General features: G+C 62.4%; 72 protein-coding genes (1 of these 72 running past the window's edge). 39 read left to right on the top strand and 33 right to left on the bottom strand.

Annotated elements, in window-relative coordinates; genetic code table 11:
* Positions 1-59: 59 nt before the first annotated feature.
* Positions 60-1,280, bottom strand: coding sequence for a CaiB/BaiF CoA transferase family protein (locus HMPREF3173_RS19655; protein WP_070575821.1), 1,221 nt, complete (start codon positions 1,278-1,280; stop codon positions 60-62).
* A gap of 14 nt (positions 1,281-1,294) precedes the next feature.
* Positions 1,295-2,476: an acyl-CoA dehydrogenase gene (locus tag HMPREF3173_RS19650; protein WP_043207786.1), complete on the bottom strand. Its 1,182-nt coding sequence runs from the start codon at positions 2,474-2,476 to the stop codon at positions 1,295-1,297.
* 162 nt (positions 2,477-2,638) lie between these two features.
* Between HMPREF3173_RS19650 and HMPREF3173_RS19645 the strand changes: the two genes are divergently transcribed.
* The 10 genes from HMPREF3173_RS19645 (at position 2,639) to HMPREF3173_RS19600 (ending at position 12,536) form a co-directional block, all read left to right on the top strand.
* The gene (locus HMPREF3173_RS19645) at positions 2,639-3,556 is read left to right on the top strand and encodes a LysR family transcriptional regulator (RefSeq protein ID WP_070575817.1); all 918 of its coding nucleotides are present in this window, start codon (positions 2,639-2,641) and stop codon (positions 3,554-3,556) included.
* A gap of 419 nt (positions 3,557-3,975) precedes the next feature.
* Positions 3,976-5,097 (top strand): Re/Si-specific NAD(P)(+) transhydrogenase subunit alpha, encoded by a 1,122-nt coding sequence (locus HMPREF3173_RS19640; protein ID WP_043207780.1) that lies wholly within the window; start codon positions 3,976-3,978, stop codon positions 5,095-5,097.
* An 11-nt stretch (positions 5,098-5,108) separates the two neighbouring features.
* Positions 5,109-5,423 (top strand): NAD(P) transhydrogenase subunit alpha part 2, encoded by a 315-nt coding sequence (locus tag HMPREF3173_RS19635; RefSeq protein WP_023631272.1) that lies wholly within the window; start codon positions 5,109-5,111, stop codon positions 5,421-5,423.
* Between the two features lie 2 nt (positions 5,424-5,425).
* Entirely contained in the window at positions 5,426-6,862 is a 1,437-nt protein-coding gene (locus HMPREF3173_RS19630; RefSeq protein ID WP_043207776.1) for an NAD(P)(+) transhydrogenase (Re/Si-specific) subunit beta, read from the top strand.
* 204 nt (positions 6,863-7,066) lie between these two features.
* Positions 7,067-8,560, top strand: a complete 1,494-nt coding sequence (locus HMPREF3173_RS19625; RefSeq protein WP_070575815.1) for an acetyl-CoA hydrolase/transferase family protein — start codon at positions 7,067-7,069, stop codon at positions 8,558-8,560.
* A gap of 374 nt (positions 8,561-8,934) precedes the next feature.
* Entirely contained in the window at positions 8,935-9,150 is a 216-nt protein-coding gene (locus tag HMPREF3173_RS19620) for a DUF1127 domain-containing protein (RefSeq protein ID WP_043207772.1), read from the top strand.
* Positions 9,151-9,444: 294 nt separating this feature from the next.
* A complete protein-coding gene (locus HMPREF3173_RS19615) occupies positions 9,445-9,762 on the top strand; it encodes a DUF2388 domain-containing protein (protein WP_043207771.1) in 318 nt (105 codons plus the stop codon).
* A 168-nt stretch (positions 9,763-9,930) separates the two neighbouring features.
* Positions 9,931-10,224, top strand: coding sequence for a DUF2388 domain-containing protein (locus tag HMPREF3173_RS19610; RefSeq protein ID WP_043207769.1), 294 nt, complete (start codon positions 9,931-9,933; stop codon positions 10,222-10,224).
* Between the two features lie 36 nt (positions 10,225-10,260).
* Positions 10,261-10,581: a DUF2388 domain-containing protein gene (locus HMPREF3173_RS19605; protein WP_043207767.1), complete on the top strand. Its 321-nt coding sequence runs from the start codon at positions 10,261-10,263 to the stop codon at positions 10,579-10,581.
* Entirely contained in the window at positions 10,578-12,536 is a 1,959-nt protein-coding gene (locus HMPREF3173_RS19600; protein WP_139146877.1) for a DUF7844 domain-containing protein, read from the top strand. The genes HMPREF3173_RS19605 and HMPREF3173_RS19600 overlap by 4 nt, the downstream gene beginning before the upstream one ends.
* A gap of 33 nt (positions 12,537-12,569) precedes the next feature.
* On the opposite strand, the gene HMPREF3173_RS19595 is transcribed toward HMPREF3173_RS19600, so the two are convergent.
* Entirely contained in the window at positions 12,570-12,971 is a 402-nt protein-coding gene (locus HMPREF3173_RS19595; protein WP_070575811.1) for a GFA family protein, read from the bottom strand.
* Positions 12,972-13,240: 269 nt separating this feature from the next.
* On the opposite strand from HMPREF3173_RS19595, the gene HMPREF3173_RS19590 reads away from it, so the two are divergent.
* The 9 genes from HMPREF3173_RS19590 to HMPREF3173_RS19550 all read left to right on the top strand — a co-directional run bounded on the left by HMPREF3173_RS19590 (position 13,241) and on the right by HMPREF3173_RS19550 (position 23,503).
* A complete protein-coding gene (locus tag HMPREF3173_RS19590; protein WP_070575808.1) occupies positions 13,241-14,548 on the top strand; it encodes a CitMHS family transporter in 1,308 nt (435 codons plus the stop codon).
* A 69-nt stretch (positions 14,549-14,617) separates the two neighbouring features.
* The gene (locus tag HMPREF3173_RS19585; RefSeq protein WP_070575805.1) at positions 14,618-15,388 is read left to right on the top strand and encodes a TerC family protein; all 771 of its coding nucleotides are present in this window, start codon (positions 14,618-14,620) and stop codon (positions 15,386-15,388) included.
* A 253-nt stretch (positions 15,389-15,641) separates the two neighbouring features.
* Positions 15,642-17,300, top strand: a complete 1,659-nt coding sequence (locus HMPREF3173_RS19580) for a Na/Pi cotransporter family protein (RefSeq protein WP_070575802.1) — start codon at positions 15,642-15,644, stop codon at positions 17,298-17,300.
* A gap of 33 nt (positions 17,301-17,333) precedes the next feature.
* On the top strand, positions 17,334-18,740 hold the full coding sequence (locus tag HMPREF3173_RS19575; RefSeq protein ID WP_070575799.1) for a M16 family metallopeptidase: 1,407 nt from the start codon (positions 17,334-17,336) through the stop codon (positions 18,738-18,740).
* A gap of 104 nt (positions 18,741-18,844) precedes the next feature.
* The gene (locus HMPREF3173_RS19570) at positions 18,845-19,867 is read left to right on the top strand and encodes a DUF5924 family protein (protein ID WP_070575797.1); all 1,023 of its coding nucleotides are present in this window, start codon (positions 18,845-18,847) and stop codon (positions 19,865-19,867) included.
* Between the two features lie 149 nt (positions 19,868-20,016).
* Positions 20,017-21,150, top strand: a complete 1,134-nt coding sequence (locus HMPREF3173_RS19565; RefSeq protein WP_043207755.1) for an ABC transporter permease — start codon at positions 20,017-20,019, stop codon at positions 21,148-21,150.
* A complete protein-coding gene (locus HMPREF3173_RS19560) occupies positions 21,147-21,941 on the top strand; it encodes an ABC transporter ATP-binding protein (protein ID WP_070575794.1) in 795 nt (264 codons plus the stop codon). Before HMPREF3173_RS19565 ends, HMPREF3173_RS19560 begins: the two co-directional genes overlap by 4 nt.
* 3 nt (positions 21,942-21,944) lie before the next feature.
* Complete coding sequence (locus tag HMPREF3173_RS19555; RefSeq protein WP_070575790.1) at positions 21,945-22,883, top strand: MlaD family protein; 939 nt, start codon at positions 21,945-21,947, stop codon at positions 22,881-22,883.
* Positions 22,880-23,503, top strand: coding sequence for an ABC-type transport auxiliary lipoprotein family protein (locus HMPREF3173_RS19550; protein ID WP_070575787.1), 624 nt, complete (start codon positions 22,880-22,882; stop codon positions 23,501-23,503). Before HMPREF3173_RS19555 ends, HMPREF3173_RS19550 begins: the two co-directional genes overlap by 4 nt.
* Here HMPREF3173_RS19550 and HMPREF3173_RS19545 read toward each other — a convergent pair.
* From HMPREF3173_RS19545 to HMPREF3173_RS19520, 6 genes are all read right to left on the bottom strand, one after another.
* Positions 23,485-24,714 carry a nucleoside recognition domain-containing protein gene (locus HMPREF3173_RS19545; RefSeq protein ID WP_070575784.1) on the bottom strand — a complete coding sequence of 410 codons (1,230 nt, stop codon included), beginning with the start codon at positions 24,712-24,714 and terminating at the stop codon, positions 23,485-23,487. The two genes, HMPREF3173_RS19550 and HMPREF3173_RS19545, sit on opposite strands and share 19 nt — an antisense overlap.
* A gap of 174 nt (positions 24,715-24,888) precedes the next feature.
* Positions 24,889-26,241 carry a glutamate/aspartate:proton symporter GltP gene (gltP, locus tag HMPREF3173_RS19540; protein WP_043207745.1) on the bottom strand — a complete coding sequence of 451 codons (1,353 nt, stop codon included), beginning with the start codon at positions 26,239-26,241 and terminating at the stop codon, positions 24,889-24,891.
* A 731-nt stretch (positions 26,242-26,972) separates the two neighbouring features.
* Positions 26,973-27,443, bottom strand: coding sequence for an inhibitor of vertebrate lysozyme family protein (locus tag HMPREF3173_RS19535; protein ID WP_070575780.1), 471 nt, complete (start codon positions 27,441-27,443; stop codon positions 26,973-26,975).
* Between the two features lie 2 nt (positions 27,444-27,445).
* A complete protein-coding gene (locus HMPREF3173_RS19530) occupies positions 27,446-27,607 on the bottom strand; it encodes a DUF1328 domain-containing protein (RefSeq protein WP_003252966.1) in 162 nt (53 codons plus the stop codon).
* Positions 27,608-27,648: 41 nt separating this feature from the next.
* Positions 27,649-27,933, bottom strand: coding sequence for a hypothetical protein (locus HMPREF3173_RS19525; RefSeq protein WP_070575777.1), 285 nt, complete (start codon positions 27,931-27,933; stop codon positions 27,649-27,651).
* Positions 27,934-28,106: 173 nt separating this feature from the next.
* Positions 28,107-28,928: a BON domain-containing protein gene (locus HMPREF3173_RS19520; protein WP_070575774.1), complete on the bottom strand. Its 822-nt coding sequence runs from the start codon at positions 28,926-28,928 to the stop codon at positions 28,107-28,109.
* Between the two features lie 213 nt (positions 28,929-29,141).
* Here HMPREF3173_RS19520 and algB point away from each other — a divergent pair, with 213 nt between their 5' ends.
* Both algB and HMPREF3173_RS19510 read left to right on the top strand, forming a co-directional pair.
* A complete protein-coding gene (gene algB / locus HMPREF3173_RS19515) occupies positions 29,142-30,488 on the top strand; it encodes a sigma-54-dependent response regulator transcription factor AlgB (protein ID WP_043207739.1) in 1,347 nt (448 codons plus the stop codon).
* The gene (locus HMPREF3173_RS19510) at positions 30,485-32,263 is read left to right on the top strand and encodes a KinB sensor domain-containing domain (protein ID WP_070575771.1); all 1,779 of its coding nucleotides are present in this window, start codon (positions 30,485-30,487) and stop codon (positions 32,261-32,263) included. The genes algB and HMPREF3173_RS19510 overlap by 4 nt, the downstream gene beginning before the upstream one ends.
* Before the next feature lie 116 nt (positions 32,264-32,379).
* Here the strand turns inward: HMPREF3173_RS19510 and HMPREF3173_RS19505 are convergent, their stop codons facing one another.
* The 8 genes from HMPREF3173_RS19505 to HMPREF3173_RS19470 all read right to left on the bottom strand — a co-directional run bounded on the left by HMPREF3173_RS19505 (position 32,380) and on the right by HMPREF3173_RS19470 (position 40,071).
* Positions 32,380-33,981, bottom strand: a complete 1,602-nt coding sequence (locus HMPREF3173_RS19505) for an EAL domain-containing protein (protein WP_070575768.1) — start codon at positions 33,979-33,981, stop codon at positions 32,380-32,382.
* Positions 33,982-34,082: 101 nt separating this feature from the next.
* Positions 34,083-34,859, bottom strand: coding sequence for an N-acetylmuramoyl-L-alanine amidase (locus HMPREF3173_RS19500; RefSeq protein ID WP_043207733.1), 777 nt, complete (start codon positions 34,857-34,859; stop codon positions 34,083-34,085).
* Between the two features lie 81 nt (positions 34,860-34,940).
* Positions 34,941-35,336, bottom strand: a complete 396-nt coding sequence (locus tag HMPREF3173_RS19495; RefSeq protein WP_052352394.1) for a hypothetical protein — start codon at positions 35,334-35,336, stop codon at positions 34,941-34,943.
* A 96-nt stretch (positions 35,337-35,432) separates the two neighbouring features.
* On the bottom strand, positions 35,433-37,403 hold the full coding sequence (locus HMPREF3173_RS19490; protein WP_070575764.1) for a GGDEF domain-containing protein: 1,971 nt from the start codon (positions 37,401-37,403) through the stop codon (positions 35,433-35,435).
* Positions 37,404-37,431: 28 nt separating this feature from the next.
* The gene (locus HMPREF3173_RS19485; protein ID WP_043207730.1) at positions 37,432-38,286 is read right to left on the bottom strand and encodes an endonuclease/exonuclease/phosphatase family protein; all 855 of its coding nucleotides are present in this window, start codon (positions 38,284-38,286) and stop codon (positions 37,432-37,434) included.
* 12 nt (positions 38,287-38,298) lie between these two features.
* Positions 38,299-38,931: a thiol:disulfide interchange protein DsbA gene (dsbA, locus tag HMPREF3173_RS19480; RefSeq protein ID WP_043207728.1), complete on the bottom strand. Its 633-nt coding sequence runs from the start codon at positions 38,929-38,931 to the stop codon at positions 38,299-38,301.
* A 188-nt stretch (positions 38,932-39,119) separates the two neighbouring features.
* Positions 39,120-39,737 (bottom strand): c-type cytochrome, encoded by a 618-nt coding sequence (locus tag HMPREF3173_RS19475; protein ID WP_043207726.1) that lies wholly within the window; start codon positions 39,735-39,737, stop codon positions 39,120-39,122.
* 31 nt (positions 39,738-39,768) lie between these two features.
* Positions 39,769-40,071 carry a c-type cytochrome gene (locus HMPREF3173_RS19470; RefSeq protein ID WP_043207724.1) on the bottom strand — a complete coding sequence of 101 codons (303 nt, stop codon included), beginning with the start codon at positions 40,069-40,071 and terminating at the stop codon, positions 39,769-39,771.
* A gap of 208 nt (positions 40,072-40,279) precedes the next feature.
* On the opposite strand from HMPREF3173_RS19470, the gene yihA reads away from it, so the two are divergent.
* A complete protein-coding gene (gene yihA / locus HMPREF3173_RS19465; RefSeq protein ID WP_070575832.1) occupies positions 40,280-40,909 on the top strand; it encodes a ribosome biogenesis GTP-binding protein YihA/YsxC in 630 nt (209 codons plus the stop codon).
* Positions 40,910-41,287: 378 nt separating this feature from the next.
* Here yihA and polA read toward each other — a convergent pair whose 3' ends face one another.
* Complete coding sequence (gene polA, locus HMPREF3173_RS19460) at positions 41,288-44,053, bottom strand: DNA polymerase I (RefSeq protein ID WP_070575761.1); 2,766 nt, start codon at positions 44,051-44,053, stop codon at positions 41,288-41,290.
* Between the two features lie 75 nt (positions 44,054-44,128).
* Between polA and HMPREF3173_RS19455 the strand changes: the two genes are divergently transcribed.
* Positions 44,129-44,416: a DUF2782 domain-containing protein gene (locus HMPREF3173_RS19455; protein WP_043207720.1), complete on the top strand. Its 288-nt coding sequence runs from the start codon at positions 44,129-44,131 to the stop codon at positions 44,414-44,416.
* Positions 44,417-44,485: 69 nt separating this feature from the next.
* Positions 44,486-45,436 (top strand): homoserine kinase, encoded by a 951-nt coding sequence (locus HMPREF3173_RS19450; protein ID WP_070575758.1) that lies wholly within the window; start codon positions 44,486-44,488, stop codon positions 45,434-45,436.
* Positions 45,437-45,546: 110 nt separating this feature from the next.
* On the opposite strand, the gene HMPREF3173_RS19445 is transcribed toward HMPREF3173_RS19450, so the two are convergent.
* Positions 45,547-46,452: a zinc ABC transporter substrate-binding protein ZnuA gene (locus HMPREF3173_RS19445; RefSeq protein ID WP_070575755.1), complete on the bottom strand. Its 906-nt coding sequence runs from the start codon at positions 46,450-46,452 to the stop codon at positions 45,547-45,549.
* Positions 46,453-46,518: 66 nt separating this feature from the next.
* Here HMPREF3173_RS19445 and zur point away from each other — a divergent pair, with 66 nt between their 5' ends.
* From zur to HMPREF3173_RS19425, 4 genes are all read left to right on the top strand, one after another.
* On the top strand, positions 46,519-47,004 hold the full coding sequence (gene zur / locus HMPREF3173_RS19440; protein ID WP_043207713.1) for a zinc uptake transcriptional repressor Zur: 486 nt from the start codon (positions 46,519-46,521) through the stop codon (positions 47,002-47,004).
* Positions 47,001-47,774 carry a zinc ABC transporter ATP-binding protein ZnuC gene (gene znuC / locus HMPREF3173_RS19435; RefSeq protein WP_043207710.1) on the top strand — a complete coding sequence of 258 codons (774 nt, stop codon included), beginning with the start codon at positions 47,001-47,003 and terminating at the stop codon, positions 47,772-47,774. The genes zur and znuC overlap by 4 nt, the downstream gene beginning before the upstream one ends.
* The gene (znuB, locus tag HMPREF3173_RS19430; protein WP_070575752.1) at positions 47,767-48,549 is read left to right on the top strand and encodes a zinc ABC transporter permease subunit ZnuB; all 783 of its coding nucleotides are present in this window, start codon (positions 47,767-47,769) and stop codon (positions 48,547-48,549) included. The genes znuC and znuB overlap by 8 nt, the downstream gene beginning before the upstream one ends.
* A gap of 129 nt (positions 48,550-48,678) precedes the next feature.
* Entirely contained in the window at positions 48,679-49,386 is a 708-nt protein-coding gene (locus HMPREF3173_RS19425; RefSeq protein WP_070575749.1) for a PA5502 family lipoprotein, read from the top strand.
* Positions 49,387-49,467: 81 nt separating this feature from the next.
* Here HMPREF3173_RS19425 and katE read toward each other — a convergent pair whose 3' ends face one another.
* Positions 49,468-51,627, bottom strand: coding sequence for a catalase HPII (gene katE, locus HMPREF3173_RS19420; protein WP_083300099.1), 2,160 nt, complete (start codon positions 51,625-51,627; stop codon positions 49,468-49,470).
* A gap of 206 nt (positions 51,628-51,833) precedes the next feature.
* On the opposite strand from katE, the gene HMPREF3173_RS19415 reads away from it, so the two are divergent.
* The 3 genes from HMPREF3173_RS19415 (at position 51,834) to HMPREF3173_RS19405 (ending at position 54,347) form a co-directional block, all read left to right on the top strand.
* A complete protein-coding gene (locus HMPREF3173_RS19415; RefSeq protein ID WP_070575743.1) occupies positions 51,834-52,841 on the top strand; it encodes a methionine ABC transporter ATP-binding protein in 1,008 nt (335 codons plus the stop codon).
* Positions 52,841-53,512, top strand: a complete 672-nt coding sequence (locus tag HMPREF3173_RS19410) for a methionine ABC transporter permease (protein WP_043207697.1) — start codon at positions 52,841-52,843, stop codon at positions 53,510-53,512. Before HMPREF3173_RS19415 ends, HMPREF3173_RS19410 begins: the two co-directional genes overlap by 1 nt.
* Positions 53,513-53,576: 64 nt before the next feature.
* Positions 53,577-54,347: a MetQ/NlpA family ABC transporter substrate-binding protein gene (locus HMPREF3173_RS19405; RefSeq protein WP_070575739.1), complete on the top strand. Its 771-nt coding sequence runs from the start codon at positions 53,577-53,579 to the stop codon at positions 54,345-54,347.
* Positions 54,348-54,465: 118 nt separating this feature from the next.
* On the opposite strand, the gene HMPREF3173_RS19400 is transcribed toward HMPREF3173_RS19405, so the two are convergent.
* From HMPREF3173_RS19400 to HMPREF3173_RS19380, 5 genes are read right to left on the bottom strand one after another with little or no spacing between them, the layout of a single operon-like run.
* A complete protein-coding gene (locus tag HMPREF3173_RS19400; RefSeq protein ID WP_070575736.1) occupies positions 54,466-55,098 on the bottom strand; it encodes an SCO family protein in 633 nt (210 codons plus the stop codon).
* Positions 55,095-55,994 (bottom strand): heme o synthase, encoded by a 900-nt coding sequence (gene cyoE / locus HMPREF3173_RS19395; protein ID WP_070575733.1) that lies wholly within the window; start codon positions 55,992-55,994, stop codon positions 55,095-55,097. The genes HMPREF3173_RS19400 and cyoE overlap by 4 nt, the downstream gene beginning before the upstream one ends.
* Positions 55,979-57,052 carry a COX15/CtaA family protein gene (locus HMPREF3173_RS19390; RefSeq protein WP_070575730.1) on the bottom strand — a complete coding sequence of 358 codons (1,074 nt, stop codon included), beginning with the start codon at positions 57,050-57,052 and terminating at the stop codon, positions 55,979-55,981. The genes cyoE and HMPREF3173_RS19390 overlap by 16 nt, the downstream gene beginning before the upstream one ends.
* Before the next feature lie 9 nt (positions 57,053-57,061).
* Positions 57,062-57,646, bottom strand: coding sequence for a hypothetical protein (locus tag HMPREF3173_RS19385; protein WP_070575727.1), 585 nt, complete (start codon positions 57,644-57,646; stop codon positions 57,062-57,064).
* Positions 57,612-58,352 carry an SURF1 family protein gene (locus HMPREF3173_RS19380; RefSeq protein WP_070575724.1) on the bottom strand — a complete coding sequence of 247 codons (741 nt, stop codon included), beginning with the start codon at positions 58,350-58,352 and terminating at the stop codon, positions 57,612-57,614. The genes HMPREF3173_RS19385 and HMPREF3173_RS19380 overlap by 35 nt, the downstream gene beginning before the upstream one ends.
* A gap of 63 nt (positions 58,353-58,415) precedes the next feature.
* On the opposite strand from HMPREF3173_RS19380, the gene HMPREF3173_RS19375 reads away from it, so the two are divergent.
* Positions 58,416-58,619 carry a twin transmembrane helix small protein gene (locus tag HMPREF3173_RS19375; protein WP_043207682.1) on the top strand — a complete coding sequence of 68 codons (204 nt, stop codon included), beginning with the start codon at positions 58,416-58,418 and terminating at the stop codon, positions 58,617-58,619.
* A 57-nt stretch (positions 58,620-58,676) separates the two neighbouring features.
* Here the strand turns inward: HMPREF3173_RS19375 and HMPREF3173_RS19370 are convergent, their stop codons facing one another.
* From HMPREF3173_RS19370 to coxB, 4 genes are read right to left on the bottom strand one after another with little or no spacing between them, the layout of a single operon-like run.
* A complete protein-coding gene (locus HMPREF3173_RS19370) occupies positions 58,677-59,564 on the bottom strand; it encodes a cytochrome c oxidase subunit 3 (RefSeq protein WP_043207681.1) in 888 nt (295 codons plus the stop codon).
* Positions 59,565-59,580: 16 nt separating this feature from the next.
* A complete protein-coding gene (locus HMPREF3173_RS19365; RefSeq protein WP_070575720.1) occupies positions 59,581-60,147 on the bottom strand; it encodes a cytochrome c oxidase assembly protein in 567 nt (188 codons plus the stop codon).
* 10 nt (positions 60,148-60,157) lie between these two features.
* Entirely contained in the window at positions 60,158-61,747 is a 1,590-nt protein-coding gene (gene ctaD / locus HMPREF3173_RS19360; RefSeq protein WP_070575717.1) for a cytochrome c oxidase subunit I, read from the bottom strand.
* Positions 61,748-61,790: 43 nt separating this feature from the next.
* The gene (gene coxB, locus HMPREF3173_RS19355; protein WP_070575714.1) at positions 61,791-62,918 is read right to left on the bottom strand and encodes a cytochrome c oxidase subunit II; all 1,128 of its coding nucleotides are present in this window, start codon (positions 62,916-62,918) and stop codon (positions 61,791-61,793) included.
* 376 nt (positions 62,919-63,294) lie between these two features.
* On the opposite strand from coxB, the gene HMPREF3173_RS19350 reads away from it, so the two are divergent.
* A complete protein-coding gene (locus tag HMPREF3173_RS19350; protein ID WP_070575711.1) occupies positions 63,295-63,936 on the top strand; it encodes a hypothetical protein in 642 nt (213 codons plus the stop codon).
* Positions 63,937-64,134: 198 nt separating this feature from the next.
* On the opposite strand, the gene HMPREF3173_RS19345 is transcribed toward HMPREF3173_RS19350, so the two are convergent.
* Both HMPREF3173_RS19345 and HMPREF3173_RS19340 read right to left on the bottom strand, forming a co-directional pair.
* The gene (locus HMPREF3173_RS19345) at positions 64,135-65,670 is read right to left on the bottom strand and encodes a SulP family inorganic anion transporter (protein ID WP_168166398.1); all 1,536 of its coding nucleotides are present in this window, start codon (positions 65,668-65,670) and stop codon (positions 64,135-64,137) included.
* A 186-nt stretch (positions 65,671-65,856) separates the two neighbouring features.
* On the bottom strand, positions 65,857-66,576 hold the full coding sequence (locus tag HMPREF3173_RS19340) for a carbonic anhydrase (protein WP_043207671.1): 720 nt from the start codon (positions 66,574-66,576) through the stop codon (positions 65,857-65,859).
* Between the two features lie 438 nt (positions 66,577-67,014).
* On the opposite strand from HMPREF3173_RS19340, the gene HMPREF3173_RS19335 reads away from it, so the two are divergent.
* The 6 genes from HMPREF3173_RS19335 (at position 67,015) to HMPREF3173_RS19310 (ending at position 79,150) form a co-directional block, all read left to right on the top strand.
* Entirely contained in the window at positions 67,015-68,421 is a 1,407-nt protein-coding gene (locus tag HMPREF3173_RS19335) for a TolC family outer membrane protein (protein ID WP_070575708.1), read from the top strand.
* A 115-nt stretch (positions 68,422-68,536) separates the two neighbouring features.
* Entirely contained in the window at positions 68,537-70,663 is a 2,127-nt protein-coding gene (locus HMPREF3173_RS19330; RefSeq protein WP_070575705.1) for a type I secretion system permease/ATPase, read from the top strand.
* 31 nt (positions 70,664-70,694) lie between these two features.
* Positions 70,695-72,110: an HlyD family type I secretion periplasmic adaptor subunit gene (locus tag HMPREF3173_RS19325; RefSeq protein WP_070575702.1), complete on the top strand. Its 1,416-nt coding sequence runs from the start codon at positions 70,695-70,697 to the stop codon at positions 72,108-72,110.
* Positions 72,111-72,134: 24 nt separating this feature from the next.
* Positions 72,135-72,635 (top strand): hypothetical protein, encoded by a 501-nt coding sequence (locus HMPREF3173_RS19320; protein WP_070575699.1) that lies wholly within the window; start codon positions 72,135-72,137, stop codon positions 72,633-72,635.
* A gap of 50 nt (positions 72,636-72,685) precedes the next feature.
* Positions 72,686-73,207, top strand: a complete 522-nt coding sequence (locus tag HMPREF3173_RS24455) for a hypothetical protein (protein ID WP_139146876.1) — start codon at positions 72,686-72,688, stop codon at positions 73,205-73,207.
* Positions 73,208-73,798: 591 nt separating this feature from the next.
* Positions 73,799-79,150 carry a S8 family serine peptidase gene (locus HMPREF3173_RS19310; protein ID WP_168166397.1) on the top strand — a complete coding sequence of 1,784 codons (5,352 nt, stop codon included), beginning with the start codon at positions 73,799-73,801 and terminating at the stop codon, positions 79,148-79,150.
* Positions 79,151-79,272: 122 nt separating this feature from the next.
* Here HMPREF3173_RS19310 and HMPREF3173_RS19305 read toward each other — a convergent pair whose 3' ends face one another.
* Complete coding sequence (locus tag HMPREF3173_RS19305; protein ID WP_070575694.1) at positions 79,273-80,331, bottom strand: PA0069 family radical SAM protein; 1,059 nt, start codon at positions 80,329-80,331, stop codon at positions 79,273-79,275.
* Between the two features lie 80 nt (positions 80,332-80,411).
* Positions 80,412-81,786: the 3' portion of a M3 family metallopeptidase gene (locus HMPREF3173_RS19300; RefSeq protein ID WP_070575691.1), read on the bottom strand. Its footprint extends 626 nt past the window's final position; the window shows 1,375 of its 2,001 coding nt (coding positions 627-2,001); the start codon falls outside the window, past its right edge — the gene reads right to left on this strand; its stop codon occupies positions 80,412-80,414.

The following is an 81,786-nucleotide window of genomic DNA, read 5'->3' as shown; positions in this document are numbered from 1 at the left end:
AAGCGGGGAGGCCTGACGGCCTCCCCGCTTCTCTATATATAGAGAGGGTAGGGAGAACTTCATATCACTCCGGTGCTTCTCAAACGCAGCACCGCTTCGATATCCATACCCAACACCTCCTCCAACACAGCGTTAGTATGCTCACCGAGCAATGGCGGCGCCTGACGATACTCGACCGGCGTCTCGGACAACCGAATGGGACTGGCCACCTGCGGTACGCTACCCGCTAGCGGGTGAGCAATATCGAGCGCCAAACCACGCGCCAGCACCTGGGGATCCTGGAACATCTGCGCCAGGTCGTTGATCGGTCCGCAAGGCACGCCTGCCTTTTCCAACTCACTGACCCATTCAGCCGTGGTCTTGAACACCGTGGCCTGGCGAATCAACGGAATCAGCTCGGCACGATGGGCCACACGCTGTTTGTTGGTGGCAAACCTCGGGTCGTCTGCCCACTGTGGCTGGCCAGCCACTTCGGCAAACTTACGGAACTGCCCATCGTTGCCCACGGTGAGAATGAAGTTGCCATCCGCCGTCGGGAAATCCTGGTAAGGCACGATATTGGGGTGTGCATTGCCCAACCGCCGTGGCGGGGTGCCCGTAGTCAGGTAGTTCATCGCCTGGTTGGCCAGGCAGGCCACTTGAACATCCAGCAACGCCATGTCCACGTGCTGACCGACGCCGGTCTGATCGCGATAGGCGAGGGCAGCCAGGATCGCCACTGTCGAATACAACCCCGTCAGGATGTCGGTCAAGGCGACCCCCACCTTGATGGGTCCCGCGCCTTCTTCACCTTCCGGGCGGCCGGTCAGGCTCATCAGCCCGCCCAACCCTTGGATCATGAAGTCATATCCGGCGCGCTTGGCATAAGGACCTGTCTGACCGAAACCGGTGATCGAGCAATAGATGAGCTTGGGATTGACCGCCTTCAGGCTCGCATAGTCCAGCCCATAGGCCGCCAAGCCGCCCACTTTGAAGTTCTCGATGACGATGTCGGACTTCGCCGCCAGCTCACGCACCAGGCGTTGGCCTTCAGGCTGGGTGAAGTCGATGGTAACCGACCGCTTGTTGCGGTTGGCCGACAGGTAATAGGCCGCTTCGCTGGTGTTCTCACCCTGGGCGTCCTTTAGGAAGGGCGGCCCCCAGGAACGGGTATCGTCCCCTGTGCCTGGGCGCTCGACCTTGATCACATCAGCCCCAAGGTCGGCAAGGATCTGACCGGACCAAGGGCCCGCCAGCACGCGCGAAAGATCCAGCACCCGCAGATGTGATAGCGCACCCATGGCCAGCTCCTTTATCAATAGAACGCCTGGATTCCAGTCTGGGCACGACCCAGGATCAGCGCGTGCACATCGTGGGTACCTTCATAGGTGTTGACCACCTCGAGGTTGACCAGATGGCGGGCCACACCGAACTCGTCGGAAATACCGTTGCCACCGAGCATGTCACGCGCCATACGGGCGATGTCCAAGGCCTTGCCGCACGAGTTGCGCTTCATGATGGAGGTGATCTCCACCGCTGCGGTACCCTCGTCCTTCATCCGCCCCAAGCGCAGGCAGCCCTGCAGCGCCAGGGTGATCTCGGTCTGCATGTCGGCCAGCTTCTTCTGGATCAGCTGGTTAGCAGCCAACGGACGGCCAAACTGCTTGCGGTCCAGCGTGTATTGGCGAGCGGTGTGCCAGCAGGCCTCGGCTGCCCCCAGGGCGCCCCAGGAGATGCCATAGCGGGCGGAATTCAGACAGGTGAACGGACCTTTCAGACCGCGCACTTCAGGGAACATGTTCTCTTCCGGCACGAACACGTTGTCCATGACGATCTCGCCGGTGATCGAGGCCCGCAGGCCGACTTTGCCGTGAATTGCCGGCGCGCTCAGGCCTTCCCAGCCCTTTTCAAGAATGAAGCCGCGGATGTCGCCGGCATCGTCCTTGGCCCATACCACGAAGACATCGGCGATCGGGCTGTTGGTGATCCACATCTTGCTGCCGGTGAGACGGTAGCCGCCATCGACCTTGCGCGCGCGGGTGATCATCGAACCCGGATCGGAGCCATGGTTCGGCTCGGTCAGGCCGAAGCAGCCGATCCACTCACCGGCGGCGAGCTTGGGCAGGTACTTTTGTTTCTGTGCCTCACTGCCGAACTCGTTGATCGGCACCATCACCAGCGACGACTGAACGCTCATCATCGAGCGATAGCCAGAGTCGATGCGCTCCACCTCACGGGCAATCAGGCCATAGCACACGTAGTTCAAGCCGCTGCCGCCGTATTCGACCGGGATAGTGGCGCCGAGCAGGCCGACTTCGCCCATCTCGCGGAAGATCGCAGGATCGGTCTGCTCGTGGCGGAAGGCCTCCAGCACACGGGGCGCCAGCTTGTCCTGGGCGAACTGATACGCGCTGTCACGGACCATGCGCTCTTCTTCAGTGAGCTGCTGGTCCAGCAGCAGCGGGTCGATCCAGTTGAAGCTTGCTTTACCGGCCATGAGCGAATACCTCGAAATTGGAAGCTGAGTTTCTTGTGCCTTGATCCTAGGCCCGATCAGCCGTCTGGACAAACGAGGATTGCGCACCGTTTAGTGATATTTTCTCACTTCGAAAAACTGAAAAATCCTAGGTTCAACGGCTGACAAGTGAGGTTGACGTACATGCGCCGCAAGATTCCCAGCACCACGGCATTAGTCTGCTTCGAGGCGGCGGCACGCCACGAGAGCTTCACCAAGGCCGCCCAGGAATTGGCCCTCACCCAGGGTGCCGTCTGTCGGCAAATCGGTGGCTTGGAGGCTTTCCTGAATGTGGAACTGTTCCGCCGCTCTCGCCGCGGGGTGAAGTTGACCGAGGCAGGCTTGTCTTACAGTCGCCAGGTCGCAGCGCAGCTCGATGCGGTCGAGCGCGATACCTTGTCGGTAATGCGTCAGCAGGGTGCGAACGTGATCGAACTGGCCGTGGTGCCGACTTTCGGCACGCAATGGCTGCTGCCGCGCCTGAAGGACTTTCAGGAGCGTCACCCAGACGTCACGGTGAACCTCACCAATCGCACGCGACCGTTCCTGTTCGCCGATACCGCCTTCGACGCCGCCATTTATTTCGGAGACGGGGACTGGTCCGGCACCCAATCCCATCGACTGATGGGCGAAAACCCCGTGCCTGTGTGCAGCCCGGCGCTACTGGAGGGGCAGGGCAGCCTGGAGCCGCGACGCATCGCCGAGTTACCACTGCTGCAACAGACCACCCGACCCTACGCCTGGCGACAATGGTTTGGGCATCTGGACATGAATGTTGAGCGCGACATGAGAGGCCCGCGCTATGAGCTATTCTCAATGCTTGCCCAGGCTGCCATGCACGAGATGGGCATCGCCCTGATTCCGCCGTTCCTGATCCAGCGTGAGCTAGAGGAGGGCAGGCTGGTCATCGCGAACCGCCACGCCCTGGCCAGTGCCAAGGCCTATTACCTGATGATTCCAGATCGCAAGCTGGAGTCCGCTTCGCTGCGCGCTTTCCGCGATTGGCTGGTGCAACAGGCCGACCACTACACCGCAACCCATCGTGACGCCATGAAAACCTGACCCTGTAGTTAATTATTTTAAACACCTACAGATATAAGGATTTGTCGCTAATTAGAAAACTGTTCAGGTTGCATTAAAAATGCCTTCAAACCGTGCAACCACGCGGCTTTCAGAGTTTATTTGCGACATCCACGAACGCATCCGCGAAACGCCTACAAAAAATTGCAGTTTTTACCTTAATCTCCGAATACCTTGTGTTTGACGGGCCGCTTTCGGCTTGTTGCGACATACGGTCACAGGGTGACTTGTAGTTTTGGCTTCGTATCGCTTCAGAACCGGTTGAAGCCCCTTCGGTTCGTCTGCAAAATGCTCGACCCGCCCCGGAACCGGCGGGTTCATGCTGAACGGCCGCACCAGACGCACCACCCGAAGTGCGCTGGCTTCAACAAAGACAAAAGGTCACCGCAGGAGAATAAGTCGTGCACATTGGTGTTCCTCTCGAGACGCAGACGGGCGAAACGCGGGTCGCCGCCACCCCGGAAACCATCAAGAAGCTGGTTGGCCAGGGTCATCAGGTCACCGTCCAACGGGGGGCAGGGCTCAATGCCAGCATTCCGGACAGTGCCTATGAGGCCGCAGGCGCTTCCCTGGGCAATGCCGCCGATGCCTTCGGCGCGCAATTGGTGCTCAAGGTCGTCGCACCCAGTGATCAGGAGCTTGCGCAGATCAACAGCGGCACGCTGCTGGTGGGCATGCTCAACCCGTTCAACAACGACATGATCGCCAAGATGGCCGAACGCGGTATCACCGCCTTCGCCCTCGAGGCTGCACCACGCACTTCCCGTGCCCAGAGCCTCGACGTGTTGTCATCCCAGGCCAACATTGCCGGGTACAAGGCCGTGTTGCTGGCGGCCCATTACTATCCGCGCTTCATGCCGATGCTGATGACTGCTGCCGGTACGGTAAAGGCGGCTCGAGTGCTGATTCTTGGCGCCGGCGTCGCGGGCCTTCAGGCCATTGCCACAGCCAAGCGTCTCGGTGCAGTGATCGAGGCGTCGGACGTACGCCCGGCCGTGAAGGAGCAGATTGAGTCCTTGGGCGCCAAGTTCATCGATGTGCCCTACGAGACCGATGAGGAGCGCGAATGCGCCGAAGGTGTCGGTGGCTACGCCCGTCCCATGCCAGCCAGCTGGATGCAACGCCAGGCCCAGGCCGTGCACGAACGCGCCAAACAGGCCGATATCGTCATCACCACTGCGCTGATTCCCGGGCGCAAGGCACCGACACTGCTCAGCGCCGAAACCGTCGCGCAGATGAAGCCCGGTGCCGTGGTCATCGACCTGGCCGCCGCCCAAGGCGGTAACTGCCCGCTGACCGTAGCGGATCAGGTGGTGATGGCAGAGGGCGTTACCATCGTCGGCCCGACCAACCTGCCAGCCCAGGTCGCTGCCGATGCCTCGGCGCTGTACGCACGCAATCTGCTGGACTTCATGAAGCTGCTGTTCGACAAGGACGGCGCGCTGGTGATCAACCTCGAAGACGACATCGTCGCCGCGTGCCTGATGTGCCGCGACGGCCAGGTCGTGCGCAAGAACGGTTAAGGAGCACGACAATGGAAGACATGCTGATTTCCCATGGCATCTACAACCTGATCATCTTCGTGCTGGCCATCTATGTGGGATACCACGTGGTCTGGAACGTCACCCCGGCGCTGCACACCCCACTGATGGCCGTCACCAACGCCATCTCCGCGATCGTCATCGTGGGCGCCATGCTGGCCGCCGCGCTGACCGTGACCCCGGCAGGCAAGGTCATGGGCACCCTGGCCGTGGCGCTGGCGGCGGTCAACGTGTTCGGTGGCTTCCTGGTCACCCGCCGCATGCTGGAAATGTTCAAGAAGAAAACCAAGAACGAGGGGCAGAAGTAAGCATGAGCATGAATCTGGTAACGCTTCTCTACCTGGTCGCCTCCGTCTGCTTCATCCAGGCGCTCAAGGGCCTGTCGCACCCGACCACCTCGCGCCGGGGTAACCTGTTCGGCATGATCGGCATGGGGATCGCGATCCTCACCACGGTCGGCCTTATCTACAAGCTGGGTGCAGAGCTGGCGACTGCTGGCATCGGCTACGTGATCGTCGGCTTGTTGATCGGCGGCAGCGCCGGTTCGATCATGGCCAAGCGCGTCGAGATGACCAAGATGCCGGAGCTGGTGGCCTTCATGCACAGCATGATCGGTCTGGCAGCGGTGTTCATCGCGATAGCCGCGGTGCTCGAGCCGCAGTCGCTGGGCATCGTCGCCAGCATCAGCGACCCGATCCCCACCGGTAACCGCCTGGAGCTGTTCCTCGGTGCGGCCATCGGTGCGATCACCTTCTCCGGCTCAGTCATCGCCTTCGGCAAGCTGTCAGGCAAGTACAAATTCCGCCTGTTCCAAGGCGCACCGGTACAGTTCACCGGGCAGCACAAGCTGAACTTGATCCTGGGCCTGGCCACCATTGCCTTGGGCCTGCTGTTCACCTTCACTGGCCATTACAGTGCCTTCACCCTGATGCTCGCCTTGGCGTTCATCATGGGCGTGCTGATCATTATTCCGATCGGTGGTGCCGACATGCCGGTGGTGGTGTCCATGCTCAACAGCTATTCGGGCTGGGCAGCGGCCGGTATCGGCTTCTCGCTGAACAACTCGATGCTGATCATCGCCGGCTCCCTGGTCGGCTCCAGCGGTGCGATCCTCTCGTACATCATGTGCAAGGCGATGAACCGTTCGTTCTTCAACGTCATCCTCGGCGGCTTCGGCGCCGATGCCGATGCCGGCGCCAGCGCAGGCTCCCAGGAGCAGCGTCCGGTGAAGTCCGGATCGGCCGACGACGCGACCTTCCTGCTGAGCAACGCCGACAGCGTGATCATCGTGCCTGGCTACGGCCTGGCGGTGGCCCGCGCCCAGCACGCGCTCAAGGAACTGACCGAGAAGCTGACCCACAACGGCGTGACCGTTAAGTACGCGATCCACCCAGTGGCGGGGCGCATGCCTGGGCACATGAACGTGCTGCTGGCCGAAGCCGAGGTGCCGTACGACCAGGTCTTCGAGATGGAAGACATCAACGCCGAGTTCGGCCAGGCCGATGTGGTGCTGGTGCTGGGCGCCAACGACGTGGTGAACCCGGCAGCGAAGAACGACCCCAAGTCGCCGATCGCTGGCATGCCGATCCTCGAGGCGTTCAAGGCCAAGACCATCATCGTCAACAAGCGCTCCATGGCCAGCGGCTACGCAGGCCTGGACAACGAGCTGTTCTACCTGGACAAGACCATGATGGTGTTCGGGGATGCCAAGAAGGTGATCGAGGACATGGTCAAGGCCGTGGAATGATCGCCAGACTCACCTGCACTTATATATAGAAGCGCAGGCAATCCCCTAAAACCCCCGGGTGTCCTGCTCGGGGGTTTTTCGTTTGCATGATCCAGATCAACGGCTCTAAATCCAGCCTTCGCCTACGACCATGGTCGTGGGACGGCAACGGGCGAAATCTCTAGACTGCGCTCCAGTAGCTTCAGTAGCCCGAGATAACAATCCATGTACCGTGATCGTATCCGCTTGTCCTCCCTGCACAGCAAGGTAATGAGTGCGGCTGATGCCGCTGGCCTGATCCAGGACGGCATGACCGTCGGCATGAGCGGCTTCACCCGCGCCGGCGAAGCCAAGGCCGTGCCGCATGCCCTGGCCGAACGCGCCAAGCAGTCGCCCCTGAAGATCAGCCTGATGACTGGCGCCAGCCTGGGCAACGACCTGGACAAGCAGCTGACCGAGGCCGGCGTGCTCGCCCGCCGCATGCCGTTCCAAGTGGATAGCACCCTGCGCAAGGCCATCAACGACGGCCAGGTGATGTTCATCGACCAGCACTTGTCGGAAACCGTCGAGCAGCTGCGCAACCAGCAACTCAAGCTGCCCGACATCGCGGTCATCGAGGCCGTGGCGATCACCGAGCAAGGCCACATCGTTCCGACCACATCCGTAGGTAACTCGGCCAGCTTCGCGATCTTCGCCAAGCAAGTGATCGTCGAGATCAACCTGTCGCACAACGCCAACCTCGAAGGCTTGCACGATATCTATATCCCGACCTACCGTCCGACCCGTACCCCTATTCCGCTGGTGAAAGTCGATGACCGCATCGGCAGCACCGCGATCCCGATCGACCCGGCCAAAATCGTTGGCATCGTGATCAGCGACCAACCCGACTCGCCGTCCACCGTGCTGCCGCCGGACGACGAAACCCAGGCCATCGCCGACCACCTGATCGACTTCTTGAAACGTGAAGTGGATGCCGGCCGCATGACCAACAAGCTCGGCCCACTGCAGGCCGGCATCGGCAGCATCGCCAACGCGGTCATGTGCGGTCTGATCGAGTCGCCGTTCGAAGACCTGACCATGTACTCCGAAGTGCTGCAGGACTCGACCTTCGATCTGATCGACGCCGGCAAGCTGCGCTTTGCCTCGGGCAGCTCGATCACCCTGTCGACCCGCCGCAACGCCGATGTATTCGGCAACTTGGAGCGCTACAAGGACAAGCTCGTCCTGCGTCCACAGGAAATCTCCAACCACCCCGAAGTGGTGCGTCGCCTGGGCATCATCGGTATCAACACCGCGCTAGAGTTCGATATCTATGGCAACGTCAACTCCACTCACGTCTGTGGCACCAAGATGATGAATGGCATTGGCGGCTCCGGCGATTTCGCCCGCAACGCCCACCTGGCGGTATTCGTTACCAAGTCGATCGCCAAAGGCGGCGCGATCTCCAGCGTAGTGCCGATGGTCAGCCACGTGGACCACACCGAGCATGACGTGGACATTCTCGTCACCGAGCAAGGCCTGGCTGACCTGCGCGGCCTGGCACCGCGCGAGCGCGCACGGGCGATCATCGATAACTGCGTGCACCCGGACTACCGCGCCGCGCTGAACGACTACTTCGACCGCGCCTGCCAGCGTGGCGGCCACACCCCGCACATTCTGCGCGAGGCGTTGAGCTGGCACGAAAACCTGGAAGAAAGCGGTCGCATGCTCGCCAGCTGATCCAGCACAGCCTGCCTGGACCTGTCGCGGGAGCAGCCCCATCCTCACCTCTGTGGGGGTGGGCTGCTCCCGCGATTGCATTCGGACCTACACAGTCTGTTGGCTTGCCCGCCTTTAACTCACAAAACTGTACTACTGTACTGGTAAAAACTTCGATTTTGTGTCGACACGAAATCGGAGCGCGCTGCTTTTGCACCAAACAAGTGCGCACCGGTACAGTTTCGCCAATTTCAGGTGCAACAGTCGGCTTAGACAGTTAACTGAGTGATCGCAATACTGTTGAACTGTATCTACTGTTCTGGACGACAGAGGAGGATCATTGGCATCAGTTAAATCACTACCTAATGCCGCCATAAGCGGAAGGATGACACATCATGGAACGTACCCTCAGTTCCGATCTGGTTTTCGAAAACAACGCTCAAGCCTCCAACGCTTCGCTGCCTCTGCGCGCCCTGTCGACCTTGCTGCTGTGGCAGCGTCGTATCAGCAGCCGTCGTCAGCTGGCTCGCCTGGACGGTCGTCTGCTGGCTGACGCCGGTATCACCGAGTCCCAGCGTTACGAAGAGCTGAGCAAGCCGTTCTGGCGCTAAGCCCGGGCTCGCTGGCCTCGGCCGGCGCCCTAGAATTTCAAAAGCCCGTCGTGGGAAACCGCGACGGGCTTTTTGTTTGCAGGGCTCTAGAGCGCGTACCACAGCGCAAAACAGCACAGTTTTGAATAGCAGAGAATTGACCAATACAGTTACGCACAAAGCCCGTCCAGTTAACCTCTGCACCGCCGCCGCGTGATACGCTTCGTTCAGCCGCTTGGTTGAAAGCATCGCGAGCGATCAAACGTGCGGCAGATAACCAGAATCACCCAGACCCTTACGCAGGAGTCCACGACCATGTCCCGTAAACACCTCATCGGCGCCGCCCTGTTGCTGGCCCTGGCCGGCACCGCCAACGCCACCAGCTTCGTCGTCACCACCGACACGGTCGTGCGCGGCGTAGCCGCCTCCACCGACGCTACCTCCGATCTCTCTTCGTCGTTCCGTGACAGCAAGATCGTCCAGGCTGCCCGCGACGATGCCGCGACCTTCGTCGGCAGCGAAGGCGCAATCCGCGGCGCCAAGCTTGAAAGCGCGTTCATCCATATCCGCCAGCAGCTGCCAAGCCTGCAGGCAAGCGACGCGCAACTGGCCCAGGCCATCCTCGCGCTCTGACACTGCTTACCAGCGCGGGTAAGCCCCAAGAAGCTGCCAAAGTGCCAGTGGAAGGGGCTTTACCCGCGAGAGGGCTGCACATCGGCCCCATTCAAACCGGACACACTGGCCTTGGCCGACGTATCCGGGGTAGCCTTCGCCGTTCACCTCCGTCGCCTTCAGAACTCCATGCGTTATTCGTTGCCGTTACTGTTCGCCCTTATCGGCGTGGGAAGCGCCCATGCCATGGATGTCACCACCCAGAGCCTGGTCGCCAGCAGTTACGTCACCAGCAAGGTGACCTCCGCGCCGTTCGACCGCAAGCTGGTCATCCAGGCCCGCGACGACGCCGCAGCCTTCGTGGCCACCGACGGCCAGATCCGCGGAGCACGCCTGCAGGCGGCACTCGATTCGCTGCGTCATGCCCATGCGTACCATTGTGTCGGTGACCGTGAACTGGCCGAGGCAATTCTCGTCCAATAAACATGTCTGACTCCTTGTATCTTCCGGAGATGCTCCATGCGTAAACCGCTGATCGCCGCTGCCCTCGGCATGCTGCTGCTGGCCGACCTGGCCCAGGCACAAACCCTGGTGGCCACCAGCAATATCATCGTCCGTGCCTTTGGCCGTTCGATCGATTTCACCTCTGACACCACGACGTCCATCCGCGACTCCAAAGTGGTGCAACAAGCCCACGATGACGCCGCCAGTTTCGTCGCCAGCAATGGCGAGATCCGCGGCGCTCAACTGGAGGCCGCCTTCGACACCCTTCGCCAGCGCGTCCCAGAAGCACGCGATGCCAGCGACCAGGTTCTGGCCGAAGCCATCCTCGCTCTGTGAACCACGTGCGTGCCTGGCTGCTGGGCTGCGTCCTGACGCTGCTCGGCACGCCCGCCCTGGCTGGCCTGCAGCTCGAGCTGCAGGTCAGTGGCCTCGACCCACATCAGCAGCAGGCCTCCCAAGCCCTGCTCGACGAGGCCATGGGCAAGCTTCCCCCCCGCTTCAAGCAACAGCTGGATCGACGCATCCAGGTCAGCTGGAGCGAGCGTATGCCTACCGACGCCTATGGACAGGCGTCGCCGGTCGCGACGCTTGAGCTCAACCGTCGTCTGCTGCCCAGCCTCACCGATGGCAGCGCGGCCAAAAAGCAGACCGACCGTCCTCACGGCACGGTCCGGCAGGAGCTGCTGGCGACCGTGCTTCACGAGCTGACGCACATTTACGACCGCGCCCGCCTGTGGCCTGAGGCCGAACGCCAGCTGATCACCCGGTGCAAGCGCCAGCAGGACACCTTGGGCAAGATCGGCCTGCCTGAGCAGTGCCGAGGCCAGGCTGAAAGGCGCTTTACCCTGAGCGACGACCCGCGCCTGCTCGATTTGGCCGGATGGCCGCAATATGTCGGCCGTCGCGGCGAACGCGAGCAACACAATGGCCAGCTGGCCCGCAGCCCTGACAGTTATGAATTGAGCAGCCCCAAGGAGTTCGTTGCGGTCAACATGGAGTACTTCCTCCTCGACCCGAGCTACGCCTGCCGCCGCCCCGCCCTGAATCAGTACCTGCGCGACCACTTCGGCTGGGCCCCACAGCAGAACACTTGCGTCAGCGGTCTGCCATTTCTCAATGCCGGGACCGATTTCGGCCGCCAGCCTCTGGGCGAAATCGACCCGCAGCGAGTCTATGAAGTCGATTACCTACTGGCCGAGGCCAACCAGAACTGGGTGAGCCGTTGGGGCCACAGCATGTTGCGCCTGGTGATCTGCGCCCCAGGCAGGCCTCGTGGCCCAGACTGCCGGCTGGATCTGGACCAACACTTGGTGCTGTCGTACCGGGCGTTCGTCAATGACGTGCAGTTGTCCAGCTGGGACGGCCTGACCGGTGCCTACCCTTCGCGATTGTTCGTGCTGCCACTGAGCCAGGTGATCGACGAGTACACCAAGACCGAACTGCGCAGCCTGGCGTCGATCCCGCTCAAGCTCAGCCGTCAAGAGGTTGAAAGCCTGGTGCGCCAGGCTGCGGAGATTCACTGGAGCTATGACGGCAACTATTACTTCCTGTCCAACAATTGTGCGGTCGAGTCCCTGAAACTGCTGCGCAGTGGCACTGGCAATCCACGGCTGAACGATCTGGACAGCATCATGCCCAACGGCCTTCTGGAAGTACTCAAAGGGCGGGGGCTGGCCGATACCAGTGTCCTGGATGACCCACGTGAGGCCCTGCGCCTGGGCTATCGCTTCGACTCCTACCGCGAGCGCTACCAGGCCATGTTCGATGTGCTGAAGAAGCAGCTGCCGATCAAGCAGAACAAAGTCGAAGACTGGCTGGCCCTGGATGCCAAGGACCGCAGTACCTGGTTCCAGCAGGCAGACCTGCGCACCAGCGCCGCGTTGCTGCTGCTCGAACAGGCCAGCCTTCGCCGCCAGCTGCTGCTGGCCCAGGACGAGGTCAAACAGCGCTACCTGAACGCCACCGCCCTCAAGGACGGCAGTATCTCCAAGGCCAACGACACCTTGCAGAAAATGCTCGCCAACAGCGGCTTCCTCAGCCGCCCGGCGGAGTTGCTGGAAAACAAGGGCTACGGCTTACCCCAGCCAGAAGAACGCAAGCAGCTCGAGAAGATCAGCAGCGAGCGCCAGGCTCAATTGCTGCGCCTGAGCACCGACCTGGACAAAGAAGTTAGGGCATTGCTCGAGCCTTCGCGGGCCCAGGAGATCGCGGCGGTAGAGGCCAATGTGAAGCAGATCGGCGTGCATCTGCGGGAATTGCACAAAGCCGCCGGCGGTTTGCAGCTTCCCTGATACCGCTCAGGTTGGTGGGGCTGTTTCCGGACTTCAAAGGCTCTCCTGCGCCTCTCCAGGCAAATCCTCATCCAGATGCAACCAGGGCAACCGGCTGCTAGTCCAGATGTGCCGATTGGCACGTACGCGCTCCGGGTGGTCCAGGGTCGCCACCGTCACGTCGATGCTTTCGGGGCTGTGTAGCGTCAGCAGCGCCACATGAGCCCCGCAGTTGGTGCAAAAGTAACGGCTGCAACTGGCCGGAGCGACATAACAGCCCGGCGTGCCCGTCAACCATCTGAAATCGTCACGAGGCAAGGTCAGCCAGGTCACCACCAGACCTCCGCTGACCCGCCGGCAGATCGAGCAGTGGCAATGGGCGACATCTGTAAGATCGCCTTGCAACCGATAGCGCAGGGCGCCGCAATGGCAGCCACCTTCCATTACATCGGTCATCGGCACTACCTCCTGTCGCCTGGTTTCAGCCGAAAGCTGGCTGAAAGCTTCCGCCAATAGGATAGCCCCACCACCGGCAGCAGACCGGTCAGCCAGGGCACCCGGAAGTTTCCGCGCCCGGCCCAATCAACAACAACAATGGTGATACCCGATGTTTTCCTGTGCCCGCCTGTTCGCTATACCCCTCCGGCTACTCCCCGCGCAGCGCCTGACGCGCTGACCCGCCCGAATCGACTTTCCTTTCGCAGCGCACCGCCTGGAGTACCGCCATGCTGACCTTCCTCGGCTTCGCCATGGTCATTTCGTTCATGTACCTGATCATGACCAAGCGCCTGTCGGCCTTGATCGCCCTGATCCTAGTACCGATCCTGTTCGCCCTGTTCGGCGGCTTCTACAGCCACATCGGCCCCATGATGCTCGAAGGCATCAGCAAGCTCGCGCCCACCGGCGTCATGCTGATGTTCGCCATTCTCTACTTCGCCCTGATGATCGACTCCGGCCTGTTCGACCCGGCCGTGCGCAAGATCCTCAAACTGGTCAAAGGTGACCCGCTCAAAGTGTCGGTCGGCACCGCGGCGCTGGCTCTGGTGGTCTCGCTCGACGGCGACGGCGCCACCACCTACATGATCTGCTGCGCCGCCATGCTGCCGCTCTACAGCCGCCTGGGGATGAGCCCGCGGATCATGGCCGGCCTGATCATCCTCGCTGGCGGCGTGATGAACATGACCCCGTGGGGCGGCCCCACCGCGCGTGCCGCCAGCGCCCTGCATGTCGACCCGTCCGACATCTTCGTGCCGATGATCCCGGCAATGGCGTTCGGCGTGGTGGCGATCCTGGCCATCGCTTACCTCTACGGCAAGCGCGAACGGGCTCGCCTGGGCGAACTGCACCTGCCCACCGACGACATCGACCACAGCGAAATCACCGTTTCGCAGTTCCCGGAAGCCCGTCGACCGAAGCTGATCTGGTTCAACGGCGCCCTGACCGCTGCGCTGATGGTCGCCCTGATCGCCGGCGCCTTGCCGCTGCCGGTGCTGTTCATGATCGCCTTCAGCATCGCGATGATCGTCAACTACCCGTGCCTACAGCAGCAAAAAGACCGCATCGCTGCCCACGCCGGCAGCGTACTGGCCGTGACCGGGCTGATTTTCGCCGCGGGCATCTTCACCGGCATCCTCTCCGGCACCGGCATGGTCGAGGCCATGTCCAAGAGTCTGCTGGCGGTGATTCCCGAGGCACTCGGGCCGTACCTGGCGGTGATCACGGCGATCGTCAGCATGCCGTTCACCTTCTTCATGTCCAACGACGCCTTCTACTACGGGGTTCTCCCGGTACTCTCCGAAGCGGCCAGCCACTATGGCATCACTCCGGTGGAAATGGCCCGCGCGTCGATCGTCGGACAGCCGGTACACCTGCTGAGCCCCTTGGTACCCTCTACCTACCTGCTGGTGGCCCTGGCGGGTATCGAATTCGGCGATCACCAGCGCTTCACGCTCAAGTGGGCAGTGCTCGTGTGCCTGTGCATAATGCTCGCCGCGCTGCTCATGGGGATTTTCCCGCTGTTCAGCAGTCTGTAAGAAACGCGCACTATTCAACCGCGACGCACCCGCTTGGGTGCGTCGCCCTTATCGTTCAAAGGAAAACACATGGAATGGCTGACCAGCCCGGAAATCTGGGTTGCCTTTTTTACTCTTACGGCGCTTGAGATCGTTCTCGGTATCGACAACATCATCATGATCTCGATCCTGGTCAGCCGCATGCCCAAGCACATGCAGCCGCGCACGCGGATCTTCGGCCTGGCCCTGGCCATGGTCACCCGCATCATGCTGCTGCTGTCGATCACCTGGGTGATGCGCCTGACCGACGACCTGTTCGTCATCTTCGAGCAGGGCATCTCGGGGCGTGACCTGATCCTGTTCTTCGGTGGCCTGTTCCTGCTCTGGAAGAGCTCCCAGGAGATCTACCACGGCCTCGAAGGCGAGGACGAAAACCCAGAAGAGCCCAAGGGCGCAGGCGGCAAGTTCTTCTACACCATTATCCAGATCGCCATCATCGACATCGTGTTCTCGCTGGACTCGGTGATCACTGCAGTGGGCATGGTCTCCCACGTACCGGTGATGATCGCCGCGATCATCGTTGCCGTGCTGGTGATGATGCTCTGCGCCGGCACCATCAGCGAGTTCATCGACAAGCACCCGTCGCTGAAGATGCTGGCCCTGTCGTTCCTGATCGTGGTCGGTACCGTGCTGATTGCCGAATCCTTCGACGTGCATGTGCCAAAAGGCTACGTCTACTTCGCCATGGCGTTCTCCCTGGCGGTCGAGGCGATCAACATCCGCATGCGCACCGCCTTGGCACGAAAGCAGGGCAAGGAGCATGAGCCGGTGAAACTGCGCAAGGACATTCCGGGTCAATAAGATCAGGAAGCGCAAGAAAGAAAGGGCCCTTCGGGGTCCTTTCTCGTTTCTGGCGCGAAGTTCCTTTGGGTTGATGACAGCCCTTTCATGACTCAAATGTTTCAAATGCCTGGCGAGCATGCGAAGCTGGCGGCAGGTCCGCAAAACAACTAAAGCTTCAGTGAGCCCCAAGAACAGCCCGCCCCCGGGCCCGGCTCACAGCTTCACCTATTGGCCCCAGCCTGGGGCACAAGGCAACAAGGGGGCCCAGAACATGCTGACCCTGCTCAACCTGCTGTCCGCCGTGGCCTTGCTGGTGTGGGGCACGCATATCGTGCGTACCGGCATCCTGCGCGTGTACGGCTCAAACCTGCGTCGTGTGCTCAGCCAGAACATGAGCAAGCGCCCACTGGCCTTCGTCGCCGGCATCGTGGTCACCGCCATGGTGCAGAGCAGCAACGCCACTGCGATGCTGGTGACCTCGTTCGTGGGGCAGGGCTTGATGGCCATGACCCCGGCACTGGCGATCATGCTGGGCGCCGACGTGGGCACCGCGCTGATGGCGCGGGTGCTGACCTTCGACCTGTCGTGGCTGTCGCCGCTGCTGATCTTCCTCGGGGTGATCTTCTTCCTCTCGCGCAAACAGACCCGCGCCGGCCAGCTCGGGCGCGTGGGTATAGGCCTGGGACTGATCATCCTGGCCCTGCAATTGATCGTGCAGGCCGCCGCGCCAATCACCCATGCCCAGGGTGTGCGAGTGCTGTTCGCCTCGCTGACCGGCGACATCATGCTCGATGCCCTGGTGGGCGCGCTGTTCGCCCTGGTGTCCTATTCCAGCCTGGCCGCCGTACTGCTCACCGCCACCCTCGCGGGCGCCGAAGTCATCAGCCTGCCAGTGGCGATCGGCCTGGTGGTGGGCGCCAACATCGGCAGCGGCCTGCTGGCCTTCTTGACCACCAGCATGCAGAACTCCGCCGGCCGCCGGGTCGCCCTGGGCAGTCTGTTGTACAAGCTGATCGGCCTGGTACTGATCATTCCCGTGCTGCATCCGCTGGTGGACTGGATGGACTCGCTGAGCTTCAGCCCCCAGGAACTGGTGATCGGCTTCCACCTGCTCTACAACACGTTGCGCTGCCTGGTCATGCTGCCCACAGTCAAACCCATGGGCCGGTTATGCAGTTGGTTGCTGCCAGAGCGCGAGAACGGCAATGGGCCGATCAAGGCACGCCACCTGGACGCCACCGCCTTGGGCACACCGAGCCTGGCCCTGGCCAACGCTGCCCGCGAGACTCTGCGCCTGGGAGATATCGTCGACAACCTGCTCGAAGCCATGCTCGGCGCGCTGCGCGGCACCCAGACCGCACTGCCTCAGCAAGTGCGTGCCCTGGGCGAGGATGCCGAAGCCTTGTACAGCGCCATCAAGCTGTACCTGGCACAAATGTCCCGGGAAGACCTGAGCGAACAAGACAACCGGCGCTGGGCAGAGATCATCGAACTGGCCATCAACCTAAAGCTCGCCAGCGACCTGATCGAGCGCATGTTGCGCAAGGTCCAACAGCAAAAAACCTCGCAGCGCCGAGAGTTTTCCCAAGTCGGGCTGGAAGAACTCACTGGCCTTCAGGAGCAGTTGTTGGCCAACCTGCGCCTGGGCTTGTCGGTGTTCCTCAGCGCAGACCCCGAGAGTGCGCGTTTGCTGCTGCGCGAGAAGCGCCGTTTCCGCGCACAGGAGCGGCGCTTGGCTCACGCCCATGTCAGCCGTCTGCAACGTAAAGTGGTGCAAAGTATCGAGACCAGTTCGCTACACTTGGAGCTGATCGCCGACATGAAGCGATTGAACTCTTTGTTCTGCAGCAGTGCCTATGTCGTACTGGGCGGCGCGGATACGGGCGGACTTCTGCTCGACAGCGTGCCGGACGAGGCCCGCCTGTCCTGAAATTCGCATACACCTGGAGACCCGAGCTCGCCGATGCGTTGCCTGATGTTCGTTTGCCTGCTGATCTGCAGCCTGCCCTCGTTTGCCCTCGATCGTTCGCGGGTGGAGGGTTATCTGTTGCCCAATGGCCTGCAGGTGATCCTCAAGTCCGGCTATGAGCGCGATCACGTGGCCATTCGCCTGGTGGTCGGCGTCGGCCTGGATGACTTCGACTGCGACCAGAAGGAACTGCCGCATCTGCTTGAACACCTGCTGTTCAGCGGCATCGACGACACCGGCGAAGGGGGCCTGGAAGAGCGCCTGCAATCGCTGGGCGGCGAGTGGAATGCTTACACCAGCAGTGCCGACACCACCTTCGTGATCGAAGCGCCCGCGCGCAACCAACGTAAGGTCCTCGACCTGCTGCTGTCAGTGATCCGCGATACCCGCATCGACGCCACGTCCCTGGAGACAGCGAAAAAGATCATCGAACGCGAGGACGGCGGCCATTACGGCCACCTGCAACGCTGGCTCGACCGCCAGGACATCGGCCACCCAGGCAGCGACCAATTGGCCGTGGAGCTGGGCCTGAAGTGCGCCGAGCGCTCCAACCTCGAGGATATGACCCTCGAGCAGGTGAAAACCTTGCGCGAACGCTGGTATGCCGCCAACAACATGACCCTGATCGTGGTTGGCGGCCTGGACCGCCTGCTGCCGGCCTACCTGGAACGCACCTACGGCGAACTGCCGGCCACCGAGCCGGGCGAACGTCGAAACCTCGATACCATCACTCAACAGGCCGAACAACGCCGCGACCTGACCCGCGGCTGGCTGGGGGACAGCGTCAAGCTGCACTGGCTGTTCATCGAACCTGCGGCCGACAACGACCAGAACGCCACCCTCGATCTGCTCTCGCGCTATCTGGACTGGGCCCTGTACGACCAGTTGCGCCTGCGCCATGGCTTGTCCTACGGACCATCGGTGCGACGCGAAAGCTTCGGCGATACCGGCATGCTGGCCTTGAACGCAGACCTCGAGCGACAGGATGTCGACCAAGCGATCAAGGTAACGGAGCAGTTGTTCGATCATTTGCGCAAGAACGGCCTGGACCCGGACACCTTCGCTCGCATCAAGGACGCGGCCATCGCCCGGGAAAGCTGGAGCACCCAGGGCAACAGCGCCTTGGCGGACTATTACTGGGGTGCGCTCAACGACTACAACGACGGGCGCTTCCGTGACCCGGCGCGCAAGCTGCGCCAGGTGAGCCTCAAGCAGGCCGATGCCGCCTTGCGCGCCTTACTCAAGGAGCCCGGCTATTTGCGCATCGAAAAGCCGCTGCTGGGCTTCGACGAACTCTATGGGCTACTCGCTTTGCTGCTGGGAGTAATCCTGGCCGTTGGCCTGCTGCGTCTGCGACACCATCGGGCAGCTGAGCCCGACGACGCTACACGCAAGCCCTGATTTGGCAGTATCCTGCGGCATCATCTTGCCAGCTCCATCCTGTCGCGAGCTTTTACCGCGATAGGGCGTGCCTGGCCTCACTCACGTTCTTGTCTGTTGCGTCCATGCCCCCGATACCCCATTTCGTCATCCGCGTGATCGAGCTGCTCAAGCGCTACCCCGGCGTCATCGCGCTGGGCGGTTTCTTGTCCGGCATCGGCAGTTTCATCCTCGTCGATCGCCAGGCCAGCCTGGCCAGCTGGGTTGCCGTGCTCATGCTGGTCAGCTGGGTCTGGCTGATGCTGGAGAACACCCTGACGGGCTTGTTCGCTAAGGTGTTCAAGCGCGAGATACCGCAGCCGCTGCTGCGTTACGCGACACAGATGATCCACCAGGAAAGCCTGTTCTTCGTCCTGCCGTTCTTCTTCATCACCACCACCTGGAACAGCGGCCAGCTGGTGTTCACGGGCTTGCTCGGCGCGGCCGGGCTCATCTCGATCATCGACCCGCTGTACTACAAGTGGCTGGCGCCCCGACGCTGGCTGTTCCTGGCGTTGCACACCCTGACGCTGTTCGCCGCCTTGCTGACTGCGTTGCCGATCATCCTGCACCTGACGACCGCGCAAAGCTTCAAACTGGCATTGATTGCCGCCATGGCGCTGTCGTTCCCGAGCCTGGCCAGCAGTTTCCCGATCAACAACTGGCGCCGCGCGGTGGCGTTGGTGCTGGTGACGCTGACGGTCGGCGGCGGCGGTTGGCTGTTGCGCTCCTGGGTACCTCCGGCGACCTTGTGGATGACTGAAGTGGCCGTCAGTACTGAGGTGCAGAACCGCAAGCCCGGCGACTCTCTCGAGGAAGTCCCCGTCAGTCGCATCCGTAGCGGTGGCCTGTATGCCTACACCGCCATCAACGCCCCGCGCGGCCTGAACGAGCGCATCTATCATGTGTGGCAGTTGAACGGCAAAGAAGTCGACCGCATCGCCCTGGACATCCACGGCGGGCGTAAGGAAGGCTATCGAGCCTGGACCCACAAGCAGAACTTCCCACCCAACCCGGTGGGCAAGTGGCAGGTGAGGGTACTGACCGAGGATGGCCAGGTGATTGGCGTGCTGCGCTTCAAGGTGCTCGACGACGCACCAGCCCAGTGATGCTTGGGCGCGACTGTCTCGTGTTGCTTTCACCGATATGTTCGCGGGTGAACCCGCGCCCCCAGTGCCGGTGGCAAGCGACAGCCCAGCAGCCCCAGCCGCTCTGGTGCGCTATGATCTGAGTCGACGCCTCGCGCCCTGTCAGATGCATGGAGCCTATGACCACCCCCAGCGCTACCCTGGACACCAGCAGCCAACCGGCCTGCCTACGCATCGCCGGTGATTGGACCTTGGCCCACTACGCCAGCCTCAAGCGCGAGAGCGAACGGTTGCGCTCACAGTATGGCGACGACACGATCGCCGACCTGAGCCAGCTGGGCCGACTCGACACCGCCGGCGCCTCGCTGCTGGCCGAGTTGCTCGGCTCCGAGCGCCTGTCGCATTGCACCCATGACCTCCCCGAAGCCAGCCGCGCCTTGCTCAAGAACGTCTACTGCTCGGTGCAGGACTACTGCATCCCGGTCAAGGAAGCCGAGCGCCCCGTCTTGCTGCTGTTGCTTGAGCGCATCGGCTGCGCCGTCGCGACCCTCTGGGAGGACACCCGGCAATTGCTCGGTTTCATCGGCCTGATCCTCGAGACGCTCGCTCGCAGGGCCTGGCAGCCTCACCGCTGGCGGGTCACGCCGGTGGTCGCGCACATCGAGCAGACCGGCCTGGACGCCGCACCGATCGTGGCACTGCTGACCTTCCTGGTGGGCGCGGTGGTGGCGTTTCTCGGCGCCACGGTACTGGCGGATTTCGGCGCTACGGTGTTCACCGTGGACCTGGTAGCGTTTTCCTTCCTGCGGGAGTTCGCCGTGCTGCTGACCGCCATTCTCATGGCCGGACGCACCGCCAGCGCCTTTACCGCACAGATCGGCTCGATGAAAGCCAATGAAGAAATCGATGCCATCCGCACCCTGGGGCTCAATCCCATCGAACTGCTGGTGGTGCCGCGGGTGCTCGCCTTGCTGATCTCCCTGCCGCTGTTGACCTTCGTCGCGATGATCTGCGGCATCGTCGGCGGCGCCGTGGTCTGTGCCCTGTCCTTGGATATCTCCCCAGCGATGTTCCTTTCGCTGCTGCAGAGCGACATCGGCGTTCAGCACTTCATCGTCGGCCTGGTCAAAGCACCGTTCTTCGCCTTCCTGATCGCCGCCATTGGCTGCCTGGAAGGCTTCAAGGTCAGCGGCAGCGCCGAATCGGTGGGGGCGCACACCACCTCCAGCGTGGTCCAGTCGATTTTCGTGGTGATCGTGCTCGATGCTGTGGCCGCACTGTTCTTCATGGAGATGGGCTGGTGAGTGGCGCACCAGACGTAGTGATCGAAGCCCGGGGGCTATGCAACCGATTCGGCACCCAGAGCGTGCACGAGAATCTCGACCTGGACCTGTACCGCGGCGAGATCCTCGCCGTGGTCGGTGGCTCGGGCAGCGGCAAGTCGGTGTTGCTGCGCAGCATCATCGGGCTGCGCCGGCCCAACGAAGGGCAGGTCAACGTGTTCGGCCAAGACCTGGCCACCCTGAACAGCGAGCAGCGCTCCCTGGTGGAACGACGCTTCGGCGTGCTGTTCCAGAAGGGCGCGCTGTTTTCCTCGCTCACGGTCACCGAGAACGTGGCCTTGCCCTTGATCGAACACGCCGGCCTCTCGCGCGCCGACGCAGAGCACCTGGCGGGGGTCAAGCTGGCCCTGGCCGGCCTGCCGATCTCCGCCGCCGACAAGTATCCGTCCTCGCTGTCCGGCGGCATGATCAAGCGCGCCGCCCTGGCCCGCGCCCTGGCGCTCGATCCGGACATCCTGTTCCTCGACGAGCCCACCGCCGGCCTCGACCCGATCGGTGCCGCCGCATTCGATCAATTGATCCTGACCCTGCGCGATGCCCTGGGTCTTTCGGTGTTTCTGATCACTCACGATCTGGACACGCTCTACACCATCACCGACCGGGTCGCGGTGCTGTCACAGAAAAAGGTCCTGGTGGCCGGTCCCCTGGCCCAGGTCGAGCAGACCGACGATCCCTGGATCCACGAATACTTTCACGGCCCGCGCGGGCGGGCGGCGGAACAGGCCGCCGCTGGCGCCGGGCAGGAGCGCTGAACAATGGAAACCCGAGCTCATCATGTTTTGATCGGCCTGGTCACCGTCCTGGTGGTGGCCGGCGCCATGCTGTTCGGCCTATGGCTGACCAAGTCGAGCGTCGATGACACCTTCAAAGACTACGAAGTGGTGTTCAACGAAGCGGTGTCCGGCCTGTCCCGGGGCAGCCCGGTGCAGTACAACGGCATCAAGGTCGGCGACGTCAGCACCCTGCGCCTGGACCCCAAAGACCCGCGCCGGGTCCTGGCCCGCATCCGCCTGAGCGCCGACACGCCGGTCAAGGAAGACACCCAGGCCAAGCTGACGCTGGCTGGCGTCACCGGCAACTCGTTCATCCAGCTCAGCGGTGGTACGCCGAAAAGCCCTGAGCTCAAGGGCAAGGACGGCAAACTGCCGGTGATCGTCGCCTCGCCGTCGCCCATCTCGCGCCTGCTCAACGACAGCAGTGACCTGGTGACCAACATCAACCTGCTGCTGCACAACGCCAACCAGATGTTCTCCGAAGACAATATCGCGCGCCTGAGTAACACCCTGGCCAACCTGGAGCAGACCACCGGCACCTTCGCCAGCCACAAGGGCGGTATCAGCCAGGCCATCGATCAATTGGCCCAGCTCGGCAAACAGGCCAATGCCACCTTGGCCGAGACCCAGGCCTTGATGCGCAACGCCAACAGCCTGGTCGGCAGCGAAGGCAAGCAGGCCATCGACAGCGCTGAACAGGCCATGCAGTCGCTGGCCGAGAGTACCCAGACCATCAACCAGATGCTCAATGACAACCGCGAGGCCATCGACGGTGGCGCCCAGGGCCTGAATCAACTGGCGCCGGCCATCCGAGAACTGCGCGAAACCCTCAACGCGCTCAAGGGCATATCCCGGCGCCTGGAGGCCGACCCGAGCGGCTATCTGCTGGGCCGAGACAACAACAAGGAGTTCCAGCCATGAGACCGACGCTGCGCCTTCTGGCCTGGGCCGCCACCTTGAGCCTGGCCACCGCCTGTTCGATCCTGCCCAAGACCGAGCCGGTAGACATCTATCGCCTGCCCGTGAACCAACCCAGCCGAACCGTTAGCGCGCTGGACTGGTCGTTGCGTCTGAACAAGCCCCTGGCCAGTGAGGTCCTGGCCACACCCCGTATCGCAGTGATCCCTCAAGGCGATGTGATCAGCAGCTACAAGGGCGCACGTTGGAGCGATCCAGCGCCCTTGCTGATACGCAACCGCTTGCTCGATGGTTTCCAGCGCGACGGACGGGTGCAGCGCCTGAGCGCCGATGACAGCAACCTGCAGGCCGATTACGAGCTGGCCGGGGAGTTGCAGGCATTCCAGAGCGAGTACCGTGCACAGGACGCGGTGGAGGTGGTGATCCGCTATGACGCGCGCCTGGTGGACGGACGCAGCCAGCGCATCCTCGCCAGCCATCGCTTCGAAGTGCGCCAGCCGCTGGCCGACAAACAGGTGTCAGCGGTAGTGGCGGGGTTCGGCAATGCCAGCGACCAGCTGGTAGGGCAAGTGGTGAACTGGACCGTCACCCAGGCCAGCCAGGCTCAGGCGAAGAACCAGTAGCAGACCAAAATCGCCGCGATCACCCCGGACAGCTCGGCGAGCAGGGCGCACCCCACGGCGTGCCGCACCCGCTGGATGCCCACCGCGCCGAAGTACACCGCCAGCACATAGAAGGTCGTCTCGGTGCTGCCCTGCACCGTCGCCGCCACTAGGGCAGGGAAGCTGTCGACGCCGTGGGTCTGCATGGTCTCGATCAGCATGGCGCGTGCCGCGCTGCCAGAGAATGGCTTGACCAGCGCCGTGGGCAGACCATCGACGAAACGAGTGTCCAGGCCCATCCACTCCACTGTGTGACGAATGCCATCCAGCGCCAGCTCGAGGGCGCCGGACGCACGCAGCACACCGACCGCGCACAACATGGCGACCAAATAGGGCAGCAAGCCCTTGGCCACATCGAAACCTTCCTTGGCGCCCTCGACGAAGGCCTCGTAGACCTTGACCCGCCTCAGCGCACCAATGACCAGGAACAGAATGATCACTCCGAACAATGTCAGGTTGCCCAGGATCGACGACAGACTGGCCAGCGCCGTTGCCGAGAGGGTGCCGAGAAAAGCCATGAACGCCCCCAGCAACAAGGCGCCAGGCACCAGGTAGGCGAGCACCACCGGGTCCCACAGGCGCAGGCGCTGCATGACTGCCACCGAGAGCAGGCCGACCAGGGTCGAAGCACTGGTGGCCAGCAGGATCGGCAGGAACACCAAGGTCGGGTCCATGGCCCCTTGCTGGGCGCGGTACATGAAGATCGTCACCGGCAACAAGGTCAGAGACGAGGCATTGAGCACCAGGAACAGGATCTGCGCATTGCTCGCGGTGGTGCTGCTGGGGTTGAGCTCCTGCAGGGCGCGCATGGCCTTCAGGCCGATGGGTGTTGCCGCGTTGTCCAGGCCCAGGCCGTTGGCGGCGAAGTTCATGGTGATCAGGCCTAGGGCAGGGTGCCCAGGCGGCACTTCCGGCATCAGGCGAGCGAACAAGGGCCCCAAGACCTTGGCCAGCCACTCCACGATACCGGCCTGTTCGGCGATTTTCAGGAAGCCCAGCCAGAGGGTGAGGGTACCGAACAGCAGGACCATGACCTCCACCGACAGCTTGGCCATGGCGAAGATGCTCTCGACCATTGCCGCGAAGATGCCGGCATTGCCGCCCACCAGCCATTGGGCCAGGGCGCTGACCGCCGCCACCAGGAAAAAGCCGAGCCAAAGGCCGTTGAGCATCCGTATGTTCCCCCTGAAAAATGCCCGAATGATAGCGTATCGCGCCAGTGGGCTGGGGCCAGGGCAAGGGCTTTGCCCTTGTTCGCGGGTAAATCCGCTCCGGCAAAGCCATGACAGACTGCCAGGCAACAAAAAGCCCCGATCAAGTCGAGGCTTTTTGTGAGGTGCGTGTGCTTAGTGATTCTGCTGAACGGCCTTGGCAGGCTCGCTCGCAGTCGCAACCACGGCGTCATGCTTGTGGCCGGCCAGCAGCGAGCTGTAGTAGCGCTCGCCCTTGGCGGCGTCGTACATACCTTCCCAACGCGCGATGACCAGGGCGGCCAGGGCATTGCCGATCACGTTCAGGGCGGTGCGGGCCATGTCCATGATGCGGTCGACACCGGCGATGAATGCCAGACCTTCCAGCGGAATGCCCACACTGCCCAAGGTAGCCAGCAAGACCACGAAGGAAACACCCGGCACACCGGCGATGCCCTTGGAGGTGACCATCAGCGTCAGCACCAGCAGCAGTTGCTGACTCCAGGACAGGTCGATGCCGTACAGCTGGGCAATGAAGATCGCCGCGATGCTCTGGTACAGGGTCGAGCCGTCGAGGTTGAAGGAGTAACCGGTCGGCACCACGAAACTGCAGATCGATTTCGGCGCGCCATAGGCTTCCATCTTCTCGATCACGCGCGGCAGGACGGTCTCGGAGCTGGAAGTGGAGTAAGCCAGGATCAGCTCGTCTTTCATGATGCGCATGATCTTGATGACCGAGAAGCCGAACAGGCGGGCAACCAGGCCCAGCACCATGAAGGCGAAGAAGGCGATGGCGAAGTACACCAGCAGGACCAGCTTTGCCAAAGGCAGCAACGAGGCGAAGCCAAAGTTGGCGACAGTGACCGCGATCAGGGCGAACACACCGATCGGCGCGTAGTTCATGATCATGTGGGTGACCTTGAACATGGTCTCCGACACAGCCTGGAAGGTGCGCACCAGTGGGTCGCGCAGATCGCCCGGCAGGCTCGACAGGCCCAGGCCGAACATCACCGAGAAGAAGATGATCGGCAGCATCTCGCCACGAGCGACAGCAGCGAAGATATTGGACGGGATCAGGTTGAGCAGGGTTTCGATGAAGGCATGCTCATGCTGCACCTCGGCCGCAGTGGCCTGGTACTTGGAGATGTCGACGGTGCCCAGGGTGCTCATGTCGATACCGGCACCTGGGTGGAACAGGTTGGCCAGCACCAGGCCCACGACGATGGCGATGGTGGTCACCACCTCGAAGTAGATGATGGTCTTCAGGCCAATGCTGCCCAGTTTCTTCGCGTCGCCAACTCCGGCGATGCCCACGATCAGCGACGAAATCACGATCGGGACGACGATCATCTTGATCAGGCGAATGAAGATGTCACCGGCAGGCTGCAGGACATTACTGATCCACCATGCCTTTTCTGCACTGAAATGGTTCAGCAGCGCGCCGATCGCAACGCCCAGGACAAGTCCGATGAGGATCTGCCAGGCGAGGCTCAGTTTTGCCTTCTTCATGTCTTTACCCTTTCTTCTAGTGGTCATGGGTGCCAGGCGGAAAAACGCATCCCAGAGCCTTTGCCAGCGTATTGGGTAGCGTTGGACTTCCGTGCGGCGACGCCATCGAAGGTCACCGCAAGCGAGCGTCGGACGCTCCGGCCTGCGAAAAAAGGCGGCAACTATTGCGACGGGACGGGGGTCAGTCTAATGCCGTAAATGACTACCATATGCCGAATCGGCATGAGGCTTGAGGGGAAATTCGCGCATCAGAAGGGGTTGGTTTTTCGGCGTTCGGATTCCCGAACAAGACCAAAGCGCCATTTTTCGGCCGATTTATCGGCATCCATACGAGGGTTTTCTACCTTTGTTCGACAATCCGAATGGTGTCAAAGGTACTAAAGGTCCGCGACGCGCCCATCGAAAAAATTTCGATATACGGTCGAGACAAAATGTGTCTTGAGGGAAAAATACTGAAAGCAACCAGACGTCTTTCTTATATAGGCGTCTCGGAAGTCTGACCTGGCTTTGCGCCTAATCTGACACCGCCGGTCAAAACTTCCGATACCGCCCTACCTGACCCGGCCCATTGCGGAGGTACTCCCTGTACCCCTAGGCCACTCCGATCCTGCAACAATCAGAACAGCCCAGCCCCTTGGTCATGCGTCACCCCTCCTCGGAGCGGCGCACCATAGAAGCCTGAAAGATAAAAAGGTTCAGCTTCTAGGACGTTACACATGCGTGACCCTTGGTCAGTACCACTTCGGATCCCGCTTGAGCTGCTCCTGCAGCATGGCTTTCATCCCATCGTCCGGATCACCCAGCCAGCGATACTGCGCATGTCGGGTGGGTGACTTGTCCGAGGGCAGGCCTTCGGGGACTTCGACGAGCATCCCGTAGGCATGATCCTTGTCCCAACTGAACGCCACCACGAGGCGCTTGTACGTGCAGTTGGACGGCGATTCGCATAAAGGGCCCACCAAGTACTGGTCACCATCCTCGGTAACCGCCGACATCTGGTGTTGCGAGCTGCCGGATAAATTGATGACCCAATCGGGCAGGCGCTCCTCGCCCTTGATCGTGTCCTGCCACGTTTCGCGGTAATCGGGGTCCGAACCGAGCAGCTGATCGACCCGAACCTGGCCGTCATTGGCCGCCATCGCCGCTGCGCTACCGCCCAGTAACAGGGCAGTAGCCAGGGCTTTGCATAGCATCCGGCTCATGCTCAACCTCTGCCGCGTCCGAAGAAGAAAGAAGCCACGAACAGCACCAGGAAGACGATGAACAGAATCTTCGCAATGCCCGTGGCGGCGCCGGCGATACCACCGAAGCCCAGCACGGCAGCAACGATGGCGATGATCAGGAAAGTGATAGCCCAACTCAGCATGATGGTTCTCCTTTCTTTTTGAAATCGATCCGGTACGGCATTCAGAACACCCAGCGTTCTTCATGGACGACAGTGTCCAGATGGGCTGGCGAAGCCTTGGCAGCCGGCAACGGCGCGGTGGCTTTGACCAAGGTGTTGGCACGGCTCGCCTGGATCTGCGTCAACAGCGCGGTTTGCGCCGCCACCTGCTCGGCCAACCGCGCCGTCTGCCAGCTGTAGTAGAACTGGCCAGCGGCCAATGTCAGCAGTAGCGCAAGGCCCAGAAACAGGCACTGACGCCAGGGCAAATCGGCGATCTGCGGGCGGTTGACGAATGGGCGATTCATGCCGGCTCCTCCTGCTGTGTTTTTATTCGAACCTAGACAGGAAGTTGCAGCCTGCATGCCAGTCTTCGCCTTCTTATAAAATCCTTTTAAATCAGTAACTTAGATGGAACACCAAAGACCATCAAGCACGTATCCTGCACGATGGCCTATCTGGGGTCGTGCGTTTTGCACGATCAGCCCTCAACCTTGCTCGCGACTTTCAACAGGTCGGCATCCACGCCTCTCACGCCGATGATCTGCCGCGCCACCTCCACGGCAATGGTCTTCTGCTCGCTGCTGACCACCTCACCGGAAAGCCGGACCATGCCTTGTTCGCTCGCCACCTTGAGGTTCAGGCCGTCGAGGTTGCGGCTGTAGCGGTAACTGCTCTGGATCTTGTCGACGATCCAGCTGTCGCTGGGCTGCGGGCCGTCCGGTACATCCACAGGCTTTTCCCGCGCCTTGGCCATGGCGGCGCTGTCCAGGCTGACCAGGTTGTTGACCAGGTGCACTCCCTCGGTGGTCCGCGCCAACACGCCTGCCAGCTCCTTGGCCTCGGCGCTGTCGACCTTGCCACGCAGGGTGACCACGCCCTCGCGGCTTTCCACTTCGATAGCTGCCTTTTCGGTAATACGGCTCCAGAGCAGCCGGGCTCGGATCACCGCTGCCAAGGTGGCGTCCTCCAGACGCTGGGCATAGGCGCGCAGTTCAAGCGGCCGCTCGACCAGCGCCGGGTTTATCTGCAGTTGGTTGTCGACTTGCTCGATGCCGTGGGTGGCAAGCGCGACATGCTCGGCCAGCTGACGCTCGACATTGTTTTCCACCTCGCCGGTCAACCTGGCGTTCGCGCCATTGACTGTCACTTCGATGCGAAAGGGGTTGAGCACCCGGTTCAGCGACAGAGCTGACTGCAGGGCGCCTTGCAGGCGCGCGTCCTGGACGGGATCGGCGAAAACCGGCGGCACGGCGGTCAGCACGCACGTCGTCAGCACCAGGATTCTCAGGGAAAAAGACATGTCAGCTCCTCCATCGGTGACATATAAAGAGAGAACCGTCGCAACCCCCATGCCAGTCCGCTGTCTTCTTTCTGTCAGCCTGCCCTGGCAGGGCCAGGAGGCAGGAAAGGCTATTGGCTAGCATGCAAAGGGCGGATTCCTTCAGAATTGACCATGCAACTTGCCCGATTTTTCCGACACTAATTGAGATCAATCCCGAAGGAGCGCAGGAAAATGGAATCAGCCCAGGACAACCAAGGCCGCATTCTGCTGGTGGATGACGAATCCGCGATCCTGCGAACCTTCCGTTATTGCCTGGAAGATGAAGGCTACAGCGTCGCCACGGCCAGCAGCGCCGCCCAGGCTGAAGCGTTGCTGCAACGCCAGGTGTTCGACTTGTGCTTTCTCGATCTACGCCTGGGCGAAGACAACGGCCTCGATGTCCTGGCGCAGATGCGCATTCAGGCACCGTGGATGCGCGTGGTCATCGTCACTGCCCATTCAGCGGTCGACACGGCGGTGGACGCAATCCAGGCCGGTGCTGCTGATTATCTGGTCAAACCCTGCAGCCCCGACCAACTGCGCCTGGCCACCGCCAAGCAGCTGGAGGTCCGTCAGTTGTCCGCTCGCCTGGAAGCGCTCGAAGGCGAGGTACGCAAACCCAAGGACGGCCTGGATTCCCACAGCCCGGCCATGATGGCGGTGCTGGAAACTGCCCGGCAGGTGGCGAGCACCGATGCCAACATTCTGATCCTGGGTGAGTCCGGTACCGGTAAAGGTGAACTGGCCCGCGCCATCCATGGCTGGAGCAAGCGGATGCGCAAGGCCTGCGTGACCATCAATTGCCCCTCGCTCAATGCGGAATTGATGGAAAGCGAGTTGTTCGGCCACACCCGCGGCGCCTTCACCGGGGCCAGCGAGAGCACCCTCGGCCGCGTCAGCCAGGCGGACGGCGGGACGTTGTTTCTCGATGAAATCGGTGACTTCCCCCTGACCCTGCAGCCCAAGCTGCTGCGGTTCATCCAGGACAAGGAGTACGAGCGGGTTGGCGATCCTGTCACCCGCCGCGCCGATGTACGCATCCTCGCGGCGACCAACCTCAACCTCGAAGAAATGGTTCGTGAAAGTCGCTTCCGCGAGGACTTGCTGTACCGCCTCAACGTCATCACCCTGCACCTGCCCCCCCTGCGTGAACGCAGCGAAGACATCCTCATGCTCGCCGAGCGCTTCCTGGCCCGCTTCGTCAAGGAATATGCCCGGCCCGCGCGTGTGTTCAGCGACGAGGCCCGCACGGCACTGCTCAACTACCGCTGGCCGGGCAACATCCGCGAACTGCGCAACGTAGTGGAGAGGGCGAGCATCATCTGTCCGCAGGAGCGCGTGGAAGTCAGCCATCTGGGCATGGCCGAGCCTCCCACCAGCAACGCACCACGCATCGGCGCCGCCCTGAGCTTGGACGAGCTAGAGCGCGCCCACATCGGCGCGGTGCTGGCGGCCAGCGATACCCTGGACCAGGCGGCCAAGACGCTGGGGATCGACGCCTCGACTCTGTACCGCAAACGCAAGCAGTACAACCTATGAAGTGGCCCATGAAGCTGCGCACGCGGCTTTTCCTGAGCATCTCGGCCCTGGTCACGGTCGCCTTGCTCGGCCTGCTGCTTGGGCTGGTCAGCGTGATGCAGATGGCTACAGTGCAACAGCGATTGGTGGGTGACACCACCCATACGCTGGAGATCGCCCTCAAGCTACGACAGAACCTTGGAGAGCAGTTGAAGCTCATCCTCGATGCGGACACCGACCCACGTAATCTGGTGACCCTGCAGGAAGACTTCCAATCCCTGCTCAACCAAGGCCTTGCCGAAGGCGGCGAGCGCACCGCCTTCAGCAAGGCCAGCAGCAATTACCAAGCCTTTCTCCAGGCCTACCGCGAAAGCGCGGCGCCCGCGCGCAGTATGGACACCGAGCAACCTTTAGGCGCCGCCTTCAATCAGGTCCGTACCGACCTGATCGACTCCCACAAGCAGGCCCTGGAGCGCATCACACGCAGCGAAGAACAAGCGCGCGACCGCGCCCTGCTGATCAGCGGCGTGCTCGGCTTGATGGGACTGTTGGTAGTGGTGCTCGGGTTCGTCACAGCGCACAACATCGCTCGCCGTTTCGGCCAACCCATCGAGGCCCTGGCCAAGGCCGCCGATCAGGTCGGCCAAGGCAATTTCGACGTCACCTTGCCAGTCACCCAGGCTACCGAACTCAACCAGCTCACCCGGCGCTTCGGGTTGATGGCCGATGCCCTGCGCAAACACCAGGCCACCAACATCGATGAACTGCTGGCCGGCCAGCAGCGCCTGCAGGCCGTGCTCGACAGCATCGACGATGGTCTGCTGATCATCGACCGCCAAGGCCGCCTTGAACATTTGAACCCTGTGGCGCAACGCCAGTTGGGTTGGGACACCAGTCGAGTTGGAACGGGCCTGGCCGAAGCATTACAGCGCCCGGAGCTCGAGCCACAACTGCATCAGGTCCTGCGCGGCGGTAGCCTGGACCGACCGCCGGACGACCTGAGCATCGAGGTGGACGACGAAACCCGTCTGCTGACCTACAGCCTGACGCCGGTCAGCCACCCACAAGGGCCGATCCTTGGGGCCGTAATGGTGCTGCACGACGTCACCGAGCAGCGAGCGTTCGAGCGGGTGCGCAGTGAATTCGTCCTGCGGGCTTCCCACGAGCTGCGTACGCCGGTGACCGGCATGCACATGGCGTTTGGCCTGTTGCGAGAACGGGTGACGTTTCCACCCCAGGCGCGGGAGAACGACCTGTTGGACACTATCGGCGAGGAGATGCAGCGCCTGACCCAACTGATCAACGACCTGCTCAACTTTTCCCGCTACCAGAGCGGCCTGCAAAAGCTGGAGCTTTCGCCCTGCAGCATCGAAGAGCTACTCAAGCGTGCCCATTCCCGCTTTGCCGAGCAGGCCGCGCAGAAGAACATCGAGGTGTTCATCGACGTCGAGCCCCCTCTACCACGCATCCCGGCAGACGCCGCGCAGCTGGACCGGGTGCTGGACAATCTGTTGCACAACGCGCTCCGTCATACCGCCAACGACGGGCGCATCCGGTTGCATGCGCGGCGGCATGCCGAACGAGTGATCATCGGAGTGGAGGACAACGGCGAAGGCATCGCCTATGGCCAGCAAGCGCGGATCTTCGAACCCTTCGTCCAGGTCGGCCGCAAGAAAGGCGGGGCCGGTTTGGGCCTGGCGTTGTGCAAGGAGATCGTCCAGCTGCATGGCGGGCGGATGGGTGTGTATTCCCGTCCAGGGCAGGGGACACAGTTCTACATGACTTTGCCCGTGTAGAACCTCCACTGCGGGCTGTGTGCTTCGCGAGTAACCTGCGCCCAGAGGATCCAGGCCGCTCTCGACAGCACCATTGAACTTGTAAGAGTGGGTTCACTCACAAAGTTCGCCGCCGGCTATTTGCCTTTGCGCCGCTGACGAGTGACCAGTTCGGTGAACTGCCGGGCACTGAGCGGATGGGCAAACAGCCAGCCTTGCCCATAATTGACACCTTCGCTATTGAGTAACTCCGCCTGGTCCTCGCATTCGATCCCTTCGGCAATCACCCGCAGGTGCAGGGAGTGGGCCATGCGAATGATGTGCGGCGCCACGCCGCTGCTCGCGGCGTCATGCCCCAGCGCATCGATGAAGGCCTTGTCGATTTTCAGGCAGTCGACCGGGAGCGTCTGTAGGTAAGCCAGGCTGCAATAGCCTGTGCCAAAGTCGTCGATCAGGACCTGATGCCCCACCGCGCGCAAGGCCTGTAAATTGTCACGCGCCACCACCACATCGATCAGGCCCCGCTCGGTCACCTCGAAGGCGATCTGGCTGGCCGCCACCCGGTGATGCGCCAGCAATCGGGCCGCCACCCTCCCGATGCGGGGCACCATCACGTCACAGGCCGCCAGGTTCACTGAGATGTACAGCGAAGGATTGGCCCGCAACAATTGGCCCAACTGCTCCAGTACCCGTTGCAACACGAAGTCCGTGATCTGGCGGATCTGCCCAGTGTTTTCAGCCAACGGGATGAACAGATCGGGACTGGTCAACGAGCCATCCGGTCTTAGCCAGCGCACCAAGGCCTCAGCACCGACGCAACGGCGACTGTCGAGCTCGAAAATCGGCTGATAAAGCACCTGCAGCTCGCCCCGACGCAAGGCGTTCTGCAGCTCCGAACTCATCGAGCGCCGTTGCAGAATCAACTGCAGCACCAGCCAGCCGACGCAACAGGCCAATACCAGGCTGCCCGGAAACAGCAGCCAGAGCATCCCGTTCATCTTCAGAGGCAGGCCCGCCCGAGGCGCGATCAACACCAACTGGTAGTCGGGCGAGTTGGTCGGCATGTGATAGAGCAACCAGTCGTTCTTCTCCAGCAACGACTGGTTCGGTGGCGGCGGCCAATCCACTGTCGGCGGAGGCCAGCGCTGGGGCGGGCCGAGCACGGGGATCGCCCGGGTACCATGGTCGAGCACGACCAGCACGCTGCCACCCGGCGGCAAGTCGACCACATCGGAAAGATGACCCCGCGAGGTGGATACCAGGAACTTGCCGCGCCCCAGCATCAAGGCGGCCAGGTTCTCGTTCGGCTCGGTGCTGGTGTTGAGCCAATAGCTGTAGGTGGGCCCTTGGATGTCCGGAGCACGAAGGGGTTCGAGGGTGCTTTCAGCGCCACGGCTGGAGCAGACCACCGCGCCATCCACATAGGCGGCCTCATAGATGAATCGCGAACTCAAGCCGATCTGCTGCAAGGCCGCGACCATCGCCGCATCACAACCGCGCAGAGGTTGCGCCTGCAATTGGTCCACGCCTTCGCGCAACTGGCCGAAGATCTGTTCAAGGCGCTCCAGGAAACGCTCGCCCCGGGCGTTCATCTGGGCGCTTTCGTTTTGTTTCATCTGCTGCAGCGCGACACCAAAGCTTCCTGCGAGCAGCACGATTGCGCTGGACAATGCGGCCAGCCCAGCCAGCATCCAGGGACGGTGGAAAATTTGACGCAGTGTCGCAAGGAAGGCTGACATCACAGGCATCCAGTTGATTACCAAGAGGTATAGCAACTCTGCGAGAAGTCAGCCTGCCCGTTTGGCGTATGACACCATCAGAAAGGTTTCGTTACCGTTATTCAGCGCGAGCGATTCAGGACTTGCAGCATCGCGGCGGTCTGTGCATCCGGCATGCCGTCGAAGCGCTGAGGACGGAAGCGCATCTGGAAGGCCGCGATCACATGGCGAGTGGCAACATCCAGCTCGCCGGTCTGCTCGATCGCATAACCGAATCGCGCCAATTGCTGCTGATACCAGCTGATCGTCGGAGGATTGACGCTGAAATATGCCTGTTGTCGTGCAACGGCATTTGCGTCCGGCCAAACGCCAAGGCCGGCATCGGCGAGACGTTTCCACGGGAACAGCGGGCCTGGATCAAGCTTGCGCAGCGGCGCGATATCACTGTGGCCGATGATGTGCCGTGGCTCGATGTGATTGCGCTTGACGATATCCTTGAGCAACGCGATCAAGGCCTGGATCTGAGCCTCGCTGTAGGGGTGCCAGACGCGCCCGTTGGGTGTGTCGGTGTAGCCTGGGTTGACGATCTCGATGCCGATGGAGCTGGAGTTGAGCCAAGTACGCCCTTGCCATTGGCTGTCGCCGGCATGCCAGGCCCGGCGGTTTTCATCAACCAGTTGATAAACGGTGGCTGGCCCATCGCCGACCAGGTAATGGCTGCTGACCTCGCCATGGGTCAGCAAGGCCAAGGAGCGCTCCAGGGATGCGTTGGTGTAATGCAGGACGATGAACTGGATACGGCTGTCGTGGTTGACGGAAGGATGGTTACGGTCGATCCGCAGGCCGGTGGAGCAGCCAGCCACCATCAACAACATCAGCCCGGCAAAAAGCGTTTTCATGGGAGAGGGCACGTCAGTAAAGTAATCGGCAACAGCGCTACAGTATAACGTGCACTTCTCACTACAGCTTGAGAAACGCAATCACCGCGTGCACATCAAAAGAAACTCCAGGTCGTTGTCGCCACTGGGTCCTTTCTTGTCGACCAGCTGAGTCATCACGTCGACCTTTTCTGCCGAAGGCTTGCCCGTTACCTTGGCTTGTCCATGCAGCTGGCGATCGTAACTGCTGGCATCGATGGCAGAGACTGTGCAAAAGCCCGGGTCCTGCCGCACAACCTGCTTGTTCAACTTCAGCTTGTACAAGCTGAAGTAGTTGGGCTGGGGCTGATGGGTGATGTCGGAGATCCATTTCGGGGACTGCCGCAACAGCGTGCCATCCGCCGCCACATGAGCGGTAAACACATGTTCTTTGGCCATTGCGGTCGTCTGCACGGCCAGCACCATGGCAAACACGGCCAATCCGTTGAGTGCTTTCATCTGCTATTTCCTGTTCGATCAAGGGGCCGAAACCTGTCCATCAGGTTTCCGGTCGACCATTGTCAGCACCAGGGTCGCAGTGAATGCGGTAAATAATTATGCCTGCTCCACGCGATTGCGGCCCTGATCCTTGGCTCGGTACAGCGCGTCGTCCGCGCGCTTGAGAACCTGGTCGCCTCGCTCGCCAGAGCGGAAAGCGCTCAGGCCGATAGAGGTGGTGATCACCACCCGCTCGCCCTTGAAGTGGAACGGGCAGGCCTCGACGGCCGCTCGCAAGGTCTCGGCCAGCTTGAGGCCGACAGCAGGCGAGGTCTGCGGCAGCAGCACGACAAACTCCTCGCCGCCAAACCGGGCGATGAAATCCTGCCCTCGCAGACGCTTGCGCAACTGGTCAGCGACGATCTTGAGGACCTTGTCGCCAGCCAGGTGACCATAGTTGTCGTTGATACGCTTGAAGTGGTCCAGGTCGAGAATAGCCATCAGCAGATGCCCGCCGTGGGCCTGCCAGTGCTGGACCTCCCGCTCGACGCGCTCCGACCAGGCCGCACGATTGGGCAGCCCCGTGAGGGGGTCGAGCAGGGCTTTCTGGCGCTGTTCCTCCAGGTGTTCGCGATAACCGAGGGCTTCCTGCTCCATATTCGCCACTCGATCGGCCAGGCCCTTCAAGCGGTCCGCCAGCGCCTGCTCACGACGATCGCGCTCATGCTGGTGCTCATCCATGGTGTTCAGCAAGCCTTCGAGGCGGTTCTCCAGGATGAGCTTGAGGCTGTCCACGTCCGCGGCGCCCTGCACACTGCTTTGCAGGCCATCGACCTGCTCACGCAACTGGTTGTCCAGTTCACGCGCGGCGCAGCTGTTGTCGGCATGCCCGGCACTGGCCTCTTGCAGGTGGCTCTGGAAGGTTTCCAGGCGCCCGTTGAGCTGTTGCAGGTAGGCTTCGAATTCATGCTGGCCGCTATCGGTGATGGCCAGCATCAGCACGGCCAAGTCATCGAGCACCGGAATCAGCTCGTACCAGTTCAACCCACGCGATACCCGATCGCGCATGGCCAACGCCTGTGCCTTGTGGCGCTCCGGTAGGCTCAGGTCGTCGAGCAGGCCGATCAGCGTCTGCTCGATATGCGCCGCGACGGTACTGTAGGGGGGTTCCACAGCGTCAGGGAGGGCATACGGGCCTTCAGCTTCCAATATGCTTTGCACATGAGCAAGCTCTTGCTCGGCGACAACGGCAGACGCGTCGGCAGGCTCGATTTCAATGGGTGACGACGAAACTGCCTCAGGGCTTTCAGGCAGCGGCAGGGGCTCCAGCGCTCCTTCGCGCGGGCGAGGCTCGTCGGTACCGCTAAGCTCAGCTACCTCGACGTCCGTTTCAGGGGGCAGCGCATCGTCATCGCGCTCAGCAGCCTGCCCAGGGTCTATCTGCGGTTGCGCCAAGGGATGCAGTTCATCCACATCGGCCAGCGCCGCAGGTTCGGCCAGCGTTTTTTCGAGGACCTCGGCAGGCCTGGCCTCAGCAAGCTGGGTGGCCGGCTCCAGGTCCGCCTCGCGGCCGCCGAACAGCCGCTGGAGGAATCCTGGTCGCGGCTCTTCATCGGGCCTTTGCAGCACGCTCAGGGCGCGACCCTGCAGGCCGCTCAGCTCGCCCAGCAGCGGCGGCAGCTCTCGGGACTGGCTAACCCCACCATCGAGTTTCTTTGAAAGTTTCTTCAGGGGCCGGGCGATATCACCGGGCAAGGGCAAGCGCTGCAGTTGCTCGACCAGCGAGGTCAGGGCTTCGCTGACCTGCGTCATGCGGGTCTCGCGGCGCTGCTCGGAGTCCAGAACGGCTTTTTCCAAGCGTGGCAACAGGCCCGCAAGCCCCGCGTCCATGTTGTCGCTGCGAATGACCTCGCGCATTTCCTTCATGCACTGGTCGACTGTCTTGTCGCTGCCCTCGGCCGCCAAGGTGCTGCGCACCAGGCCGCGACGCAGCAGATCGAGACGAGCTTCCCAACGGCGCTCCAGCTTCTCTTGCTGTTCGATGCTTTTGAGGTACTTCTCTTTCCAGCGCTCGCCTTCGTCTGTCATGCCTGGATCCGCAAACCGGTGATAGCAATCAGCCCAAAGCCGGCAGCGTATCCACAGTCAGTGCATCAGGCAAACGAATCTCGACGGCAACCGGAAGGTGGTCGGAAATTGGCTGGGCCAGCACCTCGACCCGTTCCAGGGTCAGGCTCGGGCTGAGCAGGATGTGATCCAGGCAGCGCTGGGGGCGCCAGCTGGGAAAGGTGGCCTCGACCTGAGGCGCGATGAGGCCCAGATCGCGAAGGGGCGAATGCTCGAGCAGGTCATTGGCATGGGTGTTCATGTCGCCCATGAGCACCTGATGGCGGTAGCCGCCGATCAACTCGCGGACATACGCCAATTGCCGGGCCCGTGTCTTGGCGCCGAGCGCCAGGTGCATCATCACCACGATCAGGGCGTCTTCGCCTTCGCCAAAACGCACCAGGATCGCACCTCGACCGGCTGGGCCAGGCAGGGGGTGATCTTCAAGATGCTGTGGCTTGAGGCGGCTGAGCACGCCGTTGCTGTGCTGGGCGAAACGCCCGAGGTTGCGGTTGAGCTGCTGGTACCAGTACGGAAATGCCCCGAGCTGGGCCAGATGTTCGACCTGATTGATGTAACCCGAGCGCAGGCTGCCGCCATCGGCTTCCTGCAAGGCCACCAGATCGAAGTCACCGAGCAGTTCGCCGATCCGCTGCAGGTTGCCGGCCCGCCCATTGTGCGGCAACAGGTGCTGCCAGCTGCGGGTCAGGTAGTGTCGATAGCGCTCGGTGCTGATACCGACCTGGATATTGAAACTGAGCAGGCGCAGTCGCCCATCCGCCGGCAAGCCTGATGCCTGCAGGTGATGCTCGTTGACCTGCGGTTGCCGCAGGCCAACCAGGCGTGTGGAGCGAAAGCGGCTCATGGGCAACGCCGCTTATTTAGCGGCGCGCTCCTTGGCGATCAGCTGGTCGGCGACATCCAGCACGCCTTCCGGCCCGCCGGCGGTACCCAGGTCGAAGCGGTACTTGCCGTTAACGACCATGCTCGGCACGCCAGTGATTTCGTACTTCTTCGCCAGGTCCTTGGCCTGCTGCACCTGGCCCTTGATGGCGAACGAGTTGAAGGTGGCGAGGAACTTGTCTTTATCCACGCCCTGGGTGGCGAGGAAGTCGGCCATTTCTTCAGGCTTGGTCAGGCGCATGCGCTTGTTCTGGATAGCATCGAAGACCGCGGCATGGACGTTGTGCTCGACGCCCATGGCCTCGAGGGTCAGGAACATCTGACCGTGGGCATCCCAGGGGCCGCCGAACATGGCGGGCACGCGCTTGAAGTTGACGTCGGCCGGCAGTTTCTCAGCCCATGGATTGATGGTCGGTTCGAAGTGGTAGCAGTGCGGGCAACCGTACCAGAACAATTCGACGACTTCGATCTTGCCCGGGACGGAAACAGGAACGGGGTTGCTCAGCTCGAAATACTGCTGACCTTCGACAGGCTCCGCGGCCTGTACGGCGGTCACTCCGAATACGCTGGCGGCGACCAGCGCAGCGCTGAGAATCAGTTTACGCATGCTTTACTCCTGAGCAGTCATTGGTCGCCTCGACGCGACCGGTAGCTAAGACCGGTCGGGAAGGGCTCGAGTTCTGTAGTGTAACGGCTATGGACAGAAAAAAGGGCGGTCCAGGCCGCCCTTTCATCTTTGCCAGGCAGCATTAACCGAACGTTAATGCGCAGGACCTGCGAGGGCCTGTACAGGGTTCAGTGCAAGCCCTGGATGTAACTGGCCAAGGCCTCGATGTCCTTGTTGCTCAGCTTGCCTGCGATCGAACGCATGGTCATGGCATCACCGTCATTGGTGCGGTTGCCTTCGCGGAAGTCGGTGAGCTGCTTGGCCACGTACTGGGCGTGCTGCCCCCCCAAGTGCGGGAAGCCCGCCAGGGCGATGCCTGCGCCATTGGGCGAATGGCAACCGGTGCAGGCCGGCATGCCTTTCTCCAGGTCGCCACCGTTGAACAGCGCGCGGCCACGCTCGACCAGCTTGGGATCAGCCGCACCGACACTGCCCTTCTGGCTTGAGAAGTAGGCGGCGATATCGGCCAGGTCCTGATCGTTGAAATTGGTCAGCATGCCGGTCATCTCCAGCACGGTACGCTTGCCGGACTTGATATCGTGCAGCTGTTTTTCGAGATAGCGCTGGCCTTGGCCGGCAAGTTTGGGGAAGTTCGGCGCCAGGCTGTTGCCGTCAGGGTTGTGGCAGGCTCCACAGACGGCTGTCTTGGCCTGACCGGCAGCAGCATCGCCTTTGATGGGTTCCGCAGCATTGGCCGCACCTGCGACACCCATGGTCAACAGCAGACTCACGAATAGTTTGTTCATCAGCTAATCCAACACGGCTAGGGGTGAAATGTTATGTATCGGGACTGTCGCTCATCCAGAGGATGACAGACCGGTAGTCCTCGGTACTGCAGTCCATGCACAATCCACGCGGCGGCATAGCCTTGAAACCCTGGGTAACATGCGCCACCAATACGTCCATACCTTGCGCAAGCCTCGGATTCCATGCTGCCCGATCACCCCGCTGGGGGGCCTGTGGCAACTGCCCGGCATGACAGGCCGCACACGTGCGGTTGTACAACGCCTCGGGATCCTGTGTAGCCTGAGCGCTTAAAAACGGCAGGAACATACCGACAGCAAGCAGCCATTTCGCCATGCGCAACGACCTTTCAGGGTTGGGGGCCGCGCTGCGTTCTAATGCGCGAGCTATTGTTCGACACCCCATGCACATCATCCTACGCCGGGATAATGCGCACACAAAAACTGGGGCATTATATACTTCCGCCATCCAAACGGAAACGACACAGCTTGCCGCGCCCGGCGCCTGAATGGCTGGCCTTGGCAACACCCATATCGGATATCCCATGCAAGTCAAAAACCCCATCCTCGGCCTCTGCCAGAAAGCCAAATTCGCCCTTAGCGCCGCCAAGGTCGAACAATGCCCTCAAGACCAGGGTTACGAGGTGGCTTTCGCCGGTCGTTCCAACGCCGGCAAATCCAGCGCCCTCAATACCCTGACCCATGCCAGCCTGGCGCGTACCTCCAAGACCCCCGGGCGCACCCAACTGTTGAATTTCTTCAGTCTGGACGATGAACGGCGTTTGGTCGACCTGCCAGGCTACGGATATGCAAAAGTCCCGATCCCACTCAAGCAGCACTGGCAGCATCACTTGGAAGCCTACCTGGGCAGCCGTGAGTGCCTGCGCGGAGTGATCCTGCTGATGGATGTGCGTCACCCGATGACCGATTTCGACAAGATGATGCTCGACTGGTCCAAGGCCAGCGCCATGCCGATGCACATCCTGCTCACCAAGGCCGACAAGCTCACCTTTGGCGCGGCCAAGAACACGCTGCTCAAGGTGCAGTCGGAAATCCGCAAGGGCTGGGGCGATGGGGTGACCATCCAGTTGTTCTCGGCCCCCAAGCGCCTGGGGCTCGAGGAAGCCTACGGCGTGTTGGCCGAGTGGATGGAGCTGGAAGACAAGCCCGCCTGAGGACAAGGCCGTGTCCGGTGGGAGCGTACGCTTGATACCCCATGGCAGGTAAAGCCGCTCCCACAGCGCCACGCGCAAGTTGATCGCCAAATTCCAGGCAAAAAAAACCCCGGACTTCGTATGGGGAGGGGGAAGTTCGGGGTTCAAGTCCGGACCGCTAGGGCGGGGTCCGGGTATCTGCCAACACTTAACACAACATAGGAGCATCGAAAGGCTTCACCAGCCATTCAGTTACTCTGAGTCCCGCTTCACCGGTTTAGTTCCAAGGCCCTGAAAACTATTTGCGATAGTTTCATGAAACCTCAGAACCGCCAGCGCTGAACCGACAGTGGATCCACGTCTCTCGACGCAGATCCTACCCTGCTTCCCCTGCTCGATTCAGTGAGCTTCGTCCCAATTCGAGCCAATGCCCACCTCCACGAGCAATGGCACATCCAGCTGCGCGGCATTGCTCATGTAGGGACGGATCTGCTCCCGTACCTGTTCGACCAAGTCCTCACGCACCTCCAGCACCAGTTCGTCGTGCACCTGCAGGATCACGCGCGCGTCCAGGCCGCTATCGGTCAGCCAGTTATCCACAGCCACCATGGCGCGTTTGATGATGTCCGCCGCGGTGCCCTGCATCGGCGCGTTGATCGCGGTGCGCTCGGCGCCCTTGCGCAGCGCCGGGTTCTTCGCGTTGATGTCCGGCAAATACAGGCGGCGACCGAACAAGGTTTCGACGAAGCCCTGCTCGGCGGCCTGGGCGCGAGTGCGCTCCATGTAGGCCAATACGCCAGGGTAGCGGGCGAAATAGCGGTCGATATAGTCCTGGGACTGCTTGCGATCGACACCGATCTGCTTGGCCAGGCCAAAAGCGCTCATGCCGTAGATCAGGCCAAAGTTGATGGCCTTGGCACTTCGGCGCTGGTCGTTGGTGACTTGCTCCAGCGGCACGCCGAAAACCTCCGCGGCGGTAGCCCGGTGCACGTCCAGATCATTGCGGAAGGCATGCAGCAGCCCTTCGTCCTTGGCCAGATGGGCCATGATGCGAAGCTCGATCTGCGAATAGTCGGCCGCCAGCAGCTTGTAGCCGGGGCTGGCGATGAATGCCTGGCGAATCCGACGCCCTTCGGCGGTGCGCACCGGAATGTTCTGCAGGTTGGGATCGCTGGACGACAGGCGCCCGGTGGCGGCCACAGCCTGCTGGTAGGAGGTGTGGATACGGCCGGTGCGCGGGTTGATCTGCTCTGGCAGCTTGTCGGTGTAGGTGCTCTTGAGCTTGCTCAGGGAGCGGTATTCCATCAGTACCGTGGGCAGCGGGTAATCCTGCTCGGCCAGTTCGGCCAACACCGCTTCGGCCGTGGAGGGCTGGCCCTTGGCAGTCTTGCTCAGCACCGGCATGCCCAGCTTGTCGTAGAGGATCACGCCCAACTGCTTGGGCGAGCCCAGGTTGAATTCCTCGCCTGCAAGCGCGAAGGCTTCACGCTCGAGCTCGGCCATCTTCACGCCCAGCTCACCGCTCTGCACCTTGAGCAGCTCGGCATCGACCAATGCCCCTTGGCGTTCGATCTTGGCCAGCACCGGCACCAGAGGCATCTCGATGTCCATCAAAACCGGCTGCACGCTCGGGGTCTTGGCCAGACGCTCCTGCAGGGCGTGGTGCAGGCGCAGGGTGATATCGGCGTCCTCGGCCGCGTAAGGGCCGGCCTTTTCCAGCGGGATCTGGTTAAAGGTCAGCTGCTTTGCGCCTTTACCGGCAATGTCCTCGAACGCGATGGTGCTGTGATCCAGGTACTTGAGCGCCAGGCTGTCCATGTCGTGGCGGGTGGCGGTCGAATCCAGCACGTAGGATTCGAGCATGGTGTCGTAGGTCACGCCGCGCATCTGGATGCCCTGCGCCGGGTCGCCGCCCAGGGCACAGTTGGCCAGGATATTGATGTCGTACTTGGCGTTCTGACCGATCTTGCCCTTGGCCGGGTCTTCCAGCAGTGGCTTGAGCGCCAACAATACGCTGTCGCGGTCCAGTTGCGTCGGAGCGCCCTCGTAGTCATGGGCCAGCGGCACATAGGCAGCCTCATAGGGCTCGACCGCGAACGACAGGCCGACCAGCTTCGCCTGCTGTGCGTCCAGGCTGGTGGTCTCGGTGTCGAAGGCGAACAACGGCGCCTGGCGCAGCTTGTCGAGCCAGACGTCGAAGCGCGCCTGATCGAGAATGGTTTCGTACTTGGGCTCGATCTTGGCCTGCGACGCAGGGGGCGGTGCGACCACGTCACCGGCCTGGGCCGCATCGCGCTGAACCTCGGCGATCCAGCTCTTGAACTCCATCTCGGTATAGAGCGCCAGCAATGCGTCACGGTCCGGCTCGCCGCACACCAGCGCCTCGACTTCGATGTCCAGCGGCACATCGACCTTGATGGTCGCCAACTCGTAGGACAGGAACGCCGCCTCGCGATGCTCCTCGAGCTTGGCCGGCAGGCCCTTGGCGCCACGAATCGGCAGCCCCGGTACCTTGTCGAGATTGGCGTACAAGTCGCTCAGGCCGCCACCGATACCCGTCAGCAAGCCGACGGCGGTCTTTTCGCCAACCCCCGGCACACCGGGGATGTTATCGACCTTGTCGCCCATCAGCGCGAGGAAGTCGATGATGTGCTCGGGACCGACACCGAATTTCTCGTGCACGCCAGCGACGTCCAGCACGCTACCGGTCATGGTGTTGACCAGCGTAATGTGCCCGTCCACCAATTGCGCCATGTCCTTGTCGCCGGTCGAGATGATCACTGGCCGATTCAAGGCCGCGCTGCTGCGCGCCAGGGTGCCGATGACATCGTCGGCTTCGACACCTTCGACACACAGCAGGGGATAGCCCAAGGCCCTGACGCTGGCATGCAGCGGCTCGATCTGCACCCGCAGATCATCAGGCATGCTCGGGCGATTGGCCTTGTATTCGGCGAACATGGCATCGCGGAACGTGCCTCCCTTGGCGTCGAAGACCACCGCGAAGAGGCTGTCCGGATACTGCTTGCGCAGGCTCTTGAGCATGTTCAGCACACCCTTGACCGCACCCGTGGGCATGCCCTTTGAGGTGGTCAGCGGCGGCAGCGCATGAAAGGCGCGGTAGAGGTAGGAGGAACCGTCCACCAGGACGAGGGGCGCTTGGCTCATGAGGAGAATCAACCTTTTCGGCAGGTCCGGCGCTAGAATAGCGGGAACAATTGACGACAAAGGGACAAGGTTATCATGCGTACACTCAATCGCCTGTTACTGCTCGGTCTGTTGGCCACCATGCCAGTCGTCACCCTGGCGGCGGAAGACGCCCCATCGGCAGATCCCGATGTAACCATTCGCACGGAAGGCGACAAAACCATCCAGGAGTACCGGCAGAACGGTTTCCTGTATGCGATCAAGGTGACGCCCAAGCACGGCAAGCCTTATTTCCTGGTACGCGCCGATGGCTCCGAAGGTAACTTCATTCGATCCGACCAGCCGGACATGCTGATTCCGTCCTGGAAGATCTTCGAGTGGTAATCTGAGGCGTATCGTTCACATCAACCAGGCACTTCCGGGTGGAAGTGCCCGCACGGGCTTCTTTTCATCATGTCAGTCTTCACCCCTGTGACCCGGCCTGAGCTGGAAACCTTTCTGGCGCCGTATGAGCTGGGCCGCTTGCTCGACTTCCAGGGCATCGCCGCCGGCACCGAGAACAGCAATTTCTTCGTCAGCCTGGAGCAGGGGGAATTCGTCCTGACGCTGATCGAGCGCGGGCCAGCCGAGGACATGCCGTTCTTCATCGAATTGCTCGATGTGCTGCACGATGCCGACATGCCAGTGCCCTACGCCCTGCGCGACCGCGACGGCAATGCCCTGCGCGAACTTTGCGGCAAGCCCGCGCTGCTGCAGCCACGGCTGTCGGGCAAGCACATCAAGGCGCCGAACAACCAGCACTGCGCCCAGGTCGGCGAGTTGCTGGCGCATATCCACCTGGCCACTCGCGAGCACATCATCGAGCGTCGCACCGACCGCGGCCTGATCTGGATGCTCGAGGCCGGGGCCGAGCTGATGCCAGGCCTGGATACCGGGCAGGGCCAGATGCTGCAGGCTGCGCTGAACGAGATCGACGCGCACAAAGCGCAGATCCTGGCCTTGCCACGGGCCAACCTGCACGCCGACCTGTTCCGCGACAACGTGATGTTCGAAGGCACGCACCTGACCGGCGTGATCGACTTCTACAACGCCTGTTCGGGGCCGATGCTGTATGACATCGCCATCACCGTGAACGACTGGTGCCTGGATGAAGCCGGCGGCATCGATGTGCCACGCGCCCAAGCGCTGCTGGCCGCCTATGCTGCACTGCGTCCGTTCACCGCTGCCGAAGCCGAGTTGTGGCCGGTCATGCTGCGCGTGGCATGCGTGCGGTTCTGGCTGTCGCGCCTGATCGCAGCCCAGGCGTTTGCCGGGATGGATGTGATGATCCACGACCCGAGTGAGTTCGAGGTGCGCCTGGCGCAGCGTCAGCAGGTGGCTTTGAGCCTGCCGTTCGCCCTCTGAACCCCGTCTGCTTCTTCGCGGGTGAACCGCTCCCACAGCGACAGCGCCAGGCTTGAAATGCGCGCTATCCCTGTGGGAGCGGGTTTACTCGCGAAAAGGCCTCCATCGATTCACAGCTGTTCCAGGCATCCCGTCAGTTCATTGCCCAGCTTCTCCAGCAACCGCTCATAGCCTTTGGCATCCACAGGATCGTTCCCTCCCAAGGCATCGAGCTCGGCCAGACGCACCGGCAGACCAGCCGTCAGTGTTTCGGCCAAGCGCGGGCGCAGTGGCGGCTCGCTGAACACACAGGTCTTGCCCACTTCCTGCAGGCGTTTGCGCATGGCAGCGACATGCTGCGCGCCCGGCTGTACTTCGGCAGCCACATTGAACACACCGGTGTGCTTGAGGCCATACGCCGCCTCGAAGTAATCGAAAGCCTCATGGAACACGAAGTACGGCTTGCCTTCGACACCTGCTACCCGGGCCTTGATGCGCAGGTCCAAGGCATCCAGACGGTCGATGAACGCCTTAAGGTTGGCCTGGTAACGAGCGGCATTCGTCGGATCGGTGGCGGCCAGGTCGCTGGCCATCTTCGCCGCGATCACCCGCGCGTTGGCCGACGACAGCCACAAGTGCGCATCCAGGCTGCCCGGGCGGTGGTCATGATCATGGTCATCGCCGTCATCCTCATGGGCATGGCTGTCCTCGCTAAAATGGCGCAGGTGCATGCCTTGGAGCGACTGCACCGCAACGCTAGGCTTGGTACGGCCGTTGATCACCCGGGGCAGGAAGCTTTCCATGTCCGGGCCGACCCAATACAAAAGGTCAGCATTGGCCACGCGTCGCACGTCGGAAGGGCGCAAGGCATAGTTATGCGGCGAAGCGCCCGGCGGCAGCAACACATCCGGGCTGCCAACGCCGTCCTGGACCGCCGCGGCGATCTGCTGCAACGGTTTGATACTGGTCAACACGCGCACCTCGGCGTGAGCCGAGAAGGCGATGAAAGCGACAAAAAGGGCAAGCAATCGGGACACGGTGAGTACTCGGCGGGCCAGAAAGAGGTAACATAATAACGTCTCTGTCCAGAACCGTCGCCGCCCATGTCCATCACGCCGCTGGCCAACCGTCCTCATGATCATTCCCACTGCGTGCACAGTGCACTGGCCGAGGCCGACGCCCTGTGCACACGCCAGGGCCTGCGCCTGACCGCCTTGCGCCGCCGGGTGCTGGAGCTGGTCTGGCAGAGCCACAAGCCGCTGGGTGCCTACGACATCCTGGCCGTGCTGAGCGAACAGGACGGCCGCCGCGCTGCGCCGCCGACCGTGTACCGCGCCTTGGATTTTCTTTTGGAAAACGGCCTGGTCCACCGCATCGCCTCGCTCAATGCCTTCATCGGCTGCAGCCACCCCGAGCACGTGCATCAGGGCCAGTTCCTGATCTGCCGCGCCTGCCATGTGGCCATCGAGCTCGAACAGCAAAGCATCAGCGAGGCCATCATCACCAGCGCCAAGGGCGTAGGCTTCACCGTCGAAACGCAGACCGTCGAAGTAGTGGGCCTATGTGGCAGCTGCCGGGGGCAGGCATGAGCGATGCGTTGATCCGCCTCGAACAGGTCGGCGTCACCTTCGCCGGCGAATCGGTGCTCGACAGCATCGACCTGTCGGTGGCACCTCGCCAGATTGTCACCCTCATCGGCCCCAACGGCGCCGGCAAGACCACGCTGGTGCGCGCCGTGCTCGGCCTGCTCAAACCGCACCGTGGCAAGGTCTGGCGCAAGCCTCGGCTGCGTATCGGCTACATGCCGCAAAAGATCCAGGTCGACCCCACCCTGCCACTGTCGGTACTGCGCTTCCTGCGCCTGGTACCGGGGGTGGACCGCGCCGCGGCGCTGGCGGCCTTGCAGGAAGTCGGCGCCGAACAGGTGATCGACAGCCCGATCCAGACCATCTCCGGCGGCGAGATGCAGCGTGTGCTGCTGGCTCGTGCGCTGCTACGCGAACCGGAGTTGCTGGTGCTCGATGAACCCGTGCAAGGCGTGGATGTGGCCGGCCAGGCCGAGCTGTACAGCCTGATCACCCGCCTGCGCGACCGCCACGGCTGCGGCGTGCTGATGGTCTCCCACGACCTGCACCTGGTCATGAGCACCACCGACCAGGTGGTGTGCCTGAACCGCCACGTGTGTTGTTCCGGGCATCCGGAGCAGGTCAGCGGCGATCCGGCGTTCGTCGAACTGTTCGGCCAGAACGCCCCGAGCCTGGCCATCTACCATCACCATCACGATCACCGCCACGACCTGCACGGCTCGGTGATCGCCCCTGGCGCACACGTTCATGGAGAGCACTGCAAGCATGGCTGATTTTCTTCTCTACGCCCTGCTCGCAGGCTTGTCCCTGGCCTTGGTGGCCGGCCCCCTGGGATCGTTCGTCGTCTGGCGGCGCATGGCTTATTTCGGCGATACCCTGTCCCACGCGGCATTACTTGGAGTCGCCCTGGGCCTGGCGCTGGATGTCAGCCCCGCCCTGGCGGTGACCGTCGGCTGCCTATTGCTGGCGATCCTGCTGGTCACCCTGCAACAACGCCAGCCGCTGGCCTCCGACACCCTGCTTGGCATCCTGGCACCGAGTACGTTGTCCCTGGGGCTGGTGGCACTGAGTTTCATGCACGACGTGCGCATCGACCTGATGGCCTACCTGTTCGGCGATCTGCTGGCCATCAGCCCCACCGACTTGGCCTGGATCCTGGGCGGCAGCGTCGTGGTCCTGCTGTTGCTCGCGGCCTTGTGGCGTCCGCTGCTGGCCGTGACCGTACATGAGGAACTGGCGATGGTCGAAGGCTTGCCGGTGGCGAGCCTGCGCCTGGCCTTGATGCTATTGATTGCCGTGGTCATCGCCGTTGCCATGAAGATCGTCGGTGTACTGCTGATCACCTCGCTGCTGATCATTCCCGCCGCTGCGGCACAGCGTCACGCCCGCTCACCGGAGCAGATGGCCATAGGCGCCAGCCTGCTGGGCGTGGTCGCCGTCTGTGGCGGGCTGGCGATGTCATGGTTCAAGGACACCCCGGCCGGCCCGTCGATCGTGGTGTGCGCCGCGGTGCTATTCTTGCTGAGCCTGGCGTTGCCCAAGCGCTGAAAATTTAAGGATGCGCGCAGGTGCATCTTGCAACCTTTTGTCAGGTAAAGGGTCTGTAAGACTTATTTTCGAGCGTGCGCACCAGGGTGTAGACTTGCTCGCTTTTTGCGCAAATAGAGAGTCGCAGGAATGAAGCCGTTCGCCTCCCGTTTTCTGCTTGTTGCCGTTTTTTCCCTGTTCTTGGCGGCCTGCTCCAGCACTCCGCCTGAACAGTCGAACGCGCCTGCCCAGGCCGATGCCTGGCAAGCGCTGCAACAAAGCATTGCCAGTAATGAGCTGGCCACCGCTGAAGACCAGTTGGCCGCGTTGCAGGCACAATCGCCAGACGATGCACGCCTTGAGCAGTACCAACGCCAACTGGCCGAAGCCTACCTGCAGCGCAGCCAGATCGTGCTGCAGAAGGGCGACGTCAATGCTGCCGCGACCGCGCTGGCCCGTGCCCGCGCGCTGATGCCCCAGGCCCCGGCAGTCACGGGGGGCGACGCCGTGGCCCAAGCGCGCAAGGCCGAACTTGAAAAGGCCGAGGCCGCGCTCAAGGCCGCCGAGGCCAAGCCCAAGGCCCGCGTCATCGACCCCAGTGCGCCGAGCACCGTGGTGGCGCTCAAGACCACCGACATCCGCGCCATGCGCCGCCAGCTCGATGACGTCGCCGCCGATGTGGTGAACTACCAGTGCGATGTGGTGTTTCAGGTGCCGCGCACCGACGATGCACCCTGGCTCAAGACCTTGCTCGACAAGCGCGTGCGCAAGCTCGATAGCGGTTTCGAGCTGAACCAGCGCCATGAAATCCAGCGCTCGCTGCCCGCGCAGGTAGTGCTGGTCCCACGTCAGCCCTGAGCATTGCGGGGCGCGCTGCGCCCCAATCGCAGGCATGGCCAGCTCCCGCAGAGCGCGGGAACTGGCAAAACACAGCCTGGCCTACGCCGGAATTGCCTCGGCCACCGCCTCCCGCGCCCACACCCGATGTTGCTCCAGCGCTTTCACGAAGGCAGCTACCGCCTGCTGATCATCCCCCAGCAGCAGGCCTGCATCCTCATTCAAGCCCAAGGCATTGAGCAATGCCTTGCCCTCGCTGGCCATTCCCATGGGCTTGAGGTGCTTGTAGGCCTCAAGCAGATAATGCTTGGCCAAACCACTTTTCCCCAGCGCCTCCAGCGCCGCCTTGCCGGCCGGCACCCACAACCCATCGATCATTACCGATGGCATCCCCTCCATCGAGGCATCCACCGCCAACGCCTTGCCCTCGGCAGTCGTCACCGGCGCCGACGTCGGCCCCAGAACAAGCACGCGTGCGCTTTGGGCCTCGAAGGCTTTCACCAGCCGATCGACACTGGCGCCTTCCACCCCATCGGCCACCAACAAAGCAATCTTGCGTCCCTTGATGCCCACACTGCCGGGGTGGTTCATCTGGCTCAGCGCCGGTGACTGCGCTGGCGTCGATCCCTTGACCTGTACCGTTGCGGCTTTGGGCGCCGGCAAGCCGAGGTTGGTCGCCACGGCTGCGGCGAGGTCCAAGTCGATGTTGGCCAGGATCTCGTTCACCTCCCGCACCCGGATGGCCTCGCGCTCGACCTTGCCCAGCTCGAAGCTGTAGGCCTTGATGATGTGCTGCTGCTCGGTCGGGCTCATGCTCTGGAAGAACAACCGCGCCTGGGAGAAGTGGTCGCTGAAAGAGTCGCTACGCTGACGGATCTTGTGCCCGTCGATGCGCTCCTGATAACTCTCGAAGCCTCCGCCATGGGGTGCTGGCGGCGTTTCCTTGGGCCAACCGCCATCGATGGAATTGGGCTCGTAGGAGGCACGCCCCTTGTCGATGGTCATGCGGTGCATGGCATCACGCTGGCTGCTGTGGTTGGGTACGATCGGCCGGTTGATCGGAACTTCATGGAAGTTCGGCCCGCCCAGGCGGCTGAGCTGGGTATCGGTGTAGGAGAACAGGCGCCCCTGCAGCAACGGGTCGTTGGTGAAGTCGATTCCCGGCACGATATGCCCGGGGCAGAAGGCGATCTGCTCAACTTCAGCGAAGAAGTTGTCCGGATTGCGGTTGAGCACCATCTTGCCCAGCGGCGTCACGGGCACTAGTTCTTCGGGAATGATCTTGGTCGGGTCGAGCAGGTCGAAGTCAAAATTGTGCTCGTCTGCCTCCGGCACGATCTGCACGCCCAGCTCCCACTCGGGATAATCACCGGTCTCGATCGCCTCCCACAGGTCGCGGCGATGGAAGTCCGGGTCCTTGCCGCCAAGTTTCTGCGCCTCGTCCCAGAGCACCGAGTGCACGCCCTGGCGCGGCTTCCAGTGGAACTTCACGAATGTGGCCTCGCCCTGGGCATTGATCAGGCGGAAGGTGTGTACGCCAAAGCCTTCCATCATGCGCAGGCTGCGCGGAATGGCCCGATCGGACATCGCCCACATGACCATGTGCGCCGATTCCGGTACCAGTGAGACGAAATCCCAGAAGGTGTCGTGGGCCGACGCCCCGGTGGGGACTTCGTTGTGCGGTTCGGGTTTCACCGCATGGACGAAATCCGGGAACTTGATCGCATCCTGGATGAAGAACACCGGCATGTTGTTGCCCACCAGGTCGAAGTTGCCCTCGTCGGTGTAGAACTTGACGGCAAAGCCGCGCACGTCGCGCACAGTGTCACCCGAGCCGCGCGGGCCCTGCACAGTGGAAAACCGCACGAACACAGGCGTGATTTTCTGCGGATCCTGCAGGAAGCCTGCCTTTGTCAATTGCTCGTGGCAGCCATAGCTCTGAAAGTAGCCATGAGCACCGGTGCCACGGGCATGGACGATGCGCTCGGGGATCCGCTCATGGTCGAAGTGGGTGATCTTCTCGCGCATGATGAAGTCTTCGAGCAGCGAAGGCCCACGCACGCCGGCCTTGAGGGTGTTCTGGTTGTCGGCAATCTTCACACCTTGATTGGTGCGCAGGGCTTGGCCGGTGGCATCGCTGCGCACGCTCTCCAGGCTTTGCACCTTGGCGTTGGTGTTGGCCCGGTCAGGCGTGTGGGTTCCGGCCAGCTGGCTGTCCCTGGGCGAATCCGGAGTCTTTGGCATGTCGGTTCTCCTCGTCATGGCTTTCAGGCGCCCCGTTCGGGCTCGTTCCTGTAGTGACTGGAAGCGCCCCGTGAGCGTTCAATCGGATTACCGGTTGTCGCGTTATGCCCAGCGGATTGGTTGATGACGAAATAAATGCTAAGAACAACTATGGGAAAAGGCTAAAATGCGCGACCCCGGCTAACCGCTGACCCAAATTCCATGCGCCCCACAAGGTTCGCTCAGTGATCGAGTTTCAACATGTCCACAAGACCTACCGCGTATCCGGTAGGGATATCCCCGCCCTGAACCCGACCAGCCTGACCATTGAAAATGGCCAGGTGTTCGGCCTGATCGGGCATTCCGGCGCCGGCAAGAGCACCTTGCTGCGCCTGATCAACCGCCTGGAGGCCCCAAGCGGCGGCAAGATCATCGTCGACGGTGAAGATGTCACCGCCTTCGACGCCAACCAGCTGCGCCGCTTCCGCCAGCAGGTCGGGATGATCTTCCAGCACTTCAACCTGCTGGCCTCCAAGACCGTTGCCGACAACGTCGCGCTGCCATTGACCTTGGCTGGCGAGCTGTCGCGTAGCGAGATCGACAAGCGTGTGACCGAACTGCTGGCTCGCGTCGGGCTGTCGGACCACGCCAAGAAGTACCCCGCCCAGCTTTCCGGTGGCCAGAAGCAGCGCGTGGGTATCGCCCGTGCCTTGTCCACCAACCCCAAGATCCTCCTGTGCGACGAGGCCACCAGCGCCCTGGATCCGCAAACCACGGCCCAAGTCCTGCAGCTACTGGCCGAGATCAACCGTGAGCTGAAGCTGACCATCGTGCTGATCACCCACGAAATGGACGTGATCCGCCGGGTCTGCGACCGCGTGGCAGTGATGGATGCCGGGCAGATCGTCGAGCAGGGCGCGGTGGCCGATGTGTTCTTGCATCCGCAGCACCCGACCACCAAGCGTTTCGTCCAGGAAGACGAGCAGGTGGATGAAAGCGAGCAGCGCGATGACTTCGCCCACGTGCCAGGGCGTATCGTGCGCCTGACCTTCCAGGGCGATGCCACCTACGCACCGCTTCTGGGCACCGTGGCCCGCGAGACTGGCGTGGACTACAGCATCCTGGCCGGACGTATCGACCGCATCAAGGACGTCCCCTATGGACAGCTCACGCTCGCCGTCACCGGCGGCGACATGGAAGCGGCGTTCGCCCGCTTCAAGGCAGCTGATGTTCATATGGAGGTACTGCGTTGATGGACGCCCTTAATTTCTTCGCCAACGTCGACTGGGCCGAAATCTGGTTGGCCAGTATCGACACCATGATCATGTTGTTCGGCTCGCTGTTCTTCACCGTGCTGCTGGGCCTACCCCTGGGCGTGCTGCTGTTCCTCTGCGGCCCGCGGCAGATGTTCGAACAAAAAGGCGTGTATGCGCTGCTGTCGCTGGTGGTCAACGTGCTGCGCTCGCTGCCGTTCATCATCCTGCTGATCGTCATGATCCCGATCACCGTGCTGATCACCGGCACTTCGCTGGGGGTCGCCGGTGCGATTCCACCGCTGGTGGTGGGTGCGACGCCGTTCTTCGCACGCTTGGTGGAAACCGCCCTGCGCGAAGTGGACCGCGGCATTATCGAGGCCACCCAGTCGATGGGCGCCACCACCCGCCAGATCATCACCAACGCCCTGCTGCCCGAAGCCCGGCCAGGCATCTTCGCCGCCATCACCGTCACTGCCATCACCCTGGTGTCCTATACCGCCATGGCCGGCGTGGTCGGTGCCGGCGGCCTGGGCGACCTGGCCATCCGCTTCGGCTACCAGCGCTTCCAGACCGACGTGATGGTGGTCACCGTGATCCTGCTGCTGATCCTGGTTCAAGTTCTGCAAAGTGTCGGCGACAAACTGGTCGTGCATTTTTCCCGTAAGTAACCCCAATGGGGTCGGCCTGGCCGACCCGTTCGGGGGCCGTCGCGGCCCTCACAAGGAGTGATCAATGAAGAAGCTGCTTGCTGTCGTCGCCGCTGTCGCGGCCTTCTCGGCCAACGCCGAGTCCCTCACCGTCGCGGCCACCCCGGTTCCGCATGCCGAGATCCTCAACTTCGTGAAGCCGCAACTGGCCAAGGAAGGGGTGGAGCTGAAGGTGAAGGAATTCACCGACTACATCCAGCCGAACGTGCAAGTGGCCGAAAAGCGCCTGGACGCCAACTTCTTCCAGCACCAGCCGTACCTGGATGAGTTCAACAAGGCCAAGGGCACCAATCTGGTCAGCGTCGCCGGCGTACACCTGGAGCCGCTGGGCGCCTACTCGAGCAAGATCAAGAAGCTCGACGAACTGCCGTCCGGCGCCACCGTGGTCATCCCCAACGATGCCACCAACGGCGGCCGTGCCCTGTTGCTGCTGGACAAGGCCGGTGTGATCAAGCTCAAGGACAACAAGAACATCCTTTCGACCGTCAAGGACATCACCGGCAATGACAAGGGCCTGAAGTTCCGCGAGCTGGAGGCGGCCACCATCCCACGCGTGCTGACCCAGGTCGACCTGGCGCTGATCAACACCAACTACGCGCTGGAGGCCAAACTCAACCCTGAGAAGGACGCCCTGGTCATCGAAGGCAGCGATTCGCCCTACGTGAACATCCTGGTTGCCCGTCCGGACAACAAGGACGCCGAGGCCATCAAGAAACTGGCTGCCGCCCTGCATTCGCCCGAGGTGAAGCAGTTCATCACCGAGAAGTACAAAGGTGCGGTGATTCCGGCGTTCTAAGCCGTCTGCGCGCTGAATGTTTCGCGGGTAAACCCGCTCCCACAGTTACGCCACAGGCCAAAGCGCCGCGGTGAACCTGGGGGAGCGGGTTTACCCGCGAAGCTTTTCAGCCGCGGGTTCAGTCCCGCTTGACCAACCCTGGCAGCTGCGCCACCAGCTTCTGGTTGTTCATCGGCGCACGGATGAAACCACGCTGGCGACCATCCGGGCCGACCACCGCCAGGTTGCCGCTGTGATCGACCGTATATCCAGGCTTGCTGGTATCAGCCGGAATGAACGGAATGCTCAGCCCATTGGCCAGCGCCTGGGTATCTTCGATCGACCCCGTCAACCCCACGAAGTCCTTGTCGAAATAGCCCAGGTACTGCTTGAGCTGGTTCGGTGTGTCCCGGTTCGGGTCCACGCTCACCAACACCACTTGCAAGCGCTCCAGCGCCTCCTTGGGTAGCTCGCTCTTGACCTGACGCAACTGGGCCAGGGTAGTCGGGCAGATGTCGGGGCAGTAGGTGTAGCCGAAGAACAGCAGCGACCACTTGCCCTTGAGCTGATCCAGCGCCACGGGCCGGCCGTCCTGGTCGGTCATGGTCACGTCCGGCACGGTGCGGCTCTGGGGCAGCAGAATGATGCCGGCGTCGATCAGCTCGGCCGGGTTCGCCTCGCTGCGACCATTGAGCACCTTGTTGACGGTCAGGCCGAGGATCAAGGCGACGACGGCGACGAGGATGAAGACGGTTTTCTGGGTTCGGGTCATAGGTTCGGCAACAGGTAGTGGTCCAAAAGCAGTGCGATGAACAGCATGAACAAGTACCCGATAGAGTACTTGAAGGTCTTGATCGCAGCGTGCGGCCTGGTGCCACGGTACAACACCCAGGCCCAGTGGAGAAAGCGCAGGCCCAGGGCCAGGGCACAGATCAAGTAGAGCGGGCCGCTCATGTGGATGACGTATGGCAGCAGGCTCACCGCCAGCAGCACCAGGGTATAGAGCAGGATGTGCAGCTTGGTGTAGCGCTCGCCGTGGGTCACCGGCAGCATGGGGATGTCCGCCTTGGCGTACTCCTGCTTGCGGTGGATGGCCAGGGCCCAGAAGTGCGGCGGGGTCCAGGCGAAAATGATCAGCACCAGCAGCAACGGCTCGGCGCTCACATGCCCACTGACCGCCACCCAGCCCAGCAACGGCGGCGTTGCACCCGCCAGGCCACCGATGACGATATTCTGCGGCGTGGCGCGCTTGAGAAACCCGGTGTAGATCACCGCATAGCCCAGCAACGAGGCGAGGGTAAGCCAGGCGGTGAGGGCGTTAGTGAAGACCAGCAGCACGGCCATACCCGCCAGCGACAAGGCGAGTGCGAAGCCCAGCGCCGGCAAGGGCGCAACCCGACCGTCAGCCAGCGGTCGCTTGTGGGTACGGACCATCAGTGCATCGATGCGCCGGTCCACCACATGGTTGACCACCGCCGCGCCCCCGGCGCAGAGGGCTATACCCAGGTTGCCGAACAACAGGATGGGCCAAGGCACCCCGGCCCGGGTGGCCAAGAACATCCCCGCCAGCGAGGTGATCAGCATCAGCACCACCACCTTCGGCTTGGTCAGTTCCAGATAGTCGCGCCACCCGGCCCGCGCCGGGCGTTCACTCAGAAGCGTCGCCACGCATTAGCCCTCGTGTGCGCGGTGCCACCTGCACTGGTGACCGGTGTGAGTCGCCAGCCATGGCCAACACGGACCTTGTCCACCACGCGAATCCGGTAGTTCACCAGCACCATGCTCAGCAGCAACAGAGCACCGCCCGCGTTGTGCGCAACGGCCACCCCCAACGGCAGATGGAACAGTACGTTGCTGATACCCAGGCTGACCTGCACGCCCAGCACCAGCAGCACCAGCCGAGCCAGTCCGGTGAGACCGTTGCGGTGCAGCTTCCAGCTCAACATCAGCAACACCGCAACGACCATCAGCGCGCCGAGCCGGTGACTGATGTGAATGGCGGTGCGGGCATCACTGTCCAGTTGTCCACCGAGGTAGTTGGGCCCCACGTGCTGGGTCAGGTGAAAGCCGTTGCTGAAGTCCGCCGCCGGCCACCATTGACCGTGGCACGTGGGCAGATCGATGCAGGCCACCGCGGCATAGTTGGCACTGACCCAGCCTCCCAAGACGATCTGCCCGATCACCACCAGCAGCGCCAGCGCCGCCACCCGACGCAGGCTCAAAGGCAGCTTGGGCAACGGCGCAAACGCGCGAGATAGACGCAGCGATAGCAGGAACAGCAGGCTGAGCGTGGTGAAGCCGCCCAGCAAATGGGCAGTGACCACCTGCGGCCATAGCTTGAGCGTGACCGTCCACATGCCGAACGCCGCCTGGGCGAGCACCACCCCTAGCAACAGCACCGGCAGGCGGTACGGCTGGCCGTCCCGGGCATGACGGCGCACCGCCTGGAAGGCCAGCAGCGCGATCACCGTCGCCAATGTGCCGGCAAAGTAACGGTGGACCATCTCGGCCCACCCCTTGGCCTCCTCCACCGGATGGTCCGGGAAGCGCAGCTCGGCGTGTGCCAGTTGGGCTTCGGTCTTGGGCACGCCAATGAAGCCGTAGCAGCCCGGCCAGTCGGGACAACCCAGGCCAGCGTGGGTCAGGCGGGTATAAGCACCGAGCAGCACGACCAGCAGCGCCAGCACGGTGGCACACACAGCAAGGCGGTATCCGGGTCTGGCCATGGCGGCCTCCTAGCCGATGTTGGACAGCTTGAGCAGATGGCGCAGGTCGTCGAGCACCTGTTTGCCGTTGACCTTGGCGTCGTAGCGCAGCACGAGGTTGCCGTGGGGATCGACAATCCACAGCTGCGGACCGGCTACATCGACCTTCTGGCCATAACGCTGGGTATCCAGCGGGTAACGTTGCAATTGCGGGTATTCACGCTCGAGCGTGCCCTGGAATTCGCCGGGCAATGGCTGGGCGGCGGCCAGGGCATGGCTGGCGCGGCTTGCATCGCGGCCCAGGCCAATCTGGATCTGCCGGGCCAGATAGACCAGTCGCTGGCAATCCTCGATGCAGGTAGCCGGGGCGCTGACCAGCAATTGCCAGCGTGCTTCCTGGGCATCGATGCCGATATCCGCGCGGCTTTGACCGTTGCCGATCATCTCGCCGTGGTAGCTGCGCCCCTCTGGCACCCAGAACTGCAGCTTGTACATGCTGGTGGCCAGGATCATTGGGCCCAACACCACCAACAGGATCAGGATCAGCTGCAAACGCCCGCGGCTTCTGGGTTTGCCACGTTCAGGCACGTCCAGTGGACTCGTTACGCCGCCCATGGGGGTTCTCCTTTTTGTCATGCCAGCCGAAGTAGAGGTAAAGCAGCACCAGCGCCGTGGCCAGGGCGAACCACTGCACGGCGTAGCCCAGGTGTTTTTCCGGACCCAAGGCGACCACCGGCCAGTCCAGCCGGTAGCTGGCCGGGCCAGGCTCCAGACGCAGTTCATGGGCAAAGCCCTCACGGCCGAGCTGTTGCCACAGTTGGGCAGGGTCGACGGCGGTCAGCAGATGTGGCCACTGGCCGCCGACCGGGTCTGGGTGCAACTGGAAGGTGGCGCCCGGCGCGACATAGACCCAGGCCTCGAGCGCCAAGGCCTGGGCAGGTGTCTCGAAACGGACCGGCTCGCGACGATCCGGCCAGGGCAGCCAGCCCCGGTTGACCAGCAGCCACAGGCCACTGGCCTGGTCATGAAACGGTTGCAGCACCTCCACACCCGCCCGGCCGTCGCGAATGCTGTTGTCCAGCAACAGGCTGTGTTCACCATCGAAGCGGCCATACAGGTGCACGCGACGATAGGCCGGATTGGCCACCTGTGGCAGTTGGCCGCCGGCCAGGGGCGCCTCGATCCTGCGTTCGGCGAAGGTTGCCAGCAGTGCACGTTTTTCATCGGCACGGCCCAGTTGCCAGCAGCCGAGCGCGATCAGGCCCGGCAGCAGCGCGAGCACCACCAAGGTTGGAACCAGGCCTGGGCGAAACGGCTTCACCGTGTCCTCGCCAGGTCGATCGCTATACTTGGATTCATCACCGCATCCCCCCGGAGTTTCGCCATGCTCAAGGCCGCGATTGTCCTGATGCTGTTGGCCACCATTGCCAGCCTGTTCAGCGGGCTGGTGTTCCTGGTCAAGGACGACGAACACTCGACCCGCTTGCTCAAAGCCCTGACCGTGCGAGTCACCCTGGCCACCTTGACCATCGCCCTGGTGGCCTGGGGCCTGATCAGCGGCCAACTGGTCTCCCACGCCCCCTTCTAAGTTTTCACCCGCTCCCATCTGGTCCGTCGGTGCTCTCTAAAGGCAGTTGCCCTCAGTTCAGAGCACGTACACGAAGATGAACAACCCGACCCACACCACATCGACAAAGTGCCAGTACCAGCTCGCCGCCTCGAAACCAAAGTGCTTGTCCGGATCGAAATGCCCGCGCAGCACGCGGCAGAACATCACGATCAGGATCAGCGTGCCCAAGGTCACGTGGGCACCGTGGAAGCCGGTGAGCATGAAGAAGGTCGCGCCGTAGATCCCTGAGCCCAGCGTCAAGCCCAGCTCGGTATAGGCCTCGTGGTACTCGAAGGCCTGCAACGCCAGGAACGACAAGCCCAGCAGGATGGTCAGCCCCAGCCACAACTTAAGCGGCCCACGATGGTTCTTGCGCAGGGCATGGTGGGCGATTGTGATGGTCACGCTGGAGCTCACCAGCAAGATGGTGTTGATCAGCGGCAGGTGCCACGGATCGATGATTTCCTTCGGTGGCGGAAACAGCTTCGGATCCGGCGTGTGCAACAACGGCCAGGCGAACTCGAACGTTGGCCACAGCATATGGGCGATACCCTTGTGTCCCTCGCCGCCGAGCCAGGGGCCGGCCAGAACTCGCACGTAGAACAGCGCGCCGAAGAACGCCAGGAAGAACATCACCTCCGAGAAGATGAACCAGCTCATGCCCCAGCGGAACGAGCGGTCCATCTGCGCGCTATAGAGCCCGGCGTGGCTTTCCTTGACCACCGCACCGAACCAGCCGAACAGCATGTAGGCCAGAAACAGCGCGCCGACGAAGAAGATCAGTGGCCCATGGGACTCGGGGTGACCGGCCTTGAGATCGTTGAACCAGGTCCCCAGGCCGAACACCGTGATGAACATCCCGATGGTCGCGATGATCGGCCACTTGCTCTGCGCCGGGACGTAGTAGTGCTCATGACTTGCCATTGCTGTTCTCCTTCCCTTAGCGGGCGCCCTGGACGTCCTGGGCCGCGACATGAGCGACCGGTGGGTGGCGAGCGGTGATGTCGAACAAGGTGTAGGCCAGTGTCAGGTGCTTCACATTGGCCGGCAGGTCGCGATCGACGATGAACCGCACGGGCATCTCGATGCGCTCACCGGGTTGCAGCACCTGCTGGGTGAAGCAGAAGCACTCGGTCTTGTGGAAATACGCCGCGGCCTCGGCCGGGGTGATGCTGGGTATGGCTTGGGCACTCATGGGCCGGTCGGTGGGGTTGCGGGCGATGAAAATCATCTGGTTGACCGCGCCCGGGTTGACCTCCAGCTGGTCGGCGGTGGAATAGAAGTCCCAGACCATGTCGCTGGCGTTGGTGGACATGAACTGCACCCGCACCGTGCGCGACGGGTCACTCACCTGGCTGCCCTCGTATTGCCCGCCGGTCTTGCCATTGATGCCGAAGGCCTTGCACATCACGTCGTAGATCGGCACCAGGGCAAAACCAAAGGCGAACATCAGCACCGCCAGCATCAAGAGACGCGTGACCAGGCGTCTGAGCGAAAGGCCGTTCATGCCCGGCGCCTCACTTCACATCCGGTGGTGTCTGGAAGGTGTGGTAAGGCGCCGGCGAAGGCACCGTCCACTCCAGGCCATCGGCGCCATCCCAAGGCTTGGCCGGTGCCGGCGCGCCGCCGCGGATGCACTTGATGACGATGAACAGGAACAGGATCTGCGTGGCACCGAAGGTGAAGGCCCCGATCGACGACACCATGTTGAAGTCGGCGAACTGCAGGTTGTAATCCGGAATACGCCGAGGCATGCCGGCCAACCCCACAAAGTGCATCGGGAAGAAGGCCAGGTTCATGCCCACGAACGAAAGCCAGAAATGCAGCTTGGCCAGGGTTTCGTCGTACATGTATCCGGTCCATTTCGGCAGCCAGTAGTAGGCCGAGGCGAAGATGCCGAAGATCGCCCCCGGCACCAGTACGTAGTGGAAATGGGCCACGACGAAGTAGGTGTCGTGGTACTGGAAGTCCGCCGGAGCGATGGCCAGCATCAGCCCGGAGAACCCACCGATGGTGAACAAGATGACGAACGCGATGGCGAACAGCATCGGCGCCTCGAAGGTCAGTGCACCCTGCCACATGGTGCTGACCCAGTTGAACACCTTCACCCCCGTGGGCACGGCGATGAGCATGGTGGCGTACATGAAGAACAGCTCGCCAACCACCGGAATTCCGACCACGAACATGTGGTGGGCCCAAACAATGAACGACAGGAAGGCGATCGCGCCGGTGGCATAGACCATCGAGGTGTAGCCGAACAGCGGCTTGCGCGAAAAGGCCGGAATGATCGAGCTGACCGCACCGAAGGCCGGCAGGATCATGATGTACACCTCAGGATGCCCGAAGAACCAGAACACGTGCTGGAACAACACCGGGTCGCCCCCGCCGGCAGCGCTGAAGAAGCTTGTGCCGAAGTGGATGTCCATCAGCATCATGGTTACCACGCCAGCCAGCACCGGCATCACCGCAATCAGCAAGAACGCGGTGATCAGCCAGGTCCAGACGAACAGCGGCATCTTCATGAGCGTCATGCCTGGGGCACGCAAGTTGAGGATGGTGGCGATCACGTTGATCGCGCCCATGATCGAGCTGATCCCCATCAGGTGGATGGCGAAGATGAAGAACGTCACGCTGGCCGGTGCGTAGGTGGTGGACAGCGGGGCGTAGAAAGTCCAGCCGAAGTTGGGGCCTCCGCCTGGGCTGAACAGGGTCGAGACCAGCAGCAGGAAGGCCGCTGGCAACAGCCAGAAGCTGAAGTTGTTCATCCGCGGCAAGGCCATGTCCGGCGCGCCGATCATCAGCGGAATCATCCAGTTGGCCAGGCCGACGAAGGCCGGCATCACCGCGCCGAACACCATGATCAGGCCGTGCATGGTGGTCATCTGGTTGAAGAACGCCGGTTCCACAATCTGCAGCCCCGGCTGGAACAGCTCGGCGCGGATCACCATGGCAAAGGAGCCACCGAGCAGGAACATGGTGAAGGCGAACCACAGGTACATCGTGCCGATGTCCTTGTGGTTGGTGGTCAGCACCCAGCGCATCAGGCCCTTGGCCGGGCCGTGGGCGTGGTCATGGCCGTGGGCGTGGTCGTCGATCACTGCACTCATGTCCTGTCTCCTGCAATCCATTGATTGCCGCGAGTTACCCGGTTCATTGCGCCTCCGCCTGCTTGAGCGCCAGCACGTCTTTCGGCGTGACCATGTCACCTTTGTTGTTGCCCCAGGCGTTGCGTTCGTAGGTCACCACGGCGGCGATGTCGACTTCCGAAAGCTGCTTGCCGAACGCAGCCATGGCGGTACCGGGACGGCCGTGGAACACCACGTTCAGGTGCTCTTCCTTAGGCCCTGTGGCGACCTTCGAGCCCTTGAGCGCCGGGAACATCGGCGGCAGGCCCTGGCCCTCGGCCTGGTGACAGGACACACAGGCGGTGTGATAAACCTTGTCGCCGCGCTCGACCAATTCCTCAAGCGTCCACTCCTTGCTGGTCAGCTCCTTGAGCTTGGCAGCCTCGGCTTTTCGCTCGCCCAGCCAGGCGTCGTAATCGGCCTTGGACTTGACCTCGACCACCACCGGCATGAAGCCATGGTCCTTGCCGCACAGTTCGGTGCACTGGCCGCGGTAGATGCCGGGTTTCTCGATGCGCGTCCAGGCCTCGTTGACGAAGCCCGGGATGGCGTCACGCTTGACCGCGAAGGCCGGCACCCACCAGGAGTGGATGACATCGGCGGCAGTCACCAGGAACCGCACCTTGGCCCCGACCGGCAGCACCAGCGGCTGGTCGACTTCCAGCAGGTAATGCTCGTCCTTGGGCGCCTTGTTGTGGATCTGGTCGGTGGGCGTGGCCAAATTGCTGAAGAACTCCACGTCCTGGCCTAGGTACTTGTAGTGCCACTTCCATTGGTAGCCGGTGACCTGGATATCGAGGTCCGACTCGCTGGCGTCATAGATGTCGATCAGGGTCTTGGTGGCCGGGATGGCCATGGCCACGAGAATCAGGAAGGGAACGACGGTCCAGAGGATCTCGACCCAGGTGTGCTCGTGGAAATGCGCAGGCTCCTGGCCGGTGGAGCGGCGGTGGATGACCATCGACCAGAACATCGCGCCAAACACCACGATGCCGATGACCACGCAGATCCAGAAAATGGTCATGTGCAGGTCGAACACGGCGTTGGAAACTTCCGTCGCCCCCGGTGCCATGTTCACGGTCCAGGCGGCTTGTGCCTGGCCAAACACCAACCACAACAGGAGGCCCATCCAGACATGTGGATGTCGCATCATTGCGGGTTCCCCTTATCGTTCTTGTTGTCCCGGAGGCGTGGACGACCGTACGGCTAAGGAGGGGATGGCGGCCAAGACTGCCTGGCTTCGACGACCGAGCCCCTGCAAATGGCAGTCGGGCCTCATCAACGAATCACGTTCAACCCGAGTATAGACAGCGACCAATGGCACGCAACGAAGGCCATGAAAACAACTTCATCGATTGACGTAATCGCTTGAAAGCCTTGCAGTTACAGGGATAGAGCAAAATGATGGCATATTGATATAACCACGCGAACAGACGTGCCTCGGGGTTATAACAAATGCGTCTTAGGCATTCTGGTAAGCGAGCTAACTTAGTGTCTTCCGTTTGTAACGCCTTGTCCCTGGAGTTGTCATGAACATCGCTGCTGTCCGCGAGCAGATCACCCACGCCCACCAACACGAGGGCCAGACCGGCCAACTGAAACAGCGTCTGGAACAACAACTGCCGCATCTGCATCCATCGATCCAACTGCCCGAGCAGGATGCCCAGGGTACTCTGGCGCGCTTCGTCAGCGCCTACATCGATCAGGTTCCGGAACTGCTGGAGGCCGCCCATGAGGTGGCCCGCGAAGCCGGGATCGAGTCGCAGATCAAGCCGGTGCTGAAAATCGCCGAAGCCTACTTCCTGCAACCGCCCAGCGTCATGCAGGGCCATGTCGGCCTGGATTGCCTGCTGGACGAAGCCTACCTGGCCCATCGCCTGGTCGAAGAGGTCAATGACCTGTACATCCGCCACTTCCAGCAGCCGCTGATTCCGGTGGACACCACCGTGGCCAACCTGATCGCCCATCAGTTGATCGGCGAAACCTTCGCCAACCAGTTGGATGAAGTGGTGCACCACTCGGTGGACGAAATGCTCGACGACGAGAGTTTTGCCGTGGAGTCGGTCGAGACTTACCGGGAGAGACTCTGCAGCCCCGAAACCGGCGCGGCCTGGAAGCGCTGGCCCTGCCTGTCCCGCCAGCTGGGCGTGGAGCTCGGCCAGCCGGTCTGATCGACCTGACACATCGCGAGTCAACCCGCTCCCACCAAGGCCCCGAGCCGGCGGTTAGAAGAGGGCTCACCCGCGAAGGCGACACCCTGGAGCAGGACAGGCGCCGCTCCCACCGGGATCGAGCCGCTCTCAAGACTTGAGCAATCCCTGTGGGAGCGGGTTTACCCGCGAATGGGCCGCAAAGCGGCCCCTCGTGCGTCAGGCCCCAATACCCGCCGTCGTGCGCAGGCGCCCCTCGATACGCCGCTTGAGCCTGCGCTGTTCGATCACCAGGCGAGACCCCTTGGCCGCATTGCTGCGCCCCCAGTCTTCGAGCAGTTCGAGGCAGGAGTGGTCGATATAGCTCAGGTTGCCCAACGGCACGTGCAGCGTGGTCCCTTGCGGCACGCGCTCCAGCACCTGGGTCAGCGCCGGTACTTTGAGGAACGTCGCCGCGCCGCTCAGGCGCAGCTCCATGTGCCCGGGTTGCGCCAGGGTGACCAGGCCAATCTTCAGCCGCGCCGCCTTGAGCGCCAGCTTGAGCAAGGTCAGGGCAAAGCCCAGCAGCACGCCAGTCAGCAAGTCGGTGAAGATGATCGCCAGCGCGGTCGCGGCATAGGTGAACATCGGCATGCGGCCATAGCGGCCCAGCCCCCGGAATGCCTTGAAGTCCACCAGTTTGATACCGGTGTACACCAGCACACCCGCCAGGCTGGCCACCGGAATCTGCTGCAACACGCTGCTAAGCGCCACCACGAAGGCCAGCAGCCACAGGCCATGGAAAATCGCCGACCAGCGGGTCTGCGCACCGGCCTGGACATTGGCCGAGCTGCGCACGATGACCCCGGTCATCGGCAGCGCACCGAGCACGCCGCACAACATATTGCCCAGCCCCTGCGCCGACAGTTCCCGATCGAAGTCCGAGCGCTGGCCGCTGTGCATGCGGTCCACCGCAGCGGCGGATAGCAGGGTTTCGGCACTGGCGATGAAGGCCAGAGCGAAGGCCGCGACCAGCAGGGAAGGGTCGGCCAGCTTGAGCAGATCATCCGGGCGCAGCCAGTCGATGGCTTCGGACAAATCCGCCGGCACCTGCACCCGGTTCACCGGCAGGGCCAGCCACAGGCTGACAGCGGTCATCGCCGCGACGCCCAACAGCGCGCCAGGTACAAAGCGCAGGCGCTGCGGCCGCCACCGTTCCCATGCCCACATCAAAGCAATGGTGCCCAGGCCTAGGGCACCGGCCTGCCAGCCATTGCCCGCGCGCTCCAAGGGCAGCGCCGAGGCCAGTGTTGCCGGGAAGCCCAGCAGGTTTTCCACACCCGAGGGCTGTGGCGCGCTGTCGAACATCACGTGCACTTGGGACAGCACGATCAGCACACCGATACCCGCGAGCATCCCATACACCACCGCAGGCGCCGTGACCCGGAACCAGCAGCCCAGGCGCAGGCGTCCTGCCACCAACTGCAACAGCCCCGCCAGCAACAGGATCGGCCCCAGCATGGCCATGCCATGCTGGCGCACCAGCTCGAACACCAGCACTGCCAGGCCGGCCGCCGGCCCACTGACCTGCAGGGGCGAGCCAGCCAAAAAGCCCACCACGATGCCGCCGATGATGCCGGTGATCAGGCCCTTGGCAGGCGGCATGCCAGAAGCGATCGCGATGCCCATGCACAGGGGCAGCGCCACCAGGAAGACCACCACCGAGGCCAACAATTCTCGCGGCAATGCCGCTTTGATCTGTGTCTTGTTCACCATGAAGCTCCTTTCTCAAGTTTGGCGGCCACTCCAAGGCCGCAGGCACGGGGAACCCTGACACGCGCGCAGGCGCGGGCCGCCAGCAAGCCGGCAGGTCAGTCAGGGAAATTCAAGGCAGCCGACAGCCAGGCCACACCCCGCAGGGGTGCGACCGGCTATCAAGAACAACGCAGGTGTTCGGGTCGCTTAGTAGCGGCCTCTCGGTGTAGCGCAGGGGATTGGCTCACCGGCAGTGAGCGGCAGGAAGCTGTCGGAAGCGGCGTCGTAGGCTTCGATCTGGCTGGTCTCGATGTCGTAGACCCAGCCATGGATGAACAGCTGGCCGGCTGCCAGGCGCGAGGCGACCGAAGGATGGGTGCGCAGGTGATGCAACTGGGCGATGACGTTTTCCTTGGTCAGCACCTGCATGCTTTCGTGCTCGCTGCCGCAGGAGCAGTTGTCCTCGACCACGGTACGGGCCACTTCGGCATGACGCAGCCAGGCCTTGACCGTGGGCATCTTCTCCAGCGAGTTGGGGTTGAGCACCGCACGCATGGCGCCGCAGTCGGAATGACCACAGACAATGATGTGGTGCACGCCCAGGGCCATCACGGCGTATTCGATGGCGGTGGAAACACCACCGTTCATCTGACCATAAGGCGGAACGACGTTGCCGACGTTACGGGTCACGAACAGATCGCCCGGCGAGCTTTGAGTGATCAGCTCCGGAACGATGCGTGAGTCGGCACAAGTGATGAACATCGCGCGTGGCTTCTGCGCGGTGGCGAGCTTCTTGAACAGCTCTTGCTGCTCGGGGAAGACGTCATGGTGAAAACGCAGGAAGCCGTCGACGATATGCTTCAGGGCAGCATCGGCGCTTTCGGCAGGTGCGGCCGGGACGACCTTGTTTGGGTCCTTGACGGGCATGATTCATCCTCTTGGCGGTTGTAGGTAAGGTCCATTTTACCGGGGAAAGATTCTGGCTATGCAGGGCGTTAGATGACACGCACAGGCGATAAATCACAATCTCTTGTCGACTTACGCTACGGGAGAAAACTTAACTGAAACTGAATTCGGAGGCTCTAGAACGGGCGTTCTAGGTTTCTAGAAAGGTTTTTGATAATAGCAAAAAAATATCAATCGCCAAGATACATGACTGAAAATAATGCATCACATTAGTTGGATTAAACCTTTCGCCCTGTAGCCCCCTGAATAGAGGCCTTGAGCGCCTGCAACCGTCGCGCCACACCCTTACGTTGCCAGGAGCGCTTTCCTACGAACCGCACAACCTTCATCCCATATATCGCCAGCATTTGCCGATAGTAGGATTCGCTCCGTTCTTAACTGCGAAGACACGGACCGTCCATGCCCCGTCGCCACCTCATGCTCCTGAGCTGCCTGATATTCTGCCAACCCCTGCTCGCCCAGGCACAACGCGCCGAACTGCTGGATGTCTATCGCTCTGCGGTTGAACACGATGCCCAGCTCAGCGCCGCTCGCCACGAATACCAAGCGCTGCGAGAGCGAGTCCCTCAAGCCATGGCCGGACTGCTACCGACCCTTGATGCCGGCATCAGTATCGAGGGCAGCCGCCTACAAACCGACGAAGCCAACGGTGATCGCATACGCAGCGGCACTCTCCAGCAGGCCAACCTCACCCAGCCCCTGTTCCGCCTGGACCGTTGGCACGCACTCAAGGCCGCCGAAGCCGGCACAGCCCAGGCTGCACTGCAACTGGCCGAAAAAGAGCAGGCGCTGATACTGCGGGTCGCCGAGGCCTATTTCGATACCTTGCGCACACTCGATGCCCTGGCCGCCGCCAAGGCTGAAGAAGCAGCACTCAGGCGCCAGCAGCAGCAGGCTCGGGAACGGTTGGTCAATGGCGCATCCAGCATCACAGATGTGCTGGATGCACAGGCCGCCCATGATGTTGCCAGCGCCAACCGCAAGCGGTTGCAACGCAAGGTCGAAGACACTTTCGAAGTGCTCCACCGCCTCACTCGCCAGAAATATACCCAGATTGCTGGCGTTACCCACCAGCTGACAACACGCACACCGGTACCCGCGCAAGCCGAAACCTGGGTTTCCCTCGCTCTGCAAGGCAATCTTTCATTGTTGTCCAGCGAGCACGCCAGGGATGCAGCCGAGCACACCAACCGGCAGCGCAAGGCAGGCCATGCGCCAACGCTCGACGCCGTGGCGTCCTATCGCAAGGGAGACAACGACCGTTTCGGCTACAGCACCCCTGCCAATTCCGCGCATGGCGGCTATCGCGACAGGATCAGCCAAAGCTCCCTGGCCCTGGAGCTCAAGGTTCCGCTGTATGCCGGCGGCCTGCACAGTTCGCAGGTGCGTGAAGCCAACCAACGCCTGGCCCAGCGCGAAGACGAGCATGAAGATCGTCGCCGCGCTGTTACGTTGCAAACCCGAAGTCTGCACCGCGCCATACATGCCGACGTGGAACAGGTCCAGGCTCGTCGGCAAAGCATCTACTCCAGCCAGGCAGCGTTGCAGAGTACCCACGCAGGCCGTGTATTGGGATCACGCAACACCGCGGATGTGCTCAATGCCGAGCGCCAGCTGTACCGCGCTGTCCGCGAGTACAACGATGCTCGTTACGATTACATCATCGATTCACTAAAGCTCAAGCAGGCCGTCGGCAGCCTGGCCTCCCAGGACCTGCTCGAGTTGTCCCACTACCTGAGCCGCGACTACGACCCCGACCGCGACTTCCTCCCCCCGAGGCCAGGCAACCTGCCCACCATTAAATGATTGGATGAATATTAATCATTCTATGGCAGCTAGATGGGTGCCGCCTTTTTCAAACCAAGCTAACCCATTCAAATAGTTAGCCTTATTAGGTCGTTATGACCTGCATGGACGCGTTATGAGTGAACACCAACCAGATAGCCCAGACACCGGGCTGATCTGCCTGCTGATGCTGGCCCGTTTCCACAACGTGGCAGCCTCCGGCGAACAGCTGGCCCACGAATTCACCGATGGCCAGCAAGCCTTCGCCACCCCGCAACTGCTGCTGGCGTCGCGCAAGCTCGGCCTCAAGGCCAAACGCGTCGAGACCCGCCCCGAGCGCCTGGCGCAGACGCCACTGCCGGCAATTGCCGCCGACCGTGAGGGCGGCTTCTTCATCATCGCCCGCATGGACCAGGGCAAGGTGCTGATCCAAGATCCGCGTGCCGAGCGACCCGAGGTGATCGACTTGGCCACCCTAGAGCAACGCTGGAGCGGCGAGTTATTGCTGCTGCGCAGCGAAGCACTGGCCCCCGGCGAATCCTCGCGCTTCGACTTCACCTGGTTCATTCCGGCCATCATCAAGCACCGCAAACTGCTCGGCGAAGTGACCCTGGTGTCCTTCGTGCTGCAGATCTTCGCCCTGCTCACACCACTGTTCTTCCAGGTGGTGATGGACAAGGTGCTGGTACACCACGGCCTGACCACTCTGGACGTGATCGCCATCGGCCTGCTGGGCATCATGCTGTTCGAGTCGGCCCTGAGCGGCTTGCGTAGCTTCGTCTTCGCCCATACCGCCAGCCGCATCGACGTCGAGCTCGGCTCACGCCTGTTCCACCACCTACTCCACCTGCCGCTGGCCTACTTCCAGGCCCGCCGGGTCGGCGGCTCAGTGGCGCGGGTGCGCGAGCTGGAGAACATCCGCAACTTCCTTACCGGCAATGCCATCACTCTGGTCATGGACGTGCTGTTCTCGGTGGTGTTCATCGCCGTGATGTTCTACTACAGCGGCTGGCTGGCCCTGGTGGTGGTGGCTTCGCTGCCGCTGTACGCGCTGGTGTCGCTGCTGATTACCCCGGTGCTGCGCCAGCGCCTGCAGGACAGTTTCAATCGTGGCGCCGAGAACCAGGCGTTCCTGGTCGAGACGGTCAACGGCATCGACACCCTCAAGTCGATGGCCGTCGAGCCGCAGGTCCTGCGGCGCTGGGACAACCAGCTGGCGGCCTATGTCGCCGCCGGCTTCAAGACTCAGACCCTGTCGACCCTGGCCAACGAAAGCGTCGGCCTAATCGGCAAGCTGGTGACCGTCGCCACCCTCTGGCTCGGCGCGCACCTGGTGATCGATGGCCAGCTCACAGTCGGCGAGCTGATCGCCTTCAACATGCTGGCCGGGCGCGTGGCACAGCCAATCATGCGCCTGGCCCAGCTGTGGACCAGCTTCCAGCAGACCAGCGTGTCGGTGCAGCGCCTGGGCGATATTCTCAACACCCGCACCGAACTTGCCAATTCGGCACGCAGCGCCTTGCCGCCCCTGCAAGGCCGCATAGAGTTCGACCAGGTGCATTTTCGCTATCGCACCGATGGCTCAGAGATCCTGCGCGGGATCAACTTGTGCATCGAGTTCGGCGAAGTGATCGGCGTGGTCGGGCGCTCAGGTTCAGGCAAGAGCACCCTGACCCGCTTGCTGCAGCGGCTCTACGTGCCCGAGCGCGGGCGGGTACTGGTCGACGGCATGGACCTGGCCCTGGCCGATGCCTCCTCGCTGCGCCGGCAGATCGGCGTGGTGCAGCAGGATAACCTGCTGTTCAACCGCAGCATCCGCGAGAACATCGCCTTGGCCGACCCCGGCACCCCGCTGGAGACCGTCATGCAGGCCGCGCGCCTGGCCGGTGCCCACGACTTCATCCTCGAGCTCGCCGAAGGCTACGACACCATGGTGGGTGAGCACGGCGTCTCGCTCTCGGGCGGGCAACGCCAGCGCATCGCCATAGCCCGCGCGCTGATCCGCGACCCACGCATCCTGATCTTCGACGAGGCCACCAGCGCGCTGGACTACGAGTCCGAACGCATCATCCAGCAGAACATGCGATCGATCTGCCAGGGGCGCACGGTGATCATCATCGCCCACCGCCTGTCCGCCGTACGCGATGCCAACCGCATCGTCGTGGTGGACCGCGGCCAGATCGTCGAACAAGGCAGCCACGCCGAACTGCTCGCGCACCAGGCCGGGCACTACGCCAGGCTGCACCGCTTGCAACAGGGCTGATCCCCTCACCACCTCATACCAAGGAGAGGCCATGTCCGCCTATTCCAGCCTCTGGCAGCGCTACCGCGAGGCCTGGCAGCACGCCTGGCGCCAGCGCAAAACGCTTGACGCGCCTGCGCGTGCCGGCCACGAAATCGAGTTCCTGCCAGCTGCCCTGGCCTTGCAGGAACGGCCACCCCACCCGACGCCGCGGGTGTTCGTTTGGAACATTATGGGCTTTGCCGGCCTGGCCCTGCTGTGGGCCAGCCTCGGTCATATCGACGTGGTCGCGGTGGCCACGGGCAAGGTGGTGCCAAGCGGTCGTACCAAACTGGTCCAGCCCAGCGAGACGGCGGTGGTCAAGGCGATCCACGTCAGCGATGGGCAACGGGTGAAGGCCGGCGAGCTGTTGCTCGAACTCGATCCGACCACCGCCGACGCCGAGGTGCGCCGCAGCGAGAGCGAACTGCTCGCCGCGCGCATCGACGTGGCACGCAGCAGCGCGATGCTCCAGGCCATTGCCAGCGGCCAGCCACCGCAGGGGCTGCAAGACGACATCGAGCACGCCGACGCGCAACAGGTGCAGGATGCCGAACGCTGGCTGCAGGGGCAGTACCAGGAATACCGCAACAGCCTCGACCAAGTCGATGCCGAGATCCAGCAGCGCGGCGCCGAGATCCAGGCCGCCCAAGTGCAGGTGGCGAGCCTGCGCAAGACCCTGCCCATCGCCACCCAGCTGGCCCAGGACTACCAGAGCCTGCTGGCGCAGCAGTACGTGGCCCGCCACGAGTACCTCGACAAGGAACAGGCCCGGCTCGACCTGGAGCGCCAGCTGCAGGTGCAGCAAGCCAGCGTGCTGCAATCGACCGCCGCGCAGTCGGAGGCCCGCCGCCGCCGCGAAGGCGTGGTGGCCCAGGCCCGGCGCAGCCTGCTCGACCTGCAGCAGACCGCAGGGCAGAAGGTCGCCAGCCTGCGCCAGGAACTGGCCAAGGCGCGCTACCAGGAAGCTCGCACGCAACTGCTGGCCCCGGTCGACGGCACCGTCCAGCAATTGACTGTGCACACCGTCGGTGGCGTGGTCACGCCGGCCCAGGCCTTGATGGTCATCGTGCCCACTGACCAGCCAGTGGAGGTCGAGGCACTGCTAGAGAACAAGGACGTCGGCTTCGTCCAGGTCGGCCAGGCGGTGACTGTAAAGATCGAGACCTTCACCTACACCCGCTACGGCACCGTGCAGGGCGAAGTGCTGAGTGTGTCACGCGACGCCATCGAGGACGAACGCCGCGGGCTGGTGTACAGCAGCCGCATCCGCCTGGCCAGCGATCACCTGCAGGTCAACGGCCAGGCCGTGGCGCTGACGCCGGGCATGGCGGTGAGCGCCGAGATCAAGACCGATCAGCGGACGGTGATTGATTACTTCCTGAGTCCGTTGCAACAGCATGCGCAAGAGAGTTTGCGGGAACGGTAATGACATCGAAAAGGAGTGAACAACATGAAGTTGATGAAGCAACTGTCAGCCACGCTGGTGAGTTTCCTGTTTCAATCCGTGGAATCCGCATGGGCACTGGAGAGTGATGCCCGCTCTTCGCGGGCGCTGCAGCGTAGCAACGCCAATGAACATTACCGACGCAGCGAGCGCTGCAGACGCCCGTGGATTGCAATGACCACGGACTATCCCTTGGCGTGGGAGGCACCGGACATCGTGGGTCACCCCGATGTCAGAGTGAAAATTGCAACGGCCAACCCCGACGATAGACCGCTGACAGAACTCGATGGGATCAACCATGACCGCTTTACTGGCTCCGACGGAAATACGGTGCAGGTCAAAGTAAACGAACACAATCGAATAGCGTATCGGCGCTTCCATGAATACGCCGTCAGTTATCAGTACTCAAGCGAATGCACAGATTTCAAAACGCAGGATGCCAACGTATTGCGATTCCTTGAAAGCTTATTGATAGGTGGCGGAAGTCCTGCCGTACAAGATCGCTAAATTTCTCAACTGCATTTCAACGGTATGTGTTAACTACCAGAGCCTGCAAAATGATCAGTCGTCTTCCACTTTTTCTTCTAACGCTTATCTGCAGCCAGGCCAGCTTGGGCTGCGCGCTACACGATTCGCGATCAGAGGCTATCTATAGATTAAATTTGACCGATGCTGAGTGCCGCACGATCTCATACGTTGGCGGAAGTGTTATTCCAATACTAATAAGTTACCCGCACGGGGATGTTGTCACCTACGCCTGGAAAGGAAAAAAGATACATGTTCGAATCTATTACAGTGATGATTACGAAATCAGTAGATTTTTTAACTATGCGAAGTATTTGAGAACAGAGAACGAAATGGAGGTTTATGAAACCTTCAAAAAAGTAAACTTTGTTTTTCGCGGCACCGACCAAGCAACGGTGATCGTCAATCAGATGGGCAGCACCTGGTTGGCACGACGCATGAGCGCCAAGGGGCTTGTCGTAATGTATCAATACGACGACGACATTAAGACATTCAAGGAAGTGGATGCACTTGTACAAAATTTCATCATGCGAGTGCTGGGCGAAAAGGAGTAATCGATGAACACCATAAACCTGAACGATATGCAACTTGCTGAAGTGGAGAGACTGAAGTCAAGCGGCAAGTATCCGGAGATGTATTTATTTATTAAAAATCTTGTAGACCTTGAGCTATCAAACACCCGAGATCCAGTGTTGCAAGAAGACTTTGCCATTGCCTCAAACTGGCTCAACACCGCCAGTAAGATCAACGCGAACGATGGTTCATTTTTTAATGAGATGGTGCGTGGTTCGATGGCCTTCGCCGCAGCCAGCAAAGGCAGGCCCCTCACGGATGCGGAGTTTCAGAAAGCCTCCGACCAACTTGCTGTTGAAGTTGCAGACCACATCCTCACAGAGCGTGGGTTTCCGAAAGTAGATAGTATAATTGACGCCGATGTCCAGTCAGCCGTCGTTTCTTTGAAACTTGAAAGCTGGAACTGGGCTGGCACTATCGCCGACGAACTCCCCATCGGCATGTGGGGCCTTGGGCGCGACTTCGTGCAAATCCCAGGAGAGGGTGTAGAGCGGGCAAAGAAAGTCACCATTGCCGTCATGCAGAATGTCGCAGGCCTCAGCCGGTTTCTGTCCAGTTTCACGGAGCTGGATATGCTTCCCACCTGGAAGTATGTGCGAGAACTGGAGCGCTACGCCGCCGATAATCGCTATAAAGTCTTCCAATGGTTCGGCGCCGGCGAAGACACCCCCACCCAGCCTGACGCCAACCAGTCGATCCAGATCCACATCGACGCTTCGCCCAAGCCGCAACAGCGCGTCCAGGACGAGGATCAGGCACGCCAGGACGTGAGCAACGGCTATGTGCAGAACGCCGCGACCCACAACGTGTTCGCCCTCGGCGGCATTCTCAACAAAACCGACTTCGCCTCCACACAGATGGCCAGCCTGACCTCTGGCGGCCTCCGCCCTGGCGAAATGCAACTGGACCCGAACGCCCGCCCCAACAGCCACCTGTCGAAGTTCTACCTCGACCAGCCAAGCGCCAGCGGTTTCGATTTCAGCCTGCGCAACGCGGTGACCCTCAACGGCCTGTCGGCCATGACCACCCGCAACACCTACGTCGACCCACTGCTGCTCGACCTGGGCGGCGAAGGCGTGCGCATGACCGACCTGAGCGACGCCGTGCTGTTCGACACCGATCACAGCGGCACCCTCAAGCGCAGTGCCTGGGCCGACCGCAAGACCGGCATGCTGGTGATCGACGACGGCAGCGGCCAGATCAAGGACGTCAGCCAGATGTTCTCCGAGTACTACAAGGGCAAAGCCGGCGTGAACGGCGCGGCGGGCGAGGCCCGCTTCAAGGACGGCTTTGCCGCCCTGGCCAGCGAGGATGGCAATGGCGATGGCATCATCGATGCCCGCGATCCGATCTGGAACCAACTGCGCGTCTGGGTAGATGCCAGCCATGACGCCCGCGTCGACGGCGGCGAACTGAAGACCCTGACCGAGCTAGGCATCACCCAGATCAACGTGCGCGCCGCCGGTACACCTGGCGAGAGCCGCGATGGCAGCCGCGTGCTGGCTCGGGGTTCGTTCGTCATTGGCGGCAATACCCGCGAAGCGCTGGCGGTGGACTTCCTCGGCGACCCGGTGAGCAGCACCACCACCCGCCAAGGCAATGGCCTGCGCTTAACCTCCAGCAGCGACGGCGCCACGACCACGGCCTACAGCAGCACCAGCACCCAAGGCGAACACCTGGACGCCACGGCGCTGGGGGTGGACAACCTGTACGGCGGCAGCGGCGATGACCGCCTTACCGCGAGCGCCAGCGGCAGCTGGCTGGTCGGCGGTGGCGGCAGCAATACGTACGTCGGGGCTGCCGGCGACGATGTCTTCGTCATCAGCGCCAGCGACAACCCCCAGAACATCCAGGGCAACGGCGGCCGCGACACGGCGCTGATCGTCGGCGACCAGGGCGTCGAACTGAACATGGCCAAGGCCGGCCTGACCATTGCCCAGGGTGGTCGCGGCGACGATGTAATACGCAGCGGCAGCGGCGCTGGCGTGTTCATCAAGGGCGGGGAGGGCAATGCCACGCTGATCGGCGGCGCCGGCAACGATGTGCTGGTCGGCGGCAGCGGCCACAACACCTTGATCGGGGGCAGCGGCAAGGCGGTGATCTACGCCGGGCCCAACGGCGACCTGATCTACGCCTCGGCAGGGGGCAGCATCATCCACGCCGGTGGCGGCAACGATGTGATCCACGGCGGAGCCGGTGACGATGTAATCGAGGTCGGCCACGGCAGCGCTCGGATCGACGGCGGCGCCGGCACCAACCTGGTCAGCCTGCACGGCAAGTACGGCGAGTACCGCATCACCCACACCAGCAACGGCTACCAGGTGGCCGACAACGTGGCCGGGCGCGACGGCACCGTGCAACTGCGCAACATCCACAAGCTCAACTTCGCCGACATTTCCGCCGTGGACCTGTCGCAACCCAATGCCATGCCGGTGGCCGACGTGCTGCGCCAGGACAAGGACGGCCAGCGCTTCGACCGCAACCGCAGCCACCTGATCGCCGCCTCCAGCCTGCTGGCCAACGACCTGCTGCTCGGCAGCCAGGGCGGCCTGCGCATCGACAACATTGGCGACGCCACTGGCGGCTCGGTCAGCCTCACCGCCCAGGGCGATGTGCTGTTCACTCCGTTGGCCGGCTACACCGGCATGATGGGCTTCAAGTACGGCATCATCGACGCCCAGGGCAACAAGTCGGCCTCGGTGGTCGAGCTGGGCAGCGGCCAGACCGCGCCGATGCGCGCCAGCGTGACTCTGCTCGACGCCAGCATGCCAAACGACCCGCTGGCCGCCCAGCAGTGGTACCTGAGCGACACCAACGTGCTGCCGGTGTGGCAGGACTACACCGGCAAGGGCGTGCGCATCGCCATGTTCGAGCCCGGTGGCGAGTTCGCCACGGCGCCGGAAATCTTCGACATCCAGCACCCGGACCTAGCCGCCAATGTCGACCAGGCCTGGCTCAAGACCCAGCGCGACAAGGGCGTGCTGCCAGAGCTGGCTTCCAACCACGCGACCATGGTCGCCGGGGTGATGGTGGCCGGGCGCAACGACCTGGGCGGCGTAGGCGTGGCCTATGACGCCAAGCTCAGCGGCTTCTACCTGGCCAACAAGGGCGACGACCTGACCGGCCTGGGCAATATGGTCAACTACGACGTCGCCAACCACAGCTGGGGCTTCCAGAACGACTTCGCCATCGGCAACCTGCAGAACGGCGTCATCGACACCGCCAGCGCCCTGGCGGCCAACGCCCGCTATGCCGCGCACAACGGTCGCGGCGGCCTTGGCACAGTGATTGTCACCGCAGGAGGCAACCAGCGCGCCTTCGGCGGCAGCGCCCAAGGCTCGCTGACCAACAACAACCGCTTCTCGATCGAAGTGGGCGCGATCAATGCCCAGGGCGACCTGTCGACCCTGCAGATCGGTTCGACGCCGTTCTCCAACCCCGGCGCCAGCCTGCTGGTTTCGGCCCCTGGCAGCAACGTGCTGTCCACCAGCCGCCTGGTGGAGACCGAGCGCGGCTCGACCTTCGGCAACGACTACACCAGCATGCAGGGCACCAGCTTCGCCGCGCCAATCGTCTCCGGCGTGGCCGCGCTGATGCTCGAAGCCAACCCCAACTTGGGCTACCGCGACGTCCAGCAGATCCTTGCGCTGTCGGCCCGTCACGTCAATGACAGCGCCACCCGCTGGGACCACAACGGCGCGCGCAACTGGAACGGCGGCGGCATGCACACCAGCCATGACTACGGTTTCGGCGAAGTAGACGCCCGCGCCGCAGTGCGCCTGGCCGAAAGCTGGATGACCCGCAGCACCGGCGCCGACGAAAGCGTATTCAGCGCCAGCAGTGGCGCCTTGGGCAAAACCCTGGTCGGTGGCGACAGCCTGAGCACCTCGCTGCAAATGGATGCCGGGCTGAACGTCGAGCATGTGGAAATCGACCTGGACGCCAGCATCGGCCGCCTCGGCGACCTGATCGTCACCCTGGTCTCGCCCGATGGTACCCGCAGCATCCTGCTCGACCGCACCGGCAAGGTGCCGCAGGGGATTACCGGCGCCAGCGACGCCGATATGGGCAGCACGCGCTCCGGCGCCTTCAAGTACAGCTTCATGAGCACCTGTGACTGGGGCGAACGCTCGGCCGGCACCTGGACCCTCGAGGTCAAGGACGCCAGCAACGGCCAGCCACTGATCCTCAACAACTGGGCCCTGCGCCTGTATGGCAACAAGGCTGGCGCGGACGACACCTACTTCTACACCGACGAATACCTCAAGGCAGTGCAGGGCCAGGCCAGCCGCGGCGTGCTGGATGACGCCGGCAACGGCACCGCGGGCGGGCGCAACACCCTCAACGCCGCGGCGGTCAGCGGCGATGTCCAGGTCAATCTGGCCACCGGCGTGGCCAGCATCGGCGGCGCGGCGCTGACCTTGCGCAACCCGAACGGCGTACACAACCTCATCAGTGGTGACGGCAACGACATCCTGGTGGTTGGCAAAGCCGATGCCCTGCTCGATGGCGGCCGAGGCAACAACAGCCTGACCGGCGGCAGCGGCAAGGACTTCTTCGTGGTCCATCGCCGCGAGGGCGGCCAGGACACCGTGCACCGCTTCGAAGCGGCCAAAGGGGAGGTCATCGACCTGGTCGGCTTCACCGGCAAGACCTTCGCCGACCTGGCCCTGCTGCAACAGGGCGCGGATGTCCGTGTCGACCTGGGCAACGGCCAGCACATCCTGCTGAGCGGGCAGTCGCTGGGCAATATCAGCGCCGCGAACTTCCGGTTTCAGGATCACTTTGTCGCCCCGGCCAGCTATGTCAGCAGCAGCCAGCCCAACGTGGACAGCGGCAGCATCGTCGGCACCGTGGTGCTCAACGGCGGAGCCCAGGGCGTGAGCATGAGCAGCGGTGCCGACGGGCAACTGGTCGCCGCGCTGGCAGGCAAGGTCTACAGCCACGACAGCGCCACCTCGGACCGCTTCGTCATCAGCCACCAGCTCAATGCCAGTGACTACCGCAACGCCTTGCGCGGCTTCCGCCATGGCATCGACAAGATCGACCTGAGCCAGGTCGGCGTCACCCGCTTCGACGAGCTCAACGTCGTCCAGAAGAACCGCGGCACCATCAATGGCCTGTCGCAGATCCACGGGGTTGAACTGAGCACCAACGTGCTGCGTGGTGCCAGCCAGCCGGTCAACCTGGTCTACCTCGACGCCATCGACGTGGCCCAGCTCGATGCCAACGACTTTATCTTCGCCAGCGCCCACTTGCCGATGGAAACCGGCCAGTCCGCGCTACCGCCAACCCGCCTGCTAGGGATCGACCTGTCAATGCCGGACCGGAACAAACTCATCGAAATCCCAGAGATCAGAATCCCTGATCGGCCTGCGATCGACCTGCGCCCAAGCATCAATCTTGACGAAATCCTCGAAGAAGCGAGGCGCCGACATGAGCAGATTGTGGATATCTCGCGTGACCGCTTCGAGCGCAAGCCGGTGATACTGCCGCAGATAAAGCCAACGGTCATCGACCATCGCGACTTCGAGGTCAAGCAGGCGGACATCAATGCCAGCGACTATTTTGCCGACAACCCGTACGCCGTGAACCTGGACAACGCGTTTACCGAGGTAACCGCCAACGGCGCGCGTCACCTGGCGCTGCTCGACAGTGGCGCGAAGGCCCTCCTGGGCAAGGAAGACCAGCAGATGTTCGGGACAGGCTCCCACACCGAGGGAGCCGTGCCGGATTGGTATGCCAGCAACCCAGCCCGGATGCGCGACATCGTTGCCGGTAACGGCCAGCACCTGTCGGACCGCAATGTCGAGCAACTGGTCCAGGCCATGGCGGCGTTCGCACCGCCCGGCGCGGCAGCCAGCAGCGTTGAAACGGCACAGGCGCAAGCCTTGCAGCCGGTGCTGGCCGCTAACTGGCGCTGACGCGAACGGTTGAATTTTCCCGAACACTGCGGGGACGGCAACGTGATGGATCGCACCAGCTACGCCGGTGTTCGCCGCCAAGCCGGCTCCTACCGGATGTGAAAAGACGCCTACCTACTCCATCAAAACAACGCCATCTGCCCACCCGGAGGACAAAAGGCCGTGCAATCGAGCGCCTGCGCCTCGCTCCCCTCGAACCCCAGCCGCTTTGCCGCCTTGCGAAACCGCTGCGCCAGCAATTCAGCGAACACCCCCTCGCCACGCATGCGCGTCCCGAAGCGGCTGTCGTACAGCTCGCCCCCGCGGCTCTGGCGAATCAGGCTCAATACGTGGGCGGCACGTTGCGGGTAGTGATCCTGCAGCCACTGCTCGAACAACGGCGCCACCTCCAACGGCAGGCGCAACATCATGTAGGCCGCGCTCTGGGCGCCGGCATCCTCCGCCGCCTCCAGCAGGTGTTCCAGCTCGCTGTCGTTGACCATGGGAATCATCGGCGAGCACAGCACCCCCACCGGCACCCCGGCCTCACGCAGTACGCGGATCGCCCGCAGACGTGCCTTGGGTGCCGCCGCTCTCGGCTCGAGGATGCGCTTGAGCGTGTCGTCGAGCGTGGTAAGGCTGATCATCACCCGCGCCAGGCGCTGGCTGGCCAGCTCGGCCAGCAGGTCAAGGTCACGCAGCACCAACGCTCCCTTGGTGACGATGGTCACCGGATGGCGATAGCGCAGCAGCACCTGGAGCAGGCGCCGGGTCAATTGCTGCTCCCGTTCGATGGGTTGATAGGGGTCGGTGTTGGAACCCAGGTTGATGGGGGCGCAGACATAGCCTGGCTTGCTCAGCTGTTGCTCGAGCACCTCGGCGGCGTTGGTCTTGGCGATCAGCTTGGTCTCGAAATCCAGGCCAGGAGAGAGGTCCCAGTAAGCATGGCTGGGGCGGGCGTAGCAGTAGATGCAGCCGTGCTCGCAACCCCGGTAGGGGTTGATCGAGCGGTCAAAGGGCAGATCGGGCGAGGTGTTGCGGGTGATGATGGTCTTGGCGGTCTCGATGCGGATTTCGGTGCCTTGGGTCGCCGGCACGTCCTGATACCAGCCGTCGTCTTCCACAGTCGAATGGCTGGGAGAAAAGCGATTGAGCGGGTTGTGGGTCGTGCCTCGACCTTTTTGCGGCGCTGGGGAGAACATCGCAGACTCCATTTACTGTATTTATGTACAGTACATCTGGATGATTCCCCGTTCCAGCACCTTACGTCAGCCAGCGCGCCTCATTCGAGGCCGTACCAGTGCAACAGTGCCTCGATCTGCATAGGTCGTCCCAGAAACTCCTCGCAGCCTTCAGGCATCGGTTTGGCATTGGCCCAGTTGGCGAATGCCGCCCGGAAGCGCTTGCCCGCCCTGTTGTCGAACAACCCCCATTTTTCGAAGTGGGTGAATACGTCGATGGCATGTGCTTCGCCCCAGACGTAGCTGTAATAACCCGCCTCGTAACCGGCCACCAGATAGTCGAATGCGTGCGCCGGCTTCTCGAAGCTCGCCAGAGGCCAGCAGCCGCAACGTTCGCGACATTCAGACAGGCGCTGCTGTATGGACTTGCCGTCGCCGGGCGAGCTGTGCAGCTCCAGATCGAACAGCGCCATGCTCACGTCGAAGGCGCACTTCTCCAACTGCGCTTCGCGCAGGTTGGCCAGGGCCGCCTGAGCCTGCGCCAGCGTGAGCGACTCACCGGTCAGGTAATGGCTGGAGATGTCCGCCAGGTACTGCGCGTTCCACAGCCAACGCTCAAGAAACTTGCCGAAGAACTCCTGGCTATCCGAGCCTGCCCGGTCTGGATCGGACAGCAAATGGTTGGTGGCGGGCATCAGCAGGATGTGCAGCCCGTGGCCGAACTCGTGGAACAGTTTGCGCAGGGCCAGATGATCGAGCAGGGCTGGCTCGCCCCCCAAGCCTGGCTCGCCGTCGCTGACCACCATTACCGAAGCGCCATGCGTCCGGCCCTGTTCGTCCCGACGCCGATGGCGCACGGCAATAGTATGAGCTCCGTCTTGCTTGCCTGGGTGCATCAGGACATCCAGATACAGCATGCCGATCTCCACGCCTTCCTGGCGCACGGTGAAGCTGCGCACGCTGGGATGCCACGCCGAGACAGAGCAGGGCGCAAGCGTCAGGTCGAAGACCCGCTCGGCCAGATCGACCAAGGCGTGCACCACCTTGTCCAGCGTGAAGTAGCCGCGCAGCGCTTCATTGCTCATGGCCTGCTTGCGGGCTTGCAGGTACCGGACGTCCCATGGTTGGACTGCATCCAGATCATGCTGCGCAGCCAGGCCCTGAAGCGCGGTGCGCGCTTTGAGCATGGCGGGCCGCAGCTTTTGCGCCAGCGTCTGGAGCAACTGATGAACAGGCTCGACGCTGCCTGCGGCCTTGCCCTGCAAGATCAGCTGCGCGTAGCTGGTGTTTCCGATCAGTTGCCCTTTCTGCTCCCGCAGAAGCGCCAGCTGCTGCAGGCGGGTGCCATTGTCTTGCTGTTCATCCGAATGTACACCCCGGGAGTGGTAGGCCGTATAGACAGCCTCGCGCAGACGCCGATCATCGGCGAATTCGAGAATGGCCTTGGCGTTGCGTTCATTGCAGAGAATCTGCCAG

The organism is Pseudomonas sp. HMSC08G10 (genome assembly GCF_001808425.1).
GTDB classification, from domain to species: domain Bacteria; phylum Pseudomonadota; class Gammaproteobacteria; order Pseudomonadales; family Pseudomonadaceae; genus Aquipseudomonas; species Aquipseudomonas guariconensis.
Note: the sequence above shows the minus strand (reverse complement) of the source record. Positions and strands in the feature narration are given on the sequence as shown.

Bases quoted from the DNA above. Each gene is read 5' to 3' on its own strand.
- HMPREF3173_RS19635 (WP_023631272.1), top strand. From the start codon at position 5,109: ATGGAAGACATGCTGATTTCCCATGGCATCTACAACCTGATCATCTTC.
- HMPREF3173_RS19365 (WP_070575720.1), bottom strand. From the start codon at position 60,147: ATGAACGGCCTTTCGCTCAGACGCCTGGTCACGCGTCTCTTGATGCTG.
- coxB (WP_070575714.1), bottom strand. From the start codon at position 62,918: ATGATGCGACATCCACATGTCTGGATGGGCCTCCTGTTGTGGTTGGTG.
- HMPREF3173_RS19330 (WP_070575705.1), top strand. From the start codon at position 68,537: ATGAGTGAACACCAACCAGATAGCCCAGACACCGGGCTGATCTGCCTG.
- HMPREF3173_RS19350 (WP_070575711.1), top strand. From the start codon at position 63,295: ATGAACATCGCTGCTGTCCGCGAGCAGATCACCCACGCCCACCAACAC.
- HMPREF3173_RS19645 (WP_070575817.1), top strand. From the start codon at position 2,639: ATGCGCCGCAAGATTCCCAGCACCACGGCATTAGTCTGCTTCGAGGCG.
- HMPREF3173_RS19455 (WP_043207720.1), top strand. From the start codon at position 44,129: ATGCGTACACTCAATCGCCTGTTACTGCTCGGTCTGTTGGCCACCATG.
- HMPREF3173_RS19525 (WP_070575777.1), bottom strand. From the start codon at position 27,933: ATGAATCGCCCATTCGTCAACCGCCCGCAGATCGCCGATTTGCCCTGG.
- HMPREF3173_RS19615 (WP_043207771.1), top strand. From the start codon at position 9,445: ATGTCCCGTAAACACCTCATCGGCGCCGCCCTGTTGCTGGCCCTGGCC.
- HMPREF3173_RS19340 (WP_043207671.1), bottom strand. From the start codon at position 66,576: ATGCCCGTCAAGGACCCAAACAAGGTCGTCCCGGCCGCACCTGCCGAA.
- HMPREF3173_RS19620 (WP_043207772.1), top strand. From the start codon at position 8,935: ATGGAACGTACCCTCAGTTCCGATCTGGTTTTCGAAAACAACGCTCAA.
- HMPREF3173_RS19450 (WP_070575758.1), top strand. From the start codon at position 44,486: ATGTCAGTCTTCACCCCTGTGACCCGGCCTGAGCTGGAAACCTTTCTG.
- HMPREF3173_RS19575 (WP_070575799.1), top strand. From the start codon at position 17,334: ATGCGTTGCCTGATGTTCGTTTGCCTGCTGATCTGCAGCCTGCCCTCG.
- HMPREF3173_RS19585 (WP_070575805.1), top strand. From the start codon at position 14,618: ATGGAATGGCTGACCAGCCCGGAAATCTGGGTTGCCTTTTTTACTCTT.
- HMPREF3173_RS19530 (WP_003252966.1), bottom strand. From the start codon at position 27,607: ATGCTGAGTTGGGCTATCACTTTCCTGATCATCGCCATCGTTGCTGCC.
- znuC (WP_043207710.1), top strand. From the start codon at position 47,001: ATGAGCGATGCGTTGATCCGCCTCGAACAGGTCGGCGTCACCTTCGCC.
- polA (WP_070575761.1), bottom strand. From the start codon at position 44,053: ATGAGCCAAGCGCCCCTCGTCCTGGTGGACGGTTCCTCCTACCTCTAC.
- HMPREF3173_RS19595 (WP_070575811.1), bottom strand. From the start codon at position 12,971: ATGACCGATGTAATGGAAGGTGGCTGCCATTGCGGCGCCCTGCGCTAT.
- HMPREF3173_RS19535 (WP_070575780.1), bottom strand. From the start codon at position 27,443: ATGAGCCGGATGCTATGCAAAGCCCTGGCTACTGCCCTGTTACTGGGC.
- algB (WP_043207739.1), top strand. From the start codon at position 29,142: ATGGAATCAGCCCAGGACAACCAAGGCCGCATTCTGCTGGTGGATGAC.
- zur (WP_043207713.1), top strand. From the start codon at position 46,519: ATGTCCATCACGCCGCTGGCCAACCGTCCTCATGATCATTCCCACTGC.
- HMPREF3173_RS19470 (WP_043207724.1), bottom strand. From the start codon at position 40,071: ATGGCGAAATGGCTGCTTGCTGTCGGTATGTTCCTGCCGTTTTTAAGC.
- HMPREF3173_RS19335 (WP_070575708.1), top strand. From the start codon at position 67,015: ATGCCCCGTCGCCACCTCATGCTCCTGAGCTGCCTGATATTCTGCCAA.
- HMPREF3173_RS19495 (WP_052352394.1), bottom strand. From the start codon at position 35,336: ATGAAAGCACTCAACGGATTGGCCGTGTTTGCCATGGTGCTGGCCGTG.
- HMPREF3173_RS19550 (WP_070575787.1), top strand. From the start codon at position 22,880: ATGAGACCGACGCTGCGCCTTCTGGCCTGGGCCGCCACCTTGAGCCTG.
- HMPREF3173_RS19520 (WP_070575774.1), bottom strand. From the start codon at position 28,928: ATGTCTTTTTCCCTGAGAATCCTGGTGCTGACGACGTGCGTGCTGACC.
- yihA (WP_070575832.1), top strand. From the start codon at position 40,280: ATGCAAGTCAAAAACCCCATCCTCGGCCTCTGCCAGAAAGCCAAATTC.
- HMPREF3173_RS19485 (WP_043207730.1), bottom strand. From the start codon at position 38,286: ATGAGCCGCTTTCGCTCCACACGCCTGGTTGGCCTGCGGCAACCGCAG.
- HMPREF3173_RS19370 (WP_043207681.1), bottom strand. From the start codon at position 59,564: ATGGCAAGTCATGAGCACTACTACGTCCCGGCGCAGAGCAAGTGGCCG.
- ctaD (WP_070575717.1), bottom strand. From the start codon at position 61,747: ATGAGTGCAGTGATCGACGACCACGCCCACGGCCATGACCACGCCCAC.
- HMPREF3173_RS19650 (WP_043207786.1), bottom strand. From the start codon at position 2,476: ATGGCCGGTAAAGCAAGCTTCAACTGGATCGACCCGCTGCTGCTGGAC.
- gltP (WP_043207745.1), bottom strand. From the start codon at position 26,241: ATGAAGAAGGCAAAACTGAGCCTCGCCTGGCAGATCCTCATCGGACTT.
- znuB (WP_070575752.1), top strand. From the start codon at position 47,767: ATGGCTGATTTTCTTCTCTACGCCCTGCTCGCAGGCTTGTCCCTGGCC.
- katE (WP_083300099.1), bottom strand. From the start codon at position 51,627: ATGACGAGGAGAACCGACATGCCAAAGACTCCGGATTCGCCCAGGGAC.
- HMPREF3173_RS19510 (WP_070575771.1), top strand. From the start codon at position 30,485: ATGAAGTGGCCCATGAAGCTGCGCACGCGGCTTTTCCTGAGCATCTCG.
- HMPREF3173_RS19580 (WP_070575802.1), top strand. From the start codon at position 15,642: ATGCTGACCCTGCTCAACCTGCTGTCCGCCGTGGCCTTGCTGGTGTGG.
- HMPREF3173_RS19475 (WP_043207726.1), bottom strand. From the start codon at position 39,737: ATGAACAAACTATTCGTGAGTCTGCTGTTGACCATGGGTGTCGCAGGT.
- HMPREF3173_RS19390 (WP_070575730.1), bottom strand. From the start codon at position 57,052: ATGGCCAGACCCGGATACCGCCTTGCTGTGTGTGCCACCGTGCTGGCG.
- HMPREF3173_RS19325 (WP_070575702.1), top strand. From the start codon at position 70,695: ATGTCCGCCTATTCCAGCCTCTGGCAGCGCTACCGCGAGGCCTGGCAG.
- HMPREF3173_RS19410 (WP_043207697.1), top strand. From the start codon at position 52,841: ATGGACGCCCTTAATTTCTTCGCCAACGTCGACTGGGCCGAAATCTGG.
- HMPREF3173_RS19345 (WP_168166398.1), bottom strand. From the start codon at position 65,670: ATGGTGAACAAGACACAGATCAAAGCGGCATTGCCGCGAGAATTGTTG.
- HMPREF3173_RS19545 (WP_070575784.1), bottom strand. From the start codon at position 24,714: ATGCTCAACGGCCTTTGGCTCGGCTTTTTCCTGGTGGCGGCGGTCAGC.
- HMPREF3173_RS19610 (WP_043207769.1), top strand. From the start codon at position 9,931: ATGCGTTATTCGTTGCCGTTACTGTTCGCCCTTATCGGCGTGGGAAGC.
- HMPREF3173_RS19500 (WP_043207733.1), bottom strand. From the start codon at position 34,859: ATGAAAACGCTTTTTGCCGGGCTGATGTTGTTGATGGTGGCTGGCTGC.
- HMPREF3173_RS19605 (WP_043207767.1), top strand. From the start codon at position 10,261: ATGCGTAAACCGCTGATCGCCGCTGCCCTCGGCATGCTGCTGCTGGCC.
- HMPREF3173_RS19320 (WP_070575699.1), top strand. From the start codon at position 72,135: ATGAAGTTGATGAAGCAACTGTCAGCCACGCTGGTGAGTTTCCTGTTT.
- HMPREF3173_RS19375 (WP_043207682.1), top strand. From the start codon at position 58,416: ATGCTCAAGGCCGCGATTGTCCTGATGCTGTTGGCCACCATTGCCAGC.
- HMPREF3173_RS19565 (WP_043207755.1), top strand. From the start codon at position 20,017: ATGGAGCCTATGACCACCCCCAGCGCTACCCTGGACACCAGCAGCCAA.
- HMPREF3173_RS19400 (WP_070575736.1), bottom strand. From the start codon at position 55,098: ATGACCCGAACCCAGAAAACCGTCTTCATCCTCGTCGCCGTCGTCGCC.
- HMPREF3173_RS19385 (WP_070575727.1), bottom strand. From the start codon at position 57,646: ATGGGCGGCGTAACGAGTCCACTGGACGTGCCTGAACGTGGCAAACCC.
- HMPREF3173_RS19630 (WP_043207776.1), top strand. From the start codon at position 5,426: ATGAGCATGAATCTGGTAACGCTTCTCTACCTGGTCGCCTCCGTCTGC.
- HMPREF3173_RS19490 (WP_070575764.1), bottom strand. From the start codon at position 37,403: ATGACAGACGAAGGCGAGCGCTGGAAAGAGAAGTACCTCAAAAGCATC.
- HMPREF3173_RS19310 (WP_168166397.1), top strand. From the start codon at position 73,799: ATGCTTCCCACCTGGAAGTATGTGCGAGAACTGGAGCGCTACGCCGCC.
- HMPREF3173_RS19590 (WP_070575808.1), top strand. From the start codon at position 13,241: ATGCTGACCTTCCTCGGCTTCGCCATGGTCATTTCGTTCATGTACCTG.
- HMPREF3173_RS19570 (WP_070575797.1), top strand. From the start codon at position 18,845: ATGCCCCCGATACCCCATTTCGTCATCCGCGTGATCGAGCTGCTCAAG.
- HMPREF3173_RS19405 (WP_070575739.1), top strand. From the start codon at position 53,577: ATGAAGAAGCTGCTTGCTGTCGTCGCCGCTGTCGCGGCCTTCTCGGCC.
- HMPREF3173_RS19625 (WP_070575815.1), top strand. From the start codon at position 7,067: ATGTACCGTGATCGTATCCGCTTGTCCTCCCTGCACAGCAAGGTAATG.
- HMPREF3173_RS24455 (WP_139146876.1), top strand. From the start codon at position 72,686: ATGATCAGTCGTCTTCCACTTTTTCTTCTAACGCTTATCTGCAGCCAG.
- HMPREF3173_RS19555 (WP_070575790.1), top strand. From the start codon at position 21,945: ATGGAAACCCGAGCTCATCATGTTTTGATCGGCCTGGTCACCGTCCTG.
- HMPREF3173_RS19425 (WP_070575749.1), top strand. From the start codon at position 48,679: ATGAAGCCGTTCGCCTCCCGTTTTCTGCTTGTTGCCGTTTTTTCCCTG.
- HMPREF3173_RS19505 (WP_070575768.1), bottom strand. From the start codon at position 33,981: ATGTCAGCCTTCCTTGCGACACTGCGTCAAATTTTCCACCGTCCCTGG.
- HMPREF3173_RS19305 (WP_070575694.1), bottom strand. From the start codon at position 80,331: ATGTTCTCCCCAGCGCCGCAAAAAGGTCGAGGCACGACCCACAACCCG.
- HMPREF3173_RS19655 (WP_070575821.1), bottom strand. From the start codon at position 1,280: ATGGGTGCGCTATCACATCTGCGGGTGCTGGATCTTTCGCGCGTGCTG.
- dsbA (WP_043207728.1), bottom strand. From the start codon at position 38,931: ATGCGTAAACTGATTCTCAGCGCTGCGCTGGTCGCCGCCAGCGTATTC.